103 protein-coding genes, 2 tRNA genes and 2 pseudogenes (1 of these 107 running past the window's edge) are annotated in these 112,973 nt (G+C 64.6%); 79 read left to right on the top strand and 28 right to left on the bottom strand.

Translation table 11 applies throughout. The features are described 5' to 3' along the window. The 14 genes from bamA to QUV25_RS08515 all read left to right on the top strand — a co-directional run. A protein-coding gene (gene bamA / locus QUV25_RS08580) for an outer membrane protein assembly factor BamA (protein ID WP_300863196.1) crosses the window boundary here: on the top strand, positions 1-330 show its 3' portion. Its footprint begins 1,968 nt before the window's first position; the window shows 330 of its 2,298 coding nt (coding positions 1,969-2,298); its start codon lies beyond the left edge, outside the window; its stop codon occupies positions 328-330. Next, positions 330-848: an OmpH family outer membrane protein gene (locus QUV25_RS08575; RefSeq protein WP_300863195.1), complete on the top strand. Its 519-nt coding sequence runs from the start codon at positions 330-332 to the stop codon at positions 846-848. The genes bamA and QUV25_RS08575 overlap by 1 nt, the downstream gene beginning before the upstream one ends. Before the next feature lie 11 nt (positions 849-859). Continuing rightward, positions 860-1,915, top strand: coding sequence for a UDP-3-O-(3-hydroxymyristoyl)glucosamine N-acyltransferase (lpxD, locus tag QUV25_RS08570; RefSeq protein WP_300863194.1), 1,056 nt, complete (start codon positions 860-862; stop codon positions 1,913-1,915). After that, complete coding sequence (gene fabZ / locus QUV25_RS08565; protein ID WP_300863192.1) at positions 1,912-2,352, top strand: 3-hydroxyacyl-ACP dehydratase FabZ; 441 nt, start codon at positions 1,912-1,914, stop codon at positions 2,350-2,352. The genes lpxD and fabZ overlap by 4 nt, the downstream gene beginning before the upstream one ends. A gap of 19 nt (positions 2,353-2,371) precedes the next feature. Continuing rightward, positions 2,372-3,166, top strand: a complete 795-nt coding sequence (gene lpxA / locus QUV25_RS08560; protein WP_300863191.1) for an acyl-ACP--UDP-N-acetylglucosamine O-acyltransferase — start codon at positions 2,372-2,374, stop codon at positions 3,164-3,166. Between the two features lie 4 nt (positions 3,167-3,170). Further along, complete coding sequence (gene lpxB, locus QUV25_RS08555) at positions 3,171-4,316, top strand: lipid-A-disaccharide synthase (RefSeq protein WP_300863190.1); 1,146 nt, start codon at positions 3,171-3,173, stop codon at positions 4,314-4,316. After that, positions 4,288-4,920, top strand: a complete 633-nt coding sequence (rnhB, locus tag QUV25_RS08550; RefSeq protein ID WP_300863189.1) for a ribonuclease HII — start codon at positions 4,288-4,290, stop codon at positions 4,918-4,920. Before lpxB ends, rnhB begins: the two co-directional genes overlap by 29 nt. Continuing rightward, positions 4,917-5,684, top strand: a complete 768-nt coding sequence (locus tag QUV25_RS08545; RefSeq protein ID WP_300863188.1) for an RNA methyltransferase — start codon at positions 4,917-4,919, stop codon at positions 5,682-5,684. The genes rnhB and QUV25_RS08545 overlap by 4 nt, the downstream gene beginning before the upstream one ends. Before the next feature lie 230 nt (positions 5,685-5,914). Then, a complete protein-coding gene (gene carA, locus QUV25_RS08540) occupies positions 5,915-7,069 on the top strand; it encodes a glutamine-hydrolyzing carbamoyl-phosphate synthase small subunit (RefSeq protein ID WP_300863187.1) in 1,155 nt (384 codons plus the stop codon). After that, the gene (gene leuE / locus QUV25_RS08535; RefSeq protein ID WP_300863186.1) at positions 7,066-7,725 is read left to right on the top strand and encodes a leucine efflux protein LeuE; all 660 of its coding nucleotides are present in this window, start codon (positions 7,066-7,068) and stop codon (positions 7,723-7,725) included. Before carA ends, leuE begins: the two co-directional genes overlap by 4 nt. A 21-nt stretch (positions 7,726-7,746) precedes the next feature. After that, a complete protein-coding gene (locus tag QUV25_RS08530; protein ID WP_300863185.1) occupies positions 7,747-8,109 on the top strand; it encodes a hypothetical protein in 363 nt (120 codons plus the stop codon). A 46-nt stretch (positions 8,110-8,155) separates the two neighbouring features. Continuing rightward, the gene (carB, locus tag QUV25_RS08525) at positions 8,156-11,443 is read left to right on the top strand and encodes a carbamoyl-phosphate synthase large subunit (RefSeq protein WP_300863184.1); all 3,288 of its coding nucleotides are present in this window, start codon (positions 8,156-8,158) and stop codon (positions 11,441-11,443) included. A gap of 150 nt (positions 11,444-11,593) precedes the next feature. Then, entirely contained in the window at positions 11,594-12,070 is a 477-nt protein-coding gene (gene greA, locus QUV25_RS08520; RefSeq protein WP_300863183.1) for a transcription elongation factor GreA, read from the top strand. A gap of 8 nt (positions 12,071-12,078) precedes the next feature. Then, a complete protein-coding gene (locus QUV25_RS08515; RefSeq protein WP_300863182.1) occupies positions 12,079-12,537 on the top strand; it encodes a DUF4149 domain-containing protein in 459 nt (152 codons plus the stop codon). Positions 12,538-12,564: 27 nt separating this feature from the next. Here QUV25_RS08515 and folD read toward each other — a convergent pair whose 3' ends face one another. The 3 genes from folD to QUV25_RS08500 form a co-directional block, all read right to left on the bottom strand. After that, positions 12,565-13,410 carry a bifunctional methylenetetrahydrofolate dehydrogenase/methenyltetrahydrofolate cyclohydrolase FolD gene (gene folD, locus QUV25_RS08510; protein ID WP_300863181.1) on the bottom strand — a complete coding sequence of 282 codons (846 nt, stop codon included), beginning with the start codon at positions 13,408-13,410 and terminating at the stop codon, positions 12,565-12,567. A 79-nt stretch (positions 13,411-13,489) separates the two neighbouring features. Next, positions 13,490-14,116 carry a response regulator transcription factor gene (locus QUV25_RS08505; protein WP_300863180.1) on the bottom strand — a complete coding sequence of 209 codons (627 nt, stop codon included), beginning with the start codon at positions 14,114-14,116 and terminating at the stop codon, positions 13,490-13,492. Further along, entirely contained in the window at positions 14,113-16,671 is a 2,559-nt protein-coding gene (locus QUV25_RS08500; protein WP_300863179.1) for a PAS domain-containing sensor histidine kinase, read from the bottom strand. The genes QUV25_RS08505 and QUV25_RS08500 overlap by 4 nt, the downstream gene beginning before the upstream one ends. A gap of 214 nt (positions 16,672-16,885) precedes the next feature. Here QUV25_RS08500 and aceE point away from each other — a divergent pair, with 214 nt between their 5' ends. The 5 genes from aceE (at position 16,886) to xrtE (ending at position 25,530) form a co-directional block, all read left to right on the top strand. Next, positions 16,886-19,588 carry a pyruvate dehydrogenase (acetyl-transferring), homodimeric type gene (gene aceE / locus QUV25_RS08495; RefSeq protein WP_300863178.1) on the top strand — a complete coding sequence of 901 codons (2,703 nt, stop codon included), beginning with the start codon at positions 16,886-16,888 and terminating at the stop codon, positions 19,586-19,588. Positions 19,589-19,721: 133 nt separating this feature from the next. Further along, positions 19,722-21,356, top strand: a complete 1,635-nt coding sequence (gene aceF, locus QUV25_RS08490; RefSeq protein WP_300863177.1) for a dihydrolipoyllysine-residue acetyltransferase — start codon at positions 19,722-19,724, stop codon at positions 21,354-21,356. Between the two features lie 9 nt (positions 21,357-21,365). Beyond that, the gene (lpdA, locus tag QUV25_RS08485; RefSeq protein ID WP_300863175.1) at positions 21,366-23,201 is read left to right on the top strand and encodes a dihydrolipoyl dehydrogenase; all 1,836 of its coding nucleotides are present in this window, start codon (positions 21,366-21,368) and stop codon (positions 23,199-23,201) included. A gap of 352 nt (positions 23,202-23,553) precedes the next feature. Continuing rightward, the gene (locus QUV25_RS08480; RefSeq protein ID WP_300863174.1) at positions 23,554-23,826 is read left to right on the top strand and encodes a hypothetical protein; all 273 of its coding nucleotides are present in this window, start codon (positions 23,554-23,556) and stop codon (positions 23,824-23,826) included. Positions 23,827-23,931: 105 nt separating this feature from the next. Further along, positions 23,932-25,530, top strand: coding sequence for an exosortase E/protease, VPEID-CTERM system (gene xrtE, locus QUV25_RS08475; protein WP_300863173.1), 1,599 nt, complete (start codon positions 23,932-23,934; stop codon positions 25,528-25,530). 177 nt (positions 25,531-25,707) lie between these two features. Here the strand turns inward: xrtE and QUV25_RS08470 are convergent, their stop codons facing one another. Both QUV25_RS08470 and QUV25_RS08465 read right to left on the bottom strand, forming a co-directional pair. Beyond that, positions 25,708-26,019 (bottom strand): DUF2853 family protein, encoded by a 312-nt coding sequence (locus QUV25_RS08470; RefSeq protein ID WP_300863172.1) that lies wholly within the window; start codon positions 26,017-26,019, stop codon positions 25,708-25,710. 135 nt (positions 26,020-26,154) lie between these two features. Next, complete coding sequence (locus tag QUV25_RS08465) at positions 26,155-26,856, bottom strand: hypothetical protein (protein WP_300863170.1); 702 nt, start codon at positions 26,854-26,856, stop codon at positions 26,155-26,157. Between the two features lie 491 nt (positions 26,857-27,347). On the opposite strand from QUV25_RS08465, the gene QUV25_RS08460 reads away from it, so the two are divergent. After that, complete coding sequence (locus QUV25_RS08460) at positions 27,348-28,760, top strand: NAD(P)-binding protein (RefSeq protein ID WP_300863168.1); 1,413 nt, start codon at positions 27,348-27,350, stop codon at positions 28,758-28,760. A 3-nt stretch (positions 28,761-28,763) separates the two neighbouring features. On the opposite strand, the gene QUV25_RS08455 is transcribed toward QUV25_RS08460, so the two are convergent. From QUV25_RS08455 to QUV25_RS08445, 3 genes are all read right to left on the bottom strand, one after another. After that, positions 28,764-29,522 (bottom strand): 3-hydroxyacyl-CoA dehydrogenase, encoded by a 759-nt coding sequence (locus QUV25_RS08455; protein WP_300863166.1) that lies wholly within the window; start codon positions 29,520-29,522, stop codon positions 28,764-28,766. 77 nt (positions 29,523-29,599) lie between these two features. Further along, positions 29,600-31,144, bottom strand: coding sequence for a HAMP domain-containing sensor histidine kinase (locus QUV25_RS08450; protein ID WP_300863165.1), 1,545 nt, complete (start codon positions 31,142-31,144; stop codon positions 29,600-29,602). Beyond that, a complete protein-coding gene (locus tag QUV25_RS08445) occupies positions 31,141-31,878 on the bottom strand; it encodes a response regulator transcription factor (protein WP_300863164.1) in 738 nt (245 codons plus the stop codon). Before QUV25_RS08445 ends, QUV25_RS08450 begins: the two co-directional genes overlap by 4 nt. A 133-nt stretch (positions 31,879-32,011) precedes the next feature. Between QUV25_RS08445 and QUV25_RS08440 the strand changes: the two genes are divergently transcribed. Then, positions 32,012-32,548: a sigma-70 family RNA polymerase sigma factor gene (locus tag QUV25_RS08440; RefSeq protein ID WP_300863163.1), complete on the top strand. Its 537-nt coding sequence runs from the start codon at positions 32,012-32,014 to the stop codon at positions 32,546-32,548. Between the two features lie 74 nt (positions 32,549-32,622). Here the strand turns inward: QUV25_RS08440 and QUV25_RS08435 are convergent, their stop codons facing one another. Further along, complete coding sequence (locus QUV25_RS08435) at positions 32,623-33,606, bottom strand: extracellular solute-binding protein (RefSeq protein WP_300863162.1); 984 nt, start codon at positions 33,604-33,606, stop codon at positions 32,623-32,625. Positions 33,607-33,887: 281 nt separating this feature from the next. On the opposite strand from QUV25_RS08435, the gene QUV25_RS08430 reads away from it, so the two are divergent. Then, positions 33,888-34,721, top strand: a complete 834-nt coding sequence (locus QUV25_RS08430; RefSeq protein ID WP_300863161.1) for a patatin-like phospholipase family protein — start codon at positions 33,888-33,890, stop codon at positions 34,719-34,721. 225 nt (positions 34,722-34,946) lie between these two features. On the opposite strand, the gene phaP is transcribed toward QUV25_RS08430, so the two are convergent. Then, positions 34,947-35,489 carry a TIGR01841 family phasin gene (gene phaP, locus QUV25_RS08425; protein ID WP_300863160.1) on the bottom strand — a complete coding sequence of 181 codons (543 nt, stop codon included), beginning with the start codon at positions 35,487-35,489 and terminating at the stop codon, positions 34,947-34,949. 266 nt (positions 35,490-35,755) lie between these two features. Here phaP and QUV25_RS08420 point away from each other — a divergent pair, with 266 nt between their 5' ends. From QUV25_RS08420 to QUV25_RS08310, 23 genes are all read left to right on the top strand, one after another. Continuing rightward, positions 35,756-36,715 carry a histone deacetylase gene (locus QUV25_RS08420; RefSeq protein WP_300863159.1) on the top strand — a complete coding sequence of 320 codons (960 nt, stop codon included), beginning with the start codon at positions 35,756-35,758 and terminating at the stop codon, positions 36,713-36,715. Positions 36,716-36,738: 23 nt separating this feature from the next. Further along, on the top strand, positions 36,739-37,188 hold the full coding sequence (locus tag QUV25_RS08415; RefSeq protein WP_300863158.1) for a thioesterase family protein: 450 nt from the start codon (positions 36,739-36,741) through the stop codon (positions 37,186-37,188). A gap of 65 nt (positions 37,189-37,253) precedes the next feature. Then, a complete protein-coding gene (locus tag QUV25_RS08410; RefSeq protein WP_300863563.1) occupies positions 37,254-37,910 on the top strand; it encodes a nitroreductase in 657 nt (218 codons plus the stop codon). A gap of 45 nt (positions 37,911-37,955) precedes the next feature. Continuing rightward, the gene (locus QUV25_RS08405; protein WP_300863157.1) at positions 37,956-38,303 is read left to right on the top strand and encodes an FKBP-type peptidyl-prolyl cis-trans isomerase; all 348 of its coding nucleotides are present in this window, start codon (positions 37,956-37,958) and stop codon (positions 38,301-38,303) included. Between the two features lie 226 nt (positions 38,304-38,529). Continuing rightward, on the top strand, positions 38,530-39,516 hold the full coding sequence (locus QUV25_RS08400; protein ID WP_300863156.1) for a D-glycerate dehydrogenase: 987 nt from the start codon (positions 38,530-38,532) through the stop codon (positions 39,514-39,516). Then, the gene (gene rmuC, locus QUV25_RS08395; protein ID WP_300863155.1) at positions 39,513-41,033 is read left to right on the top strand and encodes a DNA recombination protein RmuC; all 1,521 of its coding nucleotides are present in this window, start codon (positions 39,513-39,515) and stop codon (positions 41,031-41,033) included. Before QUV25_RS08400 ends, rmuC begins: the two co-directional genes overlap by 4 nt. Beyond that, the gene (locus QUV25_RS08390; RefSeq protein WP_300863154.1) at positions 41,030-42,199 is read left to right on the top strand and encodes an MFS transporter; all 1,170 of its coding nucleotides are present in this window, start codon (positions 41,030-41,032) and stop codon (positions 42,197-42,199) included. Before rmuC ends, QUV25_RS08390 begins: the two co-directional genes overlap by 4 nt. A gap of 134 nt (positions 42,200-42,333) precedes the next feature. After that, complete coding sequence (gene mbhE, locus QUV25_RS08385) at positions 42,334-44,634, top strand: hydrogen gas-evolving membrane-bound hydrogenase subunit E (protein ID WP_300863153.1); 2,301 nt, start codon at positions 42,334-42,336, stop codon at positions 44,632-44,634. After that, a complete protein-coding gene (locus QUV25_RS08380) occupies positions 44,634-45,077 on the top strand; it encodes an MnhB domain-containing protein (protein WP_300863152.1) in 444 nt (147 codons plus the stop codon). Before mbhE ends, QUV25_RS08380 begins: the two co-directional genes overlap by 1 nt. Beyond that, entirely contained in the window at positions 45,074-45,502 is a 429-nt protein-coding gene (locus tag QUV25_RS08375) for an NADH-quinone oxidoreductase subunit K (protein ID WP_300863150.1), read from the top strand. Before QUV25_RS08380 ends, QUV25_RS08375 begins: the two co-directional genes overlap by 4 nt. Next, positions 45,499-46,965 carry a proton-conducting transporter membrane subunit gene (locus QUV25_RS08370; protein WP_300863149.1) on the top strand — a complete coding sequence of 489 codons (1,467 nt, stop codon included), beginning with the start codon at positions 45,499-45,501 and terminating at the stop codon, positions 46,963-46,965. Before QUV25_RS08375 ends, QUV25_RS08370 begins: the two co-directional genes overlap by 4 nt. A 2-nt stretch (positions 46,966-46,967) precedes the next feature. Then, positions 46,968-47,318, top strand: a complete 351-nt coding sequence (locus QUV25_RS08365; RefSeq protein ID WP_300863148.1) for a Na+/H+ antiporter subunit E — start codon at positions 46,968-46,970, stop codon at positions 47,316-47,318. Beyond that, positions 47,315-47,602 carry a monovalent cation/H+ antiporter complex subunit F gene (locus QUV25_RS08360; protein WP_300863147.1) on the top strand — a complete coding sequence of 96 codons (288 nt, stop codon included), beginning with the start codon at positions 47,315-47,317 and terminating at the stop codon, positions 47,600-47,602. The genes QUV25_RS08365 and QUV25_RS08360 overlap by 4 nt, the downstream gene beginning before the upstream one ends. Beyond that, positions 47,599-47,931 (top strand): monovalent cation/H(+) antiporter subunit G, encoded by a 333-nt coding sequence (mnhG, locus tag QUV25_RS08355; protein ID WP_300863146.1) that lies wholly within the window; start codon positions 47,599-47,601, stop codon positions 47,929-47,931. Before QUV25_RS08360 ends, mnhG begins: the two co-directional genes overlap by 4 nt. 163 nt (positions 47,932-48,094) lie before the next feature. Continuing rightward, the gene (locus QUV25_RS08350; RefSeq protein WP_300863145.1) at positions 48,095-50,965 is read left to right on the top strand and encodes a monovalent cation/H+ antiporter subunit A; all 2,871 of its coding nucleotides are present in this window, start codon (positions 48,095-48,097) and stop codon (positions 50,963-50,965) included. Next, positions 50,965-51,345 carry a Na+/H+ antiporter subunit C gene (locus QUV25_RS08345; protein ID WP_366945653.1) on the top strand — a complete coding sequence of 127 codons (381 nt, stop codon included), beginning with the start codon at positions 50,965-50,967 and terminating at the stop codon, positions 51,343-51,345. Before QUV25_RS08350 ends, QUV25_RS08345 begins: the two co-directional genes overlap by 1 nt. Further along, on the top strand, positions 51,345-53,006 hold the full coding sequence (locus QUV25_RS08340) for a monovalent cation/H+ antiporter subunit D (RefSeq protein ID WP_300863144.1): 1,662 nt from the start codon (positions 51,345-51,347) through the stop codon (positions 53,004-53,006). The genes QUV25_RS08345 and QUV25_RS08340 overlap by 1 nt, the downstream gene beginning before the upstream one ends. Then, on the top strand, positions 53,006-53,572 hold the full coding sequence (locus QUV25_RS08335; RefSeq protein ID WP_300863143.1) for a Na+/H+ antiporter subunit E: 567 nt from the start codon (positions 53,006-53,008) through the stop codon (positions 53,570-53,572). Before QUV25_RS08340 ends, QUV25_RS08335 begins: the two co-directional genes overlap by 1 nt. Further along, positions 53,569-53,844: a K+/H+ antiporter subunit F gene (locus QUV25_RS08330; RefSeq protein ID WP_300863142.1), complete on the top strand. Its 276-nt coding sequence runs from the start codon at positions 53,569-53,571 to the stop codon at positions 53,842-53,844. The genes QUV25_RS08335 and QUV25_RS08330 overlap by 4 nt, the downstream gene beginning before the upstream one ends. Positions 53,845-53,855: 11 nt before the next feature. After that, the gene (locus QUV25_RS08325; protein ID WP_300863141.1) at positions 53,856-54,200 is read left to right on the top strand and encodes a Na+/H+ antiporter subunit G; all 345 of its coding nucleotides are present in this window, start codon (positions 53,856-53,858) and stop codon (positions 54,198-54,200) included. Positions 54,201-54,434: 234 nt separating this feature from the next. Further along, positions 54,435-55,664 (top strand): efflux RND transporter periplasmic adaptor subunit, encoded by a 1,230-nt coding sequence (locus tag QUV25_RS08320; protein WP_300863140.1) that lies wholly within the window; start codon positions 54,435-54,437, stop codon positions 55,662-55,664. 12 nt (positions 55,665-55,676) lie between these two features. Next, entirely contained in the window at positions 55,677-58,829 is a 3,153-nt protein-coding gene (locus tag QUV25_RS08315) for an efflux RND transporter permease subunit (RefSeq protein WP_300863139.1), read from the top strand. Positions 58,830-58,967: 138 nt separating this feature from the next. After that, complete coding sequence (locus QUV25_RS08310; protein WP_300863137.1) at positions 58,968-60,350, top strand: efflux transporter outer membrane subunit; 1,383 nt, start codon at positions 58,968-58,970, stop codon at positions 60,348-60,350. Between the two features lie 149 nt (positions 60,351-60,499). On the opposite strand, the gene QUV25_RS08305 is transcribed toward QUV25_RS08310, so the two are convergent. The 4 genes from QUV25_RS08305 to earP all read right to left on the bottom strand — a co-directional run bounded on the left by QUV25_RS08305 (position 60,500) and on the right by earP (position 64,199). After that, the gene (locus tag QUV25_RS08305; protein ID WP_300863135.1) at positions 60,500-61,384 is read right to left on the bottom strand and encodes a TIGR00730 family Rossman fold protein; all 885 of its coding nucleotides are present in this window, start codon (positions 61,382-61,384) and stop codon (positions 60,500-60,502) included. Between the two features lie 40 nt (positions 61,385-61,424). Further along, entirely contained in the window at positions 61,425-62,303 is an 879-nt protein-coding gene (locus QUV25_RS08300) for an AEC family transporter (RefSeq protein WP_300863134.1), read from the bottom strand. A gap of 76 nt (positions 62,304-62,379) precedes the next feature. After that, positions 62,380-62,934 (bottom strand): elongation factor P, encoded by a 555-nt coding sequence (gene efp, locus QUV25_RS08295; RefSeq protein ID WP_300863133.1) that lies wholly within the window; start codon positions 62,932-62,934, stop codon positions 62,380-62,382. 152 nt (positions 62,935-63,086) lie between these two features. Continuing rightward, positions 63,087-64,199 carry an elongation factor P maturation arginine rhamnosyltransferase EarP gene (earP, locus tag QUV25_RS08290; RefSeq protein WP_300863132.1) on the bottom strand — a complete coding sequence of 371 codons (1,113 nt, stop codon included), beginning with the start codon at positions 64,197-64,199 and terminating at the stop codon, positions 63,087-63,089. 41 nt (positions 64,200-64,240) lie between these two features. On the opposite strand from earP, the gene uvrC reads away from it, so the two are divergent. From uvrC to QUV25_RS08275, 3 genes are all read left to right on the top strand, one after another. Further along, positions 64,241-66,304 (top strand): excinuclease ABC subunit UvrC, encoded by a 2,064-nt coding sequence (gene uvrC, locus QUV25_RS08285; RefSeq protein ID WP_300863131.1) that lies wholly within the window; start codon positions 64,241-64,243, stop codon positions 66,302-66,304. A gap of 145 nt (positions 66,305-66,449) precedes the next feature. Beyond that, on the top strand, positions 66,450-67,019 hold the full coding sequence (gene pgsA, locus QUV25_RS08280) for a CDP-diacylglycerol--glycerol-3-phosphate 3-phosphatidyltransferase (RefSeq protein WP_300863130.1): 570 nt from the start codon (positions 66,450-66,452) through the stop codon (positions 67,017-67,019). A 6-nt stretch (positions 67,020-67,025) separates the two neighbouring features. Next, positions 67,026-67,931 carry a DMT family transporter gene (locus QUV25_RS08275; protein ID WP_300863129.1) on the top strand — a complete coding sequence of 302 codons (906 nt, stop codon included), beginning with the start codon at positions 67,026-67,028 and terminating at the stop codon, positions 67,929-67,931. Here the strand turns inward: QUV25_RS08275 and QUV25_RS08270 are convergent. After that, positions 67,882-68,853: a LysR family transcriptional regulator gene (locus QUV25_RS08270; protein ID WP_300863128.1), complete on the bottom strand. Its 972-nt coding sequence runs from the start codon at positions 68,851-68,853 to the stop codon at positions 67,882-67,884. The genes QUV25_RS08275 and QUV25_RS08270 overlap by 50 nt on opposite strands. A gap of 65 nt (positions 68,854-68,918) precedes the next feature. On the opposite strand from QUV25_RS08270, the gene QUV25_RS08265 reads away from it, so the two are divergent. The 12 genes from QUV25_RS08265 to QUV25_RS08210 all read left to right on the top strand — a co-directional run bounded on the left by QUV25_RS08265 (position 68,919) and on the right by QUV25_RS08210 (position 77,430). Next, complete coding sequence (locus QUV25_RS08265) at positions 68,919-69,818, top strand: alpha/beta hydrolase (RefSeq protein ID WP_300863127.1); 900 nt, start codon at positions 68,919-68,921, stop codon at positions 69,816-69,818. Further along, positions 69,815-70,909 carry a tartrate dehydrogenase gene (locus QUV25_RS08260; protein ID WP_300863126.1) on the top strand — a complete coding sequence of 365 codons (1,095 nt, stop codon included), beginning with the start codon at positions 69,815-69,817 and terminating at the stop codon, positions 70,907-70,909. Before QUV25_RS08265 ends, QUV25_RS08260 begins: the two co-directional genes overlap by 4 nt. A 270-nt stretch (positions 70,910-71,179) precedes the next feature. Next, the gene (locus QUV25_RS08255) at positions 71,180-71,452 is read left to right on the top strand and encodes an HU family DNA-binding protein (protein WP_066158910.1); all 273 of its coding nucleotides are present in this window, start codon (positions 71,180-71,182) and stop codon (positions 71,450-71,452) included. 23 nt (positions 71,453-71,475) lie between these two features. Further along, positions 71,476-71,551: transfer RNA gene (locus tag QUV25_RS08250), tRNA-Val, on the top strand. 83 nt (positions 71,552-71,634) lie between these two features. Continuing rightward, entirely contained in the window at positions 71,635-73,554 is a 1,920-nt protein-coding gene (locus tag QUV25_RS08245; protein ID WP_300863125.1) for a SurA N-terminal domain-containing protein, read from the top strand. 65 nt (positions 73,555-73,619) lie between these two features. Next, a tRNA-His gene (locus tag QUV25_RS08240) sits at positions 73,620-73,695 on the top strand. A 194-nt stretch (positions 73,696-73,889) separates the two neighbouring features. Next, positions 73,890-74,018: a YHYH domain-containing protein gene (locus QUV25_RS08235; protein WP_300863124.1), complete on the top strand. Its 129-nt coding sequence runs from the start codon at positions 73,890-73,892 to the stop codon at positions 74,016-74,018. A gap of 725 nt (positions 74,019-74,743) precedes the next feature. Further along, complete coding sequence (locus QUV25_RS08230) at positions 74,744-75,004, top strand: DUF2934 domain-containing protein (RefSeq protein ID WP_300863123.1); 261 nt, start codon at positions 74,744-74,746, stop codon at positions 75,002-75,004. A gap of 359 nt (positions 75,005-75,363) precedes the next feature. Continuing rightward, entirely contained in the window at positions 75,364-76,005 is a 642-nt protein-coding gene (locus QUV25_RS08225) for an alpha/beta family hydrolase (RefSeq protein WP_300863559.1), read from the top strand. Between the two features lie 2 nt (positions 76,006-76,007). Next, positions 76,008-76,181: a hypothetical protein gene (locus tag QUV25_RS08220; RefSeq protein WP_300863122.1), complete on the top strand. Its 174-nt coding sequence runs from the start codon at positions 76,008-76,010 to the stop codon at positions 76,179-76,181. A gap of 39 nt (positions 76,182-76,220) precedes the next feature. Further along, on the top strand, positions 76,221-76,826 hold the full coding sequence (locus QUV25_RS08215) for a phosphoribosyltransferase domain-containing protein (RefSeq protein WP_300863121.1): 606 nt from the start codon (positions 76,221-76,223) through the stop codon (positions 76,824-76,826). Next, positions 76,810-77,430 (top strand): phosphoribosyltransferase, encoded by a 621-nt coding sequence (locus QUV25_RS08210; RefSeq protein ID WP_300863120.1) that lies wholly within the window; start codon positions 76,810-76,812, stop codon positions 77,428-77,430. The genes QUV25_RS08215 and QUV25_RS08210 overlap by 17 nt, the downstream gene beginning before the upstream one ends. A gap of 138 nt (positions 77,431-77,568) precedes the next feature. Here QUV25_RS08210 and QUV25_RS08205 read toward each other — a convergent pair whose 3' ends face one another. The 4 genes from QUV25_RS08205 to QUV25_RS08190 form a co-directional block, all read right to left on the bottom strand. Next, positions 77,569-77,889, bottom strand: a complete 321-nt coding sequence (locus tag QUV25_RS08205) for a CheR family methyltransferase (RefSeq protein ID WP_300863558.1) — start codon at positions 77,887-77,889, stop codon at positions 77,569-77,571. After that, a complete protein-coding gene (locus tag QUV25_RS08200) occupies positions 77,774-78,994 on the bottom strand; it encodes a chemotaxis protein CheB (RefSeq protein ID WP_300863119.1) in 1,221 nt (406 codons plus the stop codon). Before QUV25_RS08200 ends, QUV25_RS08205 begins: the two co-directional genes overlap by 116 nt. Before the next feature lie 62 nt (positions 78,995-79,056). Then, positions 79,057-79,719 (bottom strand): response regulator transcription factor, encoded by a 663-nt coding sequence (locus tag QUV25_RS08195; RefSeq protein ID WP_300863118.1) that lies wholly within the window; start codon positions 79,717-79,719, stop codon positions 79,057-79,059. Positions 79,720-79,748: 29 nt separating this feature from the next. Next, positions 79,749-82,478, bottom strand: a complete 2,730-nt coding sequence (locus QUV25_RS08190) for a PAS domain S-box protein (RefSeq protein ID WP_300863117.1) — start codon at positions 82,476-82,478, stop codon at positions 79,749-79,751. Positions 82,479-82,827: 349 nt separating this feature from the next. Between QUV25_RS08190 and QUV25_RS08185 the strand changes: the two genes are divergently transcribed. The 3 genes and pseudogenes from QUV25_RS08185 to QUV25_RS08175 all read left to right on the top strand — a co-directional run. Next, positions 82,828-83,688 (top strand): Crp/Fnr family transcriptional regulator, encoded by an 861-nt coding sequence (locus QUV25_RS08185; RefSeq protein WP_300863116.1) that lies wholly within the window; start codon positions 82,828-82,830, stop codon positions 83,686-83,688. A gap of 56 nt (positions 83,689-83,744) precedes the next feature. Further along, positions 83,745-85,010 (top strand): class I SAM-dependent methyltransferase, encoded by a 1,266-nt coding sequence (locus QUV25_RS08180; protein WP_300863115.1) that lies wholly within the window; start codon positions 83,745-83,747, stop codon positions 85,008-85,010. Between the two features lie 132 nt (positions 85,011-85,142). Continuing rightward, positions 85,143-85,626: pseudogene (locus QUV25_RS08175) on the top strand (transposase); the annotation flags it as partial. Positions 85,627-85,815: 189 nt separating this feature from the next. Here the strand turns inward: QUV25_RS08175 and QUV25_RS08170 are convergent. Continuing rightward, the gene (locus QUV25_RS08170; protein WP_300863114.1) at positions 85,816-86,802 is read right to left on the bottom strand and encodes an NADPH:quinone oxidoreductase family protein; all 987 of its coding nucleotides are present in this window, start codon (positions 86,800-86,802) and stop codon (positions 85,816-85,818) included. A gap of 164 nt (positions 86,803-86,966) precedes the next feature. Between QUV25_RS08170 and surE the strand changes: the two genes are divergently transcribed. From surE to rlmD, 5 genes are all read left to right on the top strand, one after another. After that, positions 86,967-87,782 (top strand): 5'/3'-nucleotidase SurE, encoded by an 816-nt coding sequence (surE, locus tag QUV25_RS08165; RefSeq protein ID WP_300863113.1) that lies wholly within the window; start codon positions 86,967-86,969, stop codon positions 87,780-87,782. Positions 87,783-87,940: 158 nt separating this feature from the next. After that, positions 87,941-88,582 (top strand): protein-L-isoaspartate(D-aspartate) O-methyltransferase, encoded by a 642-nt coding sequence (locus QUV25_RS08160; RefSeq protein WP_300863556.1) that lies wholly within the window; start codon positions 87,941-87,943, stop codon positions 88,580-88,582. A gap of 89 nt (positions 88,583-88,671) precedes the next feature. Next, positions 88,672-89,589, top strand: coding sequence for a peptidoglycan DD-metalloendopeptidase family protein (locus tag QUV25_RS08155; protein ID WP_300863112.1), 918 nt, complete (start codon positions 88,672-88,674; stop codon positions 89,587-89,589). Between the two features lie 42 nt (positions 89,590-89,631). Further along, positions 89,632-90,417 (top strand): 3'-5' exonuclease, encoded by a 786-nt coding sequence (locus tag QUV25_RS08150; RefSeq protein WP_300863111.1) that lies wholly within the window; start codon positions 89,632-89,634, stop codon positions 90,415-90,417. 116 nt (positions 90,418-90,533) lie between these two features. Further along, a complete protein-coding gene (gene rlmD / locus QUV25_RS08145; RefSeq protein ID WP_300863110.1) occupies positions 90,534-91,991 on the top strand; it encodes a 23S rRNA (uracil(1939)-C(5))-methyltransferase RlmD in 1,458 nt (485 codons plus the stop codon). A gap of 48 nt (positions 91,992-92,039) precedes the next feature. Here the strand turns inward: rlmD and QUV25_RS08140 are convergent, their stop codons facing one another. Together QUV25_RS08140 and QUV25_RS08135 are read right to left on the bottom strand one after the other, a co-directional pair. Beyond that, positions 92,040-92,399: a hypothetical protein gene (locus QUV25_RS08140; RefSeq protein ID WP_300863109.1), complete on the bottom strand. Its 360-nt coding sequence runs from the start codon at positions 92,397-92,399 to the stop codon at positions 92,040-92,042. 130 nt (positions 92,400-92,529) lie between these two features. Next, positions 92,530-93,225, bottom strand: coding sequence for a Bax inhibitor-1/YccA family protein (locus tag QUV25_RS08135; RefSeq protein WP_300863554.1), 696 nt, complete (start codon positions 93,223-93,225; stop codon positions 92,530-92,532). A gap of 232 nt (positions 93,226-93,457) precedes the next feature. Here QUV25_RS08135 and QUV25_RS08130 point away from each other — a divergent pair, with 232 nt between their 5' ends. Continuing rightward, the gene (locus tag QUV25_RS08130; RefSeq protein ID WP_291013242.1) at positions 93,458-93,859 is read left to right on the top strand and encodes a heme-binding protein; all 402 of its coding nucleotides are present in this window, start codon (positions 93,458-93,460) and stop codon (positions 93,857-93,859) included. A 106-nt stretch (positions 93,860-93,965) separates the two neighbouring features. Here QUV25_RS08130 and QUV25_RS08125 read toward each other — a convergent pair whose 3' ends face one another. The 5 genes and pseudogenes from QUV25_RS08125 to QUV25_RS08105 all read right to left on the bottom strand — a co-directional run. Next, positions 93,966-94,178, bottom strand: coding sequence for a hemin uptake protein HemP (locus tag QUV25_RS08125; protein ID WP_300863108.1), 213 nt, complete (start codon positions 94,176-94,178; stop codon positions 93,966-93,968). Further along, entirely contained in the window at positions 94,175-94,588 is a 414-nt protein-coding gene (locus tag QUV25_RS08120) for a biopolymer transporter ExbD (protein ID WP_300863107.1), read from the bottom strand. Before QUV25_RS08120 ends, QUV25_RS08125 begins: the two co-directional genes overlap by 4 nt. Before the next feature lie 4 nt (positions 94,589-94,592). Then, positions 94,593-95,327 carry a MotA/TolQ/ExbB proton channel family protein gene (locus tag QUV25_RS08115; RefSeq protein ID WP_300863105.1) on the bottom strand — a complete coding sequence of 245 codons (735 nt, stop codon included), beginning with the start codon at positions 95,325-95,327 and terminating at the stop codon, positions 94,593-94,595. 40 nt (positions 95,328-95,367) lie between these two features. Beyond that, positions 95,368-96,054 (bottom strand): energy transducer TonB, encoded by a 687-nt coding sequence (locus QUV25_RS08110; RefSeq protein ID WP_300863103.1) that lies wholly within the window; start codon positions 96,052-96,054, stop codon positions 95,368-95,370. Positions 96,055-96,341: 287 nt separating this feature from the next. Further along, a pseudogene (locus tag QUV25_RS08105) lies at positions 96,342-97,277 on the bottom strand (alpha-hydroxy acid oxidase); the annotation flags it as partial. Between the two features lie 480 nt (positions 97,278-97,757). On the opposite strand from QUV25_RS08105, the gene ahpC reads away from it, so the two are divergent. The 5 genes from ahpC to QUV25_RS08080 all read left to right on the top strand — a co-directional run bounded on the left by ahpC (position 97,758) and on the right by QUV25_RS08080 (position 103,711). Continuing rightward, positions 97,758-98,339 (top strand): alkyl hydroperoxide reductase subunit C, encoded by a 582-nt coding sequence (gene ahpC / locus QUV25_RS08100; protein ID WP_300863102.1) that lies wholly within the window; start codon positions 97,758-97,760, stop codon positions 98,337-98,339. Positions 98,340-98,553: 214 nt separating this feature from the next. Further along, positions 98,554-100,155, top strand: a complete 1,602-nt coding sequence (gene ahpF, locus QUV25_RS08095; protein ID WP_300863101.1) for an alkyl hydroperoxide reductase subunit F — start codon at positions 98,554-98,556, stop codon at positions 100,153-100,155. Positions 100,156-100,962: 807 nt separating this feature from the next. Then, positions 100,963-101,232, top strand: coding sequence for a DUF4212 domain-containing protein (locus tag QUV25_RS08090; protein ID WP_366945644.1), 270 nt, complete (start codon positions 100,963-100,965; stop codon positions 101,230-101,232). Positions 101,233-101,247: 15 nt separating this feature from the next. Continuing rightward, entirely contained in the window at positions 101,248-103,104 is a 1,857-nt protein-coding gene (locus QUV25_RS08085) for a sodium:solute symporter family protein (protein WP_300863099.1), read from the top strand. A 217-nt stretch (positions 103,105-103,321) separates the two neighbouring features. After that, positions 103,322-103,711, top strand: a complete 390-nt coding sequence (locus tag QUV25_RS08080) for a hypothetical protein (RefSeq protein WP_300863097.1) — start codon at positions 103,322-103,324, stop codon at positions 103,709-103,711. Positions 103,712-103,718: 7 nt separating this feature from the next. Here QUV25_RS08080 and QUV25_RS08075 read toward each other — a convergent pair whose 3' ends face one another. Further along, on the bottom strand, positions 103,719-104,540 hold the full coding sequence (locus tag QUV25_RS08075; protein WP_300863096.1) for a pyruvate, water dikinase regulatory protein: 822 nt from the start codon (positions 104,538-104,540) through the stop codon (positions 103,719-103,721). Between the two features lie 226 nt (positions 104,541-104,766). On the opposite strand from QUV25_RS08075, the gene ppsA reads away from it, so the two are divergent. The 5 genes from ppsA to QUV25_RS08050 all read left to right on the top strand — a co-directional run bounded on the left by ppsA (position 104,767) and on the right by QUV25_RS08050 (position 112,875). After that, on the top strand, positions 104,767-107,175 hold the full coding sequence (gene ppsA, locus QUV25_RS08070; protein WP_300863095.1) for a phosphoenolpyruvate synthase: 2,409 nt from the start codon (positions 104,767-104,769) through the stop codon (positions 107,173-107,175). A 136-nt stretch (positions 107,176-107,311) separates the two neighbouring features. Continuing rightward, positions 107,312-107,530 carry a hypothetical protein gene (locus tag QUV25_RS08065; RefSeq protein ID WP_300863094.1) on the top strand — a complete coding sequence of 73 codons (219 nt, stop codon included), beginning with the start codon at positions 107,312-107,314 and terminating at the stop codon, positions 107,528-107,530. Next, complete coding sequence (locus tag QUV25_RS08060; protein ID WP_300863093.1) at positions 107,505-110,315, top strand: sensor histidine kinase; 2,811 nt, start codon at positions 107,505-107,507, stop codon at positions 110,313-110,315. Before QUV25_RS08065 ends, QUV25_RS08060 begins: the two co-directional genes overlap by 26 nt. Next, positions 110,312-110,686 carry a response regulator gene (locus tag QUV25_RS08055; RefSeq protein ID WP_300863091.1) on the top strand — a complete coding sequence of 125 codons (375 nt, stop codon included), beginning with the start codon at positions 110,312-110,314 and terminating at the stop codon, positions 110,684-110,686. The genes QUV25_RS08060 and QUV25_RS08055 overlap by 4 nt, the downstream gene beginning before the upstream one ends. After that, positions 110,683-112,875 (top strand): exonuclease domain-containing protein, encoded by a 2,193-nt coding sequence (locus QUV25_RS08050; protein ID WP_300863089.1) that lies wholly within the window; start codon positions 110,683-110,685, stop codon positions 112,873-112,875. Before QUV25_RS08055 ends, QUV25_RS08050 begins: the two co-directional genes overlap by 4 nt. Positions 112,876-112,973 lie beyond the last annotated feature (98 nt).

Here is a 112,973-nt window from a genome sequence, read left to right as displayed (position 1 = left end):
GGATTTGATCAAGGCACGCTGGGTCCGCGGGACATCACCGGCTCCTTCATCGGAGGCCCGCGCAAGCTTGGCCTGAACGCCGAATTCATTGCTCCGTTTCCGGGCGCGGGCAACGACCGCACGTTGCGCGTGTTCGGGTTTGTCGACGTGGGCAATGTTTATGGTGAAAAGGAAAAGATTGACTTCAGCGAAATGCGGGCTTCGGTCGGCGTGGGCCTGAGCTGGATCTCGCCCATTGGTCCGCTCCGATTTGCTTACGCCAACCCGGTGCGCAAGTTCGCTGGCGATAGAATCCAGAAATTCCAGTTTCAGATCGGCACGTCGTTTTGATGAAGACTCATTCCCGCTCGTTCGTTCGTCCCCTGATTGCCCTGGCCGCTTGTGGTCTGCTGGCCGGCGCGGCGCTGGCGCAGGAGTTCCGCATCGGCTTCGTCAATACCGAGCGGATTTTCCGCGAGGCCAATCTGGCCAAGGCGGCGCAGACCAAGCTCGAGCAGGAGTTCTCGCGCCGCGAGAAAGAGGTCGCAGGCCTGGCTTCTCAGCTCAAGTCGGCGTCTGAGAAGTTCGAACGGGAAGCGCCCACCTTGCCGGAGTCGCAGCGCGTGACCCGCCAGCGCCAGCTGGTCGAGCTCGATCGCGACTTCCAGCGCAAACAGCGCGAGTTTCAGGAAGACCTGAACTTGCGCAAGAACGAAGAGCTTCAGCAGGTGCTGGAGCGCGCCAACCGCGTCATCAAGCAGGTCGCCGAGAACGAGAAGTACGACCTCGTGATCCAGGAAGCGGTCTACATCAACCCCAAGCACGACATCACCGACAAGGTGCTCAGCGGCTTGAACAGTCTCAAGTAAGAGGCCCCCAGGTGTCCAAATCCCTGGGCTCCCTGGTCGAGGCCCTGGGTGGTGATTTGCTCGGAGACCCGGCCACGCCGATCGTGCGGCTGGCGCCGCTGTCGACAGCCCAGACAGGGGCGCTGGCTTTTGTGGCGCAGGCCCGATACATCCATCAGATTCAGACCACCGGGGCATCGGCCCTGATCGTGATGCCCGAGCTGGCGACGGCCGCCGCAGCGCGCGGCGCCTGCATCGTCACGCCTGACCCTTATCTGTACTTCGCACGCCTGACGCAGTGGTGGCGCGCCGAGCTGGCACCGGTGGCAGCGCCCGCCGTGCACCCATCGGCCAGCATCCATCCCACCGCTTTGGTCGACCCTCTGGCGGATGTCGGGGCTTTTGCCGTGGTCGATGCCGAGGCGAGGATCGCCAAGGGTGCGCGCATCGGCGCCCATTGCGTCATTGGAGCCCGAGCCGAGGTCGGCGAGGGTTCGGTCCTGTACTCGCGGGTGACGATCGGGGACGATTGCCGTCTGGGTGCCCGCTGCATCCTTCACGCCGGCGTGGTCGTCGGGGCCGACGGTTTTGGGTTTGCGGCCGACGCCGGCCGGTGGGTCAAGATAGAGCAGCTGGGCGCGGTGCGCATCGGCAACGACGTGGAAATCGGTGCCAACACCTGCATCGATCGCGGCGCGCTGGACGACACCGTCATTGAAGACGGGGTGAAACTCGACAACCTGATTCAGATCGGTCACAACGTGCACATCGGCGCACACACGGCAATGGCGGGCTGTGTGGGTGTGGCCGGCAGCGCGATCATTGGCGCGCACTGCACCGTCGGGGGTGGCGCCGTGGTGCTTGGGCACCTGACTCTGGCCGATGGGGTGCATATCTCTGCGGCGTCGGTGGTGACCCGATCGATCAGGCAGCCGGGCCAATACACTGGCATGTTTCCCATCGACGACAATGCAGTCTGGGAGAAAAACGCGGCTTCCCTGAAGCAACTCCACCGGCTGCGGGATCGCCTCAGAGCGATTGAACAGTCGATGACACTCGCGACACGCGAGACACCTGAATCACCATGATGGACATCCACGAAATCCTCAAGCAGCTTCCGCACCGCTACCCGTTCCTGCTGGTGGATCGCGTGATCGAGATGGAGAAAGGCAAGCGCATCCAGGCGCTGAAGAACGTCACGATCAACGAGCCATTTTTCGGTGGCCACTTTCCGCACCGCCCCGTGATGCCGGGTGTGTTGATGCTCGAAGCCATGGCCCAGGCCGCTGCCTTGCTGGCCTTTGATGCGCTGGACAAGACACCGGACGACAACACGGTCTATTATTTTGCTGGCATCGACGCGGCGCGCTTCAAGCGACCTGTGGAGCCTGGCGACCAGCTCATCATGGATGTGACGCTCGACCGCATGAAGTCTGGCATCTTCAAGTTCACCGGCGTGACGCGGGTCGCAGGCGATGTGGTGTGCGAGGCACAGCTGATGTGCACCATGCGCACCATTGCCTGAAGCAGCCGGGTTCGTTGCCGTGGCCCAGGTTCACCCCACCGCCCTGGTTGATCCGGGCGCAGAACTCGACAGTTCGGTCAGTGTTGGCCCGTACACCGTGATTGGTCCGCACGTGAAGGTTGGTGCTGGTACCACCATCGGTGCACATTGTGTGATCGAGGGCCACACCACGATCGGGCGCGACAACCGCATCTTCCAGTTCAGCTCGCTCGGCGCGATTCCGCAGGACAAGAAATACGCAGGCGAGCCCTGTGAGCTCGTCATCGGAGACCGCAACACGGTGCGCGAGTTCTGCACCTTCAACATCGGCTCGCCCACCGGGGGGGCGATGACCTCGGTGGGGAACGACAACTGGATCATGGCCTATGTGCACCTGGCTCACGATTGCCGGGTGGGCAACCACACCATCTTCGCCAACAACTCGCAGCTGGCTGGCCATGTGGTCGTCGACGACTGGGTGATCCTGGGTGGATTCACCGTCGCGCACCAGTTCGTGCGCATCGGTGCGCATGCAATGACCGCCATGTGTTCTTTGCTGTTTGCCGATCTGCCGCCGTTCGTGATGTGCCAGGGGCAGCCCGCTGGCGCTCGCTCCATGAATTACGAAGGCCTGCGCCGACGCGGTTTCACCGCTCCTCGGATCGCGGCGGTGAAGGGCATGCACAAGGCCTTGTACCGCGGTGACTTGACGCTGGAGCGCGCCATGCAGGAGATCGCGGTGCTGGGTGAGCAGACGCCCGAGGCGGCTCCCGATGTGGCCATGATGCTGGACTTCCTGAAGCAGATCTCCCCCCAGCGCGGTATCGTTCGCTGACGGCATGGACGGCAGCCAGCGTTTTGCCTTGGTGGCAGGCGAGACGTCGGGTGACCTGCTCGCTGGGCTGCTGCTGGGCGGAATGCGCCAGCGCTGGCCCGATCAACAGTGCTATGGCATCGGTGGCCCGCGCATGGCGGAGCAGGGCTTCGAGGCCTGGTGGCCGAGTGATCGGCTGGCGGTGCGTGGCTACATCGAGGTGCTGCGCCACTACCGTGGCATTGTCGAGATCCGCAACCAGCTGCGCGAACGCCTGTTGACCCGCGACCGGCCAGACCTGTTCATTGGCGTGGACGCGCCCGATTTCAACCTCGATCTCGAAGCCGCGCTCAAGGCGCAGGGCGTTCCTACCGTGCACTTTGTCTGCCCGTCGATCTGGGCCTGGCGGGCGGATCGGGTCGAGAAGATTCGCCGCAGCGTCAACCATGTGCTGTGCATTTTTCCCTTTGAGCCCGATCTGCTGGCGCAACATGGCATTGCCGCCACCTACGTCGGCCACCCACTGGCCAACGTGATCCCGCTGCAGCCCGATCGCGCGGCGGCGCGCACGTCCTTGAGCTTGCCCCTGGATGCCCCAGTGGTCGCTCTCCTGCCGGGTAGCCGCGCGTCGGAACTGCAATACCTCGGGGCCCGATTTCTGCAGGCGGCGCTGCGCATCCGCCAGGCGCGGCCGGAAGTGCGCTTCGTGATCCCGGCGGTACCCGCGCTGCGTGAGCGCATCGAGCAACTGGTGCGCACCAGCGGCCTGGTCGATGCCGTCCAGGTGCTGAATGGGCAGTCGCACACGGCGCTGGCCGCTTGCGACGTGACCCTGATCGCCAGCGGCACGGCGACGCTGGAGGCAGCGCTGTTCAAGCGGCCCATGGTGATCGCATACAACATGCACTGGCTGTCCTGGCAGATCATGCGACGCAAACAGCTGCAGCCCTGGGTTGGCCTGCCCAACATCCTGTGCGAAAACGCGGTGGTGCCCGAGCTCTTGCAGGATGCGGCCACGCCAGCTGCCATGGCCCAGGGGGTAATCGACTGGCTCGACGATGCTGCGAGAATCGAAGCTCTGCAGCAGCGCTTTCAGGCGCTTCACCACACTTTGAGGCGCGATACCGCTCAACTCGCCACCGATGCGATCGAACAAGTTCTTGCAGGCTGAGCAGGCCTCGCTGGTCTGGGATCTGCCTGGTCTCATCGCAGGGGTTGATGAGGCCGGGCGTGGTCCGCTGGCCGGCCCGGTGGTCGCCGCCGCGGTCATTCTGGACGACCGCGCACCCATCAAGGGGCTGGCCGATTCGAAGCAGCTCAGTGAGCGGCGTCGTGAGCAGCTGTACGACGAGATCCGGGCCAAGGCACTGTGCTGCAGCGTGGCTCAGGCGTCGGTCGAAGAAATTGACCGTCTCAACATCCTGCAGGCCACGTTGCTGGCGATGCAGCGCGCTGTGCTGGGCCTGCGTCTGAAGCCAGCCAAGGTGCTGGTCGACGGCAACCGCCTTCCCGCGCTGGATGTGCTGGCCGAGGCGGTGGTCTCTGGCGATGCGCTGGTGCCAGCGATTTCGGCTGCCTCCATCCTGGCCAAGGTCACGCGCGACCGCTTGCTGCTCAAGCTACACGACCAGTTTCCTGGCTACGGCTTTGACCGCCACAAGGGCTACGGCACCGCCCAGCATCTGCTGGCCCTTCGCACCCTGGGCCCGCTGGAAGCACACCGGCGCTCGTTCGCACCGGTGGCCCGGGCCTTGCAGCAGCAGGCGTCTCGGTGATCGCACCGCAGGATATCGCCTCGCGCGACAACCCGCTGATCAAGCGCCTGCGCCAGCTGTCGCAAGACAGCACGGCTTACCGCAAGCAAGGGCAGGTGTGGCTTGAGGGGGAACACCTCTGCCTGGCGCTGCTGGCGAGAGGTCTGCGGCCAGCGGTTGCTGTGTTCACCGAATCCTTCTGGCCCCAGGCCGAGCCGGTGCTGCGCGAGGCAGCGCCGCAGGTGAGTCGCATCCCGGACCACCTGATGGCGAGCCTCAGTGGCCTGGAATCGCCTGCGCGCATGGGTTTTCTTTGGACACTACCGACCCGGGTTGAGGTGAATCCTTCACTGCCAACGGTGGTGCTGGACCGACTGCAGGACGCCGGCAACGTGGGCTCCATCTTGCGCAGCGCCGCTGCCCTGGGCTTTGCCCAGGTGCTGGCGATCAAGGGCACGGCGGCCCTTTGGTCACCCAAGGTAGTCCGCGCCGGCATGGGCGCGCACTTTGGTCTGAACCTGGTCGAAGGACTCTCGCACGACGACACGAAAGCGCTGAAAGTGCCTTTGCTGGTGACCAGTTCTCATGCCGGCGACTGGCTGCACAAGGCCACGCTCCCCTGGCCCTGCGCCTGGGTGCTGGGCCATGAAGGGCAGGGCGTGGACCCGGCGCTGGTGGCGCTGGCCCAGCAGTCGGTGCGCATTGCCCAGCCGGGAGGCGAGGAGTCGCTCAATGTGGCGGCAGCGGCGGCCATTTGCCTGCACGCGAGCGCCACCACTCGCTGAGCCTGGCACACGCGCTCAAGGGCCGGTTGCGCAGCGGGCAGACGCTATAATTCCGGGGTTTACCCGCAACCGACGCAGTGCTCTGCGTCACCCGGCTTCTCGCACAGGTTGCCGGCTCGTTCATCTCGGGGCTCGGCTGGCCTGAAGCCCGACCAGAACGGCCCGATTCCTCCCCGGTTGTGTCCCTTGACGGGGCGGGTGCGCTCGAAAAAAAACCTCTGGAGAAGAACTTGCTGCCCGTCCACCCGAAAGCCCTCCTCGCGCTCGCCGACGGCACCGTGTTCACCGGCATCTCGATTGCCACCACAGGGCAGACCGTGGGTGAGGTGGTGTTCAACACCTCACTTACCGGCTACCAGGAAATCCTGACCGATCCGAGCTACTGCCAGCAGATCGTCACGCTGACCTATCCGCACATCGGCAACACCGGCATCAACGCCGAAGATGTGGAAGCCAGTCGTGTCCATGCCGCCGGTCTGATCATCAAAGATCTGCCGCTGCTCGCGTCGAACTTCCGCAGCGAGATCTCCCTGGCGCAATACCTCCAGCGTGAACACACGGTGGCCATCGCCGAACTCGACACCCGCGCACTCACCCGGCGCTTGCGCACCCACGGCGCGCAAAACGGCTGCATCCTGGCCTTGGCAGCGGGCGTTGTCATCACCGATGCGCACCGCGCACAGGCCATCGCTGCTGCGCAGACAGCGCCCAACATGGCAGGCCAGGACCTGGCCCGTGTCGTCAGCGTCAAAGAGCCTTATGCCTGGACCCAGACCGAATGGCAACTGGGCTTTGGTTATGGCGAGCAGATCTCGCCGAAATTCCATGTGGTCGCCTACGACTTTGGCGTGAAGCGCAACATTCTGCGCATGCTGGCGGCCCGGGGCTGCAAGATCACGGTGGTCCCCGCGCAGACCTCTGCGGCCGATGTGGCCAAGCTCAAGCCCAATGGCGTGTTCCTCTCCAACGGGCCAGGCGACCCCGAGCCCTGCGACTACGCCATCTCCGCGGCGCGCGACATCATTGACAGCGGTGTACCCACCTTCGGCATCTGCCTGGGACACCAGATCATGGCCTTGGCCAGCGGCGCCAAGACCTTCAAGATGAAGTTTGGCCACCACGGCGCCAACCACCCGGTGAAAGACCTGGACAGTGGCCGTGTGAGCATTACCAGCCAGAACCACGGATTTGCGGTGGACGAAAAAAATCTGCCTGCCAACCTGCGAGCGACCCATGTGAGCCTTTTCGATGGCACCTTGCAAGGACTGGCCCGCACCGATCGCCCCGCATTCTGCTTCCAAGGCCATCCGGAGGCGTCGCCCGGCCCGCACGACATCGGCTACCTGTTTGACCGCTTCATCGGCCTGATGGAAAAAACCGCATGAGCTTCTACGGTGTCACCGACATCTGGACGTACGCTCTGGGCGCTCTGGGAATCGTGTTGCTGCCTGGGCCCAACTCGATGTTTGTGCTGGCAGTGGCCAGCGCGCGCGGGGTGACAGCCGGCTACCAGGCGGCCACCGGCGTTTTCGTGGGTGACGCCGTGTTGTTGTTGCTGACGGCACTGGGCGCCGCCACCTTGCTGCACACCTACCCGGCACTGTTCGTGGTGGTGAAATACGCCGGCGCTGCCTACCTTGCCTGGCTCGGCGTTGGCTTGATCCGCAGCACCTTGCGCCAGGGCCTCGCGCCAGTGGCAGCTTGCGCCGAGAGCGTCTCCACCCGGCCCGACGCGCCCGCGGCCCATCCGTTTCGGCGCGCCCTGCTCATCAGCCTGCTCAACCCGAAGGCCATCCTATTCTTGCTGTCGTTTTTTGTGCAGTTCATCGACCCTGCCTACCCAGTCCCGGCGGTGCCGTTCCTGATCCTGAGTGCGATCGTCATGCTGTTCAGTGCGCTTTACCTCTCAGCGCTGATCGTGGGTGGTGCGCATCTGGCGCAGGTGTTTCGCGCACGTCGTCGGCTCTCAGCCGGCCTGGCCAGCGGTGTGGGGGTTTTGTTTGTCGGCTTCGGTGCCAAGCTGGCCACCGCCAGCCTCTGATGACTGTGCCCAAGGAGTGACATGAAGTTGTTCAGTTTTCCCGTGTTTGCGGTCGAAAAGGCGATTGCCAAACGCATGCTCTCGCTGCCGTCACCCCACAAGGAGTGGTTTGCCCAGCGCTGGGCGCAGAAGCCGTACCGCAAGTCCTTTGTCGAAAACAAGGCCATGCCGCTGGTGACCCTGATCGCCAAAGGCAAGAGCTGGGACGCCGATACCTTTGCCACCGAGCTGGCTGCTTGGGACGCCCTGTTTCACCCGACCGAAGTCGAGGTGCTGCGTCCCATGATCGAGGGTGATGGCTTGTTGCAGCTCATGCAGAAAAACATACCGGCCGAACGCGTGCAAGCCTTGCTGAACCACCTGGACACCCGCCGCCAGCCCTGAACTGCGCGCACCATCGAACGACCCAACGCACCGCCACCGGACCGCCATGCCCAAAAGAACCGATATCCAGACCGTCCTCATCATCGGCGCCGGCCCCATCATCATTGGCCAGGCCTGCGAGTTCGACTACTCCGGCGTGCAGGCCTGCAAGGCCTTGCGCGAAGAGGGCTACCGCGTTGTGCTGATCAACAGCAACCCGGCGACCATCATGACCGACCCCGCCACGGCGGACGTCACCTACATCGAACCCATCACCTGGCAGACGGTGGAGAAGATCATCGCCAAGGAGCGCCCACTGTGCCAAGGTGGCTTTGCGATCCTCCCCACCATGGGCGGCCAGACCGCGCTGAACTGCGCGCTCGATCTGTGGCGCCACGGCGTACTGGACAAGCATGGCGTGGAGCTCATCGGTGCGACTCCGGAGGCCATCGACAAGGCCGAAGACCGCCTGAAGTTCAAGGACGCCATGACCAAGATCGGTCTGGGTTCGGCGCGTTCGGGCATTGCCCACAGTCTGGACGAGGCCTGGGGCGTGCAGAAGACGGTGGGTTTCCCAGTCGTCATCCGCCCCAGCTTCACGCTGGGCGGCACCGGTGGCGGCATTGCCTACAACCCGGAAGAGTTCGAAACCATCTGCAAGCGCGGCCTGGAAGCTTCGCCCACCAACGAGCTGCTGATTGAAGAATCTTTGCTGGGCTGGAAAGAGTACGAGATGGAGGTGGTGCGCGACAAGGCGGACAACTGCATCATCGTCTGCTCGATCGAAAACCTCGACCCCATGGGCGTGCACACCGGTGACTCCATCACCGTGGCTCCGGCTCAGACACTGACCGATAAGGAATACCAGATTCTGCGCAACGCCTCGCTGGCGGTGCTGCGCGAAATCGGCGTGGACACGGGTGGCTCCAACGTGCAGTTCTCGATCAACCCGAAAGACGGCCGCATGGTTGTCATCGAGATGAACCCGCGCGTCTCGCGCTCCTCGGCGCTGGCCTCCAAGGCCACCGGCTTCCCCATCGCCAAGGTGGCGGCCAAGCTGGCCATCGGCTACACGCTGGACGAACTGCGCAATGAGATCACCGGTGGTGCTACACCGGCGTCTTTCGAGCCGTCGATCGACTACGTGGTCACCAAGATTCCGCGCTTTGCGTTCGAGAAGTTTCCTGCCGCCGACAGCCGCCTGACCACGCAGATGAAAAGTGTGGGCGAAGTGATGGCCATGGGACGTACCTTCCAGGAGTCGTTTCAGAAAGCCTTGCGTGGCCTGGAAGTGGGCGTGGATGGCATGAACGAGAAGACCCAGGACCGAGAGACCCTGGAGCGCGAGCTCGGCACGCCTGGCCCGGACCGCATCTGGTACGTGGGCGACGCCTTCGCTGCCGGCTGGACGATGGAAGAGGTCCACCAGTTCACCAAGATCGACCCCTGGTTCCTGGTGCAGATCGAAGAGATCGTGAAGATCGAACTGAAACTGGAGCAAACCAGTCTGGACGCGATCGACAGCGAGACCCTGCGCGGCCTGAAGAAGAAGGGATTTTCCGATCGGCGCCTGGCCAAGCTGCTCAAGACCACCGACGCCGCCGTGCGCGAGCGCCGCATTGCCGAGAACATCCGCCCGGTCTACAAGCGGGTCGACACCTGCGCGGCTGAGTTCGCCACCGATACCGCCTACTTGTACTCCACCTACGAAGGCCACGGTGATGGCGAGTGCGAAGCCGAGCCGACGAACAACAAGAAGATCATGGTGCTCGGCGGTGGTCCGAACCGCATCGGCCAGGGCATCGAGTTCGACTACTGCTGTGTGCACGCCGCGCTGGCCATGCGCGAAGACGGGTACGAGACCATCATGGTCAACTGCAACCCGGAAACCGTGTCCACCGACTACGACACCAGCGACCGCCTGTACTTCGAGCCGCTGACGCTGGAAGACGTGCTGGAGATCGTGGACAAGGAAAAGCCGCTGGGCGTGATCGTGCAGTACGGCGGGCAGACGCCCCTGAAGCTGGCGCTGGGCCTGGAGGCGGCAGGTGTGCCCATCATCGGCACCAGCCCCGACATGATCGACGCGGCCGAAGATCGGGAGCGCTTCCAGAAATTGCTCAACGACCTTGGTTTGCGCCAGCCGCCCAACGCCACCGCCCGCACCGAGTCCGATGCGCTGGAGAAGGCCGCGGCCCTGGGTTACCCGCTCGTGGTGCGCCCCAGCTATGTGCTGGGCGGCCGAGCCATGGAAGTCGTGCACGAGCAGCGCGATCTTGAACGCTACATGCGCGAAGCGGTCAAGGTGAGCAACGACTCGCCTGTGCTGCTCGACCGTTTTCTGAACGACGCCATCGAATGCGATGTGGACGCGATCCGCGACACATCCGGACGTGTGTTCATCGGTGGCGTGATGGAGCACATCGAGCAGGCCGGCGTGCACAGCGGTGACTCCGCCTGCTCGTTGCCTCCGTACTACCTGTCGAAGGAAACGGTCGAAGAACTGAAACGGCAGACCGCTGCAATGGCCGAGGGTCTGAATGTGGTGGGCCTGATGAACGTGCAGTTCGCGATCCAGGAAACCGACGGCAGCGGCGCCAAGAAGGATGTGATCTTTGTGCTGGAGGTAAACCCACGTGCCTCACGCACCGTGCCCTTTGTCTCCAAGGCCACTGGCATCCAGCTGGCCAAGGTGGCGGCGCGCTGCATGGCCGGCCAGACGCTGGACCAGCAAGGCATTGGCGCCGAAGTCAGCCCGCCTTACTTCAGCGTCAAGGAAGCCGTGTTCCCCTTCGTGAAATTCCCGGGTGTGGACACCATTCTTGGCCCCGAGATGAAATCCACGGGTGAAGTGATGGGCGTGGGCAAGACCTTTGGCGAGGCCTTTGTGAAGAGTCAGCTCGGCGCTGGCACCCATCTGCCGCGGGCCAGGAAACCCGATGGCACGCCGTCGGGCAAGGTTTTCCTCACCGTCAAGAACGGCGACAAGCCGCGCGCGGTCGAGATCGCGCGTCAACTCGCGGCGATGGGTTTCGAGCTGGTCGCCACGCGCGGTACGGCCGCGGCCATCACAGCCGCCGGAATTGCGGTGGACACGGTCAACAAGGTCACCGAAGGCCGGCCGCACATCGTCGACATGATCAAGAGTGACGGCGTGGTGCTGGTGATCAACACAGTGGAAGAGCGGCGTAACGCGATCGCCGACTCGGGCGCCATCCGCACGTCGGCCTTGCTGGCCCGGGTGACCACCTACACCACCATCGCGGGCGCTGAAGCCGCGGTCGAAGGCATGGCCTACCTGGATAGCCTGGGCGTGATCTCGGTACAGGAAATGCACGCGCAGCTCGCTGCCTGAGTCACCGCTGCGAAAATGGTGCGCCCATCCTTGGCGGGGTGGCGTGCTGCATAATGCTGGGAAACCACCGCCGACCGGTAACGCTCGGCGGTTTCCTTTTGTGCTGGCGCCGCTTGCAGATGGCGGCACCCAGCTTGCTGGAGAGAAACCATGCCCACCATTCCCATCACCCTGCGCGGTGCTGAAAAGCTCAAGACAGAACTGCATCGCCTGAAGACGGTGGAGCGACCGGCCGTGATCAACGCGATTGCCGAGGCGCGCGCGCAGGGCGATCTGAGCGAAAACGCCGAGTACGAGGCCGCCAAGGACCGCCAGGGCTTCATCGAAGGCCGCATCGCAGAAGTCGAGAGCAAGCTGTCGGCCGCGCAGATCATCGACCCAACCACGGTGGAGGCAACTGGCCGGGTGGTGTTCGGCGCCACGGTGGACCTGGAAGATGAAAGCAGCGGTGCCAAGCTGACTTACCAGATCGTCGGTGAGGACGAGGCCGACCTGAAGCTCGGCCTGGTGAACATCAGCAGCCCGATCGCGCGCGCACTCATCGGCAAGGAAGTGGGGGATGTGGCTGAGGTTCAAGCGCCTGGAGGCACGCGGCGCTATGAAGTCATGGCGGTGCGCTACGTCTGACGCTCTCCGTGTCCGCGCTGCTTGCCCGCCTTCCGGTGCTGGTAGCCGCCCTGTGGTGGGGTGGCATCAGCGCGTTGAGCTTCCTGGCGGTACCGACGCTGTTCGCCACCCTGGGTAACCCCGCACTGGCCGGTTCGGTTGCGGCCAAGCTGTTTTCGCTGCAATGCTGGGCCGGCCTGCTGCTCGGCTTGGCACTGCTGCTGTTGCTGCGCCGTGAACGCTCGCAGATGGATGTCGCTGCACCATCGCCCGAGCAGGTGGCTCGCATGCAACGCGCGCTGGCGACCATGGGTTTCGTCATTCTCGGCATGATGCTGGCGCTGCTGGTGGAGTTTGGCGTCGCCCAGCGCATCGTGACGGCGCGCGCCAGCGGTGGGGATCTGAAGCTCTGGCACGCTGTGGGCAGCGCCATGGTGCTGGGGCAATGGCTGTGCAGTGGGGCGGTGCTGTGGAGACTGAACAGGTAATCCACCGCGGCGCGGCTGCGGCGGAGGCTACCTTCTCTCTGCGGCTTCCAGCGTATTGACCATCAGCATGGTGATGGTCATGGGGCCGACGCCACCGGGGACTGGCGTGATCCAGCCGGCTACCTCTTTTACGCCAGCAAAGTCCACGTCGCCACACAACTTGCCTTCGTCGTTGCGGTTCATGCCGACATCGATCACGACGGCGCCGGGTTTGACCATGTTGGCGGTGAGCACGTTGCGCCGGCCTACGGCGGCCACCACCACATCAGCCTGGCGGGTGAAGGCGCCGATGTCGGGCGTTCCGCTGTGGCAGATGGTGACGGTGGCATTGGCCTGCAGCAACAACAAGGCCATCGGCTTGCCGACCGTGTTGCTGCGTCCGATCACGACGGCGTGCTTGCCCTTGAGGTTGATGCCGGTGGTTTCGATCAGCTTCATGCAGCCATAGGGCGTGCAGGGGCGAAAACCAGGCAGTCCCGCCATCAAGTCACCTGCACTTTGCACCGAATAGCCGTCCACATCTTTGGCGGTGGAAATGGTCTCGATCACGCGCTGCGGGTGGATGTGTTTAGGCAGCGGCATCTGCACCAGGATGCCGTGGATGCTGGGGTCGTCGTTGAGCGCCTTGATGCGGGTCAGCAAATCCGCCTCGCTCAGCATGGCGTCGTATTTCTCGAACACCGAGTGGATGCCGGTCTCGTTGCAAGCTTTGATCTTGTTGCGCACATAGACCGCAGAGGCGGGATCTTCGCCGACCAGAATCACCGCAAGGCCTGGCGTCACCCCGCGTGCTTTGAGCGCTGCTGCGCGGACCGCGATATCGGTTCGGAGTTGTCGTGACAGGGCATTGCCGTCGATGAGTTGGGCGGTCATTTGGGTGCAGTCGGGCGGTGTTGAAACAGAAACGCCCGCCGGGACGGGTCGGCGGGCGTGTGCGTGAAGAAGGGGTGCGTCAGACCTTGGCGGCGGTCGGGCCGAGTGCAATCTTGAGCAGGTCGGCCACGGTATTGGCGCCGAGTTTTTCCATGATGTTGGCGCGGTGTGCCTCCACCGTCTTGATGCTGATGCCCAGATCGTCGGCAATCTGCTTGTTGAGCCGGCCCGCAACGATGCGTTCGAGTACCTGGGCTTCGCGGCTGGTGAGCTTGGAGAGCAGAGCTTCGCGGCTGGCGGCCTGCTGGTGGGTGGCAAATGCCTCTTTGGCAGTATCAAGCATGCGCTCGACCAGGGCCACCAGCTGGTCTTCCTTGAACGGCTTCTGGATGAAATCCAGCGCGCCCTTCTTCATTGACTCCACCGCCATCGGCACATCGCCATGCCCTGTGATGAAGACGATGGGCAGCGGCGACTGCCGCTCTATCAGCTTTTCCTGCAACTCCATGCCGGTCATGCCACCCATGCGGATGTCAGCGATCATGCAGGCCACTTCGCGCGCGTCATAGCGGCTCAGAAAGGATTCGGCCGATTCGAAGCAGCGGACTCGGTAGTCCTTGCCCTCAAGCAGCCATTGGAGAGAATCTCGCACTGCCTCGTCGTCATCAACGACATAGACGGTGCCTTTCTTGGGGATCAAACTCATCTCGCTCTTTCTGGTTCCGGCAACGACGCCGAGGTGGATTCGGGTTGCGAAGCCTCAGGCCGCAGTCGCGAGACCACAGGGATCCAGAAACTGAAGCAGCAACCCACCGCCTCGGAGCCATTGTAGATGTTCTCCATGTGCATCCGGCCGTGGTGCGACTCCACGATGCTGCGACACAGCTTGAGCCCGATGCCCATGCCTTCGCTCTTGGTGCTGTAGAAGGCTTCGTAGATGCGCTCGAACATTTCGTCGGGGACGCCGTTGCCGGAGTCGCTCACCGAGAACTCCACCACCTCGACGCCTTCGCGCTGGCCCGGTCCCGCCCGCAGTTCGATAAAGCGCGCGCCGGGCAGCCGCCCGGCTTGCGCAATGGCGTCCCCTGCGTTGCGCAGCAGGTTGATCAAAACCTGCTCGATCAGGATGGGGTCGACCATGAGCGGAGGCAGCCGCGCGGCCACATAGGGCGTCAGGCGAACCTGCTGCCTGCGAAGCTCGATGTCGGCCAGTTCGATTGCGTTGGCGACCATTGGAGCGACTTCCGACAGTGTCGGGTTGGGCTCGCTGCGCTTCACGAAGGCGCGGATGCGCTGGATGATCTGACCAGCGCGCTGGGCCTGTCGAGCGGTTTTCTCCAGCGCACCGAGCAGCTCGCCGGTGCCGATGCGATCTTCTCGCACGCGCGAAATCATGCCGTTGCAGTAGTTGCTGATGGCGGTCAGCGGCTGGTTGAGCTCGTGCGCCACGCTGGAGGCCATCTCGCCCATGGTGATCAGGCGACTGGCGGTCTGCGCGCGCTCGGCCTGGCGTGCGGCCTGGGTCTCGGCATTGCGGCGGGCGGTGATGTCGCTGGCGATCACCATCTGCGCCAGGCGCCCGTCGACCCAGGTCAGGTATCGGGTGCGCACCTCCAACCAGTGATCAAGTTCCTCGACGAAGACCTCGGCGTTTTCAGAACCGGCGTCGGTCAGCGAGTCTGTGGGCATTCCAGCGAACGCGTCCACCGCGTCGCCGTCGTCCGGACTGGGGCTGGGCTGCTTGCCCGCCAGCTCGACCAGTCGCCGGTGGCCCTGGCCGCGGGTGCCAAACCAGAGGCGGTACATCTTGTTGGCAAAGAGCATTTCGTCGCTGCCCAGTGGCGCCACCGATACCGCGGAGTCCAGGCTCTCCAGCACGGTGGTGAATCGTTCGTAGGAGGCCGACAGTTCTTCGCGGATGCGCTTGGGCTCGGTGATGTCGGTCATCGATGTCATCCAGCCGCTCTGATGTCCTTTGGGATCGATCAGCGGTGAGACGTACATGCGGGCATCAAAGATGGAGCCATCGCGGCGTTGCACCCGCACCTCGAAACCGCCGGGCGTTGACCGTCCCTTGAGTTCGTCCTCCAGCCGCGCGGCCAGCAGCTCATGATCAGCGTCTGGCCAGTAAGGGAAGGGCGCAGTGCGCCCGACCAGTTCGCCCTCGGTCCAGCCGGTCATGGAGCAGAACGCCGGATTCACGTAGGTGATGCGGCCTTGCATATCCAGCGCGCGCATACCGGTGAGCATGGAGTTTTCCATGGCGCGACGGAAGTTGGTCTCCGATACCAACGCCTGTTGGGCCTGCACCCGCCGGCGCGTGTGGCGCCAGGTGCCCAGCAGCATCCACACCGTTAGCGCACTCAGTGCCCCAATGACCCAGAAGAAGCCGCTGCCCACGATGTCCTGCGAGGTCCGGTAGCCCTGGGCCTTGATGATCAGGCCATTGCCCACCGGTGACACCGGCGCCTCGTGCTCCATCGGTTGCGCTGACCAGGGCAACACGCGCAACACCTCGCTCTCGTTCTGCAGGCTGCCCGCTAGCACACGCTGGCGGTCGTCGAGCAAGGCCACGGCGTAGCGAGCCATGATTTCGGGCGGCATGCCAAAGCGCATCAGCCCGTCGATCGAGTACTCACCCATCACCGTACCGGCAAACCGCCCTTGCTCAGACAGCGGCACCTGCAGCATCAGAGTGGCGTTGCGCGGGTCTTCTCCCAGCGGGCGCGAATAGATCGGCTGTCGCAGCTCGCGCGCAAGATCAAATGAGCCATCGGTTTCATCCGATCCGAGGATACTGCCGGCCTGGCGAATCAGGGCGGGAGGTGTGCTTGGTGACGCGTAGGTGGCCAACACGTTGCGCCGCGCGTCGACCCAACTGATGGCCAGCAGCTCGGGGAATTGGCTGATCAGGGATTCGACCTGGAACTCAAACTCTTCGGTCGCAATCTCTTTGTTGTCGATTTCGCGCGCCAGCCGCATCAGCTGCTCCTGGCGTTCAAGCAGTCGCAGGCGCAGCCTCTGCTGCGCGTATTCCACGTCGCGTGTCACCGCCTCTTGCTCGCGATCCAGCTCTTCGTAGCGCAGGTAGGTGATGGCGACCACGATGGCCGCCAGAAAAAGGAGCACCGCCAGCAGAGGGACGAGGGTGGCCACCCGGTCTTGGCGGGAGGGTGGCAGGCGACGCCACCACCGGTTCCACAAGGGCGCGGCCGAGCGCTTGGTGTCGGCTGCGGTGTCGGAGGCAGGGCGCGGCGTCATGAAGCCCCAAGTCTACGTGAGGGGCGCCTTGGTTGCGGTTTCTTGCGCTCCAGCGCCTCTGCGGCTTGTCAAGCATGCATCAATCTGTCATCAAAAAAATTTCATAAGACAAAACCGTAAAGCACATATTGAAATGGCCTGCGGTTGATGGCAAAATCGCTGACAGCGTGCAAAAGCCGCCTTAAGCTCGACTTCAAATCAACAGGAGACAAACATGTCAGCGTCAGACGCTCTCAAGGGTCGCGGTGCAGGTGACCTGGATGCCCAGGAAACCCGCGAATGGATGGAGGCGCTGGTCGCCGTGATCGAGCGCGAGGGCCCCGAGCGCGCGCACTTTCTGCTGGAGCAGTTGCTGGAAGAAGCCCGGCAAAACAGCATCGACCTGCCGTTTTCGGCCAACACCGGTTACGTGAACACGATCGAGCCCGGCCAGGAGGCACGTTCGCCCGGCAACCTGGAAATCGAGCAGCGTCTTCGCGCCTACATGCGCTGGAACGCCATGGCGATGGTGGTGAAGGCCAACCGCCACAATCCCGAGGACGGTGGGGACCTCGGCGGCCACATCGGCTCTTTTGCCTCGCTGGCCAGCCTGTTTGGCGCCGGCTTCAACCATTTCTGGCACGCCGAGAGCGAAAACCATGGCGGTGACTGTCTCTTCATCCAAGGTCACGTGTCGCCCGGCGTGTACGCCCGCGCCTACATGGAGGGCCGCCTGACGGAAGAGCAATTGCTCAACTTCCGCCAGGAAGTGGACGGCAAGGGCCTGTCCAGCTACCCGCATCCCAAGCTGATGCCCAACTTCTGGCAGTTCCCAACGGTGTCGATGGGCCTGGGGCCCCTCATGGCGATCTACCAGGCGCGTTTCCTGAAGTACCTGCATGCGCGCGGCATCGCCAACACCGAAAACCGCAAGGTCTGGGTGTTTTGTGGTGATGGCGAGATGGACGAGGTGGAATCGCTGGGTGCCATTGGCCTGGCGGCTCGGGAAAAGCTGGACAACCTGATCTTCGTGATCAATTGCAACCTGCAACGCCTGGACGGCCCGGTTCGTGGCAACGGCAAGATCATCCAAGAGCTTGAAGGCGAGTTCCGCGGTTCGGGCTGGAACGTGATCAAGCTGATCTGGGGCAGTCAGTGGGATCCGCTCCTGGCTGCTGACAAGGACGGCGCGCTGCGCAAGATCATGATGGAGTGCAACGACGGCGACTACCAGGCCTTCAAAGCCAACGACGGCGCCTATGTCCGCAAGCATTTCTTCGGTCGCGATCCTCGCACGCTCGAAATGGTCGCCCACATGAGCGATGAAGAAATCGGCGACCTTCGTCGCGGTGGTCACGACTCCAAGAAGGTCTACGCCGCGTTCGATGCTGCTGTGAAAACCACGGGCCAGCCAACCGTGTTGCTGATCAAGACCGTCAAGGGCTTTGGCATGGGCAAGGTGGGCGAGGGCAAGAATACGGTTCACCAGACCAAGAAACTGAGCGATGAAGACATCAGGTTCTTCCGCGATCGCTTCAACATTCCGATCCCCGACAGCCAGCTGGCTGAACTGCCGTTCTACAAGCCGGCAGATGACACCCCGGAAATGAAGTACCTCCACGAGCGCCGCAAAGCGCTCGGCGGCTACCTGCCGCACCGCCGCACCAAGGCCGACGAAACGTTCACCGTACCGCCGATCGAGACCTTCAAGGCCGTCATCGAGCCAACTGCCGAAGGCCGGGAAATCTCCACCACGCAGGCCTATGTGCGCTTTCTGACTCAGCTGCTGCGAGAAAAGGAAATCGGTCCCCGCGTGGTACCGATTCTGGTCGACGAGGCCCGCACCTTCGGCATGGAGGGCCTGTTCCGCCAGATCGGCATCTACAACCCGGCAGGCCAGCAGTACACCCCGGTCGACAAAGACCAGGTCATGTATTACAAGGAAGACAAGGCCGGTCAGATTCTGCAGGAAGGCATCAACGAAGCGGGCGGCATGAGCAGCTGGATCGCGGCGGCCACGAGTTACAGCACGAGCAACCGGATCATGATCCCGTTCTACGTCTATTACTCCATGTTCGGCTTCCAGCGCATCGGGGACCTCGCTTGGGCAGCGGGCGACATGCAGGCGCGCGGTTTTCTGCTCGGCGGTACTTCGGGCCGGACCACGCTCAACGGCGAAGGTCTTCAGCACGAAGACGGCCACAGCCACATCCTGGCGGGCACCATCCCCAACTGCATCAGCTACGACCCGACCTTCGCGCACGAAGTCGGTGTGATCCTGCACCATGGCTTGAAGCGCATGGTTGAAAAACAGGACAACGTCTTCTACTACCTGACGTTGCTGAACGAAAACTACGCCATGCCGGGTCTCACGCCTGGTACCGAAGACCAGATCATCAAGGGCATGTACCTCTGCAAGCCGGGCGCCCAGCTCAAGCAGCGCGTGCAGCTGCTGGGCTCGGGCACGATTCTGCGTGAGTCGATTGCTGCGCAGGAACTGCTGGAGAAAGACTGGGGAATCGCGGCCGACGTGTGGAGCTGCCCGAGCTTCAACGAACTGACCCGCGACGGTCAGGACGCCGAGCGCTGGAACCTGCTGCATCCGCTGGAGACGCCGCGTGTGCCGTTCGTGGGACAGCAGCTGAGTCAACACGCCGGGCCGGTTGTGGCGTCAACCGACTACATGAAAGCTTACGCCGAGCAGATTCGCCCGTTCATTCCCAAGGGACGCACCTACAAGGTGTTGGGTACCGACGGTTTTGGCCGTTCCGATTTCCGTGTCAGGCTGCGCGAGCACTTTGAGGTCAATCGCCACTACATCGTGGTGGCCGCTCTCAAGGCGCTGAGCGAAGACGGCTCCGTGCCAGTGGCCAAGGTGGCAGAGGCGCTGAAGAAGTACGGCATCAAAGTGGACAAGATCAACCCGCTGTACGCATAACCCATCGCCCAAAGCGCCTCCGGCGCTTCCCCCTCAAGGGCGTGAGAGCCTGCCGACTGGCCAAGCCAGATCGGTGGCCTCCCGGGTTGAAGTACTGGCGCGCAGCGTTGCGAATATCTGATTGGAGACAGACATGGCATTGATAGAAGTGAAGGTCCCAGACATCGGTGACTTTGATGAAGTGGCGGTGATCGAGTTGCTGGTCAAGCCAGGTGACACGGTGGCGGCCGAACAGTCGCTGATCACTGTCGAGTCGGACAAGGCGTCGATGGAGATTCCGTCGAGCACGGCGGGTGTGGTCAAGGAACTGCGCGTGGCCCTGGGCGACAAGGTGAAAGAGGGCTCGGTGGTGTTGGTTGTAGAGGCTGTCGGCGAGGCTGCAGCCGCGGCGCCCGCTGCTGCTGCCGCTCCCGCGCCTGTTCAGGCACCTGCTCCGGCAGCCGCAGCGGCCCCGGTAGTCACAGCCGGTGGCGGGCGGGTCGAGGTCATGGTGCCTGACATCGGTGACTTCAAGGACGTGGCGGTGATCGAGGTCTTCGTCAAGCCAGGGGACACCATCAAAGTCGAGCAAAGCCTGATCACGGTCGAGTCCGACAAGGCGTCGATGGAGATTCCGTCGAGCCATGCTGGGGTGTTGAAGGAGTTGAAGGTCAAGGTGGGTGATACGGTCAACATCGGTGATCTGCTGGCCGTGCTCGAGGGGACTGCAGGAGCTGCCGCTTCAGCGCCAGCTGCGTCCGCTCCGGAATCTGTGGCGCCTGCAGCGGCAGCTATCGCGCCTGTCGCACCCAGCATTGCCGCACCGGCCCACAACCCGACCGCCAGCCCGGCTGTGGGCCTGCCCCACGCGTCGCCTTCGGTGCGCAAGTTCGCGCGCGAGCTCGGCGTGCCGCTGGCCGAGATCAAGGGCTCGGGCCTCAAGGGACGGATCACCGCCGAAGACATCCAGAAGTTCACCCAGTCGGTGATGAGTGGCAGCACCCAGACGCAGGCCCAGGCGGCCAAAGCGCCTGCGAGCGGCGTTGGCGGTTCCGAACTGGGCCTGATCCCCTGGCCCAAGGTCGACTTCGCCAAGTTCGGTCCCATCGAACGCAAGGAGATGGGTCGCATCAAGAAGATCAGCGGCGCCAACCTGCTGCGCAACGCGGTCATGATCCCGGCCGTCACCAACCACGACGACGCCGACATCACCGACCTAGAAGCCTTCCGCGTCTCCACCAACAAGGAGAACGAGAAGAGCGGCGTCAAGGTGACCATGCTGGCTTTCCTGATCAAGGCCTCGGTGGCCGCGCTCAAAAAATTCCCGGAGTTCAACAGCTCGATCGACGGCGACTCGCTGGTCTACAAGCAGTACTGGCACATCGGCTTTGCGGCCGACACGCCCAACGGCCTGATGGTGCCGGTGATCAAGGACGCCGATAAGAAAGGCGTGCTGCAGATCAGCCAGGAAATGGGCGAACTCGCCAAGAAGGCGCGCGATGGCAAACTGAGCCCGGCCGAAATGAGCGGAGCCACCTTCACCATCTCGTCGCTCGGCGGCATCGGTGGCCGGTATTTCACGCCCATCATCAACGCGCCCGAAGTCGCCATCCTCGGCGTCTGCAAGAGCAACATGGAACCGGTGTGGGACGGCAAGCAGTTCGTGCCGCGCCTGATGCTCCCGCTGTCGCTGACCTGGGACCACCGCGTCATCGACGGCGCCGCTGCCGCTCGCTTCAACGCCTACCTCGGCCAGATCCTCGGCGATTTCCGTCGTGTTCTTCTTTAAGGAATCGCGATGGCACTGATCGATATTCAAGTTCCCGACATTGGCGACTTCGACGAAGTGGCGGTCATCGAGTTGCTGGTCAAATCCGGCGACACCGTCAAGGCCGAGCAATCGCTCATCACCGTGGAGTCGGACAAGGCTTCGATGGAAATCCCCTCGTCGCACGCCGGCGTGGTGAAAGAACTCAAGGTGAAGCTGGGCGACAAGGTCAAGCAGGGCAGCGTGGTGCTGGTGCTCGAAGCTGCGGGCGCCGCCAGCGCTCCTGCGGCGCCCGCCGCTTCGCCCGCAGCGGCTGCACCGGCGCCCGCTGCTGCTGCCCCCGCTCCGGTGGTGGCGCCTGCAGCCGCGAGCTTCGGCGGTTCAGCAGATATGGATTGCGACCTGCTCGTGCTCGGCGGCGGTCCCGGTGGTTATTCCGCCGCGTTCCGCGCCGCCGACCTGGGCCTCAAAGTGGTGCTCGTGGAGCGGTACGCCACCATTGGCGGCGTTTGTCTGAACGTGGGTTGCATCCCGTCCAAAGCGCTGCTGCACGTGGCCGCGGTGATGGACGAAGTCAGCCACATGGCCGATCTGGGCGTGGACTTCGGTGCGCCCAAGGTCGACATCAACAAACTGCGCACCCACAAAGAAAAGGTCATTGGCAAGCTCACCGGCGGCCTGGCCGCCATGGCCAAGATGCGCAAGGTCACCATCGTGCGCGGATACGGTTCGTTTGTCGGCGCCAACCACCTGGAGGTGGAAGAAACCAGCGGCACAGCCCAGGAGAAAACCGGCAAAAAGCAGACCGTGGCTTTCAAGAAAGCCATCATCGCCGCTGGTTCGCAAGCCGTGCGCCTGCCTTTCATGCCCGACGATCCGCGCGTGGTCGACAGCACCGGCGCGCTCGCGCTCAAGGAAGTGCCCAAGCGCATGCTGATCTTGGGCGGCGGCATCATCGGCCTGGAAATGGGCACGGTCTACAGCACGCTGGGTGCCCGACTGGACGTGGTGGAGATGATGGACGGCCTGATGCAGGGCGCCGACCGCGACCTGGTCAAGATCTGGCAGAAGATGAACGCCCACCGCTTCGACAACATCATGCTCAAGACCAAGACGGTGGGGGCCAAGGCCACGCCCGAAGGCATCGAGGTGACGTTCGCGGCAGCGGAAGAGGGCGGTACCGCCCCCGCGCCACAGGTGTACGACCTGGTGCTGCAGGCCGTAGGCCGCACGCCCAACGGCAAGAAGATCGCTGCCGACAAGGCCGGTGTGGCCGTGACCGACCGTGGCTTCATCAATGTCGACATCCAGATGCGCACCAACGTGCCGCACATCTTCGCCATCGGCGACATCGTGGGCCAGCCCATGCTGGCGCACAAGGCGGTGCACGAGGCGCACGTGGCAGCTGAAGTGATTGCCGGTGAACTGCAAGACAACAAAGAGCTGGCAGCCGCCGCGTTCAACGCCCGCGTCATTCCAAGCGTGGCCTACACCGACCCCGAGGTGGCCTGGGTGGGTCTCACGGAAGACCAGGCCAAGGCGCAGGGCATCAAGGTCAAGAAGGGCCTGTTCCCCTGGACGGCATCAGGCCGCGCCATCGCCAACGGCCGCGATGAAGGCGTCACCAAGCTGCTGTTCGACGACAGTCCGGAGGCCCATGGCCACGGCAAGATCCTGGGCGGCGGCATGGTCGGCACGCACGCCGGCGACATGATCGGCGAGATCGCTCTCGCCATCGAGATGGGCGCCGACGCGGTGGACATCGGCAAGACCATCCACCCACACCCCACGCTGGGCGAGAGCATCGGCATGGCGGCGGAAGTGGCGCACGGGTCTTGCACGGATCTGCCGCCTGCGAAAAAGTAGGCGTACTTAGCGCTGCACAAAGCGAAAGCCCCGGGCGGGAAACCGTCCGGGGCATTTTTGCTCGTTGAAGCGATGCGGTGAGTATGCGCCTTGAGCATCTGCGCTTGAAGCTTTGACCTGCCATTCAGCTGATCAAAGCCGAGATGAGAGAAACCCTGGAAGCACGGCCTGCGATTCAGGTGGTCATCATTTCCCTCTCAGCCTATGCCAACTCCATAGAGATGCGAAAAATCTCACGGCAACCGACCGAAACATTTACTAACGAATAAGCAAATAAGTTAACATTTAGGCATGTAGACAGTGTTTACAGCAAAGTTTTAGTCTGTTTTTATTACATGTTCGATCGGAAAAAATGACTTACAAGACTCCTCTTGCACTGCTTGTGGGCCTGCTCCTCGCTAGCAACGCTATGGCTTTCGGTAACTCCAGCGGCATCAAGCGTGACTTTGCAATGAATAGCTTGAAAGAAAAAACAGAGAAACCCGACAACAGGGGAAGCAAAAGCAACGCGACGGCGACCAAGCCGACGGCCGTACCGGAGCTGGATGGCAGCATGGCAGTGATGGCGCTTGGGTTGACCCTCGCCGTGGGTGGCCTGATTCGCGAGAAGCGTCGCTCGCGCTGATCCTTTCTCCATCTGCCAACTGGCCGTTTCCCTTGGTCGGTTGAGAGGCCATCCACAATCCAGCACCTGATCTGCAACGGCTCGTGCTGGGTTGTTTGCTCGTTGATGCGAACCACCACCGCCCGACTTTTCTCGCTCGTTCTGCTGATTGTTGGCGAGGCTTTGGCAATCTCTGTTGCTTTTGATGCGAGCACACTGCCGCAACAGCACGCCGCGGCCGGCTATGGGTGGTTGGGGCATGCAGGTGCTGCATCAAAAATCCTGTTCATCTGGGTCGTTGCGCTCCTGGTGGCGCTGGGCCCCAGGTTGAAGCAATGGAGCCGGCATCTACAAGTGGCCGCCGATGGTCATAGCTACCATTTGTGGCTCTCGCTGCAGCTCATCGCCTATCTGCTGTTTTTCGCCCTGACCTACCTGGTCTTTTCGACGACAACGAGTCGTTGGGAAGGGCCTGCAATCCCTTTTCCCCTGTTCTGGTTGGCTGCACTGGTATTGGTCGCAGTGCTTTGGCTGAGCACAATCGCTCCCATCAAATTTTGCCTACGGTTTGCGCGGGAAGAGGCGATCACCATTGGTTTTGCCTGCGCCATCGCCACGCTGACCTGGGGATTCACGCTGGTTACTCAGGGCCTGTGGGATCCACTAAGCGGTGCCACTTTTGACGTGGCAACCTCAGTGCTTCAGCTGTTTTACGCCGATGTCGTTGTCGACCCGCAGCAACGCATTCTCGGGGTCGGCGACTTCGTTGTTGAGATTGCAGCCGTGTGCTCCGGCTACGAAGGCATCGGGCTGGTGCTGATATTCACCGGGTTTTATCTGACCATCTTCCGCCAGGATTTCCGCTTTCCCCAAGCGCTGTTGCTGCTACCCCTGGGCGTGGCCACGATCTGGCTGTTCAATATCTTTCGCATCGCGGCATTGATTGGCATCGGTGCCGAGATTTCGCCAGAGCTGGCGCTGGGCGGGTTTCACAGCATGGCCGGCTGGATCAGTTTCGTTCTGGTCACAGCCTGCATACTGCTGCTAGCGCACAGCAGCGCGCTGTTCAGCCGATCACCTCAAACATTGAGCGCACAGCCGATCAGTTTCAGGATGGCGCTGCTGATCCCGCTGGTGGTGATGCTGTCGGCGACGCTCATCACGTCGGCCATGACCATCACAGTCGACTGGTGGTATCCGATTCGGGTCGTTCTCACGGCATGTGCACTGGCCCTTCTCTGGCGGCACTATCGCAGCATTTCGTTTCGAGTCACCTGGTTTGCGGTGGCAGTCGGTGTACTGGTGTTCTTGCTCTGGCTGCTGCTGGTTCCAGACGATCCTGCAGCAAGCCCCATGATCGACCAGCACCTGCATGAGATACCTTCCGGACTGCTGATCGCTTGGCTGGTGGTCAGAACCATGGGTGCTGTGATCACCGTGCCTCTGGCCGAGGAGCTTGCCTTTCGTGGCTATCTGTTCGAATGGCTTGGTACTGGCCACAGCGTGAACGGACGGACACATTTTCCATGGCTCGCACTAGCCGTATCCTCAATTCTGTTTGGCATGCTCCATAGTGCGTGGATAGCTGGTCTGCTTGCAGGAGTGGCATACGGACTGGTTCGAATCTATCGCAACAACATTGCCGATGCATTCGTTGCTCATGCAACGACCAACGGGCTGCTATCGGTCTACATATTGACGACCGGAAGTTGGTCGCTCTGGTAGTTTCTGCTGGAGCAAAGCAGTACTACATCGCGCAACATAGGCTTCACATCGCATCACACCCAGGCGTTTCGCTGTTGAACGTGTTGGCAACTTAGCAACATGCAAGACGCGTGAGTCCGATCGCACCAGAAAAAAACCGGTCCATTGACCGGTTTTCCTGGAGGGATTCTGTGGTGCTTAGCCGAGCTTGCTCAGCGAGCCGGTGGCCTCGGCCAGCAGGTAGTAGAAAGTGACGCGGCTCTTGCGGTTCACACCCTTCATCTTCTCCACCACGCGCGCAATGCCCGCATCGGCGGCTTCGGCCGAGAGGCCCAGCTTCTTGGCGGCAAAACCGTCGCGCACCGTGGCCAGTTCTTTCGGGTCGGTGCCCGAGACCAGTGACGAATCGGCATTGCGCAGGGCGATCCCGCAGTACTTGACGATGGCGTTGACAGCGGCTTCGCTGGCCTGGGGGGCGTACTTGCGGACATCGGCGAGGTATTCAGACATGTTTTCTCCTGGTGATGGGCAGATCGACTGGGTCGAACGGAGCAGGGAGTCGGAATCTGCCCCCTGCGGTTCAAGTGTGCCGCAGTCGGCCCGACTATGGAAGCTGAAAGTAGTATTTTTGTGCAGCAGCGGTGCTCACGAATTGTCTGACGCCACAAGCGCAGGGGGCTTACCCTGCCATTCGCCCACGATGCGCCAACGGTCATCAGGCCCAAGCACGAGTTCGAGCGTCTTGGGCCGAGCGATCTCGCGGTAGCTGCCAGAGGCGTAATCCTGCAAAAAGCCCACTCGCACCCGATCGTCGCTCAGGGGAAAGATCTGCAGATCCTTGATCTGCACCTCGATGGAGGTACGGCCGCCCACATTGCGATAACGACTGGCGATCCAGTCACGGCGCGACACACCGTCTGCCGGCGTGAACGCCTCGTTGTAATGATCCAGGTAGGCCATCATGTTGCGAGCAGCCCAGTCCTGGCGCCAGGACTCGACTGCGCGCGCGACCTGATCCACCAGCAGAACCTCCGGCGCGCTGGGAGGCTCTGGTGCAGTGATTGCAGCCTGCATCGGGCTGGCCGGGAGGGCTTGAATTGGCGCAGCGGCCACAAGAGGCGCTGCGGGCACCGGCTGAGCGCCTGGGTTGGGTGGGTTGACCAAGATGGACGATGCGGCTGTGGCCGAAGGGCTGGAGGGCGCTGGTACGCTCTGCTGGGTTGACCACAAAGCCCATCCAGCGATCAGGGCGACCACACCCAGCAACAGCACGACAGGCACGCGCCGACGTGGGTCGGCGCCCTCTGGCGCCAGCGCCTCGGGTCCCGTCAAGGGTTTGGGTGTCATCGAAGCGGCCCAGGCAATTGCATCCCCCGTTTCGGTGGGCACTTGCCCTAGCCGACGTTGATTGGCAGCCTCTCTGGCCTTTTCAATTGCGTACCTGATGCGTTCCATGTGACAGATTTCTTTTGAGTGGCAGGGGCGCCATGCGGTCGACCGAACACGTGATGGCTTGACTCCAGCAGGCACGCCCGGCGGGCAAACCAATGCCGGTTTGGAGGTGAGCCCTTGATGCCGAGGGAGTTGCACTCGGTTGCGGTGACGACCTGCCGGGTTCGGGGCGCATAGGGGCAAGCCCAGTGGTAACAGAAACATTGTGTTGCAAGTAGTGCCGTTTGACCTACTTTTTCAAGTTCATGAAGGGACTTTTGTGTGCAATGCGGCACAAACAGGAGGGTTCTTAAGCGCCCCTGAAAACTCCGCCCATCCGGTTCAGGACTGCGATACTGGTCCTTGGCGCATTCGCCCGGCGGCGAAACGGCCCATCGGAGATTCCATTGAATACCCTGCAGACCGACTACCTCGTGATCGGCAGCGGCGCTGTCGGTTTGGCCTTTGCCGATACCTTGCTGCAGGAAACCGACGCACGCATCACCATCGTCGACCGCCACGGCAAGCCCGGTGGCCACTGGAACGATGCCTACGCGTTTGTGGCTTTGCACCAGCCTTCGGCGTTTTACGGCGTGAACTCGCTGCCGCTGGGCAGCAACCGCAAAGACACCGTCGGCGTCAACCAGGGGCTGTACGAGCTGGCCTCTGGCCCCGAGGTCAGCGGCTATTTCGACGCCGTCATGCGCCAGCGCCTGCTGCCCAGCGGCCGGGTGAGCTACCACCCACTGTGTGACTACTTGGGTGATGGCCGGTTTGTATCAATGCTGTCGGGTGAAGAAACGCAGGTGCGTGTGGCTCGCAAGACGGTGGACGCCACCTTTTTCGGCACCTCGGTGCCCGCCACCCACACCCCGCGCTTCGCCCTGGCCGACGGCATGGACCTCGTGCCGCCCAACGCCTTGCCACAGCTGTGGATGAAGCCGGCCGCGCAACGCCCCAAACGATTCGTGATCGTGGGTGCAGGCAAGACGGCGATGGACGTGGGCGTGTGGCTGCTGGGCAGCGGTGCCAGACCCGAGAGCATCCACTGGGTGGTGCCGCGCGACTCCTGGTTGCTCAATCGACTGCACATCCAGCCCGGTCTGGAGTTTTTCCATCAGACACTGGGCGGTCAGGCCGACCAGATGGAAGCGTTTGCCGCAGCGAGCTCGCTGGACGACCTGTTTGATCGGCTGGAGGCGGCGGGCATCATGCTGCGCATCGACCGCGCGGTGCGCCCCAGCATGTTTCACTTTGCCACCATGTCCACCGGCGAGATCGAGACTTTGCGCCGCATCACGCAAGTGATCCGCCTGGGTCGGGTGACAGCCATCGACGCTGAAGGCTTGCTGATGGAGCAGGGCCGGGTAGCGATGCCGGCCGACGGCACGCTCTACATCGACTGCACCGCCTCGGCGGTGGAGCCTCGGCCGGGCAGCGCCATCTTTCAGGGCGAGCGCATCGTGCCGCAACTGGTGCGTGCGCCGCAGCCGGCGTTCAGCGCTGCGCTGATTGCTTACGTGGAGGCCCATTACCCGGACGATGCGACCAAAAACGCTCTGTGCGCCACGGTGCCGTTTCCCCACGAGCTGCATCAATACCTGCACTGCAACATGGCCAACATGGCCAACCAGTTCCGCTGGGGTCAGGACAAGGCGCTGAGCCGCTGGATCCGCGACTGTCGGCTGGATGGATTCGGCAAGGTGATCGCGGGGATTCCGCCGGACGACATCGACAAGCTGGCGGTGCTTGGTCGCATCCGCGCCGCCGCCATGCCGGCCATGTCCAATCTGCAGAAGCTGGCAGCCCAGGCGATCTGAGGATCAGCGCGGCGCCAGGCGGATCGCGCCGTCAAGGCGAATCACCTCGCCGTTGAGCATGTCGTTTTCGATGATGTGCTTGGCGAGCTTGGCATAGTCGGCCGGCGTGCCCAGGCGACTGGGGAATGGCACGCTGGCGGCCAGCGCGTCCTGCACCTCTTGCGGCATGCCAAACAGCATGGGCGTGCCGAAGATGCCGGGGGCGATGGTCATGTTGCGGATCCCGTTGCGCGACAGGTCGCGCGCGATCGGCAGCGTCATGCCGACGACGCCGCCCTTGCTGGCTGCGTAGGCCGCCTGGCCGATCTGGCCGTCGTAGGCCGCCACGCTGGCGGTGGAGATCATCACGCCGCGCTCGCCGGTGGTCTCGGGCTCGTTCTTGCACATGGCCTCTGACGCCAGGCGGATCATGTTGAAGCTGCCGACCAGATTGACCATGATGGTCTTGGTGTAAACCGCCAGCGAGTGCGCGCCGGTCTTGCCCACGGTTTTCTCGGCTGGCGCGATGCCGGCGCAGTTGATCAGGCCCATGAGCTTGCCCATGGAGACGGCTTTGGCCACCACCGCCTGGCCATCGGCCTCCTGGCTCACATCACATTTCACGAACGCGCCACCAATGTCCTTGGCCACGGCTTCGCCTTTGTCGGTCTGCATGTCGGCGATGACCACCTTCGCGCCGTTGGCCGCCAGCATGCGTGCCGTGCCTTCGCCCAGGCCCGATGCGCCGCCGGTGACGATGAAGACTTTGCCTTGAATGTCCATGGGATGCTCCTTCGGGGAATGTGCCGGGATTGACGTTGACGTAAACGTCAATTATCACCGACGAGGCTGGGGTTAGCTCAGGCAGCCGGAAGCGCCAGCGTCACCACCGTGCCCGAGCCCGGTGTGCTGGCCAGCGACAGCTGGCCGCCGTGCAGTTCGGCGATCCGTTTGACGATGGCCAGGCCCAGGCCTTTTCCACCCTCGCCAGTGGCCGGAGCGACCTGATGGCGGCTCTGGTAGAAGCGGTCGAAGAGGTGGGGCAGGTCGTCGGCGGCAATGCCTGGCCCTCTGTCGCTCACGGTGACCAGGGCTTGTGCCCCGTCGGTGTTCTCGGCCCGCTGCGCGCGCAGCGTGATCGCGCCGCCCGCGGCTCCGTACTTCAGCGCGTTGTCGATCAGGTTGGCCACCGCGCGCTCGATCAGCTGCACATCCACCCGAGCCAGCGCGGCGCCGTGGGGCTGGCCCGGCGGGTCCCCGGTGGACAGCATCACGCCGAGCTGGCGCGCGCGTTCGGCAAAGCGGATCGCCACGTCATCGAGCAACTCTCCCAGGTCCAGCACCTCGGTTTTCAGCTCAAACGCCGGCTCGTCCAGCCGCGCCAGGTCACCCATGCTTTGCACCAGGCGCGCGGCGTTGTGCGTGTTGCGCAGCGCCACCGCCACCAGTTCGCGGTCAGCGTCGCGGGCCGGATCGCCTTGCCAGCGGTTGTCCAGCGTTTCCAGGCAGGCGCTGGTGGCGGTCAGCGGAGAGCGCAGGTCGTGCGACAGGTTGCTCACGCCTTCGCGGCGGAAGTGGTCGAGGCGGCGCAGCGCAGCCCATTGCCGGCGCAGGGTTTGAAGCATGGCGCCGATGCCGCGCGCGAGCTGGCCAAACTCGTTGTGTTGGTCGCGGGCATCGGGCAGGTTCCAGGGTGCGTCGGCGTCGTTCGCGGCGAGTGGCAACGCGTCTGACAGTCCTTCATCCCGGATGCGACTGACCGAGGCGGTGAGGCGGGTGAGCGGGCGGGTGACGGTGGCGGTGATCCAGGCTGCGAGGCCGGTGGTCAAGGCCACCACCACCAGCATCAGCAACACAAACGGCTGCGAAAGCGCGCTGTGCAAGGCGGTGCTGCGGCTCTCGGTGAAGCCACGTGGGCGGGTCACCAGATAGAGGTAGCCGGCCACCGGCGGGTCGGGGGCAATCGACATTGGCTTGAGTGCGCGCGCCGCCACCACCACCCGCGCGTCCATGCGCTCGGGGTTGTCGCCCAACACGTAAGGCATGGGGTCGTTGCCAGAGGCCAGCATCACCGGTCCCATGTTGACGCGGAAATTTGCCGCCAGCGACCGCTGGCCAGTGGAGCTCAGCACCTGCCCTTGGGGGTCGAGCAGGTAGAGCTGGGTATCCGGCTCGTAGAGCACGAGGTTGGCCAGAAAGCTGTCGAAGTCTTCGCCGAAACGCTCGCGCATGCCCAGCAGGTCGCTGTGCTGCTCGGTCACGCGCTTGAGGAAAGCGTCGGCCCGGTAGTAGCTCGATTCGTGCTCGAAGCGCTCGTAGGCCAGCACAAGTGCCAACACCACGCCGAGCGCGGTCAACAGGCCGGTGAACAGGATCGTGAACGCGATCTTGGCGCGGACCGTCATGAGCCAGCGCCTGGGCGCTCACGCATCTTGTAGCCCGCGCCGCGCACCGTGAGGATGAACGCTGGCCTGAGCGGATCGTCCTCCAGCTTGGCTCGCAATCGGTTGATGTGGGTGGTGACGGTGTGCTCGTAGCCGTCGTGGCTGTAACCCCAGACGGCACTCAGCAACTGGCTGCGCGAATACACATGGCCCGGGTGCTGGGCGAAGTGCATCAGCAGGTCGAATTCCAGCGCGGTGAAATCCAGCGCCTGACCGCGCACGCGAACCTGGCGCTTGACGGGCTGGATCTCCAGCTCGCCGTTGATCAGCGCCGACGCCGTGTCGCTGGCCGTGGCCTGTGCCGCCAGCGCAGCGCGCAGCTGTTCGGCGCGGCGCAACAGAACTTTGACCCGCGCCATCAGTTCAGCGAGCGAAAACGGTTTGGTGAGGTAGTCGTCTGCACCCAGCTCCAGACCCAGCACGCGATCGAGCTCGGTGGACTTGGCGGTGAGCATGAGGATGGGCGTCGTGTCTCCGCGTCCGCGCAGCGTCTTGCACAGCTCCAACCCGTCCAGGCCTGGCATCATGAGATCGAGCACGAGGACATCGCAGGGCGCCTCGGTCTGCAAGGCCAGTGCCGACAATCCATCGCGGGTTTCACTCACCGCGTAACCCGCCGCGCGCAGGTTGAGCACCAGCAGGTCGCGGATGTCGGTCTGATCCTCGGCCACCAGGATGCGTTTGGGCTCGTTCATGGGCTTGAGTCGGTATTCGCGCGCCATTCTTACGCCGAACCTGGCTGCGATGTGATGCAAATGTGAGGTTTCTCGAGGTGGCTGTGATGCCCGTCTCACACAGTGGAGCCATCACCCCCACCAAGGACCTCACATGACGTCAGTCGCACCGCTTTCGCCTTTCCTGCCCCAGCCTGCGGGCGTGTGTTGGCACGAGGTGCTGGCGCACCGCGACTATCTCCTGCGCTTTGCCCGGCGCAAGCTGCACGACCCCGCCTTGGCCGAAGACGTGGTGCACGATGTGTTTGAAGCCGTGCTCGGCGGCCGCGCCCAGTTTGGCGGGCGCAGTGCTTTGCGCAGTTGGCTGGTCGGCATCCTCAAGAACAAGCTGGTCGACTTGATCCGAGACCGCGTGCGTTACAGCGCGCTGGACCGCGATGAAGACGAAAGCGATGAACCCAACAGCCGGCAAGTCTGTGGTGCCCCGGGGCCAGACGACCTGGCCGAGCAGCGCGAACGCCTGGCCCTGGTGATGTCCCGCATCCAGCAGCTGCCAGGCGGGCTGCGAGATGCGATGCAATGGAGCGTGCTCAACGACGAGCCGACCGAGGCGGTGTGCGAACGGCTGGGCATCAGCCAGGACAGCCTTTATGTGCGGCTGCACCGGGCAAGAAAACACCTGGTGAGCTGATCACCCCCCCGCCGGCCGGATGCTCGGGCGTCACCCCCTGGAGGGTGTGACGCCGCAGGCGGCGCGGGGTTGATTCACTTGTATCCGACGCGGTCCAGCATCTGTTGAACTTTGGTCACGTTCTTCGCTACCACGTTGAGGGGAACGGTCTCGGCCTTGAATCCATTGCTTCCGATCGCGGTGAGGGCAGCGTTGTCCACCTTCACTCCGGTGACCGCCGGGTATTCGTTGTTGCCGTTTGCAAAGTAGTTCTGTGCGAACGGACTGGCCAGGTATTCCATGAACAGAATGGCGTTGTCCCGGTTCTTGGCGTGCTTGGCTACCGCGCCGCCACTGATGTTGACGTGGGTGCCGCTCGTGCCCTGGTTGGGGAAGACCACCCGCACCTTCTCCATTACCGCCTTGTCCTCCGCCTTGTCCGACTTGAGCAAGCGCGCGGCGTAGTAGGTGTTGGTGATCGCCACGCCACATTCGCCTGAGGCCACCGCCTTGATCTGGTCGGTGTCACCACCCTTGGGCGCGCGTGCCATGTTGTCCACCAGACCCTTGAGCCAGGCTTCCCCCTTGGCATCACCCAGGCGCTCCACCACAGTGGAGAACAAGGAGAGCTGGTAGGGATGTGAGCCTGAACGGGTGCACAGCAGGCCCTTGAGCTTGGGATCTGAGAGCTGTTCGTAGGTGGCCACGTCTTCGGCCCTGACCCGCTTGGGGTCGTACACGATCACGCGCGCACGGGTGGAGAAGCCGTACCAGGTTGTGCCCTGTGGGGTGGCCGCGGCCCGCAGCGTGGCCGGGATGGCCGCTTGCAGTTTCGCCGACTGGATGGGTTGGAACAACCCTTGTGCGTCCGCCGCCGTGAGGCGGGCCGCATCCACCAGCAGCACCACGTCTGCCGGTGACGCGGAGCCTTCGGCGCGCAGGCGGGCCAAGATGCCTGCGTCGTCGGCATCGATGCGGTTGATCTTGATGCCGGTGGTCTTGGTGAACGTGTCGTACATCACCTCATCGGTCTGGTAGTGCCGGGCGGAGTACAGATTCAGCACCTTGTCCTGGGACATGGCGGGAAGGGTGGTGCACAAGGCCAATGCAGCGAAGATCGGGAGGCGGGCGACGGACGGAACCCGTGAAGTGAAAAAGGATGGCATGGTGGCTCTCAGGTTTAAAAACTGGGTGGCTTAGGGCCTGTGTGGGCCTAAGCATCGCTGAACGAAGCACGGATTTAATGATAACCGAAATACGAATGGTTCTCAATAAAAAAATATTGATATGGATCAACGGAGCACTGTTGGTCCTGCTTTCGGGCTGCTCTCTGCTGCCCGCCCAGACCGAACCACCCCCGATGGCTCCGCCCGTGGTGACAACCCCGCCGCTGGTTGAGCCGGTGCGCAGGCCACCCCGACTGGGCTTGGCGCTGGGAGGCGGCGCAGCACGTGGTTTTGCCCATGTCGGCGTGATCCAGGAACTGGAGCGCAATGGGATTCGCCCCGATCTTGTGGTGGGCACTTCGGCTGGCAGCCTGGTGGCGGCGCTGTACGCCAGCGGCATGGACGCCGCGGCGCTGGAGCGTGCCGCGCTCAGCATGGACGAAGCCACGCTCACGGACTGGATGCTCCCCATCCTCAGCCGAGGCATGTTGCGCGGAGATGCGCTGGCGCGTTACGTGCGACAGGCTGTGGGCGGACGCCTGCTGCAAGACATGGCCATGCCGCTGGGTGTGTTGGCCACCGATCTGGGCAGCGGGCAGGGCGTGCTGTTTCGCCGCGGCGACGCCGCCCAGGCGGTTCGCGCCTCCAGTGCAGTGCCCGGCGTGTTCGCGCCGGTCCTGATTGCAGGCCGCGAATATGTCGACGGTGGCCTGGTGGCTCCGGTGCCGGTGGGACAGGCGCGCTCCATGGGTGCTGAGGTGGTGCTGGCGGTCGACATCTCGGCGGACCCGCAGGGTAACGACGCCAGCGGCATGCTGGGGCTGCTGCTGCAGACCACCGCCATCATGGGCCAGAGCATCAACCGCTTTGAGCTGGCCAGCGCCGAGCTGGTGGTGCGCCCGGCACTCAGCGGGGTGGGCAGCGCTGATTTTGCTTCGCGTCAGCGCTCCATCGAGGCCGGTCGCGCAGCCATGCAGGCGGCCATGCCGCGCCTCAAGGCAGAGCTGGCCAAGCTTCGCCAGCCCTGACGCTGTTGCCAGACCTGCCAATGTAGGGCCGAAAAAAAGCCCTCACGTTGCGGTGAGGGCTTAAGGGATCCGATGACATCCGATGTCGAAAAGGACCCGAGGAGACAACCAGAGAAACCGGTTGAGGTGATCGACAAACCAGTAGGTGGTCGATCACCGATGTTTTGAGTGTGACCGCTCCGCCGAACGGCAAAGCGGTCTGGAGCGGGGCGATCCCGCTTCAATTCAACGCTTCTTAGCGGAAGCCTTGACAGCGCTGGTGGCCTGGCTGGTCACGGTGTTGAAGTTGGACTCGGCCATTTCGGTGGCTTGCTTGACGGCCTTTTGCACCGATTCCATGGCGTTGTTGGCTGCCGATACGGCGCTCTTCATCATGGTCACGGCGGTTTCGGAACCGGCGGGCGCGTTCTTGGCGGCGTTGTCCACGACGGCCATGAATTTCTTCTGGGCGTCGGCCGATTGGGCTTCAGCGGCTTTGGTGAACTCGGCGCTGGTGCCCGAGGCGATGTCATACAGGTGACGGCTGTAGGCCACGGTCTTTTCGGCCAGGGGCTGCATCAGGGCGGCTTGCAGGGTCAGCAGTTCCTGAGCGTCTTTCACGCTGAGCATGGCCTGGGCGTTGTTGGCGGACTCGGACATGGCGGCCTTGGTGGCTTGCACGTTGAGGTCAACCAGCTTTTCGACGCCTTCAAAGGCTTTCTGGGTCAGGCCAAAAATGGTCTCGATGTTGGCTTTCTGGGCGGCGACGATTTGTTCAGCGGTCAGCATGGTGGTACTCCAATTATTGAAAGGTCAGACGAGGTAAAAAAGAACCTAGTTGAGGGCTGCTCCCGAACCCGCGCTGTCTCGACGCTGTTGTTCTCGTTCGCTTTGCTGCACTGCAACATACCTCAAATTATAGGGATTACCCGTGGCTTTGCAAGGCTTTTTTGCTGCGACGCAACATTCTAGGCGGGGTCTTCTAAACACCGGGTCTGCCCGCCGGTTTTCATGGCGCCGCCACAATCGGGGCAGCCCGTTACGCCATCTCGCTTGTGCACGCTTACTACGCCGATCATTTCGTCCTGCCTCTGCCCACGGGACATCGCTTCCCCATGGCCAAGTACGGCCGCTTGCGCCAGCGACTGGCGGCCGAACTGCCCGGCGTGAGCCTGCAGGAGGCTCTGCCGGCGACCGACGGCGAGTTGGCGCTGGTGCATACGCCGGACTACATCCGCGCCGTGGCCGAGGGCACTCTAAGCACCGCTGCGCAGCGCGAAATCGGATTTCCCTGGAGTCCGGCCATGGCCGAGCGGGCTCGCCGGTCGGTCGGTGCCACGGTGTTGGCGGGTCGTCGTGCGATGGCTGGCGAAGGCCTGGCCGCCAACCTGGCCGGGGGCACCCACCACGCCTACGCCGACAAGGGCAGCGGCTTTTGCGTGTTCAACGACGCGGCAGTGACGACCCGTCTGCTGCAGGCCGAGCACGCGCGTCAACACCGTGCGGCCGGCCTGTTGCGTGTGGCCATCATTGACCTTGATGTGCACCAAGGCAATGGCACCGCGCGCATCTTCGTCAACGATGCGTCGGTGTTCACCCTGTCGCTGCACGGCGCGCGCAACTTTCCATTCCGCAAGGAGCCCAGCGATCTGGACGTGGAGCTGCCCGACGGCTGCGGCGACATCGAATACCTGGACGCGCTGGAGCGCGCGATTGAGGAGCTGGAGCGGCGCTTTGATCCCGGGATGGTGATCTACCTTGCCGGGGCCGATCCGCACGAAGGCGACCGGCTGGGGCGTCTGAAGATCAGTTTCGACGGCCTGGAGGCCCGTGACCGGCGCGTGATGGACTGGGCCTGGCAGCGGCGCGTGCCGCTGGTGTTCTGCATGGCTGGTGGCTACGGTACCGACCTCGAAGCCACGGTGCAGGTGCAGATCAACACCTACGCCGTGGCGCTTGAGTACCACGCGCGGTGGCAGCGCTGGGCAGGCGGCTTGGCGACAGGCACCCGCTGAGGCGGCTGGCACAATCTTCGGCCATGAGCAACGATTCTCCGGCGGGGCGCCCGCAAGCCCGCCCCCGCAGCCACTACCGCGTCTTTCGCGACATCGGTACGCGGTGGATGGACAACGACGTGTATGGCCACGTCAACAACGTCGTCTACTACAGCTGGTTTGACACCGCGGTCAACGCCCACCTGATCGAGAAGGGAGCGCTGGACATCCACCAGGGCGCGGTGATCGGCTTTGTGGTCGAGACCCAATGCAATTACTTCGCGCCGCTGGCCTTTCCGCAAACCGTACAGGCCGGCCTGCGCGTCGCTCAGCTGGGCAGTTCCAGTGTTCGCTACGAGGTGGGGCTGTTCGCCGAAGGCCACGAAACCGCGGCCGCCTGCGGTCATTTTGTTCACGTCTATGTTGATCGCGTGACCCAGCGCCCGGTGCCATTACCCGAGACTTTGAAAAACTCCCTGGAGAAACTGCTGTGAGCCAAAACCCCACCACGCTGCCCGTCATCGACGCCGCCAGTGTCGACGCTGCCATCAGCACCCGCATGTCGGCGCGCGCCTTTCTGCCCAAGCCGGTGCCACGCGCCACCATCGAGCACCTGCTCACGCTCGCCAGCCGAGCACCCTCGGGCACCAACACCCAGCCGTGGAAGGTCTACGTGCTGCAGGGTGCCAGCCGCAACGCCTTGGTGGACAAAGTGTGTGCCGCCCACGATGCCCTGCGCGCGGACCCCTCTCTGGCGGCGCAATACCGCGAGGAATACGACTACTACCCCGAGCAATGGGTCAGCCCCTACATCGACCGGCGGCGTGAAAACGGCTGGAGCCTTTACGGCCTGCTCGGCATCACCAAGGGCGACAAGGACAAGATGCATGCCCAGCACCAGCGCAATTTCCGATTTTTCGACGCGCCGGTGGGGCTGATGTTCACGCTGGACAAGGTGATGGGCCGTGGCTCGCTGGTGGACTATGGGATGTTCCTGGAAAACCTCATGATCGCCGCGCGCGGCCATGGCCTGCACACCTGCCCGCAGGCGGCCTGGAACGGTTTTGCCAAGATCATCCTGCCGCACATCGACGCCAGCGACAGCGAGATGCTGGTCTGCGGCATGGCGCTGGGCTTTGCTGACCCCGACGAAAAGGTCAACGGTTTTCACACGCCGCGCGAGCCTGTGGCCAGCTTCACCCAGTGGCTGGAATAATCCTTCCAACGCATTCTTTCAACAACTCAACTCGAGGACTCCACCATGATCACGACCCCCAGCGGCCTGCAATACGAAGACACCACCGTGGGTAACGGCGAGGTCGCCCAGGCCGGTCGCCCGGTGCAGGTGCACTACACCGGCTGGCTCTACAACGATGGCGTGCAGGGCGCCAAGTTCGATTCCAGCAAGGACCGCGGCCAGCCGTTTGAATTCCCGCTGGGCGCTGGCCACGTCATCAAGGGCTGGGACGAGGGCGTACAAGGCATGGCTGTGGGTGGCACACGCCGCCTGGTCATCCCGGCAGCGCTGGGTTATGGCGCGCGTGGCGCGGGAGGCGTGATTCCGCCCAACGCGACGCTGCTGTTCGAGGTTGATCTGCTGGCCGTCTGAGGTATCTCGCGGCGACGCCTCGCTTCCTTTGAAGGGCACGAAGCGGCCAAGAAGCCGTGCCGCTTCGTCCCGTCCAGTTCGGCACAGGCAAACTTGCAGCCGCGGTCCTCGACCCTCAAGTGGGCAAGCCAGCGTCCCGGTGCTGCCGGTTCCACGCTCTGTACCGAGGCTGGATGCGCGATCCTCAACGGCTACTTTCTCTTAACGCTGCAATTCGGAGCCTGACATGAATCCACGCCCCTCCATCCTGGTCGCACGCGCCATCTTTCCGGAAGTCATTGCCTCTTTGCGCGAGCACTTCGAGGTCGACACCAATGACGACGACGTGGCGCTCACCCCCGAACAGCTGGCGCAGCGTCTGCAGGGCAAGGTGGGTGTGCTCACCACCGGCAGCGAGCGGGTCGATGCGGCCCTCCTGGCGGCCTGTCCTGGGCTCAGGGTGGCGGCCAACATCGCGGTCGGGTTCAACAACTTCGACGTGCCGGCGATGACGGCCGCCGGCGTGCTCGGCACCAACACGCCCGACGTGCTCACCGAGACCACGGCAGACTTCGGCTTCGCCCTCATCATGGCCACGGCCCGCCGCCTGACCGAGAGCGAACATTTTCTGCGCGCGGGGAAGTGGAACAAGTGGGCGCTGGACATGTTCGCCGGCGCCGATGTGCACGGCAGCACGCTGGGCATCCTGGGCATGGGCCGCATCGGCCAGGCCATTGCCCGACGCGGCGCGCACGGCTTTGGTATGAAGGTGATTTACCACAATCGCTCGCGGCTGGACGCTGCCATCGAAGCCGATCTGCGCGCAAGCTACGTGAGCAAAGACCAGCTGCTGCAGCAGGCCGATCACCTGATCCTGGTGCTGCCCTACAGCGCTGAATCGCACCACGCCATCGGTGCAGCTGAAATCGCGCGCATGAAGCCCACGGCCACGCTGGTCAACATCGCACGCGGCGGCATCGTGGACGACGCGGCCCTGGCCGCTGCCTTGCGCGAGCGCCGCATCGCGGCCGCCGGCCTGGACGTGTTCGAGGGCGAGCCCAAGGTGCATCCTGACCTGCTCACCGTGCCCAACGTGGTGCTCACGCCCCACATCGCCAGCGCCACCCTGGCCACGCGCCGGGCCATGGCACAGCTCGCGGCCGACAACGTGATCGCCTACCTGACCCAAGGCCAAGCGCTCACGCCACTGAATCCGGAAGTGATCCGGGCATGACCACCGAGACGCTGATCTGGGCCCTGCTGGTCGGCGTCGCGCTCAACCTGCTGCTGGCGCTGTGGCTGCTTCTGCGGCCACGCCAGCCCGGCGCCGACGAGCTGGCGCACCGCCAGCTGCTGCAAAGCCAGAACCAGCAGATCGGGCAGCGGGTCGAGCATGTGGAGGGCGAGCTGCGGCGTGAAATCGGTGACAACGCGCGCGTCGCCCGCCAGGAGATCCAGCAGACGCTTGGTGGCTTTCAGGAGGCGGTGTCGCGTCAGAGTGCCGAAGCCGCGCGCACGCAGAACACACAGCTCGATGCGTTTTCCCAGCAGCTGCTGCAGCTGCGCGGCACGCTCGGCGATACCTTGACCCAGCAGCTGCAGGCGATCAGCCTGGGCATGGGCCAGCAGGCGGCCGAGGCCACGCGCACGCAGAACGCGCAGATCGACGCGTTTGCCCAGCAACTGGTGCAGCTGCGCACCACGCTGTCCGACACCCTGGTGCGCCAGCTGCAGGACATGAGCGAAAGCAATGCGCGCCGCCTCGCCGAGGTGCGCACCACGCTGGACGCCCAGCTTGCCCAGCTGCAGCAGAGCAATGCCGCCAAGCTCGACGAGATGCGCGCCACGGTGGACGAAAAGCTCCAGAGCACGCTGCAGGCACGCCTGGGCGAGAGTTTCAAACAGGTGGCCGACCGCCTGGAACAGGTGCACAAGGGTCTGGGCGAGATGCAGACCCTAGCGCAGGGTGTGGGTGATTTGAAGCACCTTCTGACCAACGTAAAGACCCGCGGTATGTTTGGCGAGGCCCAGCTTGGTGCCTTGCTGGAGCAGGTGTTCGCGCCCGACCAGTATGCGACCCAGGTCGCCACCAAACCTGGCAGCCGCAATGTGGTGGACTTTGCGATCAAGCTGCCGGGCCGGGGTGACGACGGCGCGCCGTGCTGGCTGCCGATCGACGCCAAGTTCCCAAACGAAGACTACGAACGCCTGCTCGATTCGCAGCAGCGCGCCGACGTGGAGGGCGCCGAGCTGGCTGCTCGCGGCCTGGAGCAGCGCATCCGGCTCGAAGCCAAAAGCATGGCCGAGAAGTACCTCGAGCCGCCGCACACCACCGACTTCGCCATCCTCTTCCTGCCCACCGAAGGTTTGTACGCCGAGGTGCTGCGCCGCCCCGGTCTGATGGAGGTGTTGCAGCGAGAGCACCGCGTCACGCTTGCCGGGCCGACCACGCTCATGGCCATGCTCAACTCGTTGCAGATGGGCTTTCGTACGCTGGCGCTGGAGAAACGCAGCAGCGAGGTCTGGCAGGTGCTGGGCGCGGTGAAGACCGAGTTCGGCAAGTTCGGCGATGTGCTGGCCCGGGTGAAGAACCAGACCCAGACGGTGCTCAACACCATCGACGCGGCTGAAACCCGCAGCCGCGCCATGGGGCGCGCGCTCAAGACGGTAGAAGCCCTGCCGCAAGACCAGGCCAGCGCCTTGCTGCCGCTGGACCCGAGCGATCAAGATCCCGCCGTCGGTGACGCTTGAGCGCGCTGCCACGCACTGAGCTGGCGCGGCTGATCGCTGCGCAGGTCTGCCTGCACGCCTGCATGACAGGCTTTCGCATGGCCGCGCCGCTGATGGCGCTGCGCGAGGGCCACAGCGCAGCGGCGGTGGGCATGCTGCTGGCGCTTTTTGCGCTGGCGCAGGTGATCCTGGCGCTGCCCGCGGGGCGGCTGGCTGACCGCCGCGGCATCCGCCGCCCGCTGCAGCTGGCGATCGGGGTCGCAACCTTCGGCGCCCTGCTGGCACTGGCCTGGCCGGTGTTTGGTGTGCTGTGCGTGACCGCGCTCACCAGCGGCGCTGCCTCCTGTCTGACCATGACGGCTGTCCAGCGCCACGCCGGCAAGCTCGCCCACGACGGCACCCAACTCAAGCAGGTGTTCAGCTGGCTGGCGATCGGCCCGTCCATCTCCAACTTCGTCGGGCCGTTTCTGGCGGGCCTGCTGATCGACGCCTCGGGCTTTCGCGCGGCCTACCTGCTGCTGGCCTTGTTGCCTTCGCTGGCCTGGTTCTGGGCGCGCCAGCTCACCGAGGTGCCAGCTCAACACAGCGAGGCGCCGGGCAGCAGCGGGTCGGCCTGGAACCTTTTGCGTCAGCCCGATCTGCGCCGGCTCATGATCATCAACTGGATACTGTCGTCGTGCTGGGACGTGCACACCTTCCTGGTGCCGGTGCTGGGTCACGAGCGGGGGTTGAGCGCTTCGGCCATTGGCGCCATCCTAGGCGGATTTGCGCTCGCTGCCACTGCGATTCGCCTGCTCATGCCTCGGGTGGCCATGCACCTTCGCGAGTCGTCGGTGATCGCCTCAGCCATGGTGGCGACCGCGCTGCTGTTTGCGCTCTACCCGCTGGTGCACGCCCCCTGGGCGATGGGTTTGTTGTCCATCTTGCTGGGCGTGGCGCTAGGCTCGGTACAGCCGATGATCATGAGCACGCTGCACCAGATCACGCCCAGACACCGTCACGGCGAGGCGCTGGGCCTGCGCGCGCTGGCGATCAACGGCTCCAGCGTGGTGATGCCGCTGCTGTTTGGCTCTGCTGGCGTCGTGATCGGCGTGGCCGGGGTGTTTTGGGCGGTGGGGGTGGTGGTGGGAGTCGGTTCGCATCTCGCGCGGCGCATGCCTTCACCTGCGCCATCGCCGCGAACCTGAAGCTCTCGCAGCCTCGAACACCCCGATTCGGCGAAAGCCTTTGACAGGGCCACTATGATGATGGCCTTTGCGTTTTCGGGCTGCCCCGATCCACCCTGAGGCCAAGAGCCAGGCTTTCATAAACCTAAGACGACATGGCTCAAGCCCATTCACTCGATGCATCCGCGACCAGCCTGGGCTGGCCGGGGCGGGCTGCGTTCATCGCGGTGCCGGTGGCGGCGTTGTGCCTGCTGATCTGGCTGCTGTGGCGGTTTGAGCTGCCGCTGCAGTGGGCCGCGGCCTGGGTTCCGGCGCTGGGCGTGGAGTTCTCGTTTTATGTCGATGGCCTTTCGGCGCTCATGCTGCTCATGATCACCGGTGTGGGTAGCGCGGTGTTTGTGTACGCAGGAGGCTACCTGGCCGGCCATCCTCAGCAACACCGGCTCTACATCCTGCTCAGCCTGTTCATGGTGGCCATGATCGGCTGCGTCACCGCCGACAACCTGATCGTGCTGTTCCTGTTCTGGGAAATGACCAGCCTGACTTCGTTCATGCTGGTGGGCTTCAACCACGAGCAGCCGGACAGCCGCAAGTCGGCGCAGCAGGCCCTGCTGGTGACAGGCACTGGCGGCCTGGTGCTGCTGGCCGGCTTCATCGTGCTGGGTCAGGCCATGGGCAGCTGGTCCATGAGCGAGATCGTTCTGCGCCTGCCGGAGATGGAGCAAACCCCGCAACTCACCACCGCGCTGGTGCTGATCCTGGTCGGAGCCTTCACCAAGAGTGCGCAGTTCCCGTTCCATTTCTGGCTGCCCAACGCCATGTCGGCGCCGACGCCGGTGTCGGCCTATCTGCACTCGGCCACCATGGTGAAGCTGGGCGTGTTCCTGCTCGCGCGGCTGGATCCGGGTTTTGGCGAATGGGCGCTGTGGGAGTGGGCGCTCAAGGGCGCGGGTTCCATCACCGCTGCCTGGGGCATGGCGCTGGCGTTGCGCGAGCGCGACCTCAAGCGCATTCTGGCCTGGTCGACCGTGGCCACGCTGGGCACGCTGGTGATGCTGGTTGGCCTGCGCGGCGAGGGCGCCACGGTGGCGGTGGGGGCCTTGTTGCTGGCACACGCGCTGTACAAGGCGCCTCTGTTCTTCGTGGCCGGCAACGTGGACCATGGCACCGGCACCCGCGTGATCGACAAGCTCGGCAGCCTGCGTCACGCCATGCCATGGACGGCGGCGGTGGCTTTGCTGGCGGGCGCGTCGATGGCGGGCATGCCGCTGTCGTTTGGCTACATCGCCAAAGACCTGATCCTGGAGGCCAAGGCCTCGGGCGATGTGTTCGCCTTTGCCACAGCGGCCTACACCGTGTTCGGTGCAATTGCGGTGGCGGTGGCCGGCGTGGCGGCGATCCGCATTTTCTGGCGACCGCGCAGCGAAAACCTGCCACCGCCCGATGCCCACGAAGGTGGGCCTTCGCTGGTGGGTCCACCGCTCGCGCTGGCCCTGATCGGCATGGCTTTGGGTGTGTTCCCTTTTCTGATTCAGGGCCTGATCTCAGACGCCTCGCTGGCCATGACGCCCGACACCCAGGTGGCCGCGCTCAGCCTGGCGCTCGATCTGGGCCCGGCACTGAGCTCGCTGGCCGTCACGCTGGCCATTGGTGGCCTGATCTACGTGTTCTGGGATCCACTGCACCGGGTGTTTGAGCGTCTGTCTGCCTTGACGGGTCACTTCGGCATGATCTCGGTCTATGAGCGCTCGCTCAAAGGCATTCCGCAACTGGCGGCCGGCGCCACGCGCTGGATTCAGGGCGGCAGTCTGCCGAGCTACACGCTGCTCACCGTGAGCAGCCTCTCGCTGGCTTTGCTGATGTTGCTGCTGGCAGGTTGGGGGCAATGGGTCTGGCCGGCCTGGGAAGCGCCGTCGGTGGGCTTCGTGGGTGCCTGTCTGTTGATCATCGCCGGCGCCGTGCTGGCCTGTGGCGTGCGCAACCGGCTGGTGTTGCTGCTGGCCACCGGGCTGGTGGGTTTTGGCTGCGGCGTGCTGTTCCTGTTCACCGGCGCGCCGGATGTGGCCTACACCCAGTTTGTGGTGGAGACGGTCTTCGTGATCGTGGTGGCTTCGGTGCTGATCAGGCTCAAGCGCCAGGGGCGTGGCAGCAGCCTGCCCGAGCCGGCGCTGCGCCCGCTGGCGCTCGCCGTGGCGCTGCTTGCGGGCGCGGTGCTCACCGCCTTGCTGCTGCTGGCCACGGCCGGCACCTTCGACACCAGCCTCACCGATTTCTTCGCCGCCCGCAGTGTTCCCGAAGCGTTTGGTCGCAACGTGGTCAACGTGATCCTGGTGGATTTCCGCGCCCTCGACACCCTGGGCGAAATCACCGTGGTGATGCTGTCTTTCCTGGCCGCCTGGCCGCTGCTGCAAGCGCTGCGCGGGCGGCGCACCTCGACACCGAAAGGCGGCGTCTGATGCGCGATCGCCTGGTCATTCTGGAGGTGGTGGCGCGGCCGCTGTACTGGATCATCCTGGCCGCCTCGGTCTGGGTGCTGTTCACCGGCCACAACGAGCCGGGCGGTGGCTTCATCGGCGGGTTGGTGGCCGTGAGCGCGACCGTGTTGTGGGCGGTGGCACACGGCTCGCAGGCGGCCGAGCGGCGCCTGCCGCTGGGCGACGCGGTGCGGCTTGCCGCTGTGGGCGTTGCTTTGGCAGCGCTGTCGGGTGTGCATTCCTTCTGGGGTGCTGAAGACTTCCTCACCCACGCATGGGGCAGTCTGCCGCTGGGTTTCACATCCCTCAAAGTGTCGACCGTGATGGTCTTTGATCTGGGTGTCTACCTCTGCGTCTGGGGCGGTCTGGCCGGCTATTCGCTGGGTTTGCTGGGTCTGGATGAACCGAAGGAGGGCGGCGCGTGATCTGGTTGCTGGCCCTGACTGTCTTTGTCTGCATCACTGCAGGCGTGTACCTGGCGCTGTCGCGCGACGTGTTCCGTTGCGTGCTGGGCCTGGGCGTGCTGGGCGCAGCGGCCAATCTGGTGCTGTTTGCCGCTGGCCGCCTTGGTTCGGCGCGGCCGGCCATCGTGCCGCTGGGCGAGCAGGTGCTGGGTGAAGCGGGCAATGCGCTGCCGCAGGCGCTTGTGCTCACGGCGATCGTGATCGGCTTTGCGCTGATCTGCTTTGCGCTGGTGCTGGTGTTGCGGTTGATCCAGGTGGCCGCCACCGACGATGCCGAGCAGTTGCGCCACGCCGAGCCGCTGCCCGATGACCCGGTCAAGCCGCCGTACACGCCCGCGGCGCTGGAGCCGGTCCACCCGTCGATGGCGCAGGGGGAGCGTTCATGAGCGGGTTGATGAACGCGCTGGTGATCTCGCCGGTGCTGGTGCCGCTGACCACCGCGGTGCTGGCCACGCTGGCGCGCGAACGTGCTGGCCTGCAGCGTGGCATCAGCTACGCCGGCGTGCTGCTGTTTCTGGGCTGCGCCATCTGGCTGGTGCAGATTGCGGCCACCGGTGCGGTGCCCAGCGCGGCCTTTGGTGGCTGGGTAGCTCCCTACGGCATCGAGTTTCGCATCGACCGCACCGGCGCCTCGCTGGTGCTGATCACCGCCCTCATGGGACTGGCCAGCCTGCTGTTTCTGGCCAGCGATGCCGACACCGGCGAGCACCACGGCCTGCTGTTGCCGCTGTTGCACGGACTGCTGGCGGGCGTGGGCGGAGCCTTTGTCACCGCCGACCTGTTCAACCTGTATGTGTGGTTTGAGGTGATGCTGATCTGCGCCGTTGGCCTGTTTGCCATCGGTGGGCGGCTCGATCAGCTGGACGGCAGCTTCAAGTACCTGGTGCTGAATCTGGTCGGCACGTTGCTTCTGCTGATCGCGGTCGGCATGGTGTACGCCGTCACCGGTCACCTCAACTTCGGCGCGCTGGCCCAGGCCAGCCCCGGCATGCCGGAGGCGTTGTCTGTTCTGGTGCTGGGTACGCTGCTGCTGGCCTTTCTCGTCAAGGCCGGCGCCTTCCCGCTGTTTGCCTGGCTGCCCGCTTCGTACCACACGCTGTCCGCACCGGTGCTGGCGCTGTTTGCCGGGCTGCTGACCAAGGTCGGGGTCTACGCGGTGATGCGCACGGCGGGCGATGTGTTTTCGCCAGCCCCGGCGGTGTTGATGGAGGCCCTGGGCTGGATCGCTGCGGCCACCATGCTGTTTGGCGTGTTCGGTGCCGCTTACCACTGGGACATGCGGCGCATCCTTGCATTCCACATCATCAGCCAGATCGGCTACATCCTGCTGGGCATTGCGCTGGCCAGCGAGGCCGGCAATGCCGCCACGCTGTTCTACACCATCCATCACATCGTGGTGAAAGCCAACCTGTTCCTGATCGCCGCGCTCATCTGGCGCTACACCGGCAGCTACGACCTGCGGCGCATCGGCGGTCTGTACGCGGCCAAGCCGCTGCTGGCGCTGCTGTTCCTGGTGCCTGCGCTGTCGCTGGTGGGCATTCCGCCTCTCTCGGGTTTCTGGGCCAAGCTGATGATCCTGCAGGAGGCCATTGGTCAGGGTCGCATCGTGTGGACCGTGGTTGCGCTGGCGGTGAGCGTGCTTACGCTGTATTCGATGATGAAAATCTGGATGGAGGCTTTCTGGAAGCCGCATCCCGATGCCAGCTGGACGCTTCCGACCCATGCCCGCGTGGCACCCGCCTGGATCGCCACGCTGGGTCTGGCGGCGGTGACACTGGCGATCAGCCTCAACCCGCAGGCCCTGGTGGCCTACGCGCAGGCGGCTGCGGCTACTTTGGGAGGGCAGTGAACATGCTGGGCAAACTTGGGGCGCTGTTGGTGCTGCTGCTGCGCTTTCTGAAAGCCGTGGTGCTCTCGGGTCTTCAGACGGTCCAGGTCATCCTGGCGACTGCGCCCGGTGGTGCACCTGCGCGCACCGGCACTTTTGTGCGGGTGCGGTTTGCCCCCATGAATGCCACTGGCGCGGCCATCCTTGGCTGCATGGTGTCGCTCACCCCGGGCACGACCACGCTGGACATCGACATGGATCACCACGAGCTGCTGCTGCACGTGCTGGATGAGACCGCGGTGCAGGACATGCTCGACGGCATTCGAACCGATTTCGAGCCGGGTCTGGTGGCTGTGTTCGGAGTCACCGCATGATCGCCTGGGCCACGACCGCGCTGGTGGTTTTCTCGCTGCTGGCGCTGGCGCTGGCCAGCGTGCGCATCGTGGTCGGCCCCACGAACGCCGATCGCATTGTGGCGCTCGACATCTTTCTGGCGGCTGGCGTGGCGCTGGGGGTGGCGGCTTCGCTGCTGACGGCGCGCACCGTGTTTCTCGATGTGGCGATTGGCCTGGCGCTGGTGGGATTTGTCGGCACCATCGGCTGGGCTCGCCTGGTGCAGAAGGCCGATTCCGACAATGCGCAGGAGGACCGCCCATGACTCTCCTGGCCACGGTGCTGATCCTCGCCGCTGCGGTGTTGTTGCTGATCGCCGCCTGGGGGGTCATCAAGCTGCCCGATGCGCTGGCGCGCCAGCACGCGGCGACCAAGGCGGGCACGCTCGCGCTTGCGTTGCTGTGTGTGGGCGCCATGCTTGTCATGCCCGAGTGGGAGTGGGTGCGCCGACTGCTGCTGATCGTCGTGTTCCTGCTGGTCACCTTGCCGGTGGCCTCGCACCTGCTGGCGCGCGCGGCGGTGCGCGAGTCGGCTGCGCATCAGCGCGGCATCGACGAGGCTCCGGTGCTGAGCACCCGACAGCCACCGCGCTGAGTCCGGGAGCGCCCTCGGACCGGGCGCTGCAAGGTCTGCGACAGGCGCTCGTTTAACATCCATGCTTGCTCGCGCAGACCCAGTCTGCTGCTGACCCACCGATCTTGACCGCCGCCGGCCTCTGCTGGGGGTCGACTGAGTCTCCCCCGAAAGCTCGAAAAACGTGTTGCTGCTGATCGTTCTGCTTCCCCTGCTGGTGGGCACCCTGAGCACCATGTGGCTCGGCAACCGTTCCCGTTTGGGTGCTGCGGTTTTGGCCTTCGCAATCACCTTGGCCAGTCTGGCGCTGCTGGTGCAACAAGGCGCTTCGGTGATGGTCGGCGAAACGGTGATGAACAGCTGGCCCTGGGTGCCTTCGCTGGGGCTGAACCTGGGTTTCCGGCTCGATGGCCTGTCGATGATGTTTGCCGGACTGATTCTTTTCATCGGCCTGCTCATCATCGTCTACGCGCACTTCTACCTGAGCGCCAAGGACTCAGCCGCGAAGTTCTACAGCCTGATGATGCTGTTCATGGCGGCCATGCTGGGCGTGGTGCTCTCGGACAACCTGCTGCTGCTGGTGGTGTTCTGGGAGCTGACCAGCCTGTCGTCGTTCTTGCTGGTGGGTTACTGGAGCCACCGGGCCGATGCCCGCGCCGGCGCGCGCCAGGCGCTGGCTGTGACCGGCGGTGGGGGCCTGGCCATGCTCGGCGGATTCGTGCTGCTGGGTCAGATCGCTGGCACCTACGAGCTCAGTGCCATGGCGGCCAACGCGGCAGCCATCCAGGCTGACCCGATGTTCCTGCCAGCACTGTTGCTGATTCTGGTGGGCGCGTTCACCAAAAGCGCGCAGTTCCCGTTTCATTTCTGGTTGCCCGACGCCATGGCGGCGCCCACCCCCGTGTCGGCCTACCTGCACTCGGCCACCATGGTCAAGGCCGGCATCTTTCTGCTCATGCGCATGTACCCGGTGCTGGCAGGATCGGGCTACTTTGAAGTGATCGTGACCAGCGTCGGGCTGATCACGGTGCTGTTCGCTGCCTTTGTCGCCATCTTCAAGCACGACCTCAAAGGTTTGCTCGCCTATTCCACCGTGAGCCACCTCGGGCTGATCACCTTCCTGGTCGGCCTGGGATCGCCGCTGGCGGCCGTGGCCGCGGTGTTCCACGTGCTCAACCATGCCACCTTCAAGGCCTCGCTGTTCATGATCGCCGGCATCGTCGACCACGAAACGCACTCGCGCGACATGCGCCAGCTCGGAGGCCTCTACAAGCTCATGCCCTGGACCGCCACGCTGTCGATGGTGGCGGCCGCTTCCATGGCCGGTGTGCCGCTGACCAACGGCTTCTTGTCCAAGGAAATGTTCTTCACGGAGGCGGTGGTGGGTACGGCTGGCGTCTGGGCCTGGGTGGTGCCAGCGCTGGTGACGTTGGCCGGCGTGTTCAGCGTGGCTTACTCGCTGCGCTTCGTGCACGACACCTATTTCAACGGGGAACTGGGCGATGTCCCGAACGAGCATCCGCACGAGCCGCCGCTGGGCATGAAGCTGCCGGCGATCTTGCTGGTCGTGATGTGCATCGTGGTGGGCTTGCTGCCCGCATTCACCTTTGGCCCGCTGGTCCACGTGGCCGCCACCGCACTGGCCGGCCAAGCCCTGCCCGAGTACCACCTGGCGCTTTGGCATGGTTTCAACCTGCCGCTGCTCATGAGTGCGATTGCGCTGGCGGTGGGTGTGTCGCTTTACCTCTGGCTGGCGCGCGCGCGCTGGTTGCATCGCATCAGCAGCGAGTCCTGGTTCGGCCCGTTGTTGGGTCGCCGGGTGTTCGAAGGCACCATCGACGGCGTGTTTTCCATTGCAGGGCGCATTTCGATTCGCCTGGAAACGGGTTCTTTGCAGCGTTACCTGGCCTGGATGGTGGGCGCTGCCGTGGTGGTCGGCGCCGTACCGTTGCTGGGCGGAGGGGGCATCAGCGCTGGATCGCGCGAGCTGCTGCCGGCCAACGCGCTGGCGGTGGCGATCTGGCTGCTGCTGGGCGCCACCTGCCTGGCAATCGTGCTCACCCACCACCGGCGATTCCAGTCGGTGGTGCTGCTGGGCGTGGTGGGTCTGGCCGTGTCGCTCACCTTTGTGAGCCTGTCGGCGCCAGACCTTGCGTTGACCCAGCTGTCGGTGGAGCTGGTGTCGACCGTGCTGCTGCTGATGGGCCTGGCGCTGTTGCCGGCGCAGTCGCCGCGCGAATCGACGAACGCGCGGCGCGTGCGCGATGCGGTGCTGGCGCTGGCCGGTGGCGCTGGCGTGGCCTGGCTGGCCTGGGTGCTGCTGACGCGAGGTCACGAATCCATCGCCTGGTACTTCCTGGAAAAATCGCTGCCGCTGGGCGGTGGCAGCAACGTGGTCAACGTGATCCTGGTGGACTTCCGCGGCTACGACACCTACGGTGAAATCACGGTGCTCGGCATCGCGGCCATCGGGGTGCTGGCACTGATGGAAGGCATGACGGCACGTCGTCCGCTGGCCGATCCAGGCGGGCGGCGCTGGACCTTCGTGGATCAGCCGCTGCTGCTGCGGGTCGCGGCGTCGGTGGTGTTGCCCGTGGCGCTGGTGTTCAGCATCTACATCTTCATGCGCGGCCACAACATGCCCGGCGGCGGCTTCATTGCCGGCCTCATCACCTCGGTGGCACTGGTGCTGCAACTCATGTCGCTGGGGCAGGCGCGCGCCGAAGCGGTGTTGCGGGCCCATGGGGGACGGCGTTTCGTGCGCTGGATTGGCGCCGGCCTGGGCATTGCCGGGCTCACCGGCGCCGGTGCGTTCCTGTTCGGGAAACCCTTTCTCACCAGTGCCCATGGCCACCCGCATGTGGGGTGGCTCGGTGAGCTGCCACTGGCCAGCGCTGCGCTGTTCGACCTCGGCGTGTACTTCACCGTGGTCGGCGCGACCCTGCTGACGATCTCGGTACTGGGCACCGCCAGCCGCGAGGGCATTCCGAGCCGGGACGCCGGGCCGGTGCACGACACCGGCGCTGAAACGGGTACACCGGGAGTGCGCTCATGATGCTGAGCATGGAATTTCTGCTGGCTTCGGGCATCGGCCTGGTGACCGCTGCCGGCATCTACCTGCTGCTGCGCGGGCGTACCTTTCCGGTCGTGATCGGCCTGTCGCTGATCGGCTATGCGGTCAACGTGTTCATTTTCGTCATGGGCCGGCTCTGGTTCGATGCCAACCCGATCCTGGGTTCGGGTGACCTGCTGGCCGACCCGTTGCCGCAGGCCCTGGTGCTCACCGCCATCGTGATCGGCTTTGCCACCACCGGCTTTGTGATCGAGCTTGCCCTGCGCAGTCACCACGAAAGCGGCAGCGACCATGTCGACGGCCATGAGCCACGCCGGGCCAGCCCTCGCGTGCAAAACGACTCCAAGAAGGAGTCCAGCTGATGTTTGACGCCATCTCTGCCTTCTGGCTGCAACACGCACCCGTGCTCTCGGTGCTGTTGCCGGCCTTCTCTGCCTGCGTCTTGCTGCTGCTGGGCGATTCGTCCAGCCTGACCACCGTTGGCCACGCCGAGGGACGCGTGCGCTGGCGCCGCCGCCTTGCCATGGGCTCAACCTTGCTGGGCTTGGGGATGGCGATCCAGCTGGTGCTGCTGGCGGACGGCGGCGCGCTCACCGTCTACCCGCTGGGCGACTGGCCTGCGCCGTTTGGCATCGTCATGGTGGTGGACCGACTCTCGGCGCTGATGGTGCTGCTGACCTACGCAGTGGCCGTGCCCGCGCTGTATTACGCCACTGGCGGCTGGGACAACCGCGGGCGCTATTTCCACGCTTTGTTCCAGTTTCAGCTCATGGGCCTGTGCGGTGCTTTCCTCACTGGCGACTTGTTCAACCTGTTCGTGTTTTTCGAGGTGCTGCTGATCGCCTCGTATGTCCTGCTGCTCCACGGGCTGGGCCGCGAGCGCTTCCGGGTCGGTGTGCACTATGTGGTCATCAACCTGACGGCATCGGCCCTGTTCCTGATCGGGCTGGCCTTGATCTATTCGGTTTCCGGCACGCTCAACATGGCCGACCTGGCACAGCGCGTGCCCCAGATCACCGGCGACATGGCTTTGCTGGCGCGTTCGGCGGCGCTGATCCTGTTGTTGGTGTTCGGCGTGAAGGCGGCTCTGGTGCCACTGTATTTCTGGCTGCCATCGACCTACGCCGCAGCCAGCGCACCGGTGGCCGCGCTGTTTGCCATCATGACCAAGGTAGGCGTCTACAGCATCATCCGTGTGCACTGGGGCATCTTTGGCGACAGTGGTGGCCAGGCCTCGCTGGCGGTGGTCGACTGGCTGCTTCCGCTGGCGCTGACCACCAGCGTGCTCGGCGTGCTTGGCGCGCTGGCCTCGCACAGCATGGGTCGCCTGATCGCCTACCTCACCGTGTCTTCGGTGGGCACCATCCTGGCTGCGGTCGGGCTGTTCACCACCGCCAGCCTCTCGGCCGCGCTGTACTACACCCTGCACAGCACGATCGTCATCGCCGCGCTGTTTCTGCTGGTCGAGCTCCTGGCGGCACAGCGCGGGGAATGCGGCGACCGGCTTCAGCCGGCGATGGCGGTGCGTGAGCCGGTGCTGCTCGGCTTGATGCTGATCTTCGGCGCTGCCTCGGCTGCAGGTCTGCCTCCGCTGCCGGGTTTCCTGGGCAAGATCATGGTGCTGCAAAGCAGTACCGGGCTGGGACCTCAGGCCTGGGTCTGGTCGGTGGTGCTGTTGGTGGGCTTCTTTTCGCTGGTGGGCCTGGCGCGTGCCGGCGTGATCGTCTTCTGGCACATCGAACCCGAAGCAGGACGCGCCGAGCTGGTAGCCGGCAGCAGCCCCAAATTGCTGGCCGCCACGCTTTCGTTGATGGTGGTGACGGTGGGCATGGCCGTGCTGGCTTCGCCCATCAAGAGCTACACCGACGCCGCAGCACTGCAACTGGCCGACCGCGCGAGTTACGCCGAGGCGGTGTTGCGCGCACAAGGCGGCGCTGGCGCAAGCACCACCCGACCTTACGACGGTGTGCCGCCCGCTGCACACATGCCACCCAAGCCGCCGGCGAAACAGGAGACGCCGTGATGACCACCAACCGTGCGCCCGCCAGCACCACACCCGGCCTGTTCGCGCGCGTCTTTCCGCACCCTGCGTTGTCGATCCAACTCGCCCTGAGCTGGCTGGTGCTCTCGCACAGCCTGGCCTTTGTGCACCTGCTGTCGGCAGTCCTCATGGGCTGGCTGCTGCCTCATCTGCTGCGCGGTTTTCTGGCTGACGCCAGCGCCTTGCACTGGCCCACCGTGTTTCGCCTCACAGGCGTGGTGCTGTGGGACATCGTGCTGTCCAACATCACGGTGGCGCGCATCACCCTGGGCAGCCTGAAATCGATCCAGCCGGCGTGGGTGCCCGTGCCGCTTCAGAGCGACCATCCGCGGGTGAACACGCTGCTGGCCAGCATCATCACCATGACCCCGGGCACCGTGTCGGCCGTGTTGCACCCCGAGCGGCGCGAGATTTTGGTGCATGCGCTCAGTTGCGACGATCCTGACGCGCTGGCGCGCGACATCCAGCTGCGCTACGAGGCACCACTGCTGCGCATTTTCGGCAGCGAGTGCGGTCTGCCGCAGCCCACCCAGGAGACAAAGCCATGAACCTGCTATTTCTTGCGCTGGACGTAGGTACCGCTGCCGTGACGGTGGCCGTGGCCTTGTGCGCCTGGCGGTTGCTCAAGGGCCCTGAACTCAGCGACCGTGTACTGGCGCTGGACACGCTGTACATGAACATGGTGGCGCTGATCATCCTGCTCGACATCCGGTGGGACACCGAACTGCTGTTTGAAGCCGCGCTGCTGGTGGCGATGATGGGCTTTGTCTCTACCGTGGCGCTGGCGCGCTACATCACGCGTGGCGACGTGATCGAATAAGGAGCTTCACCATGACAAACTCTCCGCTTGAGTTGATGGCTGCGCTGATGATCGTCATCGCCGCGTTCTTCCTGCTGGTGGGCGCCATCGGACTGGCGCGCTTTCCGGACTTCTACATGCGCCTGCACGCGCCCACCAAGGCCTCCACGCTGGGCGTGGGCGGCGTGCTGATCGCTTCCATGCTGGTCACCGCCGACCACGGCCGTCCCGGGTTGGCTGAGCTGCTGATCACGCTCTTCGTGTTCGTGACCGCACCGGTCTCGGCCAACCTCATGGCGCAGGCGGCGCTGCACCTGCGTCACCGCTCGCTGGCGCCAGTGCCCGATACGGCGGTGCCTGAGCGCCGACCTGGCTGAGCCCAGGCCTGCTCACGCGCGGCGCGGCCGGGAGTTCAGCCGCAGCGTGAAGGCGGGTCTGTCCCGCCTTGACCCTCACGCTGCAGCCAGGCGTCGTCGTCGCTACACTGACCGTTTGCTTTTTTCGCCAGCGGTGCCACGCGCCGCCGCCCTTGCGGTGCTCGTCCGTCGGCATCGATGGCCAAGTGCTCCCTTGCCGAGGTTCTCATGTCTGTTTCATCTCCCCTCCTGAAAATGGCTGCTGCCGCCCCCAAGCCGCTGGGCGTTCGTTTCGGCCTTTGGGCGCTGCTGTTGGCGGTAGGCGTGGGGCTGGCGGCGTGTGACAAGGCTCCGAATGCTGGGGCGGCCCCGGGCGCACCTGGCGCAGGGGGTCCGCCACCGGCCGAGGTCGGCGTGGTCACCGTGGCGCCGGGTGATGTGGGTCTGATCACCGAGCTGCCGGGTCGTTTGGAAGCATCGCGCGTGGCCGAGGTGCGGGCTCGGGCGGCAGGCATCCTGCAACAGCGCGTGTTCCGCGAAGGCAGTGATGTCAAGGCCGGCCAACTCTTGTTCCGCATCGACGCCGCGCCCTACGCGGCTGCGCTGCAAAGCGCCGAAGCCTCGCTGGCGCGCGCCCAGGCCAACCGCACGCAGGCCACGGCGCTGGCCAACCGCTACAAGCCGCTGGTGGCCGAGAATGCCATCAGCCAGCAGGAGTTCGCCAATGCCCAGGCAGCCCAGCAGTCGGCCGAGGCCGATGTGGCCGTGGCGCAGGCGGCGGTGCAGACCGCGCGCATCAACTTGGGTTACGCCAGCGTGACCGCGCCGATCGCCGGGCGCATCGGGCGCGCACTGGTGACCGAAGGCGCGCTGGTGGGGCAGGGCCAGGCCACCGAGTTGGCCGTGATCCAGCAGGTCAACCCCTTGTTCGTGAACTTCACCCAGTCGGCGGCCGAGGTGCTGCGTTTGCGGCGCTCGCTGGAGGCTGGCCAGCTCAAGGGGGCCGGCGCCGGCGCGGCGAGCGTGCGCGTGGTGCTGGAAGACGGCAGCGAGCACCCCCAGGCCGGCAAGTTGCTGTTTTCGGACCTGACGGTGGATCCGACCACGAGCCAGATCACGCTGCGCGCCGAAGTGCCCAACCCGGAAGGCGCGTTGCTGCCCGGGCTCTACGTGCGTGTGCGGCTGGAGCAGGCGACCGCGCGCGATGCCATCACGCTGCCCCAGCAGGCGGTGACGCGCTCTGCCCGGGGCGACACGGTGATGGTGGTGGATGCGGAAGGCAAGGTCGCGCCGCGGCCAGTGAAGCTCGGTGGCCAGCAGAACGCACAGTGGGTGGTACTCGACGGGCTGGAAGCTGGCGAGCAGGTCATGGTCGACGGCTTCCAGAAGCTGCGCGGCGGTGCGCCGGTGAAGCCGGTGCCCTGGGTGTCGCCCGGTGAGCGGGCGGCCAGCGCGACTTCCGCACCCAAGACCGAAGCCAAGTAAGGGCTGCACAGCATGGCCCAGTTTTTCATCAACCGCCCCATCTTCGCGTGGGTGATCGCGCTGTTCGTGATGGTCTTGGGAGTGGTCTCCATCACCCAGCTGCCGGTTTCGCAATACCCGCCGGTGGCGCCGCCGTCCATCGTGGTCTCGGCGTCTTACCCGGGTGCGTCGGCCTCGACGCTCGAAGACAGCGTGCTCTCGGTGATCGAGCAGGAGATGAACGGCTCGCCAGGCCTGATCTACATGGAGGCCGTGGCCCAGGCCAACGGTACTGGCAACATCACGTTGAGTTTTGAGCCAGGTACTGACCCGGACCTGGCGCAGGTGGACGTGCAGAACCGGCTGGCGCGCGCCACGCCGCGCCTGCCGCAGGCGGTGATCCAGCAAGGCGTTCGGGTCGACAAATCGCGCGGCAACTTCCTGATGTTTGTCATGTTGTCGTCCACCGACGGCCGGCTGGAGCCGGTGGCGCTGGGCGACTACGCCTCGCGCAGCATCGTGCCCGAGTTGCAGCGCGTGCCGGGCGTGGGCCAGGTGCAGCTGTTCGGCACTGAGCGCGCCATGCGGATCTGGGTCGATCCGGCCAAGCTGATCGGCTTCAATCTGAGTGCAGCCGACGTCACTGCAGCCATCCGCGCGCAGAACGCTCAGGTATCGGCTGGCGAGATTGGCGCATTGCCCAACGTGGCTGGCCAGGGAATCGCGGCCACGGTCATCGTCAACGGCCAGCTCTCCACCGTGGAGGAGTTTGGCAATGTGGTGCTTCGCGCCCGTGCCGACGGCGGCACGGTGCGCCTGAAAGACGTGGCGCGCATCGAGCTCGGTGCCCAGGCCTACGCCACCTCGGCGCGACTCAACGGTCAACCTGCCACCGGCATCGGCATCCAGCTCTCGCCCAGTGGCAACGCACTGGCCACTGCCCAGGCCGTGCGCGACAAGATGGCCGAGCTGGAGCGCTTCTTTCCTCAAGGGGTGGGATACGCCGTGCCCTTTGACAGTTCGCGCTTCATCAGCATCTCCATCCAGCAGGTGGCGATCACGCTGCTCGAAGCGGTGGGCCTGGTGTTTCTGGTGATGTTCCTGTTCCTGCAGAACATCCGATATACCTTCATCCCGACCATCGTGGTGCCGATCGCGCTGCTGGGCACGTTCGCCACGCTGCTGGCCATGGGGTTTTCCATCAACGTGCTCACCATGTTCGGCATGGTGCTGGTGATCGGCATCGTGGTGGACGACGCGATCGTGGTGGTGGAAAACGTCGAGCGCATCATGAGCGAGGAGGGTCTCTCGCCGCTGGAGGCCACGAAGAAGGCCATGGGTCAGATTTCGAGTGCCATCATTGGCATGACGCTGGTGCTGATCGCGGTGTTCGTGCCGCTGGCTTTCTTCAGCGGCTCGATTGGCAACATCTACCGCCAGTTCGCTGCGGTCATGGGGGTGTCCATCACCTTCTCGGCCTTTTTCGCGCTCTCGCTCACGCCCGCGCTCTGTGCCACGCTGCTCAAGCCGGTGCAAGCAGGGCACCACCTCGAGAAAAAGGGCTTCTTCGGCTGGTTCAACCGCGGCTTCAAACGCGCCGCTTCAGGCTACGAGCGCGGAGTGTCCGCGCTGCTGCCGCGTGCCGGGCGCACCATGGTGGTGTACCTCGCCATCGTCGGCGCCGCGGTGCTGGTCTACAACCGATTGCCCACGTCCTTCCTTCCCAACGAGGACCAGGGCAACCTGCTGATCAACGTGCAGCTGCCACCCGGCGCCACGCAGGAACGCACGCGCGCCGTGATGACGCAGGTGGAGGATTTCATGCTCAAGCAGCCCGAGGTCCAGAGCATGGTGGGTGTGCTGGGCTTCAGCTTTTCCGGTCAGGGCCAGAATGCAGCGCTGGTCTTCGTCACGCTCAAGGACTGGGCCGAGCGCACCGCGCCGGGCAGTTCGGCCGAAGCGGTGGCCGGTCGGGCCTTTGGCGCACTCTCGCGCATCCGAGATGCTTTCATCCTGCCGCTGAGCCCGCCACCCATCCGCGAGCTCGGCAACTCCTCGGGATTCAGCTTTCGGCTGCAGGATCGCGCCGGCCTGGGGCGCGACGCGCTGCTGGCTGCGCGGGGCCAGCTGCTGGGCATGGCGTCGCAGAGCAAGGTGATCACCGGCGTGCGGCCTGATGGCCTGGAGGATGCGCCGCAACTGCAGGTGGACATCGACCGCGATCGCGCCAATGCCCTGGGCGTGGGCTTTGATGCCATCAACAGCGCGGTGGCCACCGCGCTCGGATCGAGCTACGTCAACGACTTTCCCAACAATGGTCGCCTGCAGCGGGTGGTGGTGCAGGCCGACGCGGCTGCTCGCATGCAGCCCGACGACTTGCTGCGCCTGAACGTCGTCAACAGCCAGGGCCAGGCGGTGCCGCTGTCGGCCTTTGCCAGCACGCGCTGGGCCAATGGCGCGATGCAGACGGTGCGCTACAACGGCTACCCGGCCATGCGCATCAGCGGCAGTGCCGCCGCGGGCTACAGCACCGGCGACGCGCTGGCCGAAATGGAGAAGTTCGCTGCCCAGTTGCCACCGGGATTCGGATTTGAATGGACGGGTCAGTCGCGTGAAGAGAAGCTCGCGGGTTCACAAGCCATGGTGCTCTACGCGTTTGCCATCCTGGCGGTGTTCCTGTGTCTCGCCGCGTTGTACGAAAGCTGGACTGTGCCGCTGGCGGTGATCCTCGTCGTGCCTCTGGGGGTACTGGGCGTGTTGCTCGCCACGCTGCTACGAGCCTATTCGAACGATGTGTACTTCCAGGTGGGTCTGGTCACGATCATCGGCCTGTCGGCCAAGAACGCCATTCTGATCATCGAGTTCGCCAAAGACCTGCAGGCTCAGGGCAAGAGCGCGATCGAGGCGGCACTGGCTGCGGCCCACCTGAGGTTCCGGCCCATCGTGATGACCTCGATGGCGTTCACACTGGGCGTGTTGCCGCTGGCGATTGCCACCGGCGCGGGCTCGGCCAGCCAGCGCGCGATCGGTACCGGCGTGATGGGCGGCATGATCACCGGCACCGTGTTTGCGGTGATTTTTGTCCCGGTCTTTTTTGTCGTTGTGCGCACGCTGTTCAAGGGCAGCGAGCGACAGCACCGGCGCGATGCCGAGGCGGCAGCGGCGCATGGGATCACGCATGACTAACCCCCTGAGTCGCTTCGCACTTCTTCCGCTGAGCGGGGACCACCCTTCAGCCCTGCGGAGCCTGCACGGTGGGATGTGCCGAGGGCATTCCTTCAATCGTCGCGTTGCGCATGGCTGGTGCACGCTGGAGCCGCTGACATGATTCATTCACCCGCTTTGGGCCGGAGCTTGATCGCGGTGACAGCCGTGGTGCTGGCCGGTTGTTCCTTCATGCCGACCTACGAGCCGCCGCCCTTGCCGGTGGCCGCGAGTTTTCCGGATCAGGCCAACGAGCAGGCGGCGGTGGACATTCGCTGGCAGGACTTCGTGACCGATGCTCGGCTGCGTGAACTGATCACGCTGGCCCTGGCCAACAACCGCGATCTTCGGGTGGCCACGCTCAACATCGAGCAGGTGCGCGCGCAGTACGACATCCGCCGGGCCGACCTGCTGCCTACCCTCAACCTGGCTGCCAGCGGCAGTCGCCAGCCCAATTCGAGTGGCGGCACCAACACCAGCTACAGCGTGGGTCTGGCCGTCAGCAGCTGGGAGCTGGACTTCTTCGGGCGGGTCGCCAGCCTGAAGGAGGCCGCCCTGGCCCAGTACCTGGCCAGCGCAGAGGCGCGCCGCGCCGCGCAGACCAGCCTGGTTGCCGCGGTGGCCAGCACCTGGCTCAGTCTGCAGGCCAATGATGACCTGCTGGCGCTGACCCAGCGCACCCTCGCCACCCGCAACGACTCTCTGCGCCTGACCCGCCTGCGTTTCGACAACGGCGCGTCCTCGGCGCTCGACCTGCGCCAGGCCGAGTCACTGACCGCCGCGGCCGAATCGGCGCTGGCTCAGCAGCAGCGCCAGCACGCGCTGGACCGCAATGCGCTGACCCTGCTCGTGGGGCAGTCGGTGCCCGATGCGCTGCTGTTCAACCCGGCAGACCCTGGCCAGGCCCCGCTGATGGCAACCGTGCCCGCCGGCTTGCCCTCGGATCTGCTCACCCGCCGCGCCGATGTCCGCCAGGCCGAGCAGCAACTCATAGCCGCCAACGCCAGCATCGGTGCCGCGCGCGCCGCGTTTTTCCCCCGCATCTCGCTGACAGCCGGACTGGGCACGGTGAGCAACGAGCTGGCTGACCTGTTCAAGAGCGGATCGTGGGGCTTGAGCCTGGCGCCTCAGGCGGTGTTGCCCCTCTTCGACGCTGGGCGCAATCAGGCCAATCTGGAGGCGGCGAACGCCACGCGTGAGATCGCCGTGGCGCAGTACGAAAAAGCCATCCAGACTGCGTTTCGCGAAGTGGCCGATGCGCTCGCGGGCCGTGCCACCCTTGGCGAGCAGGTGAGGGCGCAGCAGGCGCAGGCCACCGCAGAGGCCGATCGTTTCCGGCTGGCCGAACTGCGTTACCGCAATGGCGTGGCCAGTTTTCTCGACGTGCTGGACGCCCAGCGCTCGCTGTTTGCCACTCAGCAGAGCTTGGCACTCAGCCAGCTGGCGCTGCAGCAGAACCAGGTGGCGCTGTACAAGGCGCTGGGTGGTGGTTGGACGGAGTAGCAGAGCCCCCACGCTCCCCCGCTCTGCGGGTCGCTGCCCCCCAAGGGGGCTGATCCGGCTTGGGGCGGCCCGGCGCCGGATTGTCGCCCCCACGCACTTCAGCTGCGCGCGGTTCGATGCCCGCGCCTTCTGCGCCGTGTGCGGAGCGCCTATACCGCCGGCAGGTCGTAGAAGCGCACGATGCAGTCCCAGGCGGCCTGAGGATCGTCGACGTACTGAAACAGCTGCAGATCGTCGGCCGAGATCGTGCCTTCCTCGACCAGCAGGTCCAAGTTGATCAGGCGCTTCCAGTAGTCGCTGCCGAACAGCACGATCGGCACCGGCTTGGCCTTCTTGCACTGCACCAGCGTGATCACCTCAAACAGCTCGTCGAGCGTGCCAAAACCGCCCGGAAAAGCCACCAGCGCCTTGGCCCGCATCATGAAGTGCATCTTGCGCAACGCGAAGTAGTGGAACTTGAAGCACAACTCGGGTGAGATGAAGCGGTTGCCTTCCTGCTCGTGGGGCAGGGCGATGTTGAGGCCGACGTTCAGGGCACCTTCGTCGTGCGCGCCGCGGTTGGCTGCCTCCATGATGCCCGGGCCACCCCCGGTGCAGATGTACAGCTGATCTTCCTTTGGGCAGCGCTGGCTGTAGCGCGCCACGATGCGGGCAAAGCTGCGAGCCTGGTCGTAGTAGGGGGCGTTGCGCACCAGCGCTTTCGCGCGCGCGATGGCTGCTGCGTCGCCGTCGGCTTCGGCCTGTGCCAGCAGGGCCTGGGCTTCGCTGGTTTCCTTGAAGCGTGCGCTGCCAAACACCACCACGGTGTTCTCAATGCCCAGGTCTTGCTGTGCCAGATCGGGCTTGAGCATCTCGAGCTGGAAACGGATGCCACGAGTTTCGCGACGCAGCAGGAACTCCGGGTCGGCAAAGGCCAGGCGGTAGGCATCGGCTTGAAGCGCATTGCCGTTGGTGGCATGGGCTTGCAGCTCGGCCCAGGCGTCGGCCAGGCGCCGCTCGGTGATGTGTTGGCTCAGGTGTTCGGTGCTTTGCACAGAGTTCTCCAATAGGGTGAGGGTCGGTCGATGGTCCACCTCAAAGACCGATGGCCAGGGCCAGCGGCACGAAGAGCACCGCCATCGCATTGCCCAACATGATCATGGCACCCACCTTGTCCGGTTCCTGCTGGTAACGCTCGGCCAGCATGAACTGGATCACGGCCGGCGGAAGTGCGGCAAACAGCAACAGCTGACCGCGCGCCTCGCCCTCCAGGCCCAGCGCCCAGGCCAGCGGGATGCCAATGGCCAGGCCGATCAGCGGGCGCGCCAGCGCGCCCAGGAAACCCAGCGCCAGACCCTGGCGCGTGAGTGCGGTCAGGCGCACACCCAGCGCAAACAGCATCATGGGCAGCAGCGCGTCGCCCAGCAGTTTCATGCCGGAGAGCAGCACCTCGGGCGGCCGCAGGTCGGTCATGGCGCTGGCGAAACCGAGCAGGGTGGCGATCATCAGCGGGCTGGTGAGCAGATCGCGCGAACGCGCGGCTGCGCTGGTGATGCGCGCGCCAAGCGAGAAATGCAGCAGGTTGCTGATCGAGAACAGGGCCACCGCGGCGCCGAAATGTTCGCTGCCGAATGCCAGCAAGGCCAGCGGCAAGCCCATGTTGCCGCAGTTGTTGAACATCACCACAGGCACCAGGGTGCGCGGCTGGGCGCCAAAGGCGCGCGCCAGCGGCCAGGCCAGCAGACCGCTACCCAGGATGAGGATGGCGCCGCCGACCAGCAGCGCGAGGTGATCGCCCAGGCGGAAGTCTTTGGCCGCCAGCGCCGAATACACCAGCAAGGGGGCCAGCACATCGAGCGCGATGCGGTTGAAGGCGGACAGATCGGGTGCGCGCCGTCGCCCATAGCCGTAGCCGATCGCCACGATCAGAAAGACCGGGATGATGACGTCGGCAATGCGGGCGAGGAGTTCCATGGCGGCAGGTACGGATTTCGAATGCAAGAAGGCTCCCGCGGGAGCCTTCTGGTCAGATCAGCTGAGTGCAGCGGATTCAGACACGCTTGCGGTACTCACCGGTGCGGGTGTCGATTTCGATCTTGTCGTCCTGGGCCACAAACAGCGGCACCGACACTTCAAAGCCGGTGGCGATCTTGGCTGGCTTGAGCACCTTGCCCGAGGTATCACCCTTGACGGCGGGTTCGGTCCAGGTGATCACGCGTTCCACGCTGGTGGGCAGTTCGACCGAAATGGCCTTGCCTTCGTAGAACACCACTTCGACGGTCATGCCGTCTTCCAGGTAGTTCAGCGCATCGCCCATGTTCTCGGCTTCAACTTCGTACTGGTTGAAGTCGGCGTCCATGCAGACGTACATCGGGTCAGCGAAGTAGGAGTAGGTGCACTCCTTCTTGTCCAGAATGATCTGGTCCATCTTGTCGTCGGCGCGGCAGACCACCTCGGTGGCCATGTTGTTGAGCAAGGCCTTGAGCTTGAGGCGCACGGTGGCCGCACCGCGGCCGCCACGGGCGTACTCGGTCTTGAGGACGATCATTGGGTCTTTGCCGTGCATGATGACATTGCCGGCGCGCAATTCCTGGGCGATTTTCATAAGGGTTCCAACGGTTGGGCCGCGGGTTCCGGCGGGGAGGGAAGTCCCGGGAACGCTGCTGATGGCAACACTCTGTGCGGCGAGGCAGAAGGCTGGCAGGAACGGGATGCAGGCGCTGGGCCGGCAACCGGTTTTCCGCAAAGCCTTGAATTTTATCGCTTTTTGGCCACGAAACCGAGTAACTGGCTGCTCAGGTCGTCTTGGGCCAGCAGTCGGGCTCGTGCCGCTTGCACACAGGCGCGCCAGCTGTCGACCACCACCCACCCCGGCCAGACGGTGTTGCCCGCCGGGATCATGCCGTTCCACTGGTGGTGGAAATGGCGCATCGAAGTGGGAGCGTCCAGCCAGTCGAGGAACGCATCGAGCTTGGCGTGGTGGGCATGGTCATGCTGCGGGTAGATGTGCCAAACCAAGGGCTGACCAGCCCAGAGCGCGCGCACCAGCGAGTCTTCTCCGCGAACCAGATTCAGATCACAGCTCCAGAGCAGGTGGTCAAAGTCGTGCTGGGGCAGCGGCGCCAGCTGGTGCAGCGAAGTCGGTTGCTCGGCGAGCGCGGCCACCGCCTGCGCCGCGCGGCCCGGCGTCACCAGCCAGTCGCACCTGAGCTTCCCTTGCACGGTCTCTCGCACCACCTGACCCAGTATCGGCGGCTCGTAGCAAAAGAGGCTGATGCGTCGCGCTGCACCTGTCGGCAGCTTCTGCGCCCGAAGCCAGGCGGTGCGATCGAAGATGGCCTGGCGGGCGAGCAGGTCGGGCTCGCGGAGCAAACCACCGGTAGCGGCCGTGAAGCCGGGGTAGAAAAACCATTTGGTCAGACCCCGGAGCGGGCCCTGGTTTACCAGTGAAGGCAGGCGGTGGCAACGCTCCACATAGCCCTCGGCGCTCAGGTACTCCAGGTTGATCCACACCGGTGGTGGGTCACCTTGGGCGAGTTGCTCAGCCATTCGTGCCATGCATTCGGCGGCCGGGTCGCAGCCGAACGCCTCAACCCACACATCGCCTGGCACCCAGTCTGCCAATGCGTGGGCCGATAACGGATCGTGCCAGTGCCGCACCTGCACGCCAGGCACCTGGCCTTCCAGCGCGCCGGGTGCCATCCAGTGCAGCGGACCGGGCTGGTCGATCCAGAGCCGAACCTGCTGGCCGCGCGCTGCCAGGTCGGCGCTCAGGCGCCAGCACACGCCGATGTCGCCGAGGTTGTCGACCACGCGGCAAAAGAGATCCCAGCGCAAAGCGGGCAGGGGAGAGGAAGGCGTGCAGACCATGAGCGAATCATGCCGCAGCCGGCGCCGCGACAATACAGACCATGGAACCCGTGTTCTCCGATCAACTGCTGAGTGAAGTGGCCGCCTTGCCCGGTCTGCCGGGTGTGTACCGCTATTTCGATGCGCAGAACCAGCTGCTCTATGTGGGCAAGGCGCGCAACCTGAAAAAGCGGGTGAGCAGCTATTTTCAGAAAACCCACGACGGCACCCGAATCGGTCACATGGTCAGCCGCATCGCGCGCATGGAGACCACGGTGGTGCGCTCTGAAGCCGAGGCCTTGCTGCTGGAAAACAACCTGATCAAGACGCTGGCGCCGAAGTTCAACATCCTGTTTCGAGACGACAAGAGCTATCCCTATCTCAAGATCACCGGTACGCGCGAGCCTTTTCGCGTCACCGCCGCCAAGCCAGTGCCCTCGCTGGCCTTCCCACGCATGGCCTACTACCGCGGGGTGGTGGATCGGCGCCACAGCTATTACGGGCCTTACCCCAGTGCCTGGGCAGTGAAGGAGTCGATCACGCTGCTGCAAAAGGTGTTTCGCCTGCGCACCTGCGAAGACACCGTGTTTGCCAACCGCACGCGACCTTGCCTGCTGTACCAGATCAAGCGCTGCAGCGGCCCATGTGTGGACCTGATCGACAGCGAAGCCTACGCGCGCGACGTGGCCGATGCCGAAGCCTTTCTGCGCGGCGAGACGCAGGCGGTGCTGGCCACACTGGAGCAGCGCATGAGGGATCACGCCGAGCGGCTGGAGTATGAGCAGGCGGCTGAAATTCGCAACCAGATGGCCGCGCTCTCGCGCGTGCTGCACCAGCAGGCGATGGACAACGTGTCCGACAAGGACGTGGACGTGCTGGCGGTCAAGGTGCAGGGCGGCCGCGCCTGCGTGAACCTGGCCATGGTGCGCGGCGGTCGCCACCTCGGCGACCGACCGTATTTCCCTGCTCATGTCGAAGATGCGACGCAGATCGACCACGCGCTGAGCGAGGAGCGCAGCGATTTGCCGCTGCCTGAGCGCGTGGCGGTCCAGGTGCTCGAAGCCTTCATTGCGCAGCACTACCTGGGCGTTGCCATGCCGCACACGCTGGTGACCAGCCACCCGGTGAGCAAGGCTCTGCTGGACGCCTTGAGCGAACAGACTGGCGTCAAGGTCAACGCGGTGCATCAGCCGCGCGAACACCGCCGCATCTGGCTGGAAATGGCCCAAAAAAACGCCGAGATCGCACTTGCACGCCTGCTGGCCGAAGAAGGCTCGCAACAGGCCCGCACCCGCGCGCTCGCTGACGCCCTGCAACTGCCCGACGACCAACTCGACACCTTGCGGGTCGAGTGTTTCGACATTTCGCACACGGCGGGCGAGTCGACCCAGGCCTCATGCGTGGTGTTTGAAGATCACAAGATGCAGAACAGCCAGTACCGGCGCTACAAGATCGAAGGCATCACGCCGGGCGACGACTATGCGGCGATGCGGCAGGTGTTGATGCGGCGCTATGGACGCGTGGCCGAGGCGCTGGCCGCGGAGGCGGCCGAACCCGCCGCCGCCCCGGCACAGACCGAACCGGTGGCCGACGCGGCTGCCGACACGGCTGATGCCGCAGAGCGAGCGACTTCGGAGTCTGCCAGCGACGCCACCAGCGGCCTGCCAAGCGGCCCCCGCATGCCCGATCTGGTGCTTGTCGACGGCGGCAAAGGTCAGGTCAGCATGGCGCGCGAGGTGTTCCAGCAGCTGGGGCTCGATGTGTCGCTGATCGTGGGCGTGGAGAAGGGCGAGGGTCGCAAGGTGGGCCTGGAGGAGCTGGTCTTTGCTGACGGCCGCGAGAAGGTCTATCTGGGGCACGATTCGGCGGCACTGATGCTGGTGGCGCAGATTCGGGACGAGGCGCATCGCTTCGCCATCACCGGCATGCGCGCTCAGCGCGCGAAGGTGCGCACCGGCGCCAGCAAACTGGAAGACATCCCGGGCGTGGGGCCGAAGAAGCGGGCGCGGTTGCTGCAGCGTTTTGGCGGCGTGCGCGGCGTGGCCAGTGCCAGCGTGGAAGATCTCTGCACGGTGGAAGGTATTTCGGCTGATCTGGCCGATGCGATCTACCGCGCGCTTCACTGACGGGCCTCGCTGCGTCCCGCTGCCTGCGGGTGCATGCTGCGGCTCCATCGGGTTTTGGCGCAGCCCCGGGGGCAGGTCTGGTTCGGAGCGGCATCAGCGCCGTGGCGTTCGCAGGCTTGCGCCATCGCTCCCCCATAATCGGCGCATGTTCTTCAACCTTCCCACCTTGCTGACCTGGGCGCGCATCGTCGCGATTCCCTTGATCGTCGGGGTCTTCTATCTGGAAGGGGTGAGCGCGGTACAGCAGAATCTGATCGCCACGGTGATGTTCATCGTGTTTGCGCTCACCGACTGGGCCGACGGGTATCTCGCACGCAAGCTCAACCAGACCTCGGCCTTCGGCGCCTTTCTTGATCCGGTGGCCGACAAGTTCCTCGTCTGCGCCAGCTTGCTCGTGCTGGTCCACCTGGACCGGGCCGATGTGTTCGTGGCGCTGATCATCATCGGCCGCGAGATCGCGATCTCTTCGCTGCGCGAGTGGATGGCCATCATCGGTGCAACCAAGAGCGTGGCGGTGCACATGGTGGGCAAGGCCAAGACAATGGTGCAGATGATTGCGATCCCGTTTTTGTTGTACGACGGTCGGCCGCTGGGTCTCATCGACACGCATGTGTGGGGTACCTGGCTGATCTGGATCTCTGCGGTGCTGACCATCTGGTCGATGGTGTACTACCTGAAAAAAGCCCTGCCCGAGATCCGCGCGCGTTCGCGCTGAGCCCGCATGTCCCTTCCCGCGCAAGACAACGCGTGGCTGCGCGCCATGCCCTGGGTGTTCGTGTTGATCTGGAGCACCGGCTTCATCGTCGCGCGTTTCGGTATGCCGCACGCGCCACCGATGTCTTTCCTGGCCGTGCGCTACGCCCTGTCCATCCTGTGTTTCCTGCCCTGGATCTGGGTCGCTGGTGTGAAGTGGCCGGTGAATCGAGCGCAGTGGCTGCATCTGTCGGTGACCGGCGTGCTGATGCATGCGGGCTACCTCGGTGGCGTGTGGGCCGCAGTGAAGGCGGGCATGGGTTCGGGCCTGTCGGCGCTGATCGTGGGCATTCAGCCGGTGCTCACCGCGATCTGGCTGAGCGCCATGGGCGGCGCTGAGGGCCGTGTCTCGCGCCGGCAATGGGCCGGGCTGTTGCTCGGCTTTGCCGGCTTGGTGCTGGTGGTCTCGCGCAAGTTTGAACACGGCGGCGCAGGGGACCACGCCGACTGGCTGAACCTGTCGCTGGCCGTGCTGGCGCTGTTCTCGATCACAGTCGGCACGCTCTATCAAAAACGCTATGTCAAGGCCTGCGACGTGCGAAGCGCCAACACGGTGCAGCTGCTGGCCGCGCTGGTGGTGACGCTGCCGCTGGCGCTGCTGGAGACCGAGAGCATGCGCTGGAACGGCGAGCTGGTGGGCGCCATGGCCTGGTCGGTGCTGGGGCTCACGCTGGGCGGCAGCTCGCTGCTGTACCTGCTGATCCAGCGCGGCGCTGCGGCCAAGGTCACCAGTCTGATGTACCTGGTGCCCCCTTGCACGGCGTTGATCGCGTGGCTGCTGTTTGATGAGCCCGTCACGCTCTTCACCGTGGCCGGTATCGCGCTCACCGCGCTCGGTGTGAGCCTGGTGATTCGCCCGCCGAAATCGACCTGACGCGCCAAGGCTCTTCGCGAAAACGCTGGGCGAGGAAGTCGACCAGCAGCCGGATGCGGCGCGGAATCTGCGCGCGGTAGGGCGCCAGCCAGTGGATGTCGGCCTCGGGCATGGTGAACTCGGGCAGAACCTGAACCAGCTCGCCGCTGGCCAGGCGAGGAGCGATGTCCCAGCGGCTGCGCAGCATGATGCCGTGGCCGGCCAGGCACCAGTCGCGTACCATCTCGCCCGAGTTGCTCGACAGAGGCCCGCGCACCGCCACGTGATGCGTCTGTCCATCTTGCGCACAGAACAGGCGCCAGTGGTCAAAGCGCTGGCTGGCGCCACCGCCGTTTTCCCGCACCACCAGGCAGTGATGCTGCGACAAGTCTGCCAGGCAGGTGGGCGCCCCTCGCAAGGCCAGGTAGGCGGGTGCGGCCACCAGCACCCGCTGGTTGGGAGCCAGGCTGCGCGCGATCCACTCGGCGCTGCGTTCGCCTGGTGCGCTCCAGAGCCAGATTGCGCCATCAAAGCCCTCGACCGCGAGATCCGGCAGCTGCTCGGTGAGTTGCAGCTGCACGCTCACCCGAGCATTCCGCGCCTGGAAATCGGCCAGTGCCGGGCCCAGCCAGCGGCGACCGAAACCGAAGGTGGCGGCCAGACGGATCGGCCCGGCCGGCTCCTGATGGTGTTCACGCAGCTCGGACTCAGCCGCCTCAAACCCTTGCAGCAACTCAACCGCCCGCACGCAAAGTGTCTCGCCCTCGGCCGTGGGGCTCACGCGGCGCGTGGTGCGCTGGAACAGGCGCAGGCCGAGGCGCGCTTCCAGCGATGCGAGGCGTTTGGTGACGCCCGACGGGGCCAGCTGCAGCACACGGGCAGCCTGCGCCAGGCTGCCGTGCTGGCGCACGGCCAGCACCAGTTCCAGATCGGCTCGGTCCAATTGTTTCTCCTGCGGAATTAATCAATTGCCGAATTATTGCTGGTGTTCGACGTAAGCTGCAGCCCATGCTCGACGCTTTCTCTCCCGGCACTGTGGTCCACGACGGGCTGGCCCTGCACACCCGGTCGGGCGGTGAAGGTCCGCCGCTGCTGCTGTTGCACGGGCATCCGCAGAGCATGGCCATGTGGCACCGAGTGGCGCCCCGGCTGGCCGAGCACTTCCGTGTGGTGATGATGGACTTGCGCGGCTACGGCGACTCCGGACGGCCCGCCGCCGATGCCAAGCACCTCGCCCACAGCAAGCGGGTAATGGCCCAGGACGCGGTGGCGGTCATGCGGGCGCACGGCTTTGATCAATTTGCGGTGCTGGCGCACGACCGCGGCGCGCGCGTGGCGCACCGGCTTGCAGCCGACCACCCGCAGTCGGTGAGCCGTCTCATGCTGCTCGACATCGCGCCCACGCTGGCGATGTACCAGCAAACCAATGAAGCGTTTGCACGCGCCTACTGGCACTGGTTTTTTCTGATCCAGCCACCGCCATTGCCCGAGGCGCTGATTGCGTCCGACCCGGTCCGCTACCTGACCAGCGTCATGGGCAGCCGCCATGCCGGTCTCGCAGCCTTCGACCCGGCGGCGCTGGCCGAGTACGCGCGCTGCATCGCCTTGCCCGGCACGGCCGAAGCGATGTGCGAAGACTACCGTGCCAGCGCCAGCATCGACCTGGAACACGACCGAGCCGATGTGGCTTGCGGGCACCAGCTGACGCAGCCGCTTCGTGTGCTGTGGGGCGAACATGGCACGGTGGCGCGGTGCTTCGATGTGCTGGCGCTGTGGCGCGAGCGTGCGCAGCATGTCAGCGGGGACACCTTGCCCTGCGGTCACTACCTGGCCGAAGAAGCGCCCGATGCCTTGCTGGCGCAGGCCATTCCTTTTTTCAAACTCACCCCACCCAGGAGCACAACATGAACAAAACCCATCGCATCGCCGTCATTGCCGGTGACGGCATCGGCACGGAGGTCATGCCCGAAGGCCTGCGCGTGATGGAGGCCGCGGCTTCGAAGTTCAACATCGCGCTGCAGTTTGACCACTTCGATTTCTCCAGCTGCGCCTACTTCGAGAAGCACGGCCAGATGCTGCCCGACAACTGGAAGGAGCAGATCGGCGGTCACGACGCGATCTACTTCGGCGCGGTCGGCTGGCCTGACAAGGTGCCCGACCACGTCTCGCTCTGGGGCTCACTGCTGTTGTTCCGCCGCGAGTTCGACCAGTACGTCAACGTGCGTCCCGCCAAGCTCATGCCCGGGGTCACCGCGCCCGTGGTGCGGCGCGACGGTTCGCCGCGCCAGGCGGGTGAGATCGACATGGTGATCGTGCGCGAGAACACCGAGGGCGAGTACTCCAGCATCGGAGGGCGCATGTACCCCGGCACCGAGCGCGAGATCGTGGTGCAGGAAACGGTGATGTCGCGCATCGGTGTCGACCGCGTGCTGCGCTATGCCTTCGAGGTGGCGCGGTCGCGTCCCAAGAAGCACCTCACCAGTGCCACCAAGAGCAACGGCATCGCCATCACCATGCCTTACTGGGACGAGCGCGTGGCCGAGATGGCCAAGCAGTACCCGGATGTGATGGTCGACAAGTTCCACATCGACATCCTCACCGCGCACTTCGTGCAGCGCCCCGACTTCTTCGATGTGGTGGTGGGCAGCAATCTGTTTGGCGACATCCTGAGCGATCTCGGCCCGGCCTGCACCGGCACCATCGGCATCGCGCCCAGCGCCAACCTCAATCCCACCCGAGCCCACCCTTCCTTGTTCGAACCGGTGCACGGCTCGGCGCCCGACATCGCCGGCAAAGGCATTGCGAACCCGATTGGTCAGATCTGGTGCGGCGCCATGATGCTCGACCACCTGGGCCACCGCGATGCGCACGATGCCGTGATGGACGCCATCGAGGCCGTGTTGCAACCTGGAAGTGGCGCACCCCGCACCGCCGATCTGGGTGGACAGGCCAGTACCTCCGATGTGGGGCGCGCGATCGCCGCAGCGCTGGTCGGCTGAGGCCACTGCCCGGGCAATAAGTCACGAAGCGCGCGGGCTGCCGTGGGGAAAAGGTCTAGAATCTCGCCTCTTGTCAGCGGGTGTGGTGGCCTTGGCGGATGTGCTTATTGACATCGCCTAGGCGCCATGGGTCTAATCAACCCGCGTCTGTTGAGGCTTTCGGGCAACAGCACGGCAAGCACCGCGGGCCTGTGTTGACGGCAACATCACCGTCTTTTGCATCGGGTCCGCTTGCACGGATTCTTCCAATCATTTCAAGAGGGGCTATTTGTGAACAAAACCGAACTCGTCGAACACATCGCCAAGCACGCCGACATTTCCAAGGCGGCTGCTACGCGCGCACTCGATTCGACCATCACCGCCATTCGCACCACGCTCAAGAAGGGCGGTACCGTTTCCCTCGTGGGTTTCGGCTCGTTCGCTGTGACCAAACGGCCTGCTCGCAAGGGTCGCAACCCCCGCACTGGCGCTGAGATTAAAATCAAGGCCGCCAAAGTGCCGAAGTTCCGCCCAGGCAAGGCTTTGAAGGATGCGCTGAACTGAGCCGCACCACGGGTTTCCCGGTGGGGTGCTTAGCTCAGTCGGTAGAGCGGCGCCCTTACAAGGCGTAGGTCGGCGGTTCGACCCCGTCAGCACCCACCACCACCGAAAAGGCGAACACGGGTTCGCCTTTTTTGTTGTCAGAACCCCAGCCCGGTCCGCCGGTTGTTTCAAGGTTTGTTTGCATGTTCGAATCCATACGCAATCACAAGAAGTACCTCATGGGGTTCTTGATGATTCTGATCATTCCCTCGTTTGTGCTGTTTGGTGTGCAGGGGTTTTCCGACGGCGATGGTCGCGGCAAGACCGTAGCCACCGTCAACGGCGAAGACATCACGCAGCTGGACTGGGATCAGGCGCATCAGGTCGAGTCGCAACGCCTGCGCGAATCCATGCCGACGCTGGACGCGAGGTTCCTCGACAGCGATGAGGCCCGCTACGCCACGCTGGAGCGGCTGGTGCGCGAGCGCGTGCTGGCGGCGGCGGCGCAGAAGCTCAACCTGTACACCAGCGATCAGCGCCTGGCGCGCGACCTCCAGCAGAACGAGGCCATCGCCTCGCTGCGCCGACCCGATGGCACGCTCGACACCGAGGCCTATCGCCAGCTGGTCGGCCGCCAGGGCATGACGCCCGAGATGTTCGAGGCGCGTGTGCGTGCTGACATTTCGGTGCGCCAGGTGTCGCAGGGCATCGTGGGTTCGGGCTTTGCGTCGCCAGCGATTGCCCAGGCTTCGCTCAATGCGTTTTTCGAGCAGCGCGAGGTGCGTGTGGTGCAATTTGCCGCCGCCGATTTTGCAGCCCGCGTGAATCCCAGCGACGCCGAGATCGAAACCTTTTACAACGACAGCCCCCAGCTGTTCCAGGCACCGGAGCAGGTCGACATCGAGTATCTGGTGCTCGACACCGAAGCGTTGCAGGAAACGGTGAGCCTGAACGAAGCCGATGTGCGCGCCTATTACGATCAGAATGCCTCGCGCCTGTCGGGTAATGAGGAGCGTCGCGCCAGCCACATTCTGCTCACCGTGGCACCCGGCGCGTCTGACGCCGACAAGGCCGCCGTCAGAGAGCGCGCGGCGGCGCTTCTGGCCCAGGTGCGTCAGGCGCCTGACACTTTTGCGGCAGTTGCCACGGCCAACTCGCAAGACCCCGGCTCTGCAGCCAACGGCGGCGACCTGGACTTCTTCGCCCGCGGCGCCATGGTCAAGCCGTTCGAGGACACGGTGTTTGCGCTGAACAAGGGCGACATCTCCGACCTGGTGGAAACCGAATTTGGCTTTCACATCATTCGCGTGACCGACATCAAGGCGCCCGAGGTCAAGAGCTTTGAGTCCATGCGTGCGCAGATCGAAAGCGACCTGAAGAAGCAGGAGGCGCAAAAGCTGTTTGCTGAAAACGCCGAGGCCTTCAGCAACCTGGTCTACGAACAAGGCGATAGCCTGGCGCCGACTGCCGAGCGCCTGAAGCTCAGCGTGCAGACAGCCCAGGGCGTGACCCGGCAGGGCCAGCCCGGTTCGGGGGTCTTGTCCAACGACCGGCTTCTGTCGGAAATCTTCTCCGCCGAATCGGTGGAGAAGAAGCGCAACGTGGCCGCGGTCGAAGTGCGCTCGGGCCAGCTGGCCTCGGCGCGCGTGTTGCAATACCTGCCAGCCCGCACCCGGCCGCTGGCCGAAGTGCGTGACGCCGTGCGCACCCAATTGGTGGCGCAGCGCTCGGCCCAGCTGGCCCAGGAAGAGGGCGCGCAAAAGCTCGCCGCCTGGCAAGCTGCACCGGCCGCCGCCAATCTGCCGGCGCCCCTGACGGTTTCGCGCGACAAGGCCCAGGGCCTGCCCGGTCCGGTGCTCAACGCCGCGCTCAGCGCCGATTCGACCCAGCTGCCGGTCTGGAAAGGCGTGAACCTGGGCAGCCAGGGCTATGCGGTGATCCAGGTCGAAAAGGTGATGCCGCGCGAAGCTCGCGATGCCCAGGCGCGGCAGCAGGAAGTGCAGCAATACGGTCAGTGGTGGAGCGCGGCCGAAGGCCAGGCCTACTACGAAACGCTGAAGGAGCGCTTCAAGGTCCGCATTGAGGTGCCGACTCCTCCCGCGCTGAGCGCGGCGGCGCGCTGAGCCCAGTCGACCCGCCGTCCGCAGCCCGTTGAGGGCTCGGATGACGCTATAATTTCAAGCTTGCGGTGGCTGTAGCTCAGTTGGTAGAGTCCAGGATTGTGATTCCTGTTGTCGTGGGTTCGAGCCCCATCAGCCACCCCACTATTCAAAACCCAGTGTTTATGCGGCTTCCCAGCTAGTGTGGGTGCATGATGTGGGTGCAAAGTTGAAGGCCTCCAGGAGCAATCCTCGGGGCCTTTTTCTTTGCTGTTGTGGCCTGCATTGATTCCCCCGCTTGTGTGTGACATCAATGGTTCCGAGGGCTACTATTGGGGGTATCACATCAGGAGGACCCTATGAAGAAATCATTGCTCGTGCTCGTTGCACTCATCACGTTTGCAAGCATCGCTGCTGCGCATGGGGGCCGGACGAATTCAGAAGGCTGCCACAACGAGAAGCGCACAGGCGGCTATCACTGCCATTGACCCCCCCGGATTTGCTGCTAAGGCCCCTAGGTGAAATCCTCGGGGCTTTTTCTTGGGCAAGGGCCCGAACTGTTTCCCCGTGTGTGGCTGCTCTCAAACTGGGTAAGCGGCCGACGGTCCCATCAAGATGGGTAGCTGCTCCACAAGGCTAGACTTAAAGAATCGGTCAGGAGCGGGCATCCTTGTGCTTTGCTGCCGAGGCGTTCGAATAAGCGTCTGTTGGAAGATTCCATGGGAGTGAGAAATGAAACTGTCAGTGTCGCTGCCATCTACCGCATGCCTCACAGTGCTCTTGGCCTGGTGCTCACCCACGGGCGCAGGAAATTGCGAAAAGCATCGTCGAAAGGATCGGATGCGAAAAGGTCGCGGACCTTGAGTTCGTTCATGTGTTTCTCCTTGAGTAGGTTGAGCAACTGAAGCCTGTTCGGCGAACCGCTTCCGGCGGCTATCGTCAGCCTGCGCGCGCTCCCGTACATTGAGCGTGCTTAACCGAGACACCCGTCGCTGGTCAGCTGACATGCGCGAGAGCGAGGAGACGCTTCGCACCCCATGGGTTTCGCTGCGCTGCCGTGCGTCGGCCGGGCCCGCCGGACATGCCGCGGCATTGAGTCAACGCAATCCGGAGGCGATCTCAAGGCCTAAGGTTTGACTGGTGCAGGCATCGCCGCACAGGCTCTGCACCCTCACGCTGCCCCTTCATCCTGACCCGTCCAAGGAGACCCGAGATGCCCCGATCCTCATCCACTACCAAGCCCTCCACCCTCGCTGCAAAGGCCATGAGCACGGCCAGCCCATTGACTTCCACCGCGCGCGCCAAGGCCGCCCAGAAGCCAGCGTCCATTGACCACCAGACGGCCGTTCGCGAGGCGGCCTATGCCCGTTTTGAAGCGCGCGGCTGCGAGCCTGGTCACGAACTCGACGACTGGCTGCAAGCCGAGACCCTGGTGCGCCAGGCGACGGGTGGCTCGAAGAAGAAGGCGCACTGAACCTGGCCGCCCCTACGGCGCAGCGGCACAGGACGATCGCTCCCGATCTGCTCTGACTTCGCGCAGCGCAAGAGCGGTCACTGTTGAAGCTGCCAAGTCGATCGAATGCGGTCAACCACCACTTGTCGTTGCACGAGCTCAATCCGTCGACGTCAGATGGTGACAGCTGGGTCGCTGGCTTGCACGCCAGCCGCGGCAAGTCGACAGAAGAAGAAAGGACGTTCGAATGACAGCCAGGCAGCCGCCAGTCGGTGAGGAAGACGATGACGCGATCACCCACACAGCACGGCTCCACGGCCGCTTGACGACCCGTGCGACGTTGCCCGGAACCTGAGATGAGGGCTGCGATGACACCCGAGATGCAAAGCGAACAGGTGAACCTGCAAGGGCCTTCGCTGCCCGCTGATCTGATGGTGCCCGAACATGCACAGGGGCTGGTGCTGTTTGCCCACGGCAGCGGCAGCAGCCGGCGCAGCGTGCGCAACCGCTGGGTGGCTGGTGTGCTGCAGCGGCGCGGACTGGCCACCCTCCTGTTTGATCTGCTGACCGAAGAGGAGGCGCAGGACCAGCGCAAGGTATTCGACATTGCGCTGCTGGGTCGGCGCGTGGTCGACGCGATGGAATGGGTCGCGCAGCGCCCTGACCTGGCGCACCTGAGGCTGGGTCTTTTTGGTGCCAGCACGGGCGCGGCTGCCGCGCTGGTGGCGGCGGCGCAGAAGCCCCGGCGCGCGGCGGCGGTGGTGTCGCGCGGGGGGCGCCCGGACCTTGCGTTGAGTGTGCTGCCGCAGGTGCAGGCACCGACGCTGCTCATCGTGGGCGGGCGTGACGCCGAAGTGCTTGTCCTCAACCGGCAGGCCATTCGCGAGCTGGGTGGGGAGAAGCGGCTGGAGATCGTACCGGGTGCAACGCACCTGTTCGAGGAGCCAGGCACCCTCGAAAGCGTGGCGGCCCTGGCCGCTGAATGGTTCAGGCGCCACCTGTGCGAATCAGGTCGGGCCTGAGGATGGAGCCACAGCTGCCCAGCCTGCGACGAGCCGTGACCCTGTGCCAGCCGTACCTGGGCCAGATGGCGGGCGCCTTCACCGACTGCGCGCCACTCCATGGCAGCAGCACGCTGCTGGTCGAAGCTCTGGATCGGGACGAACCCTGGCAGTTCAGCAACTTCTGCGCCGGCTGATCATCGGCGCTATCCAACGCCCTCCCCAGCCCAGACCCCATGAACACAGCCTCTGAAACGCGAACCTGTCTTTGCGACAGCGCCCAGCTCGACGCTGTCATGTGCCGCATGGCACAACAAGCCGCGAGCATCCTGCGCGCCAGCGGACCCGTGGCGGTGGTGGGCGTGCTGCGTCGCGGGGCGCCCCTGGCCGATCACCTGACCCGGCGCATGGTGAAAGACCTGGGTTTGGCACCGCCGCTGCGCCTGGACCTGTCGGTCAAGCGCTACGCCGACAACCTCGAACTGCTGTTTCCCGACACACAGCTCACCGAAGCGCCTCAACACGCCGCCCTGGACCTGAGCGGCCACACCGTGCTGGTGGTTGACGACGTGCTGTTCAGTGGCCACTCCGCGCTCAAGGTGGTGGACTGGCTGGCTCGCAAACGACCGGCCGCCGTCCACCTGGCCGTGCTCGTCGACCGGTGCGTGACCGCACTGCCGATCAGCGCCGACGTGGTTGGCCTGAGGCTGGAGGTCGCACCCACCGACATCGTCGAATGCCATGTGCCACCCTACGAACCCGGCTTCAGCGTTCAGCTGCTGCGGCCTGGACCCCAGGGTCGAACCGATGAAAAGGAACTCCCCCATGTTCAAAGACCGTGACGACGCCGCCCGTCAGCTTGCCGACCGGCTGGCGGCCTACCGTGGCCAGCATCCGCTGGTGCTGGCCATTCCGCGGGGCGCGGTGCCGATGGGCAAGGTGATTGCCAGGCAACTCAAGGGCGAGCTTGACGTGGTGCTGGTGCACAAGCTGCGTGCGCCGTTTCACCACGAGACGGCGATCGGCGCGGTCGACGAAAGCGGCTGGACCACCATCGCGCCTTACGCCGCTGCGGCAGGCGCTGACCAGGACTACATCGCCGCGGAGAAGCACCTGCAGCTGCAGGTTCTGCACGCGCGACGCGCGCATTATTCGCCGCTGCGCACCCCGGTCGATCCGGCCGGGCGCACGGTCATCGTGGTGGACGACGGCCTTGCCACCGGCGCCACCATGACCGCTGCTCTGCATGGCCTGCGCCAGCGCAAGCCGCTCAAGCTGGTCTGCGCCGTACCGGTGGCCTCATTCGAAGCGCTGGAGAAAATCCGGCCAATGGCCGACGAGGTCGTCTGTCTGATGACGCCGCCGGACTTCCAGGCCGTGGGCCAGTTCTACCGCGACTTCCCTCAGGTGAGCGATGACGCCGTGATCGAGCTGCTTAAGGCCTGAGCCCGTGCCGTGTCAGGTTGGGGTCGCCCGCGACAGCACCTCGAAGCTCAATAGCAGCAGTTCGGTGCCACCACCCGCTTCCGCCACCCGGCGCGCGGACAGCCGCAGCGGTTGTGGCGCTGGCCCCATGCCGGGAATCTAGTGGGTCAGCTCGCGGGATTCGAAGGTGAGTGCATATTGAAAGATGGGCATCAGCCGGTCCTGCAGGTCCGGCTCGAGGTAGATCAGCAGGTTGCGACAGGACAGCAGATCGAGCCGAGCGAAGGGCGGATCCTTGATCACGCTTTGCAGCGCGAACACCACCATTTCACGGATTTCCTTGCGCACGCGGTAGCCCCTGTCTTCATTGACGAAGAAGCGGCGCAGGCGCTCGGGCGAAACTTCCTGAGCGATTTTGGGCGGGTACAGCCCTGCGCGGCCCATCGCGATGGTGTCCGGGTCGATGTCGGTGCTGTAGATCTGCACCGGCAGCTCTCGGTGCAATTCGTCTGCCAGATCGCGCAGCAGCATCGCCAGGAAAAGGCATCTTCCGCGGTCGCGCAGCCCTCCACCCAGACGCGCAGCGGCTCTCTCTCTCAGAGCGGTTGGCCAGCAGCGCCGGCAGCACCGACTTCTTCAGGAAATCGAACACCTCAGGGTCGCGGAAGAAAGTGGTGACACTGATCAGCAGCTCGCGAAACAGCGCCTGGACCTCGTCCGGATGCTCGTTCAGGAAGCGCGCGTAGGCCTCTGCGTCCGCCAGGCCGTGCCGCACCATGCGCTGGCCCAGGGTGCTTTTCTTGTACTGGGAAAAGTCGTGTCCGGTGCTGGCACGCAGCCGCATCAGCACCCTTGCCACGCGCTTGTCGTTGACCGGCGACTTGCGGTTCTGCACCATCAGCTCGCGCAGCCGGGCGTCCGCCGCCAGCGCCTTGGGCATGTCCTCGACCGCCAGCACCTGGGAGGCACAGCCGGCCTGGATCGTGCTGGCGGGCATGCCGTCGTACTTCGCCGAGGCCGGATCCTGCACCAGGCAAAGCCCACCAGCACCGTGGATGGCCCGAAGGCCCAGCGTGCCATCGGTGCCGGTGCCCGAGAGCACGATACCGACCGCGAGTGCGCCCTGGTCATCGGCCAGCGAGCGCATGAAACTGTCGATCGGCATGTGCCGCCCCCGTTGACCGACCGGTTCGGTCAGGCTCAGGGCGCCCTGGGTGATCACCATGTCGCGGTTCGGCGGGATCACGTAGACATGGTCCGTCGCCACCACCACCTGGTCGTGGGCCTCGTTCACCGGCATGCGGGTGCTGCGCTGAAGTATCTCGGTGAGGATGCTGGCGTGCGTCGGGTCCAGATGCTGCAGAACGACAAACCCCATGCCACTGCCATCGGGCATGGCGCGCAGAAACTGCTCGAAGGCTTCCAGGCCACCGGCCGAAGCTCCGATCGCCACGATCGGGAACCCGGACGCTTCGGGCAAAGCCGCGTCGGTTTTTGCTGGCGCGGGTAGCCCGGGCTGGCGCCGCCGGTCACCACGGGCCGGGGCAGATGGGGTTTTGGGCAATGTTGGCTTGCGGGTAGCCATGGGCATTCCTCTCAGCCGTGCGTTGGCGCGCGGGATGTGGTCGCGTCAGTGGACGCACCCGCTCAGGTCCCGCCAGTCGCTTCGCCGAGGTCGTTTTTTCCCAGCTGGTGCTCCAGGCCGAAGCGGATGAGTGCGGCCGTGCTGTCGAGTTGGAGTTTCTCAAGAATGCGGCGCTTGTGCGTGCTCACCGTCTTGACAGAGAGATGCAGTGCCTGCGCGATGTCTACCGGGCGCTGCCCAGCCACAATGCGTTGCAGCACCTCCATTTCCCGGTTGCTCAGCAGTTCGGTTGGTGAAGCCGGCCGCTGGCCGCTGAGCTGCTGCACGACGCGCTCGGCCAGGTGAGCGGAGACGAACACGCCTCGCTGGGCCACCTTGCGCACGGCGGTTACCAGTTCGGTGCCCGCCGTATCCTTGGTCACGTACCCCCGGGCGCCGGCCTGGAATGCGCGCAGTGCGTACTGCTCCTCGGCATGCATGGTCAGCACCAGCACCGAGACCAGCGGGAATTCGCTCCTGATGCGTGCGATCAGGTCGAGGCCGCTCATGCCGGGGAGGGACAGGTCGACGATGGCCAGGTCAAAGTGCTGTGCACGCAGGCATTCCAGCGCCTGGTAACCCGTACTTGCTTCGGAAATACGCCATTCGTTCGCCAGAGGCTCGAGCAGCCGCTTGAGGCCCTCGCGCACCACGGTGTGGTCGTCCACGAGCAACAGGTTCTGCAAGGTGAGGCCCCTGGCCCGGCTGGTTTCGCTCATGGTGTTTCGCCATTCTTTCGGGTTTCCTGGCCCTCTGCGGGCAAGGGTAGCGTCAGCCGCAGGGACTGCCAGCCGGTGCGGTCGCGTTCGGTATCGGGCTGCAGCTCGCCACCCAGCAGCCTGGCACGGTGTGCCAGCACATCGGTTGCCGGGTCGTCTGCACTGCTGGGGACGGGTGATGCCGCTTTGGCGAGGCTGCGCAACACCAGCTCCAGCGCACCGGCGCCGTGGTGCAGGTCGATGCGGAATTCGCTGGTGTCCGGGTCGCGCAGCAGGTAGGTCAGCGCTTCCTGCACGAACCGGTACAGGCCAAGCGTGGTCGCTTGCGTGAGCACGGGAAGCTCTGGGTCCAGCGACAGGCTGAAGCGCAGGTCGAACTGGCGCGCACAGTCCTGCGCCAGCCACTCGATGGCTGCGTTCAGGCCCAAGTCGTCAAGCATGGGCGGGCGCAGGTCGGTGGTGACGCGGCGCACCGTGGCGACCGCCTCGTCCAGCGTGTCCAGCACCGGCGCCATGCGCGACTTCCACTGGGCCGCCTCGTGCTCACCCACGTCGGCGGGCGTCGCGGCCATCTCCATCTTGAGCGCGCTCAGCCGCTGCCCCAGGTTTTCGTGCAGCGTCAAGGCCACGCGGCGCCGCTCGGTCTCCCTCGCATCGGCATCGAGCGCAGCGATGCGCCGCTCGAGATCGGCCTGCACGCGATCGGAAACATCGACCAGGGTGACCCGAAGACTGGTTTCCCCTTGGCGAGACACCGCGCGCAGGCAATCGACCTGCCCTTGCCAGATCCCCTGGGTGGACGGCACAAGAAAGGTCAGGACGATGCTGTGGCGGTCGGATCCAGCCAACACCTGCCGCAGAAACCGGTCCCAGCGATCGGCATCCGGGCCCTGCAGGTGGCGCGCAAAAGGCCGACCCATGAGGGCGCCGTGCTCTCGGCCCAGCATGACCGCCGCGGTGAGGTTGGACTCCTGCACCTTCCCCTGCTCATCCAGCGTGAGGTAGCCGACTGGCGCGTATTCGTAGAGATCCAGGTAGCGGTCACGCGCCGCCACCAGGGCCGACTGGGTGCGCCGCAATTCTTCGTTCTGAGATTCCAGCTCGGCCTGGTGCACTTGCAGCTCGTGGGCCAGCCGGCTGGCGTCGCTGCTGTCGCGCTGCTGGCGGTCTGGGCCATTGTGCGGCGGGTTGGCGGATTCGGGATGCGGTGCCGGTTCGATCAGGTCGGCGGTACCGGGCGCGTGCGCCTCGCCGGCCGCGCGCCGCGGGATCCGGATGTCGACCCGGGCTCCGCCGCTGGCCAGGTTCTGGGTGGTCAGCGTTCCACCCAGCAGGAGCACGCGCTCGCGCATGCCGATCAGGCCAAAAGACCCGCGCTTGGCGGGCGTACCCAATTGGGGGAAACCCAGACCATCGTCTTCCACCGTGAGCCGCCAGTCTGTTGCCGTCTGGGCATAAATGACGCGGGCCTTGTGTGCGCCGGCATGGCGCGCGATGTTGGTCAGGGTTTCCTGAAGGATCCGGTAGAGCGCAATGCCCACGTCGGGCGGCACCTTGGCCTTGCCCGGCTTCATCTCAAGCTCTACCTGGATGTTGTGGTGCTGGCGGAACTCGCTCACCAGCCATTCGATGGCGGCACTCAGACCGAGGTCGTCGAGCATGGACGGACGCAGGCCCGCTGCAATGCGGCGGACCGAGGCGACCGTGTCGTCGAGCATGTCGGTCATGGCCTGGGCGCGCGCAGCCGCCGCGCTCTGGGGCGCAGCCCCTGGCAAGGTCGCCAGCTCGAGTTTCAAGGCCATCAGGCGCTGACCAAGCTCGTCATGCAATTCGCGCGCGATGCGGCGGCGCTCTTCCTCGCGCGCGTTCACGATGCTGGCCGAGAACTCGCGCAGCGTGCGCCTCGAGAGCAGCAGGTCGCGACGCTCCTGCGCGCGCTGGGTGGTGTCGGTGATCACCATCTGCACCAGCGTGCGGTGGTGATCGGGCAGGGCGCCCAGCGCCAGCTCCACTTCACGCGTCTCGCCACTCTTGCGAACCACCACACCGCTCAGGGTGGACACCATGTCCTCATTGGCCAGGGCTTGCCCGATCTGGCTCTGCAGCGAGTCGCCGAAGCCCGCTCGGAGCAGTTCGTCTACCGGTCGCCCGACCAGCTCGGATGGCGCCTCCACGCCGAACAGCTTGCAGCAGGCCTGGTTGGCAAACACGATGTGCTCACCGTCGGTGATCCAGATCGCCGCCGGTGCGAGCTCGAAGATGGAGCGCATCTGGTGGTTCAGGCGCTCGATCGTCTGGTTCAGTCCTTGCACCTCGCTGCGGTCGTACAGCAGTGCGGTGCAGCAGTGGCGCACGCCTTGCTCGGTGTCGAGATCGACCTTGCAGATCGCCACCTGCAACGGAAACTCTTCGCCGTTGGCCCGCAGCCCCACGATGGTGGTCACGCGGTCCATGGAAAGCTCCGCCGCTGCAGAGGCCATGAAGCGCCGGACATGCACCTCGTGCGCCTGTCGGAACCGCACCGGCATCAGCTCGCTCAGCGAGGCGCCCCTCAGTTCCCGAGCGGTTCTGAGGAACATGCGCTGCGCGGCCGCATTGATCATGATGATGCGCTGGTCTTCGTCGATCGTGACCACGCCCTCCAGCGCAACCTTGATCGCCTCGGGTTGCCGCATCAGACTCAGCGGCTGCTGGCCACCGGGTTGGAATTGATCTTCTGGTTCCATGACGGTTTGGTCAGAAAGCAACCGGTGGGACGGCGGATTCCATCGCACCCATTACCCGCGAATGCCCATGATCATGCGTCGAAATCAGGCCCAGTGCGCCAGCTGGAGGGAGCCCCGGGGGGTGCTTCTCGCCAGGGGCAGTCTGCGGCCGCCTCGGCTGCCCCGGGCACAAGGTGGCGCGCAGCCAGTGCGTTCGGAATCGTCCTACAGCAGTGCCAGATTTTTCTGATGCCAGGCGGTGCCTTTTCTGATCGCAAGTCGATCCCGCATCTGATGGTGTGCACGTGAGATTTGTCACAAAGTTGATTGTGCACCCAGGGATTTGAACCACACACACAGGAGTGACCCGATGAACAGCTTCGCCACCACGAAACCGCAGTCCAGCGCGACCGCCGGCGTCAACGAATGCGAATGTGCCAAGCCGTTCGCCACCACCATGGCTGACCTGCTCGACGCCATGGGCGCCGAGCAGGGCGACCGCTTTGCAGCCCTGCAGTTGCCGATCGCGGTGCGGCGGTTGCGCGCGGGTGAGAACCTGGCGCATCAGGGCGCGACGGCCGAGGCCCTGTACTTCGTGCGTGCCGGCACGTTCAAAGTCTTCCACACCGACGTGGACGGTTACGAACAGGTGCTCGCATTTGCCACCCGCGGCGAGGTGCTGGGCTTCGATGCGCTGTGCATGGAATCGCACCCCACGGCCATCGCCGCGCTTGAGTCGTCGAGCGTGTTCGTGGTGCTGCGCAGCGATCTCATGATGCTCAGCGTGAAAATGCCCGCCTTCAGCATGGCGCTGCAGCGGGCGGGCAGCCTGTCGCTGGCCCGCAGCCGCGAGCTGGCCGACCTGATGGCGGCGGTGGCCTCGGAAGTGCGGCTGGCGCGTTTTCTGATCCACATCTCCCAGCGCATGGCGGCAGCGCGCCTGTCGCCGCGTCGCTTTCACCTGAGCATGGGGCGGCGCGAGATCGCCAGTCTGCTGGGCGTGGCCAACGAAACCGTGAGCCGCTCTTTCAGCGCCCTGGCCCTGGCGGGCCTGCTCCACGTCGCCGATCGCGATGTCGAGATCCTGGACATGGAGGGATTGAAGGCTTACGCGCGCAGCACGCGGCGCCGCGCGGATGAGTCCCTGGTGGCGCCCACCGGCGGCATGTTCACCCGGCGCAGCACGCCGGGGCGCCGCTCCACAGCCGGCTTGCGGGCCATGGTTTCGTAAGGTTTGCCGAGACCAGCCACCCGACGGGCATTGCCACCGATTCACAGGTCGATGTCATGTCTTCGCTGGCCTTTCTTGTTGAATCGCGCGTGGCGCAGCTCTCCAGGCCGCTGGCGCTGGAATGGCCGGGCGGGCGTGTCGGGCAAGCCGATGCGCCGGTGCGGCTGAAGATGCGGGAGCGCCAGCTGCTGCCCAGGCTGGCGTTGGGGCGCATCGGCAGCCTGGCCGATGCCTATGTGCGCGGCGACCTGGAGATCGAGGGTGAGCTCACCGATGTGATGGCGCTGGCCGCCGAACTGGCCGGCGATCCGGTGAAGCGGGGCCAGACGCCGGCCTGGCGCCGCCTGCTGCGGCGGATGCGCTCGCTCTGGCTGCACCGGCGGCAACGCGATGCCGAGCAGGTGCGCTTTCACTACGACCTGTGTGACGACTTTTTCGCGCTCTGGCTCGACCCGTTGCGCGTCTACTCGTGCGCCTACTTCCTTAAGCCCGACATGAGCCTGGCCGAGGCGCAGGAAGCCAAGCTCGAACTCATCTGCCGCAAGCTGCAGCTGCGGCCAGGCCAATCGTTCCTGGACATTGGCGCGGGCTGGGGTGCCCTGCTGCTGTGGGCCGCCGAGCGCCATGGTGTGCGTGCCACCGGCATCACGCTCTCACGCGACCAGCACGCCCACGTCAACCGCCTGATCGACCAGAAGGACCTGCGGGGGAGGGCCGAGATGCGGCTGCTGGACTACCGCGATCTGCCTGAGACCGAGCGCTTTGACCGGGTGGCTTCGGTGGGCATGGTGGAGCATGTGGGCGAGGCCAGGCTCGATGGCTACTTCGGCAAACTGCAGTGCCTGGTGCAGCCGGGCGGCTTGGTGCTCAACCACGGCATCACGGCCGGTGGCCTGTGCAACAGCCAGCTCGGCGCCGGCATGGGCGACTTCATCGACAAGCACATCTTCCCGGGTGGTGAGCTGGTGCATGTGACGCGCATGGAGCGCAGCCTGTGCGGTGCGGGGCTGGAGCTGCTGGACGCCGAAAACCTGCGCCCTCACTACGCCCGCACCCTGTGGGCCTGGTCAGACGCGCTGGAGCACAACCTGGCGCTGGCGCGCTCGCTCACCAGCGAGGCCACGGTGCGCGCCTACCGCCTGTACCTGGCGGGCTGTGCGATGAGTTTCGAACAGGGCTGGCTGTCGATTTACCAGTTGCTGGCGTCCCGCCCAGATGGCAACGTTGCCAGCGGGTTCCTGCGTGGCGCCCAGTCGGCTTACCCATTCAACCGGGAACACATGGTTGGTGAGCCGCGCCGCCCCCGCCTTGCGCGCTGTTGAGCCTGCTCAATGACCCGCCCCGGTCTGAAGCACAGGATGTGCATGCGGGGCTGATCAGACGGTGACGTTTCGCCCTAGGAGCCTGCACGGCAGAAGCGCACAGAGGTCGCGAAGGCTTGGTCAATTGTGGGTGTGGCAGCAAGCTACCTTCCCTACGAATCGCAGCAGCAACGACTGCTGCCCGACGCACTGCAAGACTGGCTGCCCGAAGGGCATTCGCCGTCCTTCATCAGTGACAGCGTTGACAGCCTGGAGCTGAGCGCGTTTCACGCCCGGTACGCCAAGGGCGGTCCGCGCAACCAACTCTTTCACCCGTCCATGATGGTCAAGGTCTTGACCCATGGCTAAGCCACGGGCACCTTCAGCTCGCGCAAGCTGGCGGCCAAGTTGCACGAAGACTTGGCCTTGCGGGTACTGGTCGCAGAGAACTACCCGGCGCACCGCACGCTGTCGGACTCTCGGGCACTGCACCTGCAAGAGCTCTCGGCGTGTTCGTTCAGGTCGTTCGCTTGGCGCGCGAGTGCGGCCTGGTCAAGGTGGGCTCCGTGGCGGTGGACGGCACCAAGCTCAAAGCCAGCCCGAACCATGCACCGCGTCTGCAGACAGACGGCTCCGCGGCTGAAGTGCGGAGAAACACGGTCGTGCTGAGCGGGTGGAGTGCATGGCCAGTCGAAGCGAGCTGGCAGCGAGGTGAACAGGACACCCGTTGCCCACCTGCCACCTTCCATCCTCAAGCCCCTGAGTCCGCTGCCCTGTTGTTGCTTGACTTTGCCGCAGGCGTGCCCACTGCCGCTGGCCACCGCCTTCAGTTCACCATCACCAGCTTGCCCTTGACCGAGCGCGAACCCATGACAGCGAATGCTTTGGGCAGTTCCCGCATGGGCAGGGTCTGATCGATCTGCGGCTTGATCTGGCCTTTGAGGTACATGCCTGCGAGGGTCTGCATCATCTGCGCGTTGGCTTGGGGTTCCCGGCGCGCAAAGTCGCCCCAGAACACCCCCATGATGCTCGCGCCCTTGAGCAAGGTGAGGTTGAGCGGCAGGCTGGGGATGGGGCCGCTGGCAAAGCCCACCACCATGTAGCGCCCGCGCCAGCCGATGGAGCGAAACGCCGGCTCTGCAAAGTCGCCGCCCACTGGGTCGTAGATCACGTCCGGACCTTTGCCGTCGGTCAGTCGCTTGATTTCCTCGCGCAAGCCTTTGGCGGGTGTGTGCACGCTGTAGTTGATGGTCTCGTCGGCCCCCAGCGTCTTGCACAGCGCGCATTTTTCGTCGCTGGACGCCGCGGCGATCACACGCGCACCCGCCGCTTTGGCCAGCTGGATGGCCGAGGTGCCGACGCCGCCGGCCGCGCCGAGGATCAGCACCGTTTCACCCGCCTTGAGCGCAGCCCGGTCCATGAGCGCGTGCCAGGAGGTGGCGTAAATCATGATGAAGGCGGCGGCATCCACCGGCGGGAAACCCGCGGGCAGCGGCATGCACAGCGCGGCCGGGGCAACTGTGTGGGTGGCGAAGCCACCGGTACCGCTCAGACAGGCCACGCTCTGGCCGACCTGCAGGTGCTTCACGCCGTCACCGACCGCACGCACCACGCCAGCGTATTCGGAACCCGGCACAAAGGGCAGGGGCGGCTTCATCTGGTATTTGTTCTGAACGATGAGCAGGTCCGGGAAATTGAGGCTTGCGGCCTGGATCTCGATCAGCACTTCGCTTGCCTTGGGATCGGGCGTGGGCAGCTCGGTCCATTTCAGGGCTTCGACGCCGACGGGGTTTTCGCACAGCCAGGCATGCATGGTGTTTCCTCTTGATGCAAAGGTTTCGGGGGATCGGTCCATGATAGGGATCGTCTGGTCCGGACAGCAGCGGGACAACCCGCTGCGCTGTCGCTGGTGCGACGACGACACGGCCAAGCCCCACCGCGCCGTTCTCACAGGGCAAGCGACCTAGAATCAGGTGCATGAAGATCCTCATCTCCAACGACGACGGCTACCAGGCCCCAGGCATCGTGGCCTTGTACGAGAGCCTCAGGGCTTTGCCAGGTGTTTCGGTGGAGGTGGTGGCGCCTGAGCACAACAACAGCGCCAAGTCCAACGCGCTCACGTTGCATTCCCCACTGTATGTACACACGGCGTCCAATGGCTTTCGTTATGTGAACGGTACGCCGGCCGACTGTGTGCACATCGCCCTCACGGGTCTGCTCGGCTACCGGCCCGATCTGGTGGTCTCGGGCATCAACAACGGTGCCAACATGGGCGACGACACGATTTATTCCGGCACCGTCGGCGCGGCCATGGAGGGTTATCTGTTCGGCATCCCGGCCATCGCGTTTTCGCAGACGGAAAAGGGGTGGGCCCACCTGGACGCAGCAGGCCAGATGGCGGCCAAGCTTGTGGCGCAGCTGCTGCCTTCGCTGCCGGAGGCGGCCGAGCGCGCGCTGCCGTGGCTGCTGAATGTGAACATTCCCAATGTGCCGGCGGAGAGCTTGCGCGGGTTCAAGGTGGCGCGGCTGGGTCGCCGCCACGCGGCCGAGCAGGTGATCTCGCAGACCAACCCTCGCGGCGACACGATGTACTGGATCGGCAGCGCAGGAGCCGCGAAAGACGACACCGAGGGCACCGACTTTCACGCCACCGCCCAGGGTTACGCCACCATCACACCGCTGCAAATCGATCTGACCGATCACGAACGCCTTCCTTACTGGGCACCAACCGCGGTCCAGCTGTCGGCCGAACTCAGGCACCCGGCCGCGTCGACCCCGGGCACGCCCGCATGAAGCCACCCGTTCCCGCAGGTACCCGCCCCAGACCCGGGTTCCCGGCGTCTTTGGCGGCGGGTGGCAGCAAGGGGCAAGGCGCCTCTCCTGCGAAAAGGCCGTTGGTGCGTGCCGCGTTTTCGGACTCCTCTGCGCGACCGCTGACCACCGGTCTCGGCATGGATTCCCAGGCGGTGCGCGCGGCCATGGTGCGCAAGCTGGAGGCTCAGGGCGTGTCCAATCCAGCGGTCCTTGCGGCCATGCAGGCGGTGGAGCGCCACCGGTTTGTGGACTCGGCCTTGGTCAACCAGGCCTATGAGGACACAAGTTTGCCTATTGGATTGGGTCAAACGATATCCAAACCCAATGTGGTTGCTCGCATGGCCGAGTTGCTGTGCCACGGGCACGCCGATAAGCTGGGGCGGGTGCTTGAAATCGGCACCGGCTGTGGTTATCAGGCCGCGGTGCTGAGCCATTTGTCACGCGAGGTCTACAGCATCGAGCGGCTGCGTGGCCTGCACGAGCGGGCGCGAGAAAACCTGCGCATGCTGCGCATTGCCAACCTGCACCTGCTGTTGGGCGATGGCATGCTGGGCTATCCGCGCGGCGCGCCGTATGCGGCCATCATCGCGGCCGCAGGGGGAGAAGATGTGCCAGCCGCCTGGGTCGACCAGCTGGCCGTGGGCGGGCGTCTGGTGGCCCCCGCCGCCACCGGGCCAGGGCGCCAGAACCTGGTGGTGATCGACAAGACCGCCCAGGGCGTGAGCCGCACGGTGCTCGAAGCTGTGCACTTTGTGCCTCTAAAATCGGGTATCGCGTGAGCCAGCCAGGTCCAGGACCTGCCCGGCTTGCCCCACCACATCCTGTGACCGGCCCACTGAGCGGGTCCGCACCTTTGTTGAGAGTCCTCATGAACACAACGCTTCCAGTGGCCATGGCCAGTGACCTCCGGCACCGGCCTACCAACACCCACCGCCTGTTGATTTCTGGTTTGCTGGCCGCACTCTTGGTCACGGCCGGCTGCTCGACCCGTCGGCTGGCCCAGCCTGCTCCCGTGGAAGACCGCTCTGGCGTGGCTGGCACGCTGGACATCAAGCAACTGCCCGGTGCCGAAAACGCCGGCAAACCTGGTTACTACACTGTGCGGCCAGGTGACACCCTGTTCCGCATCGCCCTGGACAGCGGTCAGAACTGGCGCGATGTGCAGGCCTGGAACAACCTGCCCAACGCCAATGCGCTTGAGGTGGGACAGGTCTTGCGCGTGGTGCCTCCGGTCGCCACCAGCCCGGTCACAGGCTCCGCGCCGGTCACCGCAGTCACATCTGCAGTGGGGGGAACCGGGGTCACCGCAAGCGCTGTCACCAGCACCGGGGTGGTCTCGCGCCCGCTGGGTACCTCGACGGCTGCGGTGCCGGCCCCCGCCCCGGCGCCTTCGACCGCGCCAGAGTCGGCCGGTGCCGACGACGTGAGTTTTGTCTGGCCTGCACAAGGTACGGTCATCGCTGGTTTCGACGAGGCCAAGAACAAGGGTGTGGCCATCGCCGGGCGCGTCGGTGATCCGGTGATCGCCGCAGCGGACGGGCGCGTGGTGTATGCCGGTGCTGGTCTGCGGGGTTACGGCAACCTCATCATTCTCAAACACAACAACACCTTCCTGACCGCCTACGCCCACAACCAGGCCCTGTTGGTGCGCGAGGATCAGGCGGTTCGGCAAGGCCAGAAGATCGCCGAGATGGGCAGCAGCGACGCCGATCGCGTCAAACTGCACTTCGAGGTGCGCCGCCTGGGCAAGCCGGTCGATCCCATGGGCTACCTGCCCAAGCGCTGAGCCTCTGGGCTCGCCCTAACGGCCCGCCAACGAAAGCGCTCCATGGCCTGGCCCGTGCTCGTGTTCGACATCGAATCCATCCCCGACGTGACGGGTCTGCGCGCCCTGAGGGGCGAGCCAGCGGAGACTTCTGACGAGCAGGTTTATGCCGCCTGGCTGGCCGAGCGCAAGGAAAAAGGCCAGAGCGACTTCACCCCCTTGCACTTACAGCGCGTGCTGGTGATCAGCTGCGTGTTCCGCAACGCCGAAGGTTTGCGCATCCACTCCTTTGTGGACCGCGACGGGCAAAGCGAAGGCAAGGTGGTGCAGAGCTTTTTTCACGCCGTTGAAAAGCACGCCCCGCAACTGGTGAGCTGGAACGGCAGTGGATTTGACTTGCCGGTGCTGCACTACCGAGGCCTGCGCCATGGCGTGGAGGCCAACAAGTACTGGGACCTGGGCGAAGACGATCGCGAGTTCAAGTGGAACAACTACATCAGCCGTTACCACATGCGCCATCTCGACCTGATGGATCTGCTGGCGATGTACAGCCCGAAGAACAACGCACCGCTGGACGCCATGGCCAAGCTCTGTGGCTTCCCCGGCAAGCTCGGCATGGACGGCTCTCAGGTGTATGCGCAGTATCTCGCCGGGCAGACGGAAGATGTGCGGCGCTACTGCGAAACCGACGTGATGAACACCTACCTGGTGTATTGCCGCTTTCAGAAAATGCGCGGTGGGCTCACCGAGGTCGAATACGAGCAGGAAATCGCCTACGTGAAAGAGACCCTGGGCAATCTGGCGTCCACCGAAAGCCACTGGAACGAGTATCTCCAGGCCTGGTCCTGACGGGCAATCACGCCCAGCCTGCCTGCGGCGTCACCCCTTGAAATAGGCGACATCGGCACGCCGACCCGTCGCCGCACTTGACTGGGCCAGTTCGCCCGGCCTGAGACAATCGGTGCATGAGCGCATCTGAATCCCACGAAAACAGCCTGGCCACCACCGCCAGTCCCAATCCCGACGCACCGAGCGCCAACGAACTGCCCGAGGGCTGGCTGGCGATCGAGTCCATGGACATTGACGCTCAGGGCGTCGCCCGGCGTCCGGACGGCAAGGTCGTCTTCATCGAAGGTGCTTTGCCGGGAGAACTGGTCAGCACCAGCGTGCACCGCAAGAAGAACAACTGGGAGGCGGGTGTGGTCACCGCAGTGCACCGCGCATCGTCCCAGCGGGTGCGCCCGGGCTGTCCCCATTTCGGCTTGCACGCAGGTGCCTGCGGCGGCTGCAAGATGCAGCACCTGCATCCTGCGGCCCAGGTGGCGGTGAAGCAGCGTGTGCTCGAGGACAACCTTTGGCACCTGGGCAAGGTCAAGGCCGAGATGCTGCTGCGGCCGATCGAAGGTCCGGCCTGGGGCTACCGTTACCGCGCGCGCCTGTCGGTGCGTTTTGTGCACAAGAAGGGCGAGGTGCTGATCGGTTTTCACGAGCGCAAGAGTCGCTATGTGGCCGATTTGCAGACCTGTGCGGTGCTGCCGCCGGCGGTGAGCGCTTTGCTCATGCCCTTGCGCGGGCTGATCTTCGGCATGGATGCGCGCGAAACCTGTCCGCAGATTGAGCTGGCCTGTGGCGACTCGGTCATCGCCATGGTGCTGCGTCATCTCGAGCCTCTGAGCGAAGACGATCTGGCTCGCCTGCGCGCCTTTGGCGCTGCGCACGGTGTGCAATGGTGGCTGCAGTCCAAAGGGCCAGACACGGTCAAGCTGCTGGACGACGGTGGTCCGCTGCTGTCCTACGCGCTGCCCGAGTTCGGCATCACCATGCCGTTCAAACCGACCGATTTCACCCAGGTCAATCCGCACATCAACCGGGTCCTGGTCGCGCGCGCTTTGCGTCTGCTCGATGCGCAGCCACACGAGCGTGTGATCGACTGGTTCTGCGGTCTGGGCAACTTCACCCTGCCTATTGCATCGCAGGCCGGCGAGGTGCTGGGCATCGAAGGCAGCGAGGTCCTGGTGACGCGCTCACGCGAGAACCTGGCGCGGAACCAGGCTGGCCGGCATGCGCCGCTGGCGCCCACGCAGTTTGCAGCGCGCAACCTGTTCGAGATGACGCCCGGGCTGCTGGTGGCCGATGGCGTGGCGCACAAATGGCTGGTCGACCCGCCGCGGGAGGGTGCGTTTGCGCTGGCCAAGGCGGTGGCGGATCTGCATCAGCAGCCCGAGTTGCGCGGCAACTGGCGCGCGCCGCAGCGCATCGTCTACGTGAGCTGCAACCCGGCGACGCTGGCGCGCGACGCGGGCTTGCTGGTGCACCAGGGCGGCTACCGCTGCACCGCCGCCGGGGTGATCAATATGTTTCCGCACACCGCGCACGTGGAAAGCATGGCGGTATTCGAACGCGAAGAAGCTTCGCCCAGTTGAGCCGAGGATGACGCCCTGGCAGGGTGGTCGCGCCGAGTCGGCCAGCGCTCAGGAGCGACGGGAATTGGCTTCGGTTCGGGCGCCGTTGTTGTCAGCGGGGGCGGCATCCGAACCAGATTCGGATTTGGGCGCCTCGTCGCCGGAAGGCAGCCCCACCAGCTGGTTGTCGCGCATGTACTGGTCCATCTCTTTCCAGCCCTCGAAGACCGCGGCCTTGCCTGCTTTGCTGTTGCCGGCAAAACAGTCCTCGATGCCCCTCAGCGCATAGCGGCACGCGCTGCCGATGGCTCGGGCCTCGGCCTCGCGCTTGGCATTGATCTGGGTTGCGGTTTCGATGCCCAAGGCGTCACATCCCACCAGTGTGCTGGCGGCGGCGATCAGACCGAGGGTGACAACGAGGTGGCGCATGGCTGTTCCAGTGGGTTTGCATCTGTTTCGGCAGCTTCTCGTTGAACTTGATGCCCGGTTCGCGCCTTCCCACTGCCATCAGGCAAAAAAAAGGGACCCGAAGGTCCCCTTTTTCTGGCCGAGGCCGTTTTCAGTCGCGGTCGCCACCAAACATGCCCAGCAGCATCAGCAAGCTCTGGAAGATGTTGAACAGGCTGAGGTACAGGCCCAGGGTGGCGGTGATGTAGTTGGTCTCGCCGCCGTCGACGATGCGCTTGAGGTCGTACAGCAGGTAGCCGCTGAACACCACGATGGCCAGCGTAGCGATCACCGCCATGCCTACCGGGCTGCCCACGAACACGTTGATGATGGCCCCGAAGAACACCGCCAGCATGCCGATGAACAGCCACTTGCCCATGCCCGAGATGTCACGCTTGATGACGGTGGACAGGTTGGCCATGACGAAAAAGACGCCTGCGGTGCCACCGAAGGCGGTCATGATCAGGCTCGAGCCGTTGCTGAAGCCCAGCACGCCGGCCAGCAGGCGCGACAGCATCAGGCCCATGAAGAAGGTGAAGGCGAGCAGTACGGGTACGCCGGCGGCAGAGTTCTTGGTCTTCTCGATCGCGAACATGAAACCGAAGGCGCCACCCAGAAAGACGATCAGGCCCATGAAGCCGGTGAGACCGGCGGTGATGCCGGTGGCGACACCGACCCAGGCGCCGAGCACCGACGGCAGCATGGACAAAGCCAGCAGCCAGTAGGTGTTGCGCATGACTTTGTTGCGCTGCACGTCGCGAGAGAGGGCACCGCCAAAGCGGTCGCCGGTTTGTACGTGGTCGGTCATGGTGGTGAGATCCTTCATCATCTGACTGGTTGAATGCAGAGCGCTTCAGGCACTTGCTTGCTGGTGCACATTGTACGGACCGTGCGCAGACTGGGGTGATCCGGCTGAAAACCTTCATTTTGGTATGGTCACCCCTGACCGCGGTGTCATCAATGCCTGCGGTAAGGTCCTTCCTGCCCCTCACCCGGGATGCACCATCTGGTGTCAGACCCAACCAACACAGAGAAAGTTCATGAAAAACAAAGCCGTGCTCGAAGCCGCCGACGTCAAACGCATTGTGGCCGCTGCCGAAGCGGAAGCCTTGAAGCACCAGTGGGCCGTGACGATTGCCGTGGTCGATGACGGCGGCCACCTGCTGGCCTTGCAGCGCCTGGATGGTGCCGCCCCCGTTTCTGCCCACATCGCTCCGGCCAAGGCCAACACCGCGGCCCTGGGTCGACGCGAAAGCAAGGTCTATGAAGACGTGATCAACCAGGGCCGCACATCTTTCCTCAGCGCGCCCACCATTGCCGGCATGCTCGAAGGGGGTGTTCCCATCCTTCAGGATGGGCAGTGCATCGGCGCGGTGGGTGTGAGCGGGGTCAAGTCGTCGGAAGACGTTCAGATCGCACGCGCTGGTATCGCAGCGCTCTGAAAAAACGGCTGGCTAACGGAGCAGTTGCTCCCTGGCTTGGCCAAAAAACGACGCCGGGCGATGCGTCCCGGGTCGCCTCACGAATGCCGGTCGCTGCGTGGCCATCTCACTTGGTCAGGATGAGCTTGCCCTGGCGGGTGGCTTGCAGCCGGTAGACCGCACCCTGATGATGGATCGCCACGTAGGGTTGGCCGCGAAGCAAGGTCTCGCTGCGGATGGCGGCGGACGTGCATGTCTGCGGCGGCTTGCCACCGGTTGCCGAATCAGGCGCGGCGTGGTCCTGGGAAATCCCCTCAGGTGGTGGATGCACGACGCTCATGGCAGCTGCGGCTCGGTCACAAAACCAATCTTTTGCACGCCGGCGCGCTGCGCCGCTGCCAACGCCTGGGCCACGCGCTCGTAGCGCACAGCGCGGTCGCCGCGGATGTGCAGCTCGGGTTGCGGTTGCTGGATGGCGGCGGCCGACAGGCGCTGCTCGAAAGCTGCGTCGGTCAGCAGCTCGTCGTTCCAGAAGTACGTGCCGTCGGCATCCACCGTGAGACGCACGTTTTGCGTCTTGTCGAGCAACTTCTCGTTGTTGGCGCGCGGCAGGTCGACGTTGACCGCGTGTTTGATCACCGGCACGGTGATGATGAAGATGATGAGCAGCACCAGCATGACGTCGATGAACGGGATCATGTTGATCTCGCTGAGCATCTGGTCGCTGTCGTCCTGAGTTCCAATGGCCATGGTGTCAACCTCGCTTCAAGGGCAAGACCTTGGCGTCGCCGCCCGCGGTGACGCGTGCACCGGTGACGAAGTACGCGTGCAGATCGTTGGCGAACCGATTGAGCCGGTGCACGATGCCTTTGTTGCCGCGCACCAGCGCGTTGTAGCCCAGCACGGCGGGGATGGCGACCAGCAGGCCAAGCGCCGTCATGATCAGCGCCTCGCCGATCGGTCCGGCCACCTGGTCAATGCCCACGGTGCCTGCTGCGCTGATGCCCAGCAGGGCGTGATAGATGCCCCAGACGGTACCGAACAGGCCCACGAAAGGCGCGGTGGAGGCGATGGAAGCCAGTACCGTGAGTCCGCTCTGGGCGCGCGCGGTGAAGTCGTCCAGGCTGTTGCGCAGGCTTCGCTCAATCCAGTCGCTGAGGTCGAGCTGGTCGTGCAGCTGAGGGCTGGTGCGGCCGTCCTGGTGCAGGATGTGGCGCGCTGCCTCCCGGCCTTCGGTGGCGAGTGAGCGAAATGGATTGCCCTCGGGGGCGCCCAGCTTGTCCAGGCCTTCGGCGAAGTCGGCGCTGTGCCAGAAACCTTCACAGGCTTTGGCCTGGCGGCGCTGGGTCCGCTGATCCAGCGCCTTCCACAGGATGATGATCCAGGTAGCCAGCGACATCGCCAGCAGCACCAGCGCCACCGTGCGGATGACGGCGTCGCCCTGAGTCCAGACATGCGCGATGCCCGATGAGGTGAGTTGGGGGTCCATACAAGAAACTCCGAGAGATACAAAACAGTGTGAAAAGGCCCTAGTCGAGCACAAAGCGGATCGGAATGTTGAACCACATCGCTTCGGCCACGCCGCCGCGTTTGCCCGGCACATAGCGCCAGCCCTTGACGGTCTCCAGGGCCGCGCGGTCCAGCCGCTCAAAGCCGCTGGAGGTGCGGATCTCCACCTGGCTGGCGGTGCCGTTGACCTCGATGCGGGCGCGGACCACCACCTGGCCTTGTTCGCCCAGGCGTTTGGACAGCGGAGGGTAGGGCGGAGGCGGGTTGTTCAGGTAGTCGGCGCTGCTCGAAGGCAGGTCGATCCGGGGCGGTGCAGGTGGCGCTGGTGGCGCGGGCGCAGCCAGCTCGACCGCGAGCGGCGCGGTGTCGGTAGGGGTGGCTGCCGGACTGACCGGCGCGGGACCGGGGGTGGCGGGCGAGGGTGAAGGCGCTGGGTCGGGTGTGGCCGGTGCCACGGCTACCGCCTGTGGGCGGGGCGGTGGCTTGGGAGAAGTCTTGGGCTGTTGTTGGCGCTGCGCCGGTTCGGGTGGGGCTGGGGTGGGTGGTGCGGGTTCGGGCGCCGGCTGGGGCGGTTCGATCAGTTCGGCCAGAACCTGCACCGGAATCACCTGCTCCACCGGGCGGTGCAGCAGACCGGCATGCAGTGCCCACAGGGCAAGCAGGTGCAGCACGAGCACGGTGGCGGCGATCAGGAGGCGGCGATCCATCGGCAAGTTCAGACGGTATGGGCAGGAGGGGGTGTGCCCCGCCCGAGAAGGTTCGCGATGGGGTCCATGGGGAGAGCGTTGGCGTACACCATAGTCTAGGCGGGGCAGACAGTGAACGATGAACGTGAAGCCGGCTGGCGGTTCAGCGACGCAGCGCCCACCATGCGCAAGCAAGGGTAAGGAGCAAGCTGCCGCTGAGGAAGAGGAGGCTGGTGGTCATGGTGTCCTTTCGCCCCGGGTTTCGAGCTTGCTGGAAAGACAGCATTCTAAATGAGAATGGTTCGCATTCAGTGAAATCTGTTGAAATGAGCTTTGACAGACCGATCGGTGGTGGGCCCATCGAGCACCCTGTCGCAGCTCTGCAGATCAGGGCAGCCGGTGAGCGCCATGGCAACTTCCAGTTCGTCGCGCAACAGGCGCAGCACATCGGCCACCCCCACCGCGCCTGCGTTGGCCAGACCGTGCAAAACCGGGCGGCCCACCAGGACGGCCGAAGCGCCCAGCGCCATCGCCTTGAGCGCGTTGGTGCCGCGCCGGATGCAGCCGTCCACCAGCACAGGCACCTGTCCGGCAACGGCATTCACGACGGCGGGCAGCAGCTGAGCGGTGGCGGGTAGCGTGTCAAGCGTACGCCCGCCATGGTTGGAGACAACGACACCGGCTGCACCGTGCTCGATGGTCAGCCGCGCGTCCTGGGCGTGGGTGATGCCTTTGAGGAGCACCGGCAATCGTGTGATGGAGCGCAACCAGGTGACATCCTCCCAGGTCGGGGTATGGGCCAGCAGGCCATCAAACAGCGCACTTTGCCCGGGAATCCGAGTGTTGAGGGCTGGTGCGGGCAGACCTTGCAGGTTGACCGACGAGATGCCGGGCGGCAGCGCGAAGCGGGCGCGCCGCTCGCGATCGCGCACGCCGTTGACTGGCGCGTCCACTGTCAGCACCAGCACCTCAAAAGCCGCGCGCTCTGCGCGTTGCACAAGTTCGCAGCAGACCTCGCGCTCGGCTTGCAGGGAGAGCTGGAACCACAGCGGGCCACGGTCGGGTTCGCGGAGATAGAGGGGGGCCGCGTCTTCAAGCCGGGTGCTGGACTGGGTGCTCAGCACCATGCCGGCACCGAGCGCTGCCGCGGCCAGCGCGACAGCGAGCTCGCCCTGCGGATGGGCCAGGCGCTGGTGCGCCATGGGCGCGACCAGGATGGGGTGGGCGACCGTGCGGCCCAGCAGTCAGGGGTGGTTGTAGAGCGGGCGCGCACCGTCACGGTGCTCATTGTGGCTTCGGCGGACGGGGTCTGGTCCAAGGCGCCGAGCGAACTGGCCAGCAGCAGGGCGCCCAGGGGCAGGGCGGTTGGTGCGTAGCAATGGTCCCGCTGGTGGCCGCAGGCGTTGGCAGATGGGGAGAAGAAGCGGGGGTGCAAGCGCGAATGGGCATGTGGGCAGCGGAGCGTCGAGGTGCTCGGCAAGCTGCATCGCGCGGGCGGTGGTGGCTGCCTGGCTGGCTGGGAGGTTCGCGTGTAAGACCAAATACGAACGGGTCGCATTACCGTTGAATGACAGATCTTCAAATGTTGCGCAGCAACAAAAAAGCTATCGATTTGATCGTGACTATCAATTCGACGTATCCATAGTTCATATCTATTATTCAGGGGTCGCAGCAAAAAAAGCGCTGCCACCGTTTCATCAACCCGCCGACAGAAGGAAAACACCATGTCCATCATCAACGCTCTCTCCCTGATCAACACCAAGGTTCAGCCGTTCAAGGCTCAGGCTTTCAAGCAAGGCAAGTTCATCGAAGTCTCCGACAAGGACCTCGCTGGCAAGTGGTCGGTGCTGATCTTCATGCCCGCCGCGTTCACCTTCAACTGCCCCACCGAAGTGGAAGACGCCGCTGACAACTACGCGGAATTCCAGAAGGCAGGCGCCGAGGTCTACATCGTGACCACCGACACCCATTTCTCGCACAAGGTCTGGCACGAGACCTCGCCAGCTGTGGGCAAGGCCAAGTTCCCGCTGGTTGGCGATCCGACGCACCAGCTGACACGCGGCTTTGGCGTGCACATCGAGGAAGAGGGCCTTGCGCTGCGCGGCACCTTCATCATCAACCCCGATGGCGTGATCAAGACCATGGAAGTGCACGACAACAGCATCGCCCGCGATGTGAAGGAAACCCTGCGCAAGCTCAAGGCTGCCCAGTACGTGGCCAAGAACCCAGGCCAGGTCTGCCCTGCCAAGTGGAACGAAGGCGCCGAGACGCTGACGCCTTCGCTGGATCTGGTCGGGAAAATCTGATCCCTCCTGCGCCGCGCCTGCGGCGCGTCTTCCCCCCGGGGGACAACGCTGGCCGACCGGCAGAGCCGGATCGGCGGCGTTCTGGAAAGGGACATCTCGTTCCTCCATTGCTGTTTTTCTCTCGTACCGCAGACCCATGGGCTTCTTATGAGGCTCATGCACCAGCGGCACTGGTTCAGTGCACCCATTTTCTTGATGTTTGAAGGAGTCCACCATGCTTGACGCCACCCTCACCACCCAGCTTTCCTCCTACCTGGGGATGCTGCGCCAGCCCATCCGCCTAATCGCTTCGCTCGACGACAGCGCCAAGGCCGGCGAAATGCGTGCGCTGCTGACGGAAATCGCCGCCTTGTCCGACAAGGTGTCGTTTGACGAATCAGGCTCAGACGCTCGCAAGCCCTCTTTCGTGATTGCTCGCGAGGGCGAGTCCACCGGTGTGCGCTTCGCGGCCATTCCACTGGGCCATGAGTTCACGTCGCTCGTGCTCGCTCTGCTGTGGACCGGTGGCCATCCGCCCAAGGTCGAGGCCGAGGTGATCGAGCAGATCAAGGCCCTGGAAGGCGAGCACCGGTTCGAGGTCTACATGAGCCTGTCGTGCCACAACTGCCCGGACGTGGTGCAGGCTGCGAGCCTGATGGCCATCCTGAACCCGAATATCCAGACCGTGGTTATCGACGGCGCGCTGTTCCAGGAAGAGGTGGATCGGCGCCAGGTGCTGGCGGTGCCGCTGATGTACCGCAACGACGAGGTGTTCGGATCGGGCCGCATGCTGCTGGAAGAAATCGTGGCCAAGCTCGATGTGAAGTCCGACGAGCGCGAGGCGGCCAAACTGAGCGAAAAAGATCCTTTTGATGTGCTCATCGTGGGCGGTGGACCCGCCGGTGCAGCCGCGGCGGTGTACGCCGCGCGCAAGGGCATTCGCGTTGGAGTGGCGGCCGAGCGCTTTGGTGGCCAGACCAACGACACCATGGCGATCGAAAACTACATCAGCGTGCTGGAGACCGACGGGCCGAAGTTCGCCGCGGCGCTCGAAGCCCAGGTGCGCCACTACGAGGTGGACCTGATGAACCTGCAACGCGCAGACCAGCTGGTGCCCGCAACCGAACCGGGCGGCCTGATCACACTGCAGATGGCCAACGGCGGCACGCTCAAGAGCCGCAGCGTGATCCTCTCGACCGGCGCGCGCTGGCGCAACGTGAACGTGCCTGGCGAGCAGGAATACCGCAACAAGGGCGTGGCCTACTGCCCGCACTGCGACGGTCCGCTGTTCAAGGGCAAGCGGGTCGCGGTGATTGGCGGCGGCAACTCGGGTGTCGAGGCCGCGATCGATCTGGCTGGCATCGTGCAGCACGTGACGCTGGTCGAGTTTGCCGACGCGCTGAAGGCCGACGCGGTGCTGGTGAGCAAGCTCAAGAGCCTGCCCAATGTGACGATCCACGTCAACGCCCAGACCACCGAGATCACCGGCGCCGATGGCAAGGTGAACGGGCTGCGTTTCAAGGACCGTGTGAGCGGCGAGGAGCAGCTGGTCGAGTTGGCAGGTGTGTTTGTGCAGATCGGTCTCGTGCCCAACACCGAATGGCTCAAAGGCACGGTGGATTTGAGCCGCTTCGGCGAGATCGAGGTCGATGCCAAGGGCCACACCAACCTGCCGGGCGTGTTCGCCGCTGGTGACTGCACGACGGTACCGTACAAGCAGATCGTGATCGCTGCGGGCGACGGCTCCAAGGCCGCGCTCAGCGCCTTCGACTACCTGATCCGTCAGCCCTCGGTGCCCACCGCGGCAGTGCCAGTGGCCGAGGCTTCGCCGGCCTGAGTGCATCGGCGGCGCGGCTCTCACGGCATGCGCTGCAGCCGCCGAGCGTGCTCGATCCGCGTGAGCGCGATGTCGGGACCGGTGACGGCATGGCTGGCGGCACGCGGCGTCTCACCTTGCCATCGGGCGCAAAAGCCGCCTGTTGGGCTGGAGGACCTACCAGCCTCACGCGGGCGGCGGCATGAGGCGCTGCGCCCGAGCACCCGCGGTAAGCGTCAGCTCCGCCAGCGGCTGCGCGCCGCATTGGCTGCCGTCAGGCAGCTCGACCCCTTGCGCCACCGCAGCGCACACGGCAGAGCAGTCAGGAGAACCGGTTATCGATCAGTTGGCTGTCACATTGGCACCCGGTCTCGTCGTGCCTGTTGGGCCCTCACCGCTGACCTGGGGCACCTCCCCGTGATGGTCGCAGTAGCACTGCAAGCCCAGCAACCCACCTCCAGCCAGCGAGCCGCAGCGCCTGGGGCCGGATCGCCATCGCTTGCGCCCGTCGCTGATCTTGCACGGTATGCAACTTGTCCCAAATTCCAGGCGCTCGGCGCCCTGGGCGTGAAACGGAAGGAGTCAGACATTGGGGCCCACGGGCTGGGCGGCAAAGGCAGCGGGCCGCGCTTTTGGAGAGTGACTTTGCCCGCCTGCCGCTAATTGCTAGGGGCTTACCCTAGGCCCGGTGTCCAAGCAGGGCGCCAGCAATTTTGATGTAAGAAAGGGTGTCCACAGTCCGCCTCGTAATGCCAAAAACCGCACAGTGGCTGGCATGCAAAGCGTGGCGGTTTACCCCGTCAAAACGGAAAGCATCACTCCGAGGAGATGACTTCAATGAATAGTCAAGACAACGCAAATGCCTACTGGAAGGCGACTTTAGGACTGCTGACCAAGGTGTTGATCATCTGGGCACTGGTTTCCTATGGTGCTGGCATCCTGTTCGCCCCCATGCTCAACAGCATCCAGCTCGGCGGCTATCCGCTGGGCTTCTGGTTTGCCCAACAAGGCTCCATCTACATCTTCATCGCCCTGATCTTCTATTACGCCAAGGCGATGGGCAAGATCGACCGCAAGTTCGGCGTGCAAGAAGACTGATCACAAGGAATCAACATGGCACTGCAAACCACCATTTATCTGTTTGTCGGGTTGAGCTTCGCGCTCTACCTCGGCATCGCCTTCTGGGCGCGCGCTGGCAGCACGTCCGAGTTCTATGTCGCCGGCGGCGGGGTGCACCCCGTGACCAACGGCATGGCCACGGCCGCTGACTGGATGTCGGCCGCGTCCTTCATCTCCATGGCCGGCCTGATCTCCAACCTGGGCTACGGCGGCGCCGTGTTCCTGATGGGCTGGACCGGCGGCTACGTTCTGCTGGCCATGCTGCTGGCACCCTACCTGCGCAAGTTCGGCAAGTTCACCGTGCCCGAGTTCATCGGCGACCGGTTCTACTCCAGCCTGGCTCGCAACGTCGCGGTGATCTGCCTGCTGGTGATCTCGGTCGTGTACATCATTGGTCAGATGACCGGTGTGGGCGTGACCTTTGCGCGTTTCCTGGGCGTGTCCAACGAGCAAGGCATCTACATCGGCATGGCCATCGTGTTTGCCTACGCGGTGTTCGGCGGCATGAAGGGCATCACCTACACCCAGGTGGCGCAGTACATCGTGCTGATCCTGGCCTACCTGGTGCCGGCCTTCTTCATCTCCCTGAACCTGACCGGCAACTTCCTGCCACAGTTGGGCCTGGGCTCTGACCTGGCGGGTACCGACATCTCGCTGCTGGCCAAGCTTGACCAGGTGGTGACCGATCTCGGCTTCAACCAGTACACCACCACGACCAACGGCAGCACGCTGAACATGCTGTTCTACACGATCTCGCTCATGGTCGGTACCGCCGGTCTGCCCCACGTGATCGTTCGCTTCTTCACCGTGCCGAAAGTGTCCGATGCCCGCGCCTCTGCTGGCTGGGCCCTGGTTTTCATTGCCCTGCTGTACACCACGGCACCTGCCGTGGGCGCCATGGCGCGTCTGAACCTGATCGGTACCGTGAACTCTGCGGTCGGCCTGGTGAAGAGCCCCGAGGGCGGCATCGTGGTGAGCGCCGATTCGGTGAAAGCCAATGCCGACGTGTACGCCGCCGATGCCAGCCTGGTCTACGCAGACCGTCCGGCCTGGATGCAGCGCTGGGAAAAAACCGGTCTGCTGAAGTGGGAAGACAAGAACGGCGACGGCCGCATCCAGTACTACAACGACAAGACCAAGAACGAAGCCGCCAAAGGCAAGGCCGAAGCGGCTGGCTGGAAGGGCAATGAGCTGACCGTGAACGCCGACATCATCGTGCTGGCCAACCCGGAAATCGCGCTGCTGCCCAACTGGGTGATCGCGCTGGTGGCCGCCGGTGGTCTGGCCGCTGCGCTGTCGACCGCTGCCGGTCTGTTGCTGGTGATCTCCTCTGCCATCTCCCACGACCTGATCAAGGGTGCCATCAAGCCCGATATCAGCGAGAAGGGTGAACTCATGGCCGGCAAGATCGCCATGGCAGCAGCCATCTTCGTGGCAGGTTACCTTGGCTTGAACCCGCCAGGCTTTGCAGCAGGTACCGTGGCCCTGGCCTTCGGTCTGGCGGCATCCACCATCTTCCCTGCGTTGATGATGGGTATCTTCAGCCGCACCATGAGCGACAAGGGCGCCATCGCCGGCATGCTGGCGGGTCTGGCTGTCACGTTGTTCTACGTGTTCGCACACAAAGGCATCTTCTTCATCAAGGGCACCGAATTCCTGGGTCTGATCGGAGGCGCCAACAGCTTCTTCGGCATCACCCCTGAGGCCTTCGGTACCGTGGGCGCCATAACCAACTTCGTGGTGGCCTTCCTGGTGAACAAGATGTCTGCACCGGCACCCAAGCACATCCAAGCCCTCGTCGAGTCGGTTCGCATCCCCAAGGGTGCGGGCGCGGCCACTGGCGGCCACTGATGGCTTGACACCTCTCGCACCGGGTCATGGCCCGGTGCAGAGGTGAATCGGGACCCCGTCAGCTTGCTGACGGGGTCTTTGTTTTTGAGTGAACGCACCCCTGTGTCGCACAATCCGTTTATTTGCGGACAGTGTGTTCAGGGCGCTGCCCTCAGATCAGGCGAATGCCTGGCCTGAGCGGAGCGCAAGCGACGCCCATTTCTACAAGGTTTGCCGGATGAACTTGCCCAGTGTTTACATCTTCAACTGGATTTTTCTGCTGATCCTGTTTCCCGTGGCCTTCTTCTGGCTGCGTCGGGCCTGGCGCATCCTGGTGCGCCGCGACTTCTCTGAGGTGGCGCTGAAAAAAGGCATGCCACCGCCAGATGCCGAGAAGTACGCGCCTTACGAGATGGCGATCAACGCAGTGGGTGGCATCGTCATGGTGGGGGTGCTGATCGCCGTGCTGGGCTTTCAGGCACTCGCGGCCGATGACTGGATCGCGATTGCGGGCGTCACGCTGTGGGTCAAGCTGTTTGCCTCGTTTGCGCTGAGCCGCCAGGCTCATGGCCTGGGTCCCAAGACCAAGGCGAAAAAGGGAGCCGTGGACGCCGACAAGTCCAGCTGAGCGCGTCTCAGTAGCCCAGCCGTTCGGGACGAATTTCCTGCAGGATGGTGGTCGCGATTTCTTCGATCGATTTGGTCGTGGTCGAGAGCCAGCGAATGCCTTCTCGCCGCATCATGGCTTCGGCCTCGCTCACCTCGGCGCGGCAGTTCTCCAGGCTGGCGTAGCGCGAGTTGGGCCGGCGCTCGTTGCGGATCTGGGCCAGGCGATCGGGGGCGATGGTGAGGCCAAAGATCTTCTTGCGATGAGGGACCAGGGCCGGCGGCAGTTTGCGGCGGTCGAAGTCTTCGGGAATCAGCGGGTAATTGGACGCCTTGAGCCCGTGCTGCATCGCCAGATACAGGCTGGTGGGCGTTTTGCCACTGCGGCTCACACCGACCAGAATCACGTCGGAGCCTTCCAGATCGCGGTGACTCTGACCATCGTCGTGCATCAGCGAAAAATTGATGGCCTCGATGCGGTCGTCGTACTCCTTGCTCTTGGAGGCATCGGAGAATCGACCCACCCGGTGGTTGGACTTGATGCCCAGCTCGGCCTCCAGCGGCTCGACGAAGGTGCCGAACATGTCCAGCATCATGCCGCTGCATTCCGCCTTGATGACCTTCAGCACCTCCATGTTGACCACTGTCACGAACACCAGAGGGCGTTTGCCCTCCACCTCGGCCGTGTGGTTGATCTGGCGCACGGCCTGATGGGCTTTGTCCACGCTGTCGAGAAACGGCAAGCGCACACGGCGCACCTCGGTCTCGAACTGAGCCAGGATGGCGTTGCCAAAGGTCTCGGCAGTGATGCCAGTGCCGTCGGAGACGAAAAATACCGTTCGGTTGGGCATGGGCAAACTCCAGATGGCCAATTGTGACGAATTCGAGAAGACCGCCAGCAGCGATCAAGTGAGCAAAGACCGGGCCACCTACAATCGGTCGGTCCATGGGCAACCATTATCCCGGTTGCATTGGCCCCTGATTCTTGCCTCCACCCGCCGACCGACCCAGAACAGCACAACAAGGTCTCCCGCTGCGTGACGGCTTCCGGTTTTTTAACTTGAGCGGAGTCTTTCCATGTCCCAACTGTTTTCTCCGACCGATCTGGTCGTGCCTTTCGAGCATCTGCGCATGAGCGATGTGGAGGTCGTCGGCGGCAAAAATGCCAGCCTCGGCGAAATGATCTCGCAGCTGCCCAGCGGCGTGAAGGTGCCCACCGGTTTTGCCACCACCGCCCACGCGTTTCGCGAGTTCCTGAAATTCGAGGACCTGACCGATCGCATCAACGCGCGGCTGGACGCACTGGACACCGAAGACGTGCGCGCCCTGGCCGAAGCCGGGGCCGAGATCCGGGCCATGGTGGAAAAGCAGCCGTTTCCCGCCGATCTGGAGCAAGCCATCCGCTCGGCCTACACGACGCTGTTCAATGGCGACGAGCAGGCCACCTTCGCGGTGCGCTCTTCGGCCACGGCCGAAGACCTGCCGGACGCTTCGTTTGCAGGCCAGCAGGAGACCTTTCTGAACGTGCACGGCATCGACGAGGTGCTGCACAAGATGAAAGAGGTCTTCGCCTCCCTGTACAACGACCGCGCCATCAGCTACCGGGTGCACAAAGGCTTTGCCCACGCCGACGTGGCGCTCTCCGCCGGCGTGCAGCGCATGGTGCGATCTGATACGGGCGCGGCTGGTGTCATGTTCACCATCGACACCGAAAGCGGCTTCGAAGACGTGGTGTTCATCACCTCCAGCTACGGCCTGGGTGAGACCGTGGTGCAGGGCGCGGTGAACCCGGACGAGTTCTACGTGCACAAGCCCATGCTGAAAGCGGGCAAACGCGCGCTCATTCGCCGCAACCTGGGCTCCAAGCTGATCCAGATGACGTTCACCAGTGCCGAGGAGAAGGCGGCGGGTGAGTTCAAGGGCAAGCTGGTCAAGACCGTCGATGTGCCGGTGGAGCAGCGCAACCGCTACAGCCTGACCGATGCCGATGTCGAGCAGCTCGCGCACTACGCGCTGGTGATCGAGCAGCACTACGGACGCCCGATGGACATCGAATGGGGCAAGGACGGCACCGATGGCCAGCTGTACATCTTGCAGGCACGTCCGGAGACGGTGAAGAGCCAGGCCGCGGGTAAGACGGAGGTGCGCTACAAGCTCAAGGGCAAGGGTCCTGTGCTGGCGTCGGGGCGAGCCATTGGACAGAAGATTGGCACCGGCCCGGTGCGCCTGGTGCACAACCTCAGCGAGATGGACAAGGTCAAGCCTGGCGATGTGCTGGTGACCGACATGACCGATCCGAACTGGGAGCCGGTGATGAAGCGCGCCAGCGCCATCGTGACCAACCGCGGGGGGCGCACCTGTCATGCGGCCATCATCGCGCGCGAGCTTGGTATTCCGGCGGTGGTGGGTTGTGGCGACGCGACCGAACAGCTCAAGGACGGCACGCTGGTCACGGTGAGCTGCGCGGAGGGCGACACCGGCCACATCTACGACGGCTTGCTGGAAACCGAGATCACGGAAGTCAAGCGCGGTGAAATGCCACCGGTGGACGTGAAGATCATGATGAACGTGGGCAACCCTCAGCTCGCTTTCGACTTCTGCCAGATCCCCAACAGCGGGGTCGGCCTGGCGCGGCTCGAATTCATCATCAACAACAACATCGGCGTGCACCCCAAGGCCATCCTCGACTATCCAGCGATCGACGCCGATCTGAAGAAGGCGGTGGAATCGGTGGCCCGTGGACACGCCTCTCCGCGCGCCTTCTACGTGGACAAGGTGGCCGAAGGCGTGGCCACCATCGCCGCTGCCTTCTGGCCCAAGCCGGTCATCGTGCGTCTGTCGGACTTCAAGTCCAACGAGTACCGCAAGCTGGTGGGTGGCAGCCGCTACGAGCCCGATGAAGAAAACCCGATGCTGGGTTTTCGGGGGGCTGCGCGCTACATCAGCGAGGACTTCCGCGAAGCCTTCGCCATGGAGTGCGAGGCCATCAAGCGAGTGCGCGAGGAGATGGGCCTGACCAATGTGCAGGTGATGGTGCCTTTTGTGCGCACCCTGGGCCAGGCCAAAAAGGTCACCGAGCTGCTGGCAGAAAAGGGCCTCCGGCGCGGCGAACATGATCTCAAGGTGATCATGATGTGCGAGATCCCGAGCAACGCCGTGCTGGCCAAGGACTTCCTGCAGTTCTTCGATGGCTTCTCCATTGGCTCCAATGACCTGACCCAGCTCACCCTGGGCCTGGACCGCGACTCTGGCCTGGAGCTGCTGGCACAAGACTTCGACGAACGCGACCCGGCCATCAAGGCGCTGCTGACCATGGCCATCGGCGCCTGCAAGGCCGAGGGCAAGTACGTGGGCATCTGTGGTCAGGGCCCCAGCGACCACCCGGACTTTGCGCAATGGCTGCGCGACGAGGGCATCAGCTCGATTTCGCTGAACCCGGACTCCGTGGTTGATACCTGGCAGCTGCTCGCTGGCTCGGCTCGGTAGGCCGGTAGCGCTTCGGGCAAAGGCAGGCGGTTCGCCTGCCTTTTTTCATGGCACAAGGTCAGTGTCGCGTCAGACCCTGGCGCACAATGCTCCCCAGGGGTATGGCGTTGCAGGCCAGCTCAAGCAGGAGACAAGCATGTTCGAAGGTCTGGATGCCCAGCGGCTGGTGGCACTGTTCTTTTTGGCCCTGGTCTTGTTCAACTTTCCGCTGCTCGCGTTGTGGGACCACGACGTCACGCTGTGGGGTCTGCCGCTGTTTCCGACCGCGCTGTTTCTCATCTGGGCCGGGCTGATCGCGGCCCTGGCCTGGGTGATGGAGCGTGGTCAACATGGCCAAGGTGCCGCCAAGGACTGAAGGCCTCACCATGCTGCCGGCGTCCTTGGTCATTGGCGTCTCCTTCGCCTACTTGGCACTGCTGTTCGCAGTGGCCCACTGGGGCGACCGCCGTGCCGCGGCCGGGCGCTCGGTGATCGGCAGCCCCTGGGTTTACGCGCTGTCGATCGCGGTTTACTGCACCGCCTGGACCTATTTTGGCAGCGTCGGGCGCGCGGCCACCGCAGGCGTCTGGTTCTTCCCGATCTACCTGGGTCCGATGCTGGCGATGTTGCTGGGCTGGATGGTGGTGCGCAAGATGATCCGCATCGCCAAAACCTACCGCATCACCTCGATCGCCGATCTGGTTGCCAGCCGCTACGGGAAGAGCCCCGCCCTGGCGGGTCTGGTGACCTTGATCACCGTGGTGGGCATCGTCCCCTACATCGCCCTGCAACTCAAGGCGGTGGCCAGCGGCTACGCGGTGCTGACCTCTCCGCTGGGCCAGCCTGCGCCGATCGCCACCGACTGGTGGCGCGACAGCACGCTCTATGTGGCTCTTTTTCTGGCCGGTTTCACCATGGTGTTTGGTGCCCGCCATCTGGACAGCACCGAGCGGCATGAGGGCATGGTGGCGGCGATCGCGTTCGAGTCGGTGGTCAAGCTGCTGGCGTTTCTGGCGGTCGGCGTATTTGCCAGTTTTGTGCTGTTCACCAGCCCGGCGGCGATCTTCGAGCAGGCGCGCTCGGTGGAGTCGCTGCGCGAGCTTCTCAGCTTCAGGCAAGGCCAGTCGTTCGCCTATGTGCAGTGGGCGGGCATGACGTTGCTGGCCTTGTTCGCTGCGCTGTTCCTGCCGCGCCAGTTTCAGGTGATGGTGGTGGAGAACGTGGACGAGCGGCACCTCAAGCGCGCTGTCTGGGTGTTCCCGCTGTATTTGCTGCTGATCAACCTCTTTGTGCTGCCGATCGCGTTTGCGGGCTTGCTCTACTTCGGACCGGGCCGCATGGACCCGGAGAACTTCGTGCTCTCGCTGCCTCTGGCCGAGGGCCACACGGTGCTGGCGCTGGCGGCCTTTGTGGGCGGGCTCTCGGCAGCCACCGGGATGGTCATCGTGGAGGCCACGGCCGTCTCCACCATGGTCTGCAACGACCTGATCATGCCGCTGCTGCTGCGCATGAAGCGTTTTGGCGCGCGCACCAGCGGCGACCTCACCGGCCTCTTGCTGGGCATCCGCCGCACCGCCATTCTCGGCATCCTGCTGCTGGGCTACCTGTACTTCCGGCTGGCGGGCGAGGCCTACGCGCTGGTGAGCATTGGTCTGATCAGCTTTGCAGCGGTGGCTCAGTTTGCGCCCGCCATTCTGGGTGGCATGTACTGGCGCGGCGGCACCCGCTCAGGTGCGCTCGCCGGGCTGCTGTGCGGATTCGGCTTCTGGGTCTACACGTTGATGCTGCCCTCGCTGGCGAAGTCGGGCTGGCTCGATGACGGCTTCTTGCGCGAGGGCTTGTTTGGCCTGGCCCTGCTCAAACCCGAGGCGTTTCTGGGTCTCAGTGGTCTGGATGGCCTGACTCACTCGCTGTTCTGGAGCTTGCTGGCCAATGTGGTGGCCTATGTCGGGGTTTCGCTGTGGCGTTCCCCGTCGGCAGCTGAAACCAGCCAGGCCCTGCTGTTTGTTGATGTGTTCAATCGCACCGCCGAGACTTACCCGGTGTTCTGGCAAGGCAAGGCACAGGTGTCGGCGCTGCTGCCGCTGGCGGCGCGCTTTCTTGGTGCGCAGGTGGCCCAACGGCTGTTTCAGGATTACGCGCAGCGCCTGGGTCTGGCCCATGTGGAGGACATCCCGGCCGATGCACGCCTGGTGCAATTTGTCGAAACGCAGCTCGCTGGCGCCATCGGCAGCGCTTCGGCGCGGGTGATGGTGGCGTCGGTGGTGGAAGAAGAGGCGCTCAATCTGGACGATGTGCTGCGCATACTGGACGAGGCTTCGCAGCTGCGGGCCTATTCGCACGCGCTGGAGGAAAAGTCGCGCTCGCTAGAACTGGCCACTGCCGAGCTGCGCGAGGCCAATCAGAAGCTCAAGAGCCTGGACCACATGAAGGACGACTTCATGTCCTCGGTGACGCACGAGCTGCGCACGCCCTTGACATCGATCAGGGCGCTGTCCGAACTGATGCGTGATGATGACAGCATGGATTTGGCGCAGCGACGGCAGTTTCTGGGCATCATCGTGACCGAAGCCGAGCGGTTGAGCCGCCTTGTGAGCCAGGTGCTTGACATGGCGAAGATCGAGGCGGGGCAAGCCGACTGGCACAGCACCGATGTGGATCTTCTAGAGGTGACCGAGCAGGCGGCGGACTCCATTCGTGAGAGCTACCGCGAGCGAGGCGTGGCGCTGGAACTGGAATTGCCGGAGCAGGTCCGCCCGGTGCGGGCCGATGCTGATCGGCTGACCCAGGTGGTGCTCAACCTGCTGTCGAACGCGCTGAAATATGCCCCGACCGCCCGGGGGCGGGTGGTGCTGAGCTTGAGCGATTCAGGGCCAGAGCTGACACTGGAGGTACAGGACAACGGGCCAGGCATCGCGCCCGACCAGCAGTCGGTGGTGTTTGAGAAATTCCAGCAGGTGGCAGGTGATGATCACTACCGGCCCGGGGGCACCGGGCTGGGTTTGCCGATCAGCCGGCAGATCGTGGAACATTTCGGAGGCCGCATGTGGTTGCGGTCTGCGCCGGGGCAGGGGGCCTGTTTCGGGTTTGCGCTGCCGCACGCGGGCAGCGCCACCGAACCGGAATCCCCGGAAGACAACCAGAGGAGCAGCGACACATGAGCCAGAAAATCCTGATTGCCGATGACGAACCCAATATCCTGATCTCGCTGGAGTTCCTGATGAAGCGAGAAGGCTACGAGGTGCTGCTGGCGCGCGACGGCCAGGAAGCCATGGATGTGCTGCAGCGCGAGCGACCGGCGCTGGTGCTGCTGGATGTGATGATGCCGAACAAGTCGGGTTTTGACGTCTGCTGCGAAGTGCGTGCCAGCGACGTGCTGCGCGATACGCCGATCCTGATGCTCACCGCCAAGGGGCGGGACACCGACGTGGCCAAAGGGCTGGCGTTGGGCGCCAACGCTTACATGACCAAGCCCTTTTCGACCAAGGAGCTGGTGCAGAAGGTGCGGGACATGCTGGGCGAGGCGCCATGAGTGGCCAACAGAAAACCGACCGCCGCCTCTGGTGGCTGCTGGGTGTGGCGGCCCTGCTGTCGGTTGCGTGGTTGCTGGCGACCATGGCTTTGGTGGGGAGCACGCTGGAGGCGGCGCAGCGCAGCACGGTCTGGGCTTTGCTGGGTGAACGGCTGGTCCTGGTGCTGCTGACCTGGGGCGCCGGCATGGCGGCGATTGCCTGGGCGCTCAAGCGCTGGTTTGACCATTGGGTCACGCCCTCGGTGCAGCTGGCCGAGGAAGCGCAAGTCCTCCTGCGCACCGACGTCGTCCGCACGCTCAAGCCCAAGGGCAATGTCGAGACCCGGGTACTGGCCGACCTTTTCAACCAGCTGGTGGGGCAGCGAGAAGAATTGCGCGAGCAGATGACGCAAAAGGTGCAGGAGGCTGCGCAGGGCATCGAGGCAGAAAAGAGCCGGCTGGCCGCGCTGATGTCCGAGCTCACGCAGAGTGTGGTCGTGTGCAACCTGGACGGCCGCGTGCTGCTTTACAACAACCGCGCGCGCATGCAGTTCCGCGCTTTGTCGCAGGCGCCTGGCGTGGCCGGCGGCGCCGAGCTGATCGGCCTGGGCAGATCGATTTACGGCGTGTTCGACCGCAAACTGGTCACGCACGCGCTGGAGAACATCCAGCAGCGCATGCTTCGCGGCGCGACTCAGCCATCGGCGCAATTCGTCACCACCACGCCGGCCGGGCAGCTGTTGCGGGTGCAGATGGCGCCAGTAAGGGCCACGCAGGGGCCGAGCGCCGAAGACGGCAGCGACCTCACCGGCTTTGTGCTGATGCTGGACAACATCACGCGCGACTTCGAGACCGAGTCCGCCAAGGACCAGGTGCTGCTCAGCCTGACGGAAGGCAGCCGCGCGGCGCTGGGGAACATGCAGGCGGCCGTCGACATGCTGGACTTCCCAGACCTGGAGCCCGCCATGCGCGAGCGATTCCTGGGTGTCGTGCGCGAGGAAACGGCCGCGCTGAGCCAGCGCATCAGCACGCTGGAGACCGGCTCGACCACCAGCCTCAAGACACGCTGGCCGCTGGAAGACATGTTGGGCTCAGACCTGGTCAACGCCGCAGCGCGACGCATCGAGGTGGTGACCGGTCTCCATGCCAGTGCGACCGAGGTCGACTCGGGTCTCTGGCTCAAGGTGGAGAGTTTTTCATTGCTGCAGGCGCTGGTCTACCTGGCGGGCCGGTTGAAGGACGAGTTTGCCGTGAAGTTTGTGCAGCTGCGCCTGAGCACCGCCGCCAGCAGCGCAGGCAAGGCGCAGCTGGATCTGGTCTGGACCGGTCAGGCCATGAGCACCGAGACGGTGATGAGCTGGGAGATGGACGCCATGCGCACGGGTGGCGAAGCGACGCGCCTCACGGTGCGCGATGTGATCGAACGCCATGCGGGCGCGTTCTGGTTCGAGCGCGAGCGTGCACGACACCAGGCGTTCTTCCGCTTGCTGCTGCCGCTGGCCAATCCGCAGGAGCAGGCCGAGCAGGCAGCCCTCTTGCCCGGAGACAGCCGGCCCGAGTATTACGACTTCGACCTCTTCAAAACCACCGAGCTCACCCGCTCACTCGATGACCGGCTCTTGACCGATCTGAGCTACACCGTGTTCGACACCGAGACCACTGGGCTCAACCCGTCACAGGGCGACGAGATCATCCAGATGGGTGCAGCGCGCATCGTCAACAACAAACTGCTGCGCCAGGAAAGCTTTGAGCAACTGGTGGATCCGAAGCGTGCCATTCCAGCCGCAGGCATTCCCATCCATGGCATCCGGCCCGAGATGGTGGTGGGTCAACCCACCATCGACCAGGTGCTGCCGGCATTCCATGCGTTTGCGCAGGACACGGTGCTGGTGGCGCACAACGCGGCCTTCGACATGCGGTTTCTGCAGCTCAAGCAGACGCAGACCGGCGTGGTGTTTGACCATCCCGTGCTCGACACGCTGTTGCTCTCTGCCTTGGTGCATCCGAACCAGGATTCGCATCGCCTCGAAGCGCTGGCCGAGCGTTTCAACGTCACCATCGTCGGCCGCCACACCGCACTGGGCGACGCCATGGTGACGGCCGAGGCGTTTCTGAAGCTGATTCCCTTGCTGGCCGAAAAAGGTATCCACACGCTGGGCCAGGCGCGCGAAGCATCACAAAAGACCTATTACGCGCGAATCAAGTATTGATTCCCTCGCGCCGCGCATCGTGTGACCCACCCCCGCCGCGCTGCGCGCGACCCCCTCAAGGGGGCGGCACTGGCGGCCCGGCAAAGCCGGTTCCGCGG

The sequence above is a fragment of the Hydrogenophaga sp. genome (assembly GCF_030373245.1).
In the GTDB taxonomy this organism is placed as follows: domain Bacteria; phylum Pseudomonadota; class Gammaproteobacteria; order Burkholderiales; family Burkholderiaceae_C; genus Hydrogenophaga.
The sequence above is the reverse complement of the archived record's forward strand: the minus strand, read 5'-3'. Positions and strand labels throughout refer to the sequence as shown.

What these genes read in the sequence shown, in the direction of transcription:
- QUV25_RS08575 (WP_300863195.1), top strand. Translation starts at nt 330, where the DNA reads ATGAAGACTCATTCCCGCTCGTTCGTTCGTCCCCTGATTGCCCTGGCC.
- fabZ (WP_300863192.1), top strand. Translation starts at nt 1,912, where the DNA reads ATGATGGACATCCACGAAATCCTCAAGCAGCTTCCGCACCGCTACCCG.
- lpxB (WP_300863190.1), top strand. Translation starts at nt 3,171, where the DNA reads ATGGACGGCAGCCAGCGTTTTGCCTTGGTGGCAGGCGAGACGTCGGGT.
- rnhB (WP_300863189.1), top strand. Translation starts at nt 4,288, where the DNA reads ATGCGATCGAACAAGTTCTTGCAGGCTGAGCAGGCCTCGCTGGTCTGG.
- leuE (WP_300863186.1), top strand. Translation starts at nt 7,066, where the DNA reads ATGAGCTTCTACGGTGTCACCGACATCTGGACGTACGCTCTGGGCGCT.
- QUV25_RS08530 (WP_300863185.1), top strand. Translation starts at nt 7,747, where the DNA reads ATGAAGTTGTTCAGTTTTCCCGTGTTTGCGGTCGAAAAGGCGATTGCC.
- carB (WP_300863184.1), top strand. Translation starts at nt 8,156, where the DNA reads ATGCCCAAAAGAACCGATATCCAGACCGTCCTCATCATCGGCGCCGGC.
- greA (WP_300863183.1), top strand. Translation starts at nt 11,594, where the DNA reads ATGCCCACCATTCCCATCACCCTGCGCGGTGCTGAAAAGCTCAAGACA.
- folD (WP_300863181.1), bottom strand. Translation starts at nt 13,410, where the DNA reads ATGACCGCCCAACTCATCGACGGCAATGCCCTGTCACGACAACTCCGA.
- QUV25_RS08505 (WP_300863180.1), bottom strand. Translation starts at nt 14,116, where the DNA reads ATGAGTTTGATCCCCAAGAAAGGCACCGTCTATGTCGTTGATGACGAC.
- QUV25_RS08500 (WP_300863179.1), bottom strand. Translation starts at nt 16,671, where the DNA reads ATGACGCCGCGCCCTGCCTCCGACACCGCAGCCGACACCAAGCGCTCG.
- aceE (WP_300863178.1), top strand. Translation starts at nt 16,886, where the DNA reads ATGTCAGCGTCAGACGCTCTCAAGGGTCGCGGTGCAGGTGACCTGGAT.
- aceF (WP_300863177.1), top strand. Translation starts at nt 19,722, where the DNA reads ATGGCATTGATAGAAGTGAAGGTCCCAGACATCGGTGACTTTGATGAA.
- lpdA (WP_300863175.1), top strand. Translation starts at nt 21,366, where the DNA reads ATGGCACTGATCGATATTCAAGTTCCCGACATTGGCGACTTCGACGAA.
- QUV25_RS08480 (WP_300863174.1), top strand. Translation starts at nt 23,554, where the DNA reads ATGACTTACAAGACTCCTCTTGCACTGCTTGTGGGCCTGCTCCTCGCT.
- xrtE (WP_300863173.1), top strand. Translation starts at nt 23,932, where the DNA reads ATGCGAACCACCACCGCCCGACTTTTCTCGCTCGTTCTGCTGATTGTT.
- QUV25_RS08470 (WP_300863172.1), bottom strand. Translation starts at nt 26,019, where the DNA reads ATGTCTGAATACCTCGCCGATGTCCGCAAGTACGCCCCCCAGGCCAGC.
- QUV25_RS08465 (WP_300863170.1), bottom strand. Translation starts at nt 26,856, where the DNA reads ATGACACCCAAACCCTTGACGGGACCCGAGGCGCTGGCGCCAGAGGGC.
- QUV25_RS08455 (WP_300863166.1), bottom strand. Translation starts at nt 29,522, where the DNA reads ATGGACATTCAAGGCAAAGTCTTCATCGTCACCGGCGGCGCATCGGGC.
- QUV25_RS08450 (WP_300863165.1), bottom strand. Translation starts at nt 31,144, where the DNA reads ATGACGGTCCGCGCCAAGATCGCGTTCACGATCCTGTTCACCGGCCTG.
- QUV25_RS08445 (WP_300863164.1), bottom strand. Translation starts at nt 31,878, where the DNA reads ATGAACGAGCCCAAACGCATCCTGGTGGCCGAGGATCAGACCGACATC.
- QUV25_RS08440 (WP_300863163.1), top strand. Translation starts at nt 32,012, where the DNA reads ATGACGTCAGTCGCACCGCTTTCGCCTTTCCTGCCCCAGCCTGCGGGC.
- QUV25_RS08435 (WP_300863162.1), bottom strand. Translation starts at nt 33,606, where the DNA reads ATGTCCCAGGACAAGGTGCTGAATCTGTACTCCGCCCGGCACTACCAG.
- QUV25_RS08430 (WP_300863161.1), top strand. Translation starts at nt 33,888, where the DNA reads ATGGCTCCGCCCGTGGTGACAACCCCGCCGCTGGTTGAGCCGGTGCGC.
- phaP (WP_300863160.1), bottom strand. Translation starts at nt 35,489, where the DNA reads ATGCTGACCGCTGAACAAATCGTCGCCGCCCAGAAAGCCAACATCGAG.
- QUV25_RS08415 (WP_300863158.1), top strand. Translation starts at nt 36,739, where the DNA reads ATGAGCAACGATTCTCCGGCGGGGCGCCCGCAAGCCCGCCCCCGCAGC.
- QUV25_RS08410 (WP_300863563.1), top strand. Translation starts at nt 37,254, where the DNA reads ATGTCGGCGCGCGCCTTTCTGCCCAAGCCGGTGCCACGCGCCACCATC.
- QUV25_RS08405 (WP_300863157.1), top strand. Translation starts at nt 37,956, where the DNA reads ATGATCACGACCCCCAGCGGCCTGCAATACGAAGACACCACCGTGGGT.
- QUV25_RS08400 (WP_300863156.1), top strand. Translation starts at nt 38,530, where the DNA reads ATGAATCCACGCCCCTCCATCCTGGTCGCACGCGCCATCTTTCCGGAA.
- rmuC (WP_300863155.1), top strand. Translation starts at nt 39,513, where the DNA reads ATGACCACCGAGACGCTGATCTGGGCCCTGCTGGTCGGCGTCGCGCTC.
- mbhE (WP_300863153.1), top strand. Translation starts at nt 42,334, where the DNA reads ATGGCTCAAGCCCATTCACTCGATGCATCCGCGACCAGCCTGGGCTGG.
- QUV25_RS08380 (WP_300863152.1), top strand. Translation starts at nt 44,634, where the DNA reads ATGCGCGATCGCCTGGTCATTCTGGAGGTGGTGGCGCGGCCGCTGTAC.
- QUV25_RS08370 (WP_300863149.1), top strand. Translation starts at nt 45,499, where the DNA reads ATGAGCGGGTTGATGAACGCGCTGGTGATCTCGCCGGTGCTGGTGCCG.
- QUV25_RS08365 (WP_300863148.1), top strand. Translation starts at nt 46,968, where the DNA reads ATGCTGGGCAAACTTGGGGCGCTGTTGGTGCTGCTGCTGCGCTTTCTG.
- QUV25_RS08360 (WP_300863147.1), top strand. Translation starts at nt 47,315, where the DNA reads ATGATCGCCTGGGCCACGACCGCGCTGGTGGTTTTCTCGCTGCTGGCG.
- mnhG (WP_300863146.1), top strand. Translation starts at nt 47,599, where the DNA reads ATGACTCTCCTGGCCACGGTGCTGATCCTCGCCGCTGCGGTGTTGTTG.
- QUV25_RS08345 (WP_366945653.1), top strand. Translation starts at nt 50,965, where the DNA reads ATGCTGAGCATGGAATTTCTGCTGGCTTCGGGCATCGGCCTGGTGACC.
- QUV25_RS08340 (WP_300863144.1), top strand. Translation starts at nt 51,345, where the DNA reads ATGTTTGACGCCATCTCTGCCTTCTGGCTGCAACACGCACCCGTGCTC.
- QUV25_RS08335 (WP_300863143.1), top strand. Translation starts at nt 53,006, where the DNA reads ATGACCACCAACCGTGCGCCCGCCAGCACCACACCCGGCCTGTTCGCG.
- QUV25_RS08330 (WP_300863142.1), top strand. Translation starts at nt 53,569, where the DNA reads ATGAACCTGCTATTTCTTGCGCTGGACGTAGGTACCGCTGCCGTGACG.
- QUV25_RS08325 (WP_300863141.1), top strand. Translation starts at nt 53,856, where the DNA reads ATGACAAACTCTCCGCTTGAGTTGATGGCTGCGCTGATGATCGTCATC.
- QUV25_RS08320 (WP_300863140.1), top strand. Translation starts at nt 54,435, where the DNA reads ATGGCTGCTGCCGCCCCCAAGCCGCTGGGCGTTCGTTTCGGCCTTTGG.
- QUV25_RS08315 (WP_300863139.1), top strand. Translation starts at nt 55,677, where the DNA reads ATGGCCCAGTTTTTCATCAACCGCCCCATCTTCGCGTGGGTGATCGCG.
- QUV25_RS08310 (WP_300863137.1), top strand. Translation starts at nt 58,968, where the DNA reads ATGATTCATTCACCCGCTTTGGGCCGGAGCTTGATCGCGGTGACAGCC.
- QUV25_RS08300 (WP_300863134.1), bottom strand. Translation starts at nt 62,303, where the DNA reads ATGGAACTCCTCGCCCGCATTGCCGACGTCATCATCCCGGTCTTTCTG.
- efp (WP_300863133.1), bottom strand. Translation starts at nt 62,934, where the DNA reads ATGAAAATCGCCCAGGAATTGCGCGCCGGCAATGTCATCATGCACGGC.
- earP (WP_300863132.1), bottom strand. Translation starts at nt 64,199, where the DNA reads ATGGTCTGCACGCCTTCCTCTCCCCTGCCCGCTTTGCGCTGGGATCTC.
- uvrC (WP_300863131.1), top strand. Translation starts at nt 64,241, where the DNA reads ATGGAACCCGTGTTCTCCGATCAACTGCTGAGTGAAGTGGCCGCCTTG.
- pgsA (WP_300863130.1), top strand. Translation starts at nt 66,450, where the DNA reads ATGTTCTTCAACCTTCCCACCTTGCTGACCTGGGCGCGCATCGTCGCG.
- QUV25_RS08275 (WP_300863129.1), top strand. Translation starts at nt 67,026, where the DNA reads ATGTCCCTTCCCGCGCAAGACAACGCGTGGCTGCGCGCCATGCCCTGG.
- QUV25_RS08265 (WP_300863127.1), top strand. Translation starts at nt 68,919, where the DNA reads ATGCTCGACGCTTTCTCTCCCGGCACTGTGGTCCACGACGGGCTGGCC.
- QUV25_RS08260 (WP_300863126.1), top strand. Translation starts at nt 69,815, where the DNA reads ATGAACAAAACCCATCGCATCGCCGTCATTGCCGGTGACGGCATCGGC.
- QUV25_RS08245 (WP_300863125.1), top strand. Translation starts at nt 71,635, where the DNA reads ATGTTCGAATCCATACGCAATCACAAGAAGTACCTCATGGGGTTCTTG.
- QUV25_RS08235 (WP_300863124.1), top strand. Translation starts at nt 73,890, where the DNA reads ATGAAGAAATCATTGCTCGTGCTCGTTGCACTCATCACGTTTGCAAGC.
- QUV25_RS08230 (WP_300863123.1), top strand. Translation starts at nt 74,744, where the DNA reads ATGCCCCGATCCTCATCCACTACCAAGCCCTCCACCCTCGCTGCAAAG.
- QUV25_RS08225 (WP_300863559.1), top strand. Translation starts at nt 75,364, where the DNA reads ATGCAAAGCGAACAGGTGAACCTGCAAGGGCCTTCGCTGCCCGCTGAT.
- QUV25_RS08220 (WP_300863122.1), top strand. Translation starts at nt 76,008, where the DNA reads ATGGAGCCACAGCTGCCCAGCCTGCGACGAGCCGTGACCCTGTGCCAG.
- QUV25_RS08215 (WP_300863121.1), top strand. Translation starts at nt 76,221, where the DNA reads ATGAACACAGCCTCTGAAACGCGAACCTGTCTTTGCGACAGCGCCCAG.
- QUV25_RS08210 (WP_300863120.1), top strand. Translation starts at nt 76,810, where the DNA reads ATGTTCAAAGACCGTGACGACGCCGCCCGTCAGCTTGCCGACCGGCTG.
- QUV25_RS08200 (WP_300863119.1), bottom strand. Translation starts at nt 78,994, where the DNA reads ATGGCTACCCGCAAGCCAACATTGCCCAAAACCCCATCTGCCCCGGCC.
- QUV25_RS08190 (WP_300863117.1), bottom strand. Translation starts at nt 82,478, where the DNA reads ATGGAACCAGAAGATCAATTCCAACCCGGTGGCCAGCAGCCGCTGAGT.
- QUV25_RS08185 (WP_300863116.1), top strand. Translation starts at nt 82,828, where the DNA reads ATGAACAGCTTCGCCACCACGAAACCGCAGTCCAGCGCGACCGCCGGC.
- QUV25_RS08180 (WP_300863115.1), top strand. Translation starts at nt 83,745, where the DNA reads ATGTCTTCGCTGGCCTTTCTTGTTGAATCGCGCGTGGCGCAGCTCTCC.
- QUV25_RS08170 (WP_300863114.1), bottom strand. Translation starts at nt 86,802, where the DNA reads ATGCATGCCTGGCTGTGCGAAAACCCCGTCGGCGTCGAAGCCCTGAAA.
- surE (WP_300863113.1), top strand. Translation starts at nt 86,967, where the DNA reads ATGAAGATCCTCATCTCCAACGACGACGGCTACCAGGCCCCAGGCATC.
- QUV25_RS08160 (WP_300863556.1), top strand. Translation starts at nt 87,941, where the DNA reads ATGGATTCCCAGGCGGTGCGCGCGGCCATGGTGCGCAAGCTGGAGGCT.
- QUV25_RS08155 (WP_300863112.1), top strand. Translation starts at nt 88,672, where the DNA reads ATGAACACAACGCTTCCAGTGGCCATGGCCAGTGACCTCCGGCACCGG.
- QUV25_RS08150 (WP_300863111.1), top strand. Translation starts at nt 89,632, where the DNA reads ATGGCCTGGCCCGTGCTCGTGTTCGACATCGAATCCATCCCCGACGTG.
- rlmD (WP_300863110.1), top strand. Translation starts at nt 90,534, where the DNA reads ATGAGCGCATCTGAATCCCACGAAAACAGCCTGGCCACCACCGCCAGT.
- QUV25_RS08140 (WP_300863109.1), bottom strand. Translation starts at nt 92,399, where the DNA reads ATGCGCCACCTCGTTGTCACCCTCGGTCTGATCGCCGCCGCCAGCACA.
- QUV25_RS08135 (WP_300863554.1), bottom strand. Translation starts at nt 93,225, where the DNA reads ATGACCGACCACGTACAAACCGGCGACCGCTTTGGCGGTGCCCTCTCT.
- QUV25_RS08130 (WP_291013242.1), top strand. Translation starts at nt 93,458, where the DNA reads ATGAAAAACAAAGCCGTGCTCGAAGCCGCCGACGTCAAACGCATTGTG.
- QUV25_RS08125 (WP_300863108.1), bottom strand. Translation starts at nt 94,178, where the DNA reads ATGAGCGTCGTGCATCCACCACCTGAGGGGATTTCCCAGGACCACGCC.
- QUV25_RS08120 (WP_300863107.1), bottom strand. Translation starts at nt 94,588, where the DNA reads ATGGCCATTGGAACTCAGGACGACAGCGACCAGATGCTCAGCGAGATC.
- QUV25_RS08115 (WP_300863105.1), bottom strand. Translation starts at nt 95,327, where the DNA reads ATGGACCCCCAACTCACCTCATCGGGCATCGCGCATGTCTGGACTCAG.
- QUV25_RS08110 (WP_300863103.1), bottom strand. Translation starts at nt 96,054, where the DNA reads ATGGATCGCCGCCTCCTGATCGCCGCCACCGTGCTCGTGCTGCACCTG.
- ahpC (WP_300863102.1), top strand. Translation starts at nt 97,758, where the DNA reads ATGTCCATCATCAACGCTCTCTCCCTGATCAACACCAAGGTTCAGCCG.
- ahpF (WP_300863101.1), top strand. Translation starts at nt 98,554, where the DNA reads ATGCTTGACGCCACCCTCACCACCCAGCTTTCCTCCTACCTGGGGATG.
- QUV25_RS08090 (WP_366945644.1), top strand. Translation starts at nt 100,963, where the DNA reads ATGACTTCAATGAATAGTCAAGACAACGCAAATGCCTACTGGAAGGCG.
- QUV25_RS08085 (WP_300863099.1), top strand. Translation starts at nt 101,248, where the DNA reads ATGGCACTGCAAACCACCATTTATCTGTTTGTCGGGTTGAGCTTCGCG.
- QUV25_RS08080 (WP_300863097.1), top strand. Translation starts at nt 103,322, where the DNA reads ATGAACTTGCCCAGTGTTTACATCTTCAACTGGATTTTTCTGCTGATC.
- QUV25_RS08075 (WP_300863096.1), bottom strand. Translation starts at nt 104,540, where the DNA reads ATGCCCAACCGAACGGTATTTTTCGTCTCCGACGGCACTGGCATCACT.
- ppsA (WP_300863095.1), top strand. Translation starts at nt 104,767, where the DNA reads ATGTCCCAACTGTTTTCTCCGACCGATCTGGTCGTGCCTTTCGAGCAT.
- QUV25_RS08065 (WP_300863094.1), top strand. Translation starts at nt 107,312, where the DNA reads ATGTTCGAAGGTCTGGATGCCCAGCGGCTGGTGGCACTGTTCTTTTTG.
- QUV25_RS08060 (WP_300863093.1), top strand. Translation starts at nt 107,505, where the DNA reads ATGGCCAAGGTGCCGCCAAGGACTGAAGGCCTCACCATGCTGCCGGCG.
- QUV25_RS08055 (WP_300863091.1), top strand. Translation starts at nt 110,312, where the DNA reads ATGAGCCAGAAAATCCTGATTGCCGATGACGAACCCAATATCCTGATC.
- QUV25_RS08050 (WP_300863089.1), top strand. Translation starts at nt 110,683, where the DNA reads ATGAGTGGCCAACAGAAAACCGACCGCCGCCTCTGGTGGCTGCTGGGT.